Source organism: Streptomyces sp. ERV7 (assembly GCF_001653515.1).
In the GTDB taxonomy this organism is placed as follows: Bacteria; Actinomycetota; Actinomycetes; order Streptomycetales; family Streptomycetaceae; genus Streptomyces.
In genome coordinates this window covers 399,105-511,875 of sequence record NZ_LYOY01000040.1, presented here as the reverse complement: position 1 = coordinate 511,875, position 112,771 = coordinate 399,105, and the positions used below count along the sequence as shown (strand labels likewise).

Annotated in this window: 106 protein-coding genes, 3 tRNA genes, 1 pseudogene and 1 riboswitch (2 of these 111 only partly in view); of the genes and pseudogenes, 60 read left to right on the top strand and 50 right to left on the bottom strand. The window is 70.5% G+C overall.

All coding sequences use genetic code 11. The annotated features are described in order from the left end of the window. From A8W25_RS16835 to A8W25_RS34010, 3 genes are all read left to right on the top strand, one after another. Positions 1 to 48 carry the 3' end of an RNA polymerase sigma factor SigF gene (locus A8W25_RS16835; RefSeq protein ID WP_067164152.1) on the top strand. Its footprint begins 804 nt before the window's first position, so the window shows 48 of its 852 coding nt (coding positions 805-852); the start codon falls outside the window, past its left edge; it ends in the stop codon at positions 46 to 48. A gap of 234 nt (positions 49 to 282) precedes the next feature. Then, positions 283 to 1,239, top strand: coding sequence for an RNA polymerase sigma factor SigF (locus A8W25_RS16830; protein ID WP_067162324.1), 957 nt, complete (start codon positions 283 to 285; stop codon positions 1,237 to 1,239). Positions 1,240 to 1,397: 158 nt separating this feature from the next. Beyond that, positions 1,398 to 1,694 (top strand): hypothetical protein, encoded by a 297-nt coding sequence (locus A8W25_RS34010; protein WP_158942577.1) that lies wholly within the window; start codon positions 1,398 to 1,400, stop codon positions 1,692 to 1,694. Positions 1,695 to 2,898: 1,204 nt separating this feature from the next. On the opposite strand, the gene A8W25_RS16825 is transcribed toward A8W25_RS34010, so the two are convergent. The 3 genes from A8W25_RS16825 to A8W25_RS16815 form a co-directional block, all read right to left on the bottom strand. Beyond that, the gene (locus tag A8W25_RS16825) at positions 2,899 to 3,231 is read right to left on the bottom strand and encodes a hypothetical protein (RefSeq protein ID WP_067162322.1); all 333 of its coding nucleotides are present in this window, start codon (positions 3,229 to 3,231) and stop codon (positions 2,899 to 2,901) included. Next, positions 3,225 to 3,602 carry an ATP-binding protein gene (locus A8W25_RS16820; protein ID WP_324616223.1) on the bottom strand — a complete coding sequence of 126 codons (378 nt, stop codon included), beginning with the start codon at positions 3,600 to 3,602 and terminating at the stop codon, positions 3,225 to 3,227. The genes A8W25_RS16825 and A8W25_RS16820 overlap by 7 nt, the downstream gene beginning before the upstream one ends. Positions 3,603 to 3,669: 67 nt before the next feature. After that, positions 3,670 to 4,101: an NUDIX hydrolase gene (locus A8W25_RS16815; protein ID WP_067162318.1), complete on the bottom strand. Its 432-nt coding sequence runs from the start codon at positions 4,099 to 4,101 to the stop codon at positions 3,670 to 3,672. 87 nt (positions 4,102 to 4,188) lie between these two features. Between A8W25_RS16815 and A8W25_RS16810 the strand changes: the two genes are divergently transcribed. From A8W25_RS16810 to A8W25_RS16765, 10 genes are all read left to right on the top strand, one after another. After that, a complete protein-coding gene (locus A8W25_RS16810; protein WP_067162316.1) occupies positions 4,189 to 4,974 on the top strand; it encodes a GntR family transcriptional regulator in 786 nt (261 codons plus the stop codon). Between the two features lie 187 nt (positions 4,975 to 5,161). Continuing rightward, a complete protein-coding gene (locus tag A8W25_RS16805; RefSeq protein WP_067162314.1) occupies positions 5,162 to 5,521 on the top strand; it encodes a hypothetical protein in 360 nt (119 codons plus the stop codon). Beyond that, complete coding sequence (locus A8W25_RS16800; RefSeq protein WP_067162312.1) at positions 5,521 to 6,840, top strand: FtsK/SpoIIIE domain-containing protein; 1,320 nt, start codon at positions 5,521 to 5,523, stop codon at positions 6,838 to 6,840. Before A8W25_RS16805 ends, A8W25_RS16800 begins: the two co-directional genes overlap by 1 nt. 12 nt (positions 6,841 to 6,852) lie before the next feature. After that, on the top strand, positions 6,853 to 7,446 hold the full coding sequence (locus tag A8W25_RS16795) for a DUF2637 domain-containing protein (RefSeq protein ID WP_067162311.1): 594 nt from the start codon (positions 6,853 to 6,855) through the stop codon (positions 7,444 to 7,446). Between the two features lie 46 nt (positions 7,447 to 7,492). After that, positions 7,493 to 7,684: a mobile element transfer protein gene (locus tag A8W25_RS16790; RefSeq protein WP_067162309.1), complete on the top strand. Its 192-nt coding sequence runs from the start codon at positions 7,493 to 7,495 to the stop codon at positions 7,682 to 7,684. A 21-nt stretch (positions 7,685 to 7,705) separates the two neighbouring features. Beyond that, entirely contained in the window at positions 7,706 to 7,891 is a 186-nt protein-coding gene (locus A8W25_RS16785; RefSeq protein WP_067162307.1) for a hypothetical protein, read from the top strand. A gap of 39 nt (positions 7,892 to 7,930) precedes the next feature. Continuing rightward, the gene (locus A8W25_RS16780; RefSeq protein WP_067164150.1) at positions 7,931 to 8,206 is read left to right on the top strand and encodes a hypothetical protein; all 276 of its coding nucleotides are present in this window, start codon (positions 7,931 to 7,933) and stop codon (positions 8,204 to 8,206) included. A 77-nt stretch (positions 8,207 to 8,283) separates the two neighbouring features. Further along, positions 8,284 to 9,603: a replication initiator gene (locus A8W25_RS16775; protein WP_234386478.1), complete on the top strand. Its 1,320-nt coding sequence runs from the start codon at positions 8,284 to 8,286 to the stop codon at positions 9,601 to 9,603. Beyond that, positions 9,600 to 9,806, top strand: coding sequence for an excisionase family DNA-binding protein (locus A8W25_RS16770; protein WP_067162305.1), 207 nt, complete (start codon positions 9,600 to 9,602; stop codon positions 9,804 to 9,806). Before A8W25_RS16775 ends, A8W25_RS16770 begins: the two co-directional genes overlap by 4 nt. Continuing rightward, complete coding sequence (locus tag A8W25_RS16765) at positions 9,794 to 11,029, top strand: site-specific integrase (RefSeq protein ID WP_199831766.1); 1,236 nt, start codon at positions 9,794 to 9,796, stop codon at positions 11,027 to 11,029. Before A8W25_RS16770 ends, A8W25_RS16765 begins: the two co-directional genes overlap by 13 nt. A gap of 90 nt (positions 11,030 to 11,119) precedes the next feature. On the opposite strand, the gene A8W25_RS16760 is transcribed toward A8W25_RS16765, so the two are convergent. Further along, positions 11,120 to 11,192 (bottom strand) — tRNA-Arg (locus A8W25_RS16760). A gap of 364 nt (positions 11,193 to 11,556) precedes the next feature. After that, positions 11,557 to 11,650 (bottom strand) — tRNA-Ser (locus tag A8W25_RS16755). 515 nt (positions 11,651 to 12,165) lie between these two features. Between A8W25_RS16755 and A8W25_RS16750 the strand changes: the two genes are divergently transcribed. Beyond that, on the top strand, positions 12,166 to 13,188 hold the full coding sequence (locus A8W25_RS16750) for a response regulator (RefSeq protein ID WP_067162303.1): 1,023 nt from the start codon (positions 12,166 to 12,168) through the stop codon (positions 13,186 to 13,188). Between the two features lie 125 nt (positions 13,189 to 13,313). Here A8W25_RS16750 and A8W25_RS16745 read toward each other — a convergent pair whose 3' ends face one another. The 9 genes from A8W25_RS16745 to A8W25_RS16705 all read right to left on the bottom strand — a co-directional run bounded on the left by A8W25_RS16745 (position 13,314) and on the right by A8W25_RS16705 (position 22,325). Further along, the gene (locus A8W25_RS16745) at positions 13,314 to 14,969 is read right to left on the bottom strand and encodes a long-chain fatty acid--CoA ligase (protein WP_067162302.1); all 1,656 of its coding nucleotides are present in this window, start codon (positions 14,967 to 14,969) and stop codon (positions 13,314 to 13,316) included. Positions 14,970 to 15,137: 168 nt separating this feature from the next. Continuing rightward, positions 15,138 to 15,674 carry a SigE family RNA polymerase sigma factor gene (locus tag A8W25_RS16740; RefSeq protein WP_067162300.1) on the bottom strand — a complete coding sequence of 179 codons (537 nt, stop codon included), beginning with the start codon at positions 15,672 to 15,674 and terminating at the stop codon, positions 15,138 to 15,140. A 124-nt stretch (positions 15,675 to 15,798) separates the two neighbouring features. Beyond that, the gene (locus A8W25_RS16735) at positions 15,799 to 16,776 is read right to left on the bottom strand and encodes a DUF1906 domain-containing protein (protein WP_067162298.1); all 978 of its coding nucleotides are present in this window, start codon (positions 16,774 to 16,776) and stop codon (positions 15,799 to 15,801) included. A 138-nt stretch (positions 16,777 to 16,914) separates the two neighbouring features. After that, positions 16,915 to 18,081 carry a lipid-transfer protein gene (locus A8W25_RS16730; protein ID WP_067162296.1) on the bottom strand — a complete coding sequence of 389 codons (1,167 nt, stop codon included), beginning with the start codon at positions 18,079 to 18,081 and terminating at the stop codon, positions 16,915 to 16,917. Continuing rightward, on the bottom strand, positions 18,078 to 18,494 hold the full coding sequence (locus tag A8W25_RS16725; protein ID WP_067162294.1) for a MaoC family dehydratase: 417 nt from the start codon (positions 18,492 to 18,494) through the stop codon (positions 18,078 to 18,080). Before A8W25_RS16725 ends, A8W25_RS16730 begins: the two co-directional genes overlap by 4 nt. Further along, positions 18,491 to 19,567 (bottom strand): acyl-CoA dehydrogenase family protein, encoded by a 1,077-nt coding sequence (locus tag A8W25_RS16720; RefSeq protein WP_067162292.1) that lies wholly within the window; start codon positions 19,565 to 19,567, stop codon positions 18,491 to 18,493. The genes A8W25_RS16725 and A8W25_RS16720 overlap by 4 nt, the downstream gene beginning before the upstream one ends. Beyond that, positions 19,567 to 20,484, bottom strand: coding sequence for a bifunctional MaoC family dehydratase N-terminal/OB-fold nucleic acid binding domain-containing protein (locus tag A8W25_RS16715; RefSeq protein ID WP_067162291.1), 918 nt, complete (start codon positions 20,482 to 20,484; stop codon positions 19,567 to 19,569). The genes A8W25_RS16720 and A8W25_RS16715 overlap by 1 nt, the downstream gene beginning before the upstream one ends. 96 nt (positions 20,485 to 20,580) lie before the next feature. Next, positions 20,581 to 21,783, bottom strand: coding sequence for an acyl-CoA dehydrogenase family protein (locus tag A8W25_RS16710; protein WP_067162289.1), 1,203 nt, complete (start codon positions 21,781 to 21,783; stop codon positions 20,581 to 20,583). Positions 21,784 to 22,019: 236 nt separating this feature from the next. After that, positions 22,020 to 22,325, bottom strand: coding sequence for a hypothetical protein (locus tag A8W25_RS16705; protein WP_067162287.1), 306 nt, complete (start codon positions 22,323 to 22,325; stop codon positions 22,020 to 22,022). Positions 22,326 to 22,724: 399 nt separating this feature from the next. Between A8W25_RS16705 and A8W25_RS16700 the strand changes: the two genes are divergently transcribed. Together A8W25_RS16700 and A8W25_RS16695 are read left to right on the top strand one after the other, a co-directional pair. Beyond that, complete coding sequence (locus tag A8W25_RS16700; RefSeq protein ID WP_067162285.1) at positions 22,725 to 23,789, top strand: bifunctional DNA primase/polymerase; 1,065 nt, start codon at positions 22,725 to 22,727, stop codon at positions 23,787 to 23,789. A gap of 395 nt (positions 23,790 to 24,184) precedes the next feature. Next, positions 24,185 to 25,309, top strand: a complete 1,125-nt coding sequence (locus A8W25_RS16695) for a hypothetical protein (protein WP_067162284.1) — start codon at positions 24,185 to 24,187, stop codon at positions 25,307 to 25,309. 74 nt (positions 25,310 to 25,383) lie between these two features. Here A8W25_RS16695 and A8W25_RS16690 read toward each other — a convergent pair. Together A8W25_RS16690 and A8W25_RS16685 are read right to left on the bottom strand one after the other, a co-directional pair. Continuing rightward, positions 25,384 to 25,468 (bottom strand) — tRNA-Ser (locus A8W25_RS16690). Between the two features lie 137 nt (positions 25,469 to 25,605). Then, entirely contained in the window at positions 25,606 to 27,132 is a 1,527-nt protein-coding gene (locus A8W25_RS16685) for a S1C family serine protease (RefSeq protein WP_067162282.1), read from the bottom strand. Between the two features lie 233 nt (positions 27,133 to 27,365). On the opposite strand from A8W25_RS16685, the gene A8W25_RS16680 reads away from it, so the two are divergent. The 3 genes from A8W25_RS16680 to A8W25_RS16670 all read left to right on the top strand — a co-directional run bounded on the left by A8W25_RS16680 (position 27,366) and on the right by A8W25_RS16670 (position 30,132). Further along, positions 27,366 to 28,193, top strand: coding sequence for a glycerophosphodiester phosphodiesterase (locus A8W25_RS16680; protein ID WP_067162280.1), 828 nt, complete (start codon positions 27,366 to 27,368; stop codon positions 28,191 to 28,193). 134 nt (positions 28,194 to 28,327) lie between these two features. Continuing rightward, positions 28,328 to 28,963, top strand: a complete 636-nt coding sequence (locus tag A8W25_RS16675; protein WP_079126134.1) for an ATP-binding protein — start codon at positions 28,328 to 28,330, stop codon at positions 28,961 to 28,963. Positions 28,964 to 29,142: 179 nt separating this feature from the next. Continuing rightward, positions 29,143 to 30,132 (top strand): DUF5926 family protein, encoded by a 990-nt coding sequence (locus A8W25_RS16670; protein ID WP_067162277.1) that lies wholly within the window; start codon positions 29,143 to 29,145, stop codon positions 30,130 to 30,132. Positions 30,133 to 30,350: 218 nt separating this feature from the next. Here A8W25_RS16670 and A8W25_RS16665 read toward each other — a convergent pair whose 3' ends face one another. Together A8W25_RS16665 and A8W25_RS16660 are read right to left on the bottom strand one after the other, a co-directional pair. Next, positions 30,351 to 31,058 carry a hypothetical protein gene (locus tag A8W25_RS16665; protein ID WP_234386477.1) on the bottom strand — a complete coding sequence of 236 codons (708 nt, stop codon included), beginning with the start codon at positions 31,056 to 31,058 and terminating at the stop codon, positions 30,351 to 30,353. A 192-nt stretch (positions 31,059 to 31,250) separates the two neighbouring features. Then, positions 31,251 to 31,934, bottom strand: coding sequence for a bifunctional DNA primase/polymerase (locus A8W25_RS16660; protein WP_067162275.1), 684 nt, complete (start codon positions 31,932 to 31,934; stop codon positions 31,251 to 31,253). 422 nt (positions 31,935 to 32,356) lie between these two features. Here A8W25_RS16660 and A8W25_RS16655 point away from each other — a divergent pair, with 422 nt between their 5' ends. Together A8W25_RS16655 and A8W25_RS16650 are read left to right on the top strand one after the other, a co-directional pair. Further along, entirely contained in the window at positions 32,357 to 33,859 is a 1,503-nt protein-coding gene (locus A8W25_RS16655) for a PP2C family protein-serine/threonine phosphatase (protein ID WP_079126133.1), read from the top strand. Positions 33,860 to 33,960: 101 nt separating this feature from the next. After that, on the top strand, positions 33,961 to 35,427 hold the full coding sequence (locus A8W25_RS16650) for an aminopeptidase P family protein (RefSeq protein ID WP_067162273.1): 1,467 nt from the start codon (positions 33,961 to 33,963) through the stop codon (positions 35,425 to 35,427). Positions 35,428 to 35,576: 149 nt separating this feature from the next. Here the strand turns inward: A8W25_RS16650 and A8W25_RS16645 are convergent, their stop codons facing one another. Continuing rightward, positions 35,577 to 36,041: an ATP-binding protein gene (locus tag A8W25_RS16645; RefSeq protein WP_067162271.1), complete on the bottom strand. Its 465-nt coding sequence runs from the start codon at positions 36,039 to 36,041 to the stop codon at positions 35,577 to 35,579. 250 nt (positions 36,042 to 36,291) lie between these two features. Here A8W25_RS16645 and A8W25_RS16640 point away from each other — a divergent pair, with 250 nt between their 5' ends. The 9 genes from A8W25_RS16640 to A8W25_RS16600 all read left to right on the top strand — a co-directional run bounded on the left by A8W25_RS16640 (position 36,292) and on the right by A8W25_RS16600 (position 46,126). Next, positions 36,292 to 37,131 (top strand): hypothetical protein, encoded by an 840-nt coding sequence (locus A8W25_RS16640; RefSeq protein ID WP_067162268.1) that lies wholly within the window; start codon positions 36,292 to 36,294, stop codon positions 37,129 to 37,131. A 117-nt stretch (positions 37,132 to 37,248) separates the two neighbouring features. Next, positions 37,249 to 37,986, top strand: a complete 738-nt coding sequence (locus tag A8W25_RS16635) for a YcnI family protein (RefSeq protein WP_067162266.1) — start codon at positions 37,249 to 37,251, stop codon at positions 37,984 to 37,986. A 37-nt stretch (positions 37,987 to 38,023) separates the two neighbouring features. After that, complete coding sequence (locus A8W25_RS16630) at positions 38,024 to 38,683, top strand: SCO family protein (protein WP_067162264.1); 660 nt, start codon at positions 38,024 to 38,026, stop codon at positions 38,681 to 38,683. Continuing rightward, positions 38,680 to 39,138, top strand: coding sequence for a copper chaperone PCu(A)C (locus A8W25_RS16625; RefSeq protein WP_067162262.1), 459 nt, complete (start codon positions 38,680 to 38,682; stop codon positions 39,136 to 39,138). Before A8W25_RS16630 ends, A8W25_RS16625 begins: the two co-directional genes overlap by 4 nt. Before the next feature lie 22 nt (positions 39,139 to 39,160). Continuing rightward, entirely contained in the window at positions 39,161 to 41,089 is a 1,929-nt protein-coding gene (locus A8W25_RS16620) for a copper resistance protein CopC (protein ID WP_067162260.1), read from the top strand. Positions 41,090 to 41,112: 23 nt separating this feature from the next. Then, positions 41,113 to 42,384 (top strand): iron uptake transporter deferrochelatase/peroxidase subunit, encoded by a 1,272-nt coding sequence (efeB, locus tag A8W25_RS16615; RefSeq protein ID WP_067164140.1) that lies wholly within the window; start codon positions 41,113 to 41,115, stop codon positions 42,382 to 42,384. Positions 42,385 to 42,434: 50 nt separating this feature from the next. Beyond that, positions 42,435 to 43,370, top strand: coding sequence for a prephenate dehydratase (gene pheA, locus A8W25_RS16610; protein WP_067162258.1), 936 nt, complete (start codon positions 42,435 to 42,437; stop codon positions 43,368 to 43,370). Between the two features lie 648 nt (positions 43,371 to 44,018). Then, a complete protein-coding gene (gene serS, locus A8W25_RS16605; protein ID WP_067162256.1) occupies positions 44,019 to 45,308 on the top strand; it encodes a serine--tRNA ligase in 1,290 nt (429 codons plus the stop codon). Beyond that, positions 45,305 to 46,126: an HAD family hydrolase gene (locus A8W25_RS16600; RefSeq protein ID WP_067162254.1), complete on the top strand. Its 822-nt coding sequence runs from the start codon at positions 45,305 to 45,307 to the stop codon at positions 46,124 to 46,126. The genes serS and A8W25_RS16600 overlap by 4 nt, the downstream gene beginning before the upstream one ends. A 143-nt stretch (positions 46,127 to 46,269) precedes the next feature. On the opposite strand, the gene A8W25_RS16595 is transcribed toward A8W25_RS16600, so the two are convergent. The 5 genes from A8W25_RS16595 to A8W25_RS16575 form a co-directional block, all read right to left on the bottom strand. Then, a complete protein-coding gene (locus A8W25_RS16595; protein ID WP_067162253.1) occupies positions 46,270 to 46,944 on the bottom strand; it encodes a rhomboid-like protein in 675 nt (224 codons plus the stop codon). Positions 46,945 to 47,035: 91 nt separating this feature from the next. Next, a complete protein-coding gene (locus A8W25_RS16590) occupies positions 47,036 to 47,755 on the bottom strand; it encodes an ABC transporter permease (protein ID WP_067162251.1) in 720 nt (239 codons plus the stop codon). 17 nt (positions 47,756 to 47,772) lie between these two features. Continuing rightward, a complete protein-coding gene (locus A8W25_RS16585) occupies positions 47,773 to 48,684 on the bottom strand; it encodes an ABC transporter ATP-binding protein (RefSeq protein ID WP_067162249.1) in 912 nt (303 codons plus the stop codon). Then, positions 48,681 to 49,598, bottom strand: coding sequence for an ABC transporter permease (locus A8W25_RS16580; RefSeq protein ID WP_067162248.1), 918 nt, complete (start codon positions 49,596 to 49,598; stop codon positions 48,681 to 48,683). The genes A8W25_RS16585 and A8W25_RS16580 overlap by 4 nt, the downstream gene beginning before the upstream one ends. Next, positions 49,588 to 50,613 carry an ABC transporter ATP-binding protein gene (locus tag A8W25_RS16575; protein ID WP_067164139.1) on the bottom strand — a complete coding sequence of 342 codons (1,026 nt, stop codon included), beginning with the start codon at positions 50,611 to 50,613 and terminating at the stop codon, positions 49,588 to 49,590. Before A8W25_RS16575 ends, A8W25_RS16580 begins: the two co-directional genes overlap by 11 nt. Before the next feature lie 269 nt (positions 50,614 to 50,882). On the opposite strand from A8W25_RS16575, the gene A8W25_RS16570 reads away from it, so the two are divergent. From A8W25_RS16570 to A8W25_RS16555, 4 genes are all read left to right on the top strand, one after another. Further along, positions 50,883 to 51,731: a M24 family metallopeptidase gene (locus A8W25_RS16570; RefSeq protein ID WP_067162246.1), complete on the top strand. Its 849-nt coding sequence runs from the start codon at positions 50,883 to 50,885 to the stop codon at positions 51,729 to 51,731. 26 nt (positions 51,732 to 51,757) lie between these two features. Further along, a complete protein-coding gene (locus tag A8W25_RS16565; RefSeq protein ID WP_067164137.1) occupies positions 51,758 to 53,512 on the top strand; it encodes an SDR family oxidoreductase in 1,755 nt (584 codons plus the stop codon). Further along, positions 53,509 to 54,438 carry a metal-dependent hydrolase gene (locus A8W25_RS16560; RefSeq protein WP_079126131.1) on the top strand — a complete coding sequence of 310 codons (930 nt, stop codon included), beginning with the start codon at positions 53,509 to 53,511 and terminating at the stop codon, positions 54,436 to 54,438. Before A8W25_RS16565 ends, A8W25_RS16560 begins: the two co-directional genes overlap by 4 nt. A gap of 278 nt (positions 54,439 to 54,716) precedes the next feature. Further along, on the top strand, positions 54,717 to 55,649 hold the full coding sequence (locus tag A8W25_RS16555; RefSeq protein ID WP_067162244.1) for a MerR family transcriptional regulator: 933 nt from the start codon (positions 54,717 to 54,719) through the stop codon (positions 55,647 to 55,649). 56 nt (positions 55,650 to 55,705) lie between these two features. Here A8W25_RS16555 and A8W25_RS16550 read toward each other — a convergent pair whose 3' ends face one another. After that, complete coding sequence (locus A8W25_RS16550; protein WP_067162242.1) at positions 55,706 to 56,278, bottom strand: hypothetical protein; 573 nt, start codon at positions 56,276 to 56,278, stop codon at positions 55,706 to 55,708. Positions 56,279 to 56,387: 109 nt separating this feature from the next. Here A8W25_RS16550 and A8W25_RS16545 point away from each other — a divergent pair, with 109 nt between their 5' ends. The 3 genes from A8W25_RS16545 to A8W25_RS16535 all read left to right on the top strand — a co-directional run bounded on the left by A8W25_RS16545 (position 56,388) and on the right by A8W25_RS16535 (position 58,098). Further along, entirely contained in the window at positions 56,388 to 56,903 is a 516-nt protein-coding gene (locus A8W25_RS16545) for a PadR family transcriptional regulator (protein ID WP_079126130.1), read from the top strand. A 97-nt stretch (positions 56,904 to 57,000) separates the two neighbouring features. Further along, the gene (locus A8W25_RS16540; RefSeq protein ID WP_067162241.1) at positions 57,001 to 57,555 is read left to right on the top strand and encodes an RNA 2'-phosphotransferase; all 555 of its coding nucleotides are present in this window, start codon (positions 57,001 to 57,003) and stop codon (positions 57,553 to 57,555) included. An 84-nt stretch (positions 57,556 to 57,639) separates the two neighbouring features. Next, entirely contained in the window at positions 57,640 to 58,098 is a 459-nt protein-coding gene (locus A8W25_RS16535; RefSeq protein WP_067164132.1) for a hypothetical protein, read from the top strand. Between the two features lie 41 nt (positions 58,099 to 58,139). Here A8W25_RS16535 and A8W25_RS16530 read toward each other — a convergent pair whose 3' ends face one another. Beyond that, positions 58,140 to 59,036 (bottom strand): LLM class flavin-dependent oxidoreductase, encoded by an 897-nt coding sequence (locus tag A8W25_RS16530; protein WP_067162239.1) that lies wholly within the window; start codon positions 59,034 to 59,036, stop codon positions 58,140 to 58,142. A 272-nt stretch (positions 59,037 to 59,308) separates the two neighbouring features. Here A8W25_RS16530 and A8W25_RS16525 point away from each other — a divergent pair. Further along, positions 59,309 to 59,779, top strand: a pseudogene (locus tag A8W25_RS16525) (HAD family hydrolase); the annotation flags it as partial. Between the two features lie 97 nt (positions 59,780 to 59,876). Here the strand turns inward: A8W25_RS16525 and A8W25_RS16520 are convergent. From A8W25_RS16520 to A8W25_RS16500, 5 genes are all read right to left on the bottom strand, one after another. Beyond that, entirely contained in the window at positions 59,877 to 60,956 is a 1,080-nt protein-coding gene (locus A8W25_RS16520) for a M23 family metallopeptidase (RefSeq protein ID WP_067162237.1), read from the bottom strand. A gap of 133 nt (positions 60,957 to 61,089) precedes the next feature. Further along, positions 61,090 to 62,820 (bottom strand): GAF domain-containing sensor histidine kinase, encoded by a 1,731-nt coding sequence (locus tag A8W25_RS16515; protein WP_067162235.1) that lies wholly within the window; start codon positions 62,818 to 62,820, stop codon positions 61,090 to 61,092. Positions 62,821 to 62,899: 79 nt separating this feature from the next. Continuing rightward, positions 62,900 to 66,427: a thiol reductant ABC exporter subunit CydD gene (gene cydD, locus A8W25_RS16510; protein ID WP_067162233.1), complete on the bottom strand. Its 3,528-nt coding sequence runs from the start codon at positions 66,425 to 66,427 to the stop codon at positions 62,900 to 62,902. 76 nt (positions 66,428 to 66,503) lie between these two features. Further along, positions 66,504 to 67,505 (bottom strand): cytochrome d ubiquinol oxidase subunit II, encoded by a 1,002-nt coding sequence (cydB, locus tag A8W25_RS16505; protein ID WP_067162231.1) that lies wholly within the window; start codon positions 67,503 to 67,505, stop codon positions 66,504 to 66,506. Between the two features lie 18 nt (positions 67,506 to 67,523). Beyond that, positions 67,524 to 69,032, bottom strand: coding sequence for a cytochrome ubiquinol oxidase subunit I (locus tag A8W25_RS16500; protein WP_067162229.1), 1,509 nt, complete (start codon positions 69,030 to 69,032; stop codon positions 67,524 to 67,526). A gap of 228 nt (positions 69,033 to 69,260) precedes the next feature. On the opposite strand from A8W25_RS16500, the gene A8W25_RS16495 reads away from it, so the two are divergent. Continuing rightward, a complete protein-coding gene (locus A8W25_RS16495; protein WP_067162228.1) occupies positions 69,261 to 69,641 on the top strand; it encodes a cyclophilin-like fold protein in 381 nt (126 codons plus the stop codon). Between the two features lie 122 nt (positions 69,642 to 69,763). On the opposite strand, the gene hisC is transcribed toward A8W25_RS16495, so the two are convergent. Further along, on the bottom strand, positions 69,764 to 70,843 hold the full coding sequence (gene hisC, locus A8W25_RS16490) for a histidinol-phosphate transaminase (protein WP_067162226.1): 1,080 nt from the start codon (positions 70,841 to 70,843) through the stop codon (positions 69,764 to 69,766). A gap of 403 nt (positions 70,844 to 71,246) precedes the next feature. Between hisC and A8W25_RS16485 the strand changes: the two genes are divergently transcribed. The 3 genes from A8W25_RS16485 (at position 71,247) to A8W25_RS16475 (ending at position 74,764) form a co-directional block, all read left to right on the top strand. Continuing rightward, entirely contained in the window at positions 71,247 to 72,425 is a 1,179-nt protein-coding gene (locus A8W25_RS16485) for a LacI family DNA-binding transcriptional regulator (protein ID WP_234386476.1), read from the top strand. Positions 72,426 to 72,585: 160 nt separating this feature from the next. Further along, complete coding sequence (locus A8W25_RS16480) at positions 72,586 to 73,752, top strand: metallophosphoesterase (protein WP_267890385.1); 1,167 nt, start codon at positions 72,586 to 72,588, stop codon at positions 73,750 to 73,752. A gap of 172 nt (positions 73,753 to 73,924) precedes the next feature. Continuing rightward, positions 73,925 to 74,764, top strand: a complete 840-nt coding sequence (locus A8W25_RS16475) for a hypothetical protein (RefSeq protein WP_067162224.1) — start codon at positions 73,925 to 73,927, stop codon at positions 74,762 to 74,764. 97 nt (positions 74,765 to 74,861) lie between these two features. Here A8W25_RS16475 and thiC read toward each other — a convergent pair whose 3' ends face one another. After that, entirely contained in the window at positions 74,862 to 76,640 is a 1,779-nt protein-coding gene (thiC, locus tag A8W25_RS16470) for a phosphomethylpyrimidine synthase ThiC (protein ID WP_067162222.1), read from the bottom strand. After that, positions 76,633 to 76,767: riboswitch (TPP riboswitch) on the bottom strand. It overlaps the preceding gene by 8 nt. 71 nt (positions 76,768 to 76,838) lie before the next feature. On the opposite strand from thiC, the gene A8W25_RS16465 reads away from it, so the two are divergent. Further along, complete coding sequence (locus A8W25_RS16465; RefSeq protein ID WP_067162220.1) at positions 76,839 to 78,173, top strand: YibE/F family protein; 1,335 nt, start codon at positions 76,839 to 76,841, stop codon at positions 78,171 to 78,173. Between the two features lie 7 nt (positions 78,174 to 78,180). Here the strand turns inward: A8W25_RS16465 and A8W25_RS16460 are convergent, their stop codons facing one another. The 4 genes from A8W25_RS16460 to A8W25_RS16445 form a co-directional block, all read right to left on the bottom strand. Further along, positions 78,181 to 78,618 carry an SsgA family sporulation/cell division regulator gene (locus tag A8W25_RS16460; RefSeq protein ID WP_067162218.1) on the bottom strand — a complete coding sequence of 146 codons (438 nt, stop codon included), beginning with the start codon at positions 78,616 to 78,618 and terminating at the stop codon, positions 78,181 to 78,183. 95 nt (positions 78,619 to 78,713) lie between these two features. Beyond that, the gene (locus A8W25_RS16455) at positions 78,714 to 79,484 is read right to left on the bottom strand and encodes an IclR family transcriptional regulator (RefSeq protein ID WP_079126129.1); all 771 of its coding nucleotides are present in this window, start codon (positions 79,482 to 79,484) and stop codon (positions 78,714 to 78,716) included. Positions 79,485 to 79,672: 188 nt separating this feature from the next. After that, positions 79,673 to 79,891 carry a DUF5326 family protein gene (locus A8W25_RS16450; RefSeq protein ID WP_067162216.1) on the bottom strand — a complete coding sequence of 73 codons (219 nt, stop codon included), beginning with the start codon at positions 79,889 to 79,891 and terminating at the stop codon, positions 79,673 to 79,675. A 236-nt stretch (positions 79,892 to 80,127) separates the two neighbouring features. Then, on the bottom strand, positions 80,128 to 80,445 hold the full coding sequence (locus A8W25_RS16445; RefSeq protein ID WP_067162214.1) for a cupin domain-containing protein: 318 nt from the start codon (positions 80,443 to 80,445) through the stop codon (positions 80,128 to 80,130). Positions 80,446 to 80,495: 50 nt separating this feature from the next. Here A8W25_RS16445 and A8W25_RS16440 point away from each other — a divergent pair, with 50 nt between their 5' ends. From A8W25_RS16440 to A8W25_RS16425, 4 genes are all read left to right on the top strand, one after another. Next, positions 80,496 to 80,876, top strand: coding sequence for a phage holin family protein (locus A8W25_RS16440; RefSeq protein WP_067162212.1), 381 nt, complete (start codon positions 80,496 to 80,498; stop codon positions 80,874 to 80,876). Positions 80,877 to 80,887: 11 nt separating this feature from the next. Continuing rightward, complete coding sequence (locus A8W25_RS16435; protein WP_067162210.1) at positions 80,888 to 82,036, top strand: cystathionine gamma-lyase; 1,149 nt, start codon at positions 80,888 to 80,890, stop codon at positions 82,034 to 82,036. Positions 82,037 to 82,229: 193 nt separating this feature from the next. Continuing rightward, on the top strand, positions 82,230 to 83,126 hold the full coding sequence (locus A8W25_RS16430) for a LysR family transcriptional regulator (RefSeq protein WP_067162208.1): 897 nt from the start codon (positions 82,230 to 82,232) through the stop codon (positions 83,124 to 83,126). 39 nt (positions 83,127 to 83,165) lie between these two features. Continuing rightward, entirely contained in the window at positions 83,166 to 83,648 is a 483-nt protein-coding gene (locus tag A8W25_RS16425; RefSeq protein WP_067162205.1) for an NUDIX domain-containing protein, read from the top strand. A gap of 37 nt (positions 83,649 to 83,685) precedes the next feature. Here A8W25_RS16425 and A8W25_RS16420 read toward each other — a convergent pair whose 3' ends face one another. Next, the gene (locus A8W25_RS16420; protein WP_420708501.1) at positions 83,686 to 84,909 is read right to left on the bottom strand and encodes a globin domain-containing protein; all 1,224 of its coding nucleotides are present in this window, start codon (positions 84,907 to 84,909) and stop codon (positions 83,686 to 83,688) included. A 60-nt stretch (positions 84,910 to 84,969) separates the two neighbouring features. After that, positions 84,970 to 85,605, bottom strand: a complete 636-nt coding sequence (locus A8W25_RS16415; RefSeq protein WP_067162202.1) for an HAD family hydrolase — start codon at positions 85,603 to 85,605, stop codon at positions 84,970 to 84,972. 225 nt (positions 85,606 to 85,830) lie between these two features. On the opposite strand from A8W25_RS16415, the gene A8W25_RS16410 reads away from it, so the two are divergent. Then, positions 85,831 to 86,682: a GNAT family N-acetyltransferase gene (locus tag A8W25_RS16410; RefSeq protein ID WP_067162200.1), complete on the top strand. Its 852-nt coding sequence runs from the start codon at positions 85,831 to 85,833 to the stop codon at positions 86,680 to 86,682. Positions 86,683 to 86,732: 50 nt separating this feature from the next. Here the strand turns inward: A8W25_RS16410 and A8W25_RS16405 are convergent, their stop codons facing one another. Both A8W25_RS16405 and A8W25_RS16400 read right to left on the bottom strand, forming a co-directional pair. Then, entirely contained in the window at positions 86,733 to 87,155 is a 423-nt protein-coding gene (locus tag A8W25_RS16405; RefSeq protein ID WP_067162198.1) for a GlcG/HbpS family heme-binding protein, read from the bottom strand. A 43-nt stretch (positions 87,156 to 87,198) separates the two neighbouring features. Continuing rightward, positions 87,199 to 88,431: an MFS transporter gene (locus A8W25_RS16400; protein ID WP_067162196.1), complete on the bottom strand. Its 1,233-nt coding sequence runs from the start codon at positions 88,429 to 88,431 to the stop codon at positions 87,199 to 87,201. A 141-nt stretch (positions 88,432 to 88,572) separates the two neighbouring features. Here A8W25_RS16400 and A8W25_RS16395 point away from each other — a divergent pair, with 141 nt between their 5' ends. Then, positions 88,573 to 89,031 carry a MarR family winged helix-turn-helix transcriptional regulator gene (locus A8W25_RS16395; protein WP_067162194.1) on the top strand — a complete coding sequence of 153 codons (459 nt, stop codon included), beginning with the start codon at positions 88,573 to 88,575 and terminating at the stop codon, positions 89,029 to 89,031. 25 nt (positions 89,032 to 89,056) lie between these two features. Then, positions 89,057 to 89,509, top strand: a complete 453-nt coding sequence (locus A8W25_RS16390) for a GNAT family N-acetyltransferase (protein ID WP_067162192.1) — start codon at positions 89,057 to 89,059, stop codon at positions 89,507 to 89,509. Positions 89,510 to 89,604: 95 nt separating this feature from the next. Here A8W25_RS16390 and A8W25_RS16385 read toward each other — a convergent pair whose 3' ends face one another. Next, on the bottom strand, positions 89,605 to 90,981 hold the full coding sequence (locus tag A8W25_RS16385) for a serine hydrolase domain-containing protein (RefSeq protein WP_067164127.1): 1,377 nt from the start codon (positions 90,979 to 90,981) through the stop codon (positions 89,605 to 89,607). Positions 90,982 to 91,135: 154 nt separating this feature from the next. Next, positions 91,136 to 92,605: a replicative DNA helicase gene (gene dnaB, locus A8W25_RS16380; protein ID WP_067162191.1), complete on the bottom strand. Its 1,470-nt coding sequence runs from the start codon at positions 92,603 to 92,605 to the stop codon at positions 91,136 to 91,138. A gap of 441 nt (positions 92,606 to 93,046) precedes the next feature. On the opposite strand from dnaB, the gene A8W25_RS16375 reads away from it, so the two are divergent. Next, complete coding sequence (locus tag A8W25_RS16375; protein WP_067162189.1) at positions 93,047 to 94,384, top strand: MATE family efflux transporter; 1,338 nt, start codon at positions 93,047 to 93,049, stop codon at positions 94,382 to 94,384. A gap of 207 nt (positions 94,385 to 94,591) precedes the next feature. Here the strand turns inward: A8W25_RS16375 and rplI are convergent, their stop codons facing one another. The 4 genes from rplI to rpsF all read right to left on the bottom strand — a co-directional run bounded on the left by rplI (position 94,592) and on the right by rpsF (position 96,299). Continuing rightward, entirely contained in the window at positions 94,592 to 95,038 is a 447-nt protein-coding gene (rplI, locus tag A8W25_RS16370; protein ID WP_067162187.1) for a 50S ribosomal protein L9, read from the bottom strand. A gap of 18 nt (positions 95,039 to 95,056) precedes the next feature. Beyond that, positions 95,057 to 95,293 carry a 30S ribosomal protein S18 gene (gene rpsR / locus A8W25_RS16365; protein WP_005315025.1) on the bottom strand — a complete coding sequence of 79 codons (237 nt, stop codon included), beginning with the start codon at positions 95,291 to 95,293 and terminating at the stop codon, positions 95,057 to 95,059. A 43-nt stretch (positions 95,294 to 95,336) separates the two neighbouring features. Continuing rightward, positions 95,337 to 95,936, bottom strand: coding sequence for a single-stranded DNA-binding protein (locus A8W25_RS16360; RefSeq protein ID WP_067162185.1), 600 nt, complete (start codon positions 95,934 to 95,936; stop codon positions 95,337 to 95,339). A gap of 72 nt (positions 95,937 to 96,008) precedes the next feature. Further along, positions 96,009 to 96,299, bottom strand: coding sequence for a 30S ribosomal protein S6 (gene rpsF, locus A8W25_RS16355; protein ID WP_067162183.1), 291 nt, complete (start codon positions 96,297 to 96,299; stop codon positions 96,009 to 96,011). Between the two features lie 270 nt (positions 96,300 to 96,569). Between rpsF and A8W25_RS16350 the strand changes: the two genes are divergently transcribed. The 3 genes from A8W25_RS16350 (at position 96,570) to A8W25_RS16340 (ending at position 99,233) form a co-directional block, all read left to right on the top strand. Further along, the gene (locus tag A8W25_RS16350) at positions 96,570 to 96,890 is read left to right on the top strand and encodes a hypothetical protein (RefSeq protein WP_067162181.1); all 321 of its coding nucleotides are present in this window, start codon (positions 96,570 to 96,572) and stop codon (positions 96,888 to 96,890) included. Between the two features lie 124 nt (positions 96,891 to 97,014). Continuing rightward, the gene (locus A8W25_RS16345) at positions 97,015 to 98,133 is read left to right on the top strand and encodes a lipid II:glycine glycyltransferase FemX (RefSeq protein WP_067162178.1); all 1,119 of its coding nucleotides are present in this window, start codon (positions 97,015 to 97,017) and stop codon (positions 98,131 to 98,133) included. 68 nt (positions 98,134 to 98,201) lie between these two features. Beyond that, the gene (locus tag A8W25_RS16340; RefSeq protein ID WP_067162177.1) at positions 98,202 to 99,233 is read left to right on the top strand and encodes an alanine racemase; all 1,032 of its coding nucleotides are present in this window, start codon (positions 98,202 to 98,204) and stop codon (positions 99,231 to 99,233) included. Between the two features lie 77 nt (positions 99,234 to 99,310). On the opposite strand, the gene A8W25_RS16335 is transcribed toward A8W25_RS16340, so the two are convergent. Both A8W25_RS16335 and A8W25_RS16330 read right to left on the bottom strand, forming a co-directional pair. Then, positions 99,311 to 100,825 (bottom strand): glycosyltransferase family 87 protein, encoded by a 1,515-nt coding sequence (locus A8W25_RS16335; RefSeq protein ID WP_067162175.1) that lies wholly within the window; start codon positions 100,823 to 100,825, stop codon positions 99,311 to 99,313. A 120-nt stretch (positions 100,826 to 100,945) separates the two neighbouring features. Beyond that, entirely contained in the window at positions 100,946 to 103,633 is a 2,688-nt protein-coding gene (locus A8W25_RS16330; protein ID WP_067162173.1) for a transglycosylase domain-containing protein, read from the bottom strand. A 375-nt stretch (positions 103,634 to 104,008) separates the two neighbouring features. Between A8W25_RS16330 and A8W25_RS16325 the strand changes: the two genes are divergently transcribed. From A8W25_RS16325 to A8W25_RS16310, 4 genes are all read left to right on the top strand, one after another. Next, complete coding sequence (locus A8W25_RS16325) at positions 104,009 to 104,692, top strand: PadR family transcriptional regulator (RefSeq protein WP_067162171.1); 684 nt, start codon at positions 104,009 to 104,011, stop codon at positions 104,690 to 104,692. 50 nt (positions 104,693 to 104,742) lie between these two features. After that, positions 104,743 to 105,825, top strand: a complete 1,083-nt coding sequence (locus A8W25_RS16320) for an inositol-3-phosphate synthase (protein ID WP_067162170.1) — start codon at positions 104,743 to 104,745, stop codon at positions 105,823 to 105,825. An 80-nt stretch (positions 105,826 to 105,905) separates the two neighbouring features. After that, positions 105,906 to 107,159, top strand: coding sequence for an MFS transporter (locus A8W25_RS16315; protein WP_067162168.1), 1,254 nt, complete (start codon positions 105,906 to 105,908; stop codon positions 107,157 to 107,159). A 109-nt stretch (positions 107,160 to 107,268) separates the two neighbouring features. After that, positions 107,269 to 107,787 (top strand): LppU/SCO3897 family protein, encoded by a 519-nt coding sequence (locus tag A8W25_RS16310; RefSeq protein WP_067162166.1) that lies wholly within the window; start codon positions 107,269 to 107,271, stop codon positions 107,785 to 107,787. 155 nt (positions 107,788 to 107,942) lie between these two features. Here the strand turns inward: A8W25_RS16310 and A8W25_RS16305 are convergent, their stop codons facing one another. Further along, complete coding sequence (locus A8W25_RS16305) at positions 107,943 to 109,385, bottom strand: CCA tRNA nucleotidyltransferase (RefSeq protein WP_067162164.1); 1,443 nt, start codon at positions 109,383 to 109,385, stop codon at positions 107,943 to 107,945. 240 nt (positions 109,386 to 109,625) lie between these two features. On the opposite strand from A8W25_RS16305, the gene A8W25_RS16300 reads away from it, so the two are divergent. Next, complete coding sequence (locus A8W25_RS16300; RefSeq protein ID WP_107470711.1) at positions 109,626 to 111,962, top strand: DUF6049 family protein; 2,337 nt, start codon at positions 109,626 to 109,628, stop codon at positions 111,960 to 111,962. A gap of 54 nt (positions 111,963 to 112,016) precedes the next feature. Further along, a protein-coding gene (murJ, locus tag A8W25_RS16295) for a murein biosynthesis integral membrane protein MurJ (protein ID WP_067162162.1) crosses the window boundary here: on the top strand, positions 112,017 to 112,771 show its start. 1,417 nt of this gene lie beyond the right edge of the window; the window shows 755 of its 2,172 coding nt (coding positions 1-755); it begins with the start codon at positions 112,017 to 112,019; its stop codon lies beyond the right edge, outside the window.

Genomic DNA, 112,771 nt, shown 5'->3' with positions numbered 1-112,771 from the left:
GCCCGGAGCTTCGCGCGGCTTCGATCCGCAAATCGAATCGAGGCATAACCGGATCGAGTGATCCACGTCCGGGTGAACAATCCGGCGGCACATCCGGCACACCCCCTGCTAACTGCGGGTATCCACACCTGACTTGTCGACATGTCACTACAGCGTGTTGCCGACATGTGACATTCTGCTGGAACCGCGTTTGCCGCAGCTCCGCCTCCGGTATTCAGGTGGAGGCTGCGTTCCTCCGATGGTCGTGGCCACCGCGACCGTCCGCGACCTCAAGGGGGTGGCATGTCCGCAGAACAGGGCAGCTCGAAGGTGCAGGTGCTCACGCTCATGAAGAGCGTGCCCGCGCCCGATGTGCGCGAGAGCTCGGAAGCCATCGACATCTGCGCCGTGCCCGGCTCCCCCGAGGCGCTCGGCTCCGTCGGTCCGGCGCCCACCGTCACCGCCCCCAGGCGGGAGACGACGGGCTCCCACGAGCCGCTGGACACCCGCACGCTCTCCCGCTCCCTGTTCCTGCGGCTGGCCGCCCTGGGCAGCGCGGAGAGCCCGGAGCGTACGTACGTACGCGACACCCTGATCGAGCTCAACCTGCCGCTGGTGCGGTACGCGGCGGCGCGGTTCCGCTCCCGCAACGAGCCGATGGAGGACATCGTCCAGGTCGGCACGATCGGCCTGATCAAGGCGATCGACCGCTTCGACTGCGAGCGCGGGGTCGAGTTCCCCACCTTCGCGATGCCGACGGTGGTCGGTGAGATCAAGCGCTTCTTCCGCGACACGTCCTGGTCGGTGCGGGTCCCGCGCCGCCTCCAGGAGCTCCGCCTGGCCCTCACCAAGGCGAGCGACGAGCTGGCCCAGAAGCTCGACCGCTCACCGACGGTGCCGGAGCTGGCGGCGGTCCTGGGCGTCTCGGAAGAGGACGTGGTGGACGGCCTGGCGGTCGGCAACGCGTACACGGCCTCCTCGCTCGACTCGCCCTCCCCCGAGGACGACGGCGGCGAGGGCTCCCTCGCGGACCGCCTCGGCTACGAGGACGCGGCGCTGGAGGGCGTGGAGTACCGCGAGTCCCTCAAGCCGCTCCTGGCCAAACTCCCCCCGCGCGAACGCCAGATCATCATGCTCCGCTTCTTCGCGAACATGACGCAGTCCCAGATCGGCGAGGAGGTCGGCATCTCCCAGATGCACGTCTCCCGCCTCCTGACGAGGACCCTGTCCCAGCTCCGGGAGGGGTTGATCGCGGACTAGGGCCGGCCCCCTCCCCCCCCCAGCTGCGGGCAATCGTGCCGCTGGGGGCGGCACGGGTGGCCGCGGCGGCACCCTTTCAGCGCTGGGTGCGTCCCTCTTCCCCGGCTCAGCCCCGTTCCGGGGTTCACAATTGACGGGGCGTCAGTAACACTGGCGCGATGCGACGTGCTGCGTTGATCGGCGTATCGGCGGCCGCCACGCTCGCCCTGGGCGGCGCGCTGGCCGCGTGCGGCGGAGAGGGCGGCAAGCCCTATGTGGCCGTGGACGCGGCCGGTGCCGGGCCGGAGAGCATCCTGGGCGGCGCGGTGCCGCCCCACGGCAAGGTGGAGCTGGTCCCGCTGGACGGGGCGGGTGGAGCGGGGGATGGCGCCCATCAACCCACACCAGCCCAGGCCCGTCACTCCCCCAACGAACCCCACCACTGCGCCACACCCCAGCCATGTCTTCGACGGTAGCGGGGGCCACTGACAACGGGGGGCCGCGCCGAGGCCGGACAGACCGGCCGGACCTACGAGAAAGGCCCCCCGGATCTCTCCGGGGGGCCTTTCGCCTGTGCACTCGGCAGGATTCGAACCTGCAACCTTCTGATCCGTAGCTCTAGCGGGATCGGTCAGGGGCGGTCATAGCGGTCACGCTATGACCCTAGATGGGCGCTGCCGAACAGGATCGGTTGCTGTGGTTGCTGTACTTCATTGCTGTACCGAAGCTCCCGAGTAGCAGGGCAAGGAAGGCTGCGGTGTCCGTGCACGCACCGACCACCTCAGCACATCGAGGTGACGCGAGGATCACCACGACGATGATCGCAATTAGCCATGGTCGGGGATGCCTGTCAGACAAACCCTGTGAAGTCAGGGACACACTCAATCTTGACCTCCGCATTCAGGGCCCGCCGCATTAGGAATCAACCCATTGCCTGATCTTGCGCGGGCCTTCACATTATCTGGACCCATCGTGCCCTCTACCTTGAGCGAGAGACTGACCATCGAATTGCATCAAGTCAGCCTGCTGGCGAGTAGAGGCACCCTAAGGCCGCACGGATCTTGATCGGATCAACTTTCCCTGGTCAGATCCATGATGGAAGTCGAAAGTAAAGATCTACCGCCGCCACCAAACGAGATCTTTCACGGCTGCATCTAGCACTTTCTAGGCGTTACTAGCCGAGATTTAGAGTCCGCAAGCAGCATTAGTAAGCCTTAGTAGGCCTCAGTTAGGCTTAGTTAGGCTTCAGTCGCCCCCGCTTCGGCACCCGAGGTCGGCCGAAACTCGTCTCTAGCTTGGCGCACCGTCCACGCAGCTCCCGCAGGCAAACGCGCGGTCGGCGGAGCGGCTTTGGGCGGGAGCTGCTTTGGCGCGAGTGATCATGGCCCCGTAAGCTCCGGCGCGTCGGGCAGTCCGTGGACCTGCCCGCTCAAGCACGACGTGGGGCCATGATCTTCGAGGCTCGCGCCAAAGTGGCTGCCTAAAGCCGTGGAGCCGACCGCCCCAGCCACGACGTACCCCTTCTCTGACATCAGGCGGCTGATCGCCATGCGCGCGGCACGGGCGCCGGCCGGGCCAGAGCGGGGCGGAGACAGGAGCGCAGGCCCGGCCGGGGGCCGGGCCGCGCGCGGGGAGCGGAGCGAGCCGCCTTGAACCTGTAGAGAAAGTTGTTACTCAGGCTCAGGCCCACGGCCATACACAGATGCGTCGGCGCTCGCCCGCCGCTATCGGGCTGACCAGCCACACCATGGTCAGGGAACCCTGGACCAGGGTCAGGGTCGTCAACTGCTTCTCGCGGAGCTCTCGTTCCGCCTTCCGGCCGTTCGCCAGGAACGCCCGTGCCGCCCGCAGCGTCTCGCCCTCGAACCCCGGCAGCGCCGTCCGCACCGCGACCCGTATCCAGCGCACCGCCGCCTCCACCGAGTCGACCTCCAGGGCGGCCTGGTTGACGCGCTCCCCCGTGTCCCGGCGCTCGACCGAGAACTCGCACAGGAACCCCGGCCCCCTCACCACGGGAGCTCCGCCGTGACTGTGCGTCCCGCCTCGTCGCCCGTGACCGCCAGGCGGTGCGCGAGTGCCATGACGATGCTCAACCCCCGGCCATGGATGGCCTCTTCCGCCGCCTCAGTGACCTTCGGCCCCTGCGGGGCGCCGCCCGAGTCCGTGACGGCCACAGTCACCCGGCCCTCGGTCACCGTGAGCATGACCCGCAGCGCATCCCCCGCCGTGTGCGTCAGCGCGTTCGTCCCCAGCTCGCTCACGACCAGAACCACGTCGTCGACCCGGGGGTGCGCCCGTAAGACATCCCGGGTCCAGCGCCGGGCGCGGGCAACTTCTTCCGGGGAACCTGGGCAGATCAGTCCCCAGACTCCTGCTCTACTCATATACTCGTCCATACAAGTGACTCCGTGCTGGTAGGCGGCCTGCGGCCGTGGTTTCACGGGGCTCGTGCTAGATGAGTCGAACGCCGTCGTGTGCGCGGACGGCCGGCGGGGACATGCGATCCAGTGCGTCCAGGACGCGGATCGCGTACGCCTCGTCGGCGAGCTCGACCACTTCCTCGCGGGTGACCCAACGCAGTGCGCGGGTCTCGTCGCCGACCGTGGGAGCGCCGTCGATGGCTTCGCAGCGGAAGACCAAAGAGACGATCAGGCCGGTCATGTTCTTGTACACGCCGGTCAACATCGCCGGGAGGGCGATCTTGATGCCGGTTTCCTCCAGGACTTCACGCTGCAACGCTTCGGGAAGGGATTCCTCGCGTTCGACCACGCCGCCGGGCGGCTCCCACTTACCGTTGTCGCGCCGCTTGATCACGAGCGCGCGGCCCGCGTCGTCGACGATGACGCCAGCGACGCTGACGGAGTGCGGGCGATCGGTGCTCACGTTCCTCGGCCCTCCCGGGTCTGGCTAGGCTCTCCACCATAGCGATCCGGGTCACCTGCTCGTCTAGATATCCAAAGGAGTACGTACATGGCTCTCTCGTCCGGTCTTCTGGGCGTGCTGGACCCGACCAGTGACCGCGCTGTGTTCCGCCAGATCGCCGACCACCTGCGCGAATCCATCGACAAGGGCCGTTTCCGCGAGGGCGACAAGCTGCCCTCGGAGACGGAACTTGTCGACCACTACGGCGTCTCCCGCATGACCGTTCGCAACGCCCTCTCGATCCTCCAGGGCGAAGGACTCGCGGTCTCCGAACACGGCAAGGGCGTCTTCGTACGACCCCGGCCGCCCGTGCGCCGTCTCGCCTCCGACCGGTTCGCCCGCCGCCACCGCGATCAGGGCAAGTCCGCCTTCACGGTGGAGGCCGAAGCCGCGGGCGTCCACTCCGAAGTCGACGGCCTGGAGGTGAAGGAGGAGAAGCCCTCCCAGGACGTCGCCGCCCGTCTCGGCTCTCCGCGCAAGGTCCTCGCCCGCCGTCGCCGCTATCTGATCGATGGCCGCCCGGTCGAGTTCGCGACCTCGTACCTCCCCCTCGACATCGCGCGCGGCACGCAGATCGCCGAGCCCAACCCCGGGCCCGGCGGCATCTACGCCCGCCTGGAGGAGAAGGGCCACCGCCTGGACCACTTCGACGAGGAGATCCGCGCCCGCATGCCCTCCCCGCACGAGGTGCGCACGCTTCATCTCGCCTCCGGCGTGCCCGTGATCCATCTGATCCGTACCGCGTACGACACCGAGGGCCGCGCCGTCGAGGTCTGCGACACCGTCATGGCAGCCGATGCCTTCGTCCTCGCCTACCAACTCCCCGCCACCTGAGAGCACTTGAGTCTGATCGGTCGCGGGTTTCAGCCAACCCGTCGGCTTTCGGACTCGTCTAGCTCCACACCCCAACTCGTATAGACGAGTAGCTGAGAAGCGTGGCAAGGTGGTTCTCGTTCCCGCCCGTTCGGGTTCACAGCGTGACACTCATCTAGACAACTAGACGTTGTGAAGGAGAACCACCTTGCGTTCCATCCGTGTTGAGACGACCGGCGCCACGATCCTCCTGACCGAGGCGCCCACCCCGAAGGTGAAGGACCGCCAGTCCGGCGAAGTGGCCACGGACGCGACGACCGGCGAGACGCTGATGCGCTTGGGCGTCGTCTACATCGAGTCCGGGGAATCGTCCCTGCTCCAGGTCTCGGTACCGGAGAGCGGCATCACCGACGGCCTCGCCCTCGGCTCGCCCGTCACCCTCCTCGGGCTCATTGCCCGCCCGTGGGAAAGCGTCTTCAACGGGCAGCAGCGGCACGGCATCGCCTTCCGGGCCGAAGCCGTCGCCCCGGCCGCCCTCTCCATCCCGACCGCTCAGGACGCGGCCTGATGACCGGCTGGACTCCGCTGATCGAGATAGGCGGGCCGCTCGCCGCCACCACCGGAACGGCCGCCTACCTCCGGGCCAAGCACCAGCCCGCCTACTGGGCGGCGTTCGGGCTCCCGGCCGCGTCGGCTCGCCTGATCGGCTCGTACGGGTCCGTCATGGACTCCTGCGGCCTGACCGTTCCGCCCTCCCGCTGGCGCGCCTTCGCCGTCCAGGCGGCCACGCGTCGCGAAGTGCGGCCCGTGCCTCCCCGCCGGGGCCTGATCCGCCCGACCGCCACCGGGCTACGCATACGGCTGCGCCTGGCGCCCGGCCAGGAACCCGCCGACATAGCCGCGTCCGCCGAACGGCTGCGGCACGCCTGGGGAGTCCACGGGGTGTACGTCTCCGTGGTCAAGCCCGGAACGGTGGAGCTGCGGGTGGTCGGCTACGACGTACTGCGCACTGTCCGCATGCCCCGCCGCCTGCCGGTCGGCCACCTGAGCGTGCCGGTCGCCCTGCGCGAGGACGGTACGCCGTACGTACGGGACTACCGCGCCGTCCCCCATCAGCTAACCCTCGGCGCGACCCTCTCCGGCAAATCCATGTTCCTGCGGCACCTGGTCGCCGGACTCGCGCCGCAGGACGTCGCCCTCGTGGGGATCGACTGCAAGCGGGGCGTCGAGCTCTCGCCCTTCGCCCCACGCCTGTCCGCCCTCGCCACCGACCCCGACCAGGCGGCCGAGCTGCTGCCCGCCCTGGTCGCTGAGATGGAGGACCGCTACGACCTGATCAAGAGCCGCCAGGGGCTGAAGCCGGACACCCCGGACGAGGAGATCACCTCCGACCTCTGGGGTCTGCTGGAAAACGAACGGCCCGTGCCCATCGTGCTGTTTGTGGACGAGGTGGCAGAGCTGTTCCTCACCGCGACGCGGAAGGACGAGGAGCGGCGAGACGAGATGGTCACCCTGCTCGTCCGGCTCGCTCAGCTCGGCCGCGCCGCCGGGATGTACCTGGAGGTCTGCGGCCAGCGTTTCGGCGCCGAGCTCGGCAAGGGCGCGACCATGCTCCGTGCCCAGCTCAGCGGCCGTGTCTGCCACCGCGTGAACGACGAAGCGTCCGCCAAGATGGCCCTCGGCGACATCGCCCCGGAAGCGGTCGGCGCCGCCTGTCTCATCCCGGCCGAACGCCCCGGCCTGGCCGTCGCCGGTGACACCTCGGGCGGCTGGTCCCGCATCCGTACGCCGTACCTCTCGCTGGCCGACGCGGCGGCAGTCTGTCGCGACCACGCCCACCGGGCTCCCGCCCTGGCCCGGCTGAAGCCGTTCGCATCGACGACGTGAGGGGTAGGCCCCGTGCGCCCTCGCCGCTCCGCCCGCGTCGACCCCGTACTCGTCCAAGCGGTGATCGCTGCCGCTCTCTCCTTCGCCCACCTCCACGATCTCGCCTCGGCCGCCGGGCAGGACGGCTGGAAAGCCTGGGCCTATCCGGTCTCCGTGGACCTGCTGCTCGTCGCCGCCTGGCGTCGGCTCCGGTCCGGGCGGGACAGGGGAGCGGCCTGGGGCTGGTTCCTCGTGGCACTCACCGCCTCGCTGGGCGCCAACATCGCCACGGCCGGGCTGCTCGATCTCCAGCACGTGCCCGCCTGGCTCCGCATCCTCGTGGCGGGTTGGCCGGCGGTCGCGTTCCTCGGCGGCACGCTCCTCGCCCACACGCCGGAGGCAGCAACAGAACCCGGCGTACAGCCCGACTCGCCACTCCAGGAACCAGCGTCGACCCCGGAGATCGCCCCCACGGCTCCCCGCGTCCCGCCCGCACTCGTGGCCCACGCCCGCAAGCTCGCCGACGACCACCGCGCCCGTACCGGCGCACCCATCGACAACGAGACCCTGCGCACCCGGCTCGGCGTACCCGCGCCCCTCGCGGACGCGATCGCCGCCCACCTCTGAGAACGGCCTCACCGCACGCCCCGCCTCACACGACAGGGAGACAGCCGTGTCCATGCTCCGCCGCTTCCGCGATGTCGTCCGCATCGGCCCCGTCCAGGTCGGCACCGCCCACGACCGCCGGGGCCGCGAGAAGCACACAGCCGTTTGCACCGCCCCGCGCTGCGGCTTCTCGCACGACTACGACACCCGCGCCGCCGCCGAACTGGCGGCCCGCACACACCGTTGCCCCGTGCGCTGAACACCACCGAGGAGTAGCCCTGTGACCGTCAGCATGCCCCTGATCTTCGTGCTCGGACTGCTCGTCTGGTTCGCGATCAAGTTCCTCGGCGTCCGCGTCTGGATCGCCGTCGTGATCGCCCTGTTCGGCTTCTGGCTCTCCCGCACCGTCATGGCCGAGCCGATCGAGTCCGGAACGCGCACGGGCGTCGACATCGTCAATCGATAACCCAACTCATCTAGACGTCTAGCTAGGAGGGACTTGATCGTGTTCCGCCCCAAGTACCCCGCCGCACCTCCGCTCCCTGTCACGCGGGCCGCCGACTCGCCCGCGCCCGGCTGCGCCTGCCACACCACCCCGCACTCGGCCCCGTCACCGCTTCCGGCGGTCCGCCAGTTCAGCGGAGGTACGGGCCTGGTCGTCGCCCTGGTCGTCGGCGGTGTGGTGCTCACCGCACTCTTGGCCGCCGTCGCCGTCGCGGCCGTCTCGGTGGCCATCGCCGCCGTGGTCCTGCGCTCCCTGCTCAAGCCGCCCCGCCACTGACCCCGGGGCGGGGCCGACCACCACCAGGCCCCGCCCCGCTCACCCGAAGGAGCACGCCCATCAACCCCCGTACGGCTGTGACACCGCCCCCGATAGTCCAGATCAGTTCGCTCGCCGCCCTCGGCAACCTGCCCGCCCTCGCCCGCCAACTCAACGGCCTCGGCGGCTGCGCCCAGCCCATCCGGCTCGACGGCCACCGCACTACGCACCACCTGGACACGACGACCGGCGAGATCGGCGGCGTCCTCCACCACCTCAACTCCCGCGACCTGCCCGCCGGTCACCTCATGGTCCGCTGCAACAACCGGCGTACAACCCGCTGCCCCGCCTGCGCCGAGACGTACCGCCGCGACACGTACCACCTGATCAGCTCCGGCCTGCGGGGCGGCAAGGGCGTACCGGAGGAAGTCGCAGACCACCCGCGCGTGTTCGCCACCTTCACGGCCCCGTCCTTCGGCCCGGTCCACAACCGGCCGGGAGAGCGCCCCTGCCGCTGCGGCGTTCGGCACGACCAGGACGACGCCTTACTCGGCTCACCCATCGACCCCACCACCTACGACTACGAAGCCGCCGTCCTGTGGAACGCCCATGCCGGGCCGCTGTGGCGCCGCTTCACGATCCACCTGCGCCGCGAGATCGCCAAGCGCGCGGGACTCACCCAACGAGAGTTCCGCGACCACGCCCGCGTGTCCTTCGCCAAGGTCGCCGAGTACCAGAAGCGCGGCGCCGTCCACTTCCACGCCGTCATCCGCCTCGACGGCCCGTCCGGCGGCAGCACCCCGCCCCCTGCCTGGGCGACGGCCGAACTCCTCGCCGACGCGATCCAGACCGCCGCCACCGGGGCCCGCGCCGCCGGGCCAGTCGTCGACGGCCGCCCCCACACCTTCGCCTTCGGCCGCCAGCTCGACGTCCGCACCATTCGCAGCCGGCACTTTGAGGGCGGCCAAAATCTGACCGACCGCGCCGTGGCCGCGTACATCGCCAAGTACGCGACCAAGGGCGCCGAAGCCGCGACCGGCACCCTTGACCGCCCCCTCCGCTTCATCGCCGAACTCGCCGGACTCGACCTCACGGACCACGCCCGCCGCCTGATCCGCACGGCCTGGTGGCTCGGTGCCCGCAAAGACCTGGCAGACCTCCGGCTACGGGCCTGGGCCCACATGCTCGGCTTCCGCGGCCACTTCTCCACCAAGTCCCGCCAGTACTCCACGACGCTCGGCGCCCTCCGCGAAGCCCGCGCCGACTGGCGCCGGGACCAAGCCGCGCCCCCGGCGGCCCCGCAGGGATCCACGCTCGTCCTCGCGCACTGGGCCTACGCCGGTGTCGGCCTGCCCCCGGGCGCGGAATGGCTTGCCGCCTCACTCACACCAGGCAGCACGAAAGGAGCCGCTGCATGAACACCGTGATCCGACCGAAGTGGCACACGACGGCGGAGGTCGCCGCCATGCTCGGCTTCGGCCTCTCCAAGACCAAGATGCTGATCCTGACGGGGGAGATCCGCTCCGTGAAGGTCGGCCGCAACCGGCGCATCCTGCCCGCCTGGGTGGATGAGTACGTCGCGAACGTCGCCGCCGAAGCAGAGGCCCGGTGGTCGGCGTGAGCGGCAAGCGCGCCAATGGCGAAGGCTCGATCTACCCGTACAAGAACGGCTTCGCCGCGTACGTCTGGGTGGACACTCCGGACGGCAAGCGCAAGCGGAAGTACGTCTACGGCAAGACCCGGGACGAGGTGCACGACAAGTGGCTCGCGCTCCACATGGAGGCGAAGAAGGGGCCCGTGGCCACCCGCCACCGCACGCTGTCCGTCTTCCTGGCCTACTGGCTGGACTCGATCGTGAAGCCGAACCTCGCCCCGCTCACCTACGTCTCGTACGAGGGATACGTCCGGCTCTACATCGGCCCGCACCTGGGTGCGAAGCGGCTGGACAAACTGACGGTCCGGGACGTGCGGGAGTGGCTGACCAAGCTCTCGACCATCTGCCAGTGCTGCGCCCAGAAGAAGGACGCCAAGCGAGAGCCGAGTCGGCGGAAGTGCTGCGCGGCCGGGGAGTGCTGCGAGTCGTACCCGTCCCGCCGCGTCGTCCAGGGCGCCCGTGACGCCTTACGCGCCGCCCTCACGCACGCCGTGACCGAGGAGGAGATCGGGAAGAACGTCGCTTCGCTGGTGAAGGTCCCCAAGCCACGTCGGCGCCGGATCAAGCCGTGGTCCGTCGCCGAAGCAGGCCAGTTCCTCGCGGACGGGGCCGCTCGGGACGATCACCTCTTCGCGGCCTGGATGCTCGTGCTGTGCCTGGGGCTGCGCCGTGGGGAGGTCCTGGGGCTTACCTGGAAGTCCGTCGACTTCGAGGCGGGGGAGCTGTACGTCGACCACCAGATCCAGCGGGCCGGGCGGCAGATCCTGCACCGCGAGACCAAGACCGAGGAGTCGGACGACTTCCTACCGCTGCCCGCCGTCTGCCTCAAGGCGCTGCGGATGCGCCGCGCTCAGCAGGCCGGGGACCGGAAAGCGGTCGGCGAGCTGTGGCAGGACAGCCACGGGCTCGTCTTCACCACGAAGTACGGCACCCCGATCGAGCCGGGAAACCTGACCCGGATGTTCGCCCTGCGGGCCCGTCGCGCCGGAGTGCGCGTGATCCCGCTCCGGAACACTCGCCACACGTGCAGTTCGCTCCTGGTGGCTCTGAAGGTCCATCCGAAGGTCGCGCAGCGCATCCTTCGGCATTCGCAGATCGCGATGACGATGGAGGTCTACGCCGAAGCGAGCGAGGAAGCGGTGCGCGCTGCTATCGGCAAGCTGTCCGACGCGATGGGCGGCACCGGCTGACGTCTCCCGCCGACCCGTTGCGGTACTTCGCTGCTGTACACCCAGGAAACGCCAGAGGCCCCGGATTTCTCCGGGGCCTCTGGCCTGCTGTGCACTCGGCAGGATTCGAACCTGCAACCTTCTGATCCGTAGTCAGATGCTCTATCCGTTAAGCTACGAGTGCTTGTTGCGTTGCTTCCCGGTTTTTTTCTTCCCGGTCGGCGTTGCGGGAACAACATTACATGACCTGCGCCGTCACGCGAAATCCATTGGCCATACCCCTCCTGACCTGCGAAAACGCCTCTGCGCGGGCGAAGGCGGGGGAGGGCGTCCGGTGGGGGCGATGTGCCCGTAACAGGGGAAATGTGACCGGGGTCACCGGATCTGCGGCAGGGAGTCGGCCTACGAGAGCCGCGCGAGGCGGACCAGTCCGGGGAGCGCCCTGGGGAGTCCTCCCGAACCGGTCCGGGAACGGCCTCCGACCCGCGAGGGAACCCGCCCGGGAACGGCCGAAGCCCCGGCCGTGGGGCCGGGGCTTCGGGTTCAGCTGGCGGAGGCGGAGGGATTTGAACCCTCGATGGGCTTTAAGACCCAAACCGCATTAGCAGTGCGGCGCCATAGACCGGACTAGGCGACGCCTCCAGCACACCCTCTCGCCTGCGCGAGTGGTGCGTGCAGATGATGACACAGCCTTGCTCCGCGTCACCAATCGCACCCCACGGTACTAGGCAGGTGGGCGCCAGAGCAAAGCGTTAGGCGACCCACGATTTCCGGCCGTCGGGCCCCGGATCGGGGAGGGGTCGGGAGGGGGCTTCGGGACGGGCGCCGAGGCCCTGGCGGAGTGCGTGCGCGGGGCCCTGGCGGAGTGCGTGCGCGGGGCCGTGGCGGAGTCCGTGCGCGAGCCGTGCCGAGGTCCGTGCGCAACGCCCGGCCCCCCGGCGCGTTAGGCAGGGCGAATCCGTTCACCCCGGTGGGGCCGGACCCACCCCGTCCACCCCGTGGAGCCCGCATGCTGCGTCGCCTCGTCGTCACCGCGCTCGCCACCACCGCGACGGCCGCACTCGCCGCCGCGCCCCCGGCCTTAGCGGCCGCCCCCCTGCCTGCCCGCCGAGGCGGCCCCCACGTCCGACGACGACTCCCAGGGCCGTGCCATCAGCGTGCGCACCCTCGGCCAGGGCGTGCCCTTCACCCAGCAGACGTCCGGCTCCTCCGGCTCGGGGCGGCGCCGCAAGCTCGGTACGCCGTCCGAGGGCGAGCGCCCGGCCGGGAGTGCCGAGGCCGAGCGCCCCGGCCCGTCCCCCACCTCGCTGATGTCGCCCCCCTCGGAGGGGCAGGGGCGCGCGTACGCCATAGGGGCACCGGACGAGGGCGCCGAGGGCCCTGAGCCGCTGGACGGGCCCGGGGGCGCCGTGGAGGTCGCCAACCGGCCGCACCCGCGGCCCGTGGACGACGAGCTGCCGCCCGAGCCGCTCGACAACCCGCGCCGGCTGCTCGTCTGGCCCGCCCCCGACGTCTCCACCCAGCAGGCGCTCAGCGACCGTGGCTACCGGCCCGTGGTGGTGCACTCGCGCGAGGAGGTGGACGCCCAGATCGCGGCGTTCCCCGCCGCGCTCTTCGTCGACCCGCTGACCGGGCCGATCACCCGTACCGCGCTCCAGTCGCTGCGCCAGGCGGCCGTCGCCGCCGAGGTCCCGGTGCTGGTCACGGCCGGGCTCGGACAGGCGACGCGCGAGGCGGCGTACGGCGCCGACCCCGCCGTACTCCTCAAGGCCCTCGCCCCCCGCGACAGCGAGCAGCACCCGCCCCGGGTCCTGCTGATCGAGGAGCACGAGGAGATCGCCCTCGCCCTGACGGCCACTCTGGAGCGGCGCGGTATGCAGGTCGCCCGCGCCGCCACCGACACCGAGGCCGTGACGCTGGCGGGCCAGATGCGGCCGAACCTGGTCGTGATGGATCTGATGCAGGTACGCCGCCGTCGCGCCGGGATCGTCGACTGGCTGCGCGCGAACGGGCAGTTGAACCACACCCCGCTCGTCGTCTACACCTCGGCGGGCCTCAACCAGCCGGAGCTCCCGAAGCTGTCGGCGGGGGAGACGGTGCTGTTCCTGGCCGAGCGCTCGACGAGCGCCGAGGTCCAGGGCCGGATCGTCGACCTGCTCGCGAAGATCGGCACGAACTAGGGCCTGTTGAACGGCGAAAGGGGGCCGGGTGTTTCACGTGAAACACCCGGCCCCCGTCTCACCGGCTCGCTCGCGGGGCATGTTTCACGTGAAACATGCCCCGCCCCGACTCACCGGGCCGCTCGTCAGCGCAGCTCCGTGACGTCCAGCTCGCCGTCCGCGTACTGCTTGCGGATCACCTTCTTGTCGAACTTCCCCACGCTCGTCTTCGGCACCGACTCGACGATCGTCCACCGCTCCGGCAGCTGCCACTTCGCGACCGACCGGGCGAGGAACTCCTTCAGGGCCGTGTAGTCGGCGCTCGCTCCCGGCTTCAGGACGACCGTGGCGAGCGGGCGCTCGCCCCACTTCTCGTCGGGGACCGCGACGACCGCGGCCTCGGCGACCTCAGGATGGGCCATCAGGGCGTTCTCCAGGTCGACCGAGGAGATCCACTCCCCGCCCGACTTGATGACGTCCTTGGCGCGGTCGGTGAGCGTCAGGAAGCCGTCGGGGCTGATCACACCGACGTCACCGGTCTTCAGCCAGCCGTCCTCGCTGAACTTGTCGGCCGGGCGGAAGTCCTCGCCGCCCGCACCGCCGTAGTAGGCGCCCGCGATCCAGGCGCCCCGGACCTCCAGTTCGCCCGCAGACTCGTTGTCCCAGGGCAGGAGTTCCCCGCCGGGGCCGATCAGCCGCGCCTCGACGCCCGCCGGGAAGCGGCCCTGGGTGACCCGGTACGGCCACTCCTCCTCGGCCGAGAGCCCGGCCGGCGGGTTGGCCATGGTGCCCAGCGGCGACGTCTCCGTCATGCCCCACGCGTGGCAGAGCCGCACGCCCAGCTTGTCGTACGCCTCCATCAGCGAGGGCGGACAGGCCGCGCCGCCGATGGTGACCTTCGCCATCGAGGAGATGTCGCGGGGGCGCGCGGTGACCTCGGCGAGCAGTCCCTGCCAGATGGTCGGCACGGCGGCGGCGTGCGTGGGCTTCTCGCTCGCGATCATCTCGGCGAGCGGCGCGGGCTGCAGGAAGCGGTCCGGCATCAGCATGTTGACGCCGGTCATGAAGGTCGCGTGCGGGAGCCCCCAGGCGTTCACATGGAACTGCGGCACCACGACCAGGGTGGTGTCCTTGTCCGTGAGCGCCATCGACTCGGCCATGTTGACCTGCATCGAGTGCAGATAGACCGACCGGTGCGAGTAGACGACGCCCTTGGGGTCGCCCGTGGTGCCGGAGGTGTAGCACATGGCGGCGGCGGTGCGCTCGTCCAGCTGCGGCCACGCGTACACGGTCGGGCAGCCCGCGAGCAGCTCCTCGTACTCGTGCACCTGCGGCCCCGCGCCGTCGATGTCGTCCAGCAGCGAACGGTCGCCGGGCCCGGAGACCACGACGTGCTCGATGGTCGGCAGATGCGGCAGCAGGGGGGCCAGCAGCGGCAGCAACGAACCGTTGACGATCACTACACGGTCGGCCGCGTGGTTGACGATCCAGATCAGCTGCTCGGCCGGGAGCCGCAGGTTCAGCGTGTGCAGCACCGCACCCATGGAGGGGATCGCGAGGTACGCCTCGACGTGCTCGGCGTTGTTCCACATCAGCGTCGCGGTCGCCTGGCCGTCCTCGACGCCGAGCTCACGCAGGGCGTGTGCCAGCTGTGCGGCCCGGCCCCCGATCTCGGCGAAGCTGCGGCGCCGTGGCTCCGCCTCACCGGTCCAGGTCGTGACCTGCGACTTGCCGTGGATCGTGGACCCGTGGGTCAGGATCCGCGAGATCAGCAGCGGTACGTCCTGCATGGTGCTCAGCACGGCGGCCTCCCGGGGGGCGCTACGGTGCGCCACGTGGCGATAGGGGTGTGCCGATTCTGCTCACGTACCGCGCGGTATGTCACTACCCGGAGGTAATGAATCACCCACGAGACCAAGGTCACGTGGTGCGCGGGCCCCTGCGCCCGGTATCAGCCGCCCGGATTCCGGTCAGCGGACGGGGGCGAGCTCCGGGTCCTCGCGGAGCTTGCCGAGCGCCCGGGAGACCGCGCTCTTCACCGTGCCGACGGAGACGCCCAGCACCTCGGCGGTCTGCGCCTCGCTGAGGTCCTCGTAGTACCGCAGCACGACCATCGCCCGCTGGCGGTCGGGCAGCTTCATCACGGCGCGCCACATCGCGTCGTGCAGGACCTGCTGGTCGGCCGGGTCCGGCTCCGGCACCGTCTCCGGCTCGGGCAGCTCGTCGCAGGCGAACTCGTCCACCTTGCGCTTGCGCCACTGCGAGGTCCGGGTGTTGAGGAGCGCACGGCGCACATAGCCGTCGAGGGCGCGGTGGTCCTCGATCCGGTCCCAGGCGACGTACGTCTTGGTGAGGGCCGTCTGCAGCAGGTCCTCGGCGTCGCTCGGGTTCGCGGTCAGCGAGCGTGCGGTGCGCAGCAGCACGGGCCCTCGGGCCCTCATGTACGAGGCGAACGACGGGTATGGCGTCGCCGCCCGGGAGGCGCTGGTGCAGACAGGCGTGGTCATACCTCCACGCTAGGAGCGCCCGCTACGCAACGGATCGGCCCCAGGTCGCGAAGCGGGGTCCCTCTCAGGTTGTACGGGTAGGGGTGGCTGCACCTCCTGAAGGTGGAGGACGCCCCGGAGCTCGTCAGGGTCGGAACCGCGCGACCGGGGCGTCCACCGTGTTCCGGTCCACCACGAGCCGGCGCCCGCCGTGCGTCTCGGTCACGTTCCCCGCGTACTGGTGGATACGCCGGTGCGGCCGCCAGGCGTCCGTGTGCAGGCTCGGCTCCCCGTACAGGGACGACCCCGAGCCCCACCGCGCGAACCACATCACCGACGGCAGATCGGACTGCCCGGCCCGTCTGGCCTGCTCCATGTGCCGCACACCGGAGGCGGCGCTGCTGTAGAACCCCGGCAGAAAGCCCTGGCCGCGCACCTCTCGGTTCCAGGCCCGGACGAACGCCAGCGTCGTCCGGGCGCACCCCGCGTTGCCCGCGTCGTACGCCTCCATGTCCAGATAGAGCGCGCTGCCCTGACGGATGCCCAGCCTCCCGGCCGCCTCGGCCGCCTGCCTCCCCTCCGTCCGGCCCTGGGTCGCCGAGTTACTGCCCATCCGCACCTTCCGCTTCGCCTCCGACCGCACACACGGCGACTGCGAGCCGACGAAGATCGGCAGCACCCGCCAGCCCATCCCGTCCACGCTCGCCAGCCAGCTCCGGCTGAGGTGGAGCTGGTTCGGGCAGCCGCGCCCGCGCCCCGCGAAGTAGACGCCGACCCCTCGGTACGACGAGGACCGCCAGGCCTTCATCGTCGCCAGCGGCGGTGCCTGGCAGGTGTCGAACGCCGCCCCCTTGAAGTGCACCGCACGGGCCAGCACCGCCGGACTGTCCACCGCGTCCGCCGGAGCGGCGGCCGCTTCGGCGTCCGGCACGGCGCCAGCGTCGGCGTCCGACGCGGATGGCGAGGCGGCTTCCGGCGCCGCGGCGACAGTCGGGACATCGGGCGCCGGTGCGGCCGACGCGGGTGGGCTCAGCGTGAGCAGAGCGGCGAGCGTGGTGGCCACGGCGAGCGGTGGCGTGACGATGCCCAGGTACCAGGGCCGGATCGATGTAAGGCTGCGCATAAGGCGAGTGAAAGGCCGTCAGCTCTCCTCGGCCACCGCTCGGGTGTCCGCCTCAGCCGTCCGTGGACAAGATCATCCTTCCGTGTGCGAGGGTTTCGGCCGTCCGCGTGCGGCGTTCAGTCGTCCCGGCCGCCGTCATCAGTCGTCCGCGCTCAGCACCAGCCCCGACGTCGGAACGCCCGTGCCCGCCGTCACCAGTACCCGTCCGGTGCCCGGTATCTGATTGACCGCCAGGCCCCTGATCTGCCGGACCGCCTCCGCTATCCCGTTCATCCCGTGCAGATACGCCTCCCCCAGCTGTCCCCCGTGTGTGTTCAGCGGCAATGCGTCCGACGCCACGAAATCCGCCGCCTCCCCCGGCCCGCAGAACCCGAACTCCTCCAGTTGCATCAGCACGAACGGAGTGAAGTGGTCGTACAGGATCGCCACGTCGATCTCCGCCGGAGTCAGCCCGGAGGTCCGCCAGAGCTGACGCGCCACCACCCCCGTCTCGGGCAGCCCGGTCAGACCGTCCCGGTAGAAACTCGTCATCCCTTCCTGTCTGCGGCCCGCCCCCTGCGCGGCCGCGGTGATCACGGCGGGCGGGCGGCGCAGGTCCCGCGCCCGCTCGGCGGTCGTGACGACGATCGCCTGGCCCCCGTCCGTCTCCTGGCAGCAGTCCAGAAGCCGCAGCGGCTCCACGATCCACCGCGAGGCGGCGTGGTCGGCGAGCGTGATCGGCCTGCCGTAGAAGTACGCCGCCGGGTTGGTCGCCGCATGCCTCCGGTCGACCACGGCCACCCGCCCGAACGCCTCGGGCGTCAGACCGTACGCGTGCAGATAGCGCTGGGCCGCCATGGCGACCCAGGAGGCCGGGGTGAGCAGCCCGAACGGCAGCGACCAGCCGAGCGCCGCCCCCTCGGCGGACGGCTCCCGGTGCTGCACCCCGGACCCGAACCGCCGACCCGAGCGCTCGTTGAACGCCCGGTAGCAGACGACCACTTCCGCCACCCCCGAGGCCACCGCGAGCGCGGCCTGCTGGACGGTGGCGCACGCGGCGCCCCCGCCGTAGTGGATCCGCGAGAAGAACGACAGCTCACCGATGCCGGCCGCCTGCGCCACGGTGATCTCGGGGCTGGTGTCCATCGTGAACGTGACCATGCCGTCGACGTCGTCGGGGGTGAGCCCGGCGTCGTCGAGCGCGGCCCGCACCGCCTCCACGGCGAGCTTCAGCTCGCTTCGGCCCGAGTCCTTGGAGAACTCGGTCGCCCCTATCCCGACGATCGCCGCCTTCCCGCCGAGCGCGTCGGCCCTCCGCACGCTCATACCGCCACCTCCCCGGCACCGCTCGCCCCGGCCCGGGGGAGGACGACCGTCACGGTCCCGGTGACGTGGTGGCCCAGTCCGTTCGCCCCCACCACCCGCACCTCGGCCGTGTCCGCCTCCACGGCGGTGACCGTGCCCGTCAACGTCATCGTGTCGCCGGGATGGTTCGGCGCCCCCAGCCGTATCCGCACCGCGCGCAGCCGCGCCCCGGGGCCGAAGTGGTCGGTGATGTACCGCCCGACCAGGCCGTTGGTGGTCAGGATGTTCATGAAGATGTCCGGAGACCCCTTCTCCTGGGCGAGCACCGCGTCGTGGTGCACGTCCTGGTAGTCGCGGGAGGCCACGGCCCCGGCGACTATCAGCGTCCGGGTGACCGGGATCTCCAGCGGTGGCAGCTCGTCGCCCACCCTCATGCCACGCCCTCCTCTCCGTACGGTCCGTTCCCCTCGACGATCAACCCGCCCAGCTCCTCAAGCAGTTCGGCAGCGCACCCCAGATACGCGTCGAGCTGGCGCCCCCACAGGAAGTGCCGGTACACCGGGTGCTCCAGGTCGGCGCCTAGCCCGCCGTGCAGATGCTGGCCCGTGTGGACGACCCGTCTTCCCGCCTCGGACGCCCACCAGGCCGCCGTCAGCGCGTGCGCGCGATACGGCAGCGCCCGGTCGCGCCGCCAGGCCGCCTCGTACGAGGTCACCCGTATCGCCTCGGTCTCCATGTAGGCGTCGGCCGCACGCAGCTGCACCGCCTGGTTGGTCGCGAGCGGCCGCCCGAACTGCTCACGGGTGTTGGTGTGCTCCACCGCCCGCGCCAACGACCCCGCGCACACCCCCGCCTGCAACCCGGCGAAGGCGGTACGGGCGGTCGCCAGCACGTCCTCGTACGCGCCCGGCCCCGGCCCGCCGACCCGCTCGCCCCGCGCCCCCGAGAGCGTGAGCCGCCCGGCCGACCAGGGCGCCGTCGTCTCGACCGGCTCCGTCGTCACGGCCCCGGGTGCTCCCACTCGTATCCACCACAGCGCCCCGTCCTCGTCCGGCACCAGGACGTGCGTGGCATCCCTCAGCCAGGGGACCACCGGCACCACTCCGGTCAGCTCCCCCGTCGGGCCCCCGTCCGCCGAGGCCCGCACGCCGCCCCGCGCCGGGAAGGCACCGGTCGCCACCGCGGTGCCGTCCCTCAGCCCCGGGAGCAGCCGATCGCGTTGTTCGCCGGAGCCGTGGGCGGCCATCGCCAGGACTCCGTAGACACAGCTCGCCGCGAACGGCACCTGGGCGGTGGTCCGGCCCTGCTCCTCCAGGGCGAGGACCAGCCCGAGCAGCCCCGTCTCCTCGACGGCCGCGGGCAGCCCGGCGCCGCACAGGGCCTTCCACAGCTCGGTGTCCGTCTCCGTCCCGACAGCGGTGAGGCGCTGGTGGGTGGAGAGGTCCCCGAAGATCTCCCCGGCCAGCTCACGGACTGCCGACTGCTCCTCGGTGGGGGTGAAGTCCATCAGCCACCCTCACCCCCTCGGAACACCGGCAGCTCCAGCTCCTCGTCCACGCGCAGGAACTCCAGGCGCACGGGCATCCCGATCCGCACCTTGTCGTACGGGACCCCCACCACGTTGCTGATCACCCTCACGCCCTCGGCCAGCTCGATCAGCCCGACCGCGTACGGCCCCGAGCCGTCGCCGTACGGGTCGGCGGCGGCGTCCACGGCGAACCCCGGGAAGCGGGGGTGGTGCATCACCACGTACGAGAACACCGTCCCGGCGCCGCTCGCCTCCACCGTGTCCCACTCGGCCGCCCCGCATCCGTTGCACCCCGGCAGCCAGGGGAAGCGCAGCTCGCCGCAGCCGGTGCAGCGCTGGATCAGCAGCTGGTGCGCGGCTACCCCGTCCCAGAATCCGGCGTTGTCCCGGTTGATCACCGGTCTCGGCCGCCGGCCCTTCGGTTTGCGGCGCGCCGGGGCGTACTTGAGGATCCGGAAGCGGTGTGTGCCCGCCGGCTCGCCGTTCGCCCGCACGTCCATCCGCGTGGTGATGAAGTGGCCCGTCCCCAGCTTGGTGGTCTTCTGCTCGGAGACCGTCTCGATCACCGCGTCATAGGTGATCCGGTCGCCCGGGCGCAGCTCCCGTACGTACTCCTGCTCGCAGTCGGTCGCGACCACCGAGATGAATCCGGCGCCGTCGAGCAGCGCGAACAGCTCGTCGTGGGCCCCCGAGCGGTCCGAGTGGCCCGAGAGGCCGCCCATCGTCCAGGCCTGGAGCATCGTCGGCGGCGCGATCGCGTCCGGCCCCCGGTAGGCCGGGTTGGTGTCGCCCATCGCCTCGCACCAGTGCCTGATCATCGGCTCGTTGACCAGGTCCTTCCCGACGCCCTCGTTCGCCGCCGACCTTCCCTCGTACGCCTTCAGGCGCCCGTACAACCCGTCCGGGCGCGGGGACGGCTCCTTCCGCCCGCTCCGCCCCTCCGGGCCTGCGGGCCGCCCCTGCGGGCGCGAAGCGGACACGTTCTCGCTCACCTACCTCCGCCCCCTCTTCATCCCGAGCCGCATCGTCGCGACGATCTCCCGCTGCACCTCGCTCACCCCGCCCCCGAACGTGTTGATCTGTGCCGCCCTGTTCATCCGCTCCAGCTCCCCGTCCCCCACGGCGCCCGGCGAGCCTCGCCGCACCAGCGCCGTTTCCCCCGTGATCTCCTGGCACATTCGATACACCTCGACGGCCGATTCGGTTCCCACGAACTTCACGCCGCTCGCGTCCCCAGGGGCCAGCGAGCCCGCCCCCACATCCCCCACCAAACGCCAGCTGAGCAGGCGATTCACCGCCAGCCGGGCATGCGTCTCAGCGATCCTGGAACGCACCCAAGGCTCGTCAACCCTGCGCCGCCCGGTCACCGGATCGGGGGTACGGGCGCGGGCGAGCGCCGCCTCGAAAAAAGACTCGGCCTGCATGCCGATCGCGGCGAGCGCGACCCGCTCGTGGTTGAGCTGATTGGTGATCAGCCCCCATCCGCCGTTCTCCTCGCCGACCAGGTTCCCGGCCGGAACACGGATCCCGTCGTAGTACGTGGCCGTCGTGGTCAGACCGCCCACGGTGCGGATCGGCGTCCATGAGAAGCCCGGCGCGTCGGTGGGGACCAGGATGATCGAGATGCCCCGGTGCTTGGGCGCGGACGGGTCCGTGCGGCAGGCGAGCCAGATCCAGTCGGCGTTCTGGGCGTTGGAGGTGAAGACCTTCTGGCCGTCGATCAGCCAGTCCCCGCCGTCCCGTACGGCACGGGTCCGCAGCGAGGCGAGGTCGGTCCCGGCCTCCGGCTCGCTGTAGCCGATGGCGAAGACGAGCTCGCCGGCGAGGATCCGGGGCAGGAAGTACGCCTTCTGCTCGTCGGTCCCGTATCGCATCAGGGTCGGCCCGACGGTGTTCAGCGTGACCATCGAGACGGGGGCGCCCGCGCGGTACGCCTCGTCGAAGAAGACGAACTGCTCGTCGGGACCGCGCCCCTGGCCGCCGTACTCGACGGGCCAGCCGAGTCCCAGCATCCCGTCGGCACCGATGCGCCGGAGCAGGGCGCGCTGCGCTGCCGGATCACCACCGGCCGGATCACCACTGGTCAGATCGCCACTGGTCAGATCGCCACTGGTCGGATCACCACCGATCGCACGGAAGTACGAGCGGAGTTCGGCGCGCAGAGACTGCTGACGTTCGGTCGGGGCGAGGTGCACGGCGGCGGCCTCCGGGGTCCGGACGTACGCTACGGATCGGGGTTTCTGACTGTCCGTCAGATGTGGTCACCCTGTCAATGCTCAGACCCGTCCCGGTGCGCACACCAGCGTCCGTACCCATGTCCGGCGCATGTGCCCCTGCCCCGCGGACACACAACCGCCCGGGTGGCCGCGCCGTAGCGCCGCCACCCGGGCAGTCGTTCACCCCACTGACCCCGACCCCGAGGGGCCCCGGCTCACCAGAGGTTGGTGAAGTTGACCGACACGTTGTCCTGACGGATCGCCGTGAAGGCGGAGCCGTTCACCTGGGCGGTGTTGCTCTGGTTCGAGGCGCCGGAACCCACCGCCTGCTGCTGCGTGGTGGACGAGTTCCCGTTGTTGTCGTGCCCGACGCCGCTTCCGTTGACCGTCGCCACTGCCGCGTTCGATCCGTGGTCCGCGAAGGAGCCGTTGTCCGCGGACGCCACCCCCGTGAAGAGCCCCACGGCGAGAGGCAGGGCGGCAACGGCGGCGATGACGCGGGCGGTACGGATGCTTGCCATGTCTATTCCTCCAGGAACCAGAAGTACGGCTTGTTCCAGGGAAGTTGGCCGACCGCCCCGGACGCTGTTGCGACGTCGCGAGATCAGAGTTGCCCACCGAATCCCCGGCGAACCAGCCCAGTCGGCGCGTTTCGCCCGCAAGCGTGATGACATGTCGATAAACCACCAACGCGCTCCCAAAGCCTCAGAGCACCCCTGCCGACTCAGGCGCACCGCGCCGCACAGCAGCCCCCAAGGGAGGAGAACCGTTTCAGCGCATTTTCGGCCAATCTTCCGCGCCACCTCACTGTCACCGGGGTGACGGGCACCCGTACCCCCCTTCGAGCGCTCCCCGCCCCCGCTCGAACCCGAGCCGTTTCCCGCTTCCCTTTTTCGAACACTCGTACGAACATGGAAGGCATGGCCACCATCGACCGGCATGCCTCCACCCTGGCCCTCGCCCACGCCCTCTCCGTCGCCGAGCGCGGGCTCCCCGTCATTCCGCTGTCCCGTTCGAAGCTCCCCGCGCTGCGCTCGCCGCACCACGACGAGCCGCAGCCCGCGCTCTGCCGGGGCGAGTGCGGGCTGCCGGGCCACGGGGTGCACGACGCGACCACGGACCCGACGGCCGTACGCGCGCTGTTCGCGGCCGCCCCATGGGCCACCGGGTACGGCATCGCCTGCGGCCGGCCGCCGCACCACCTCATCGGCATCGACCTGGACACGACGAAGCCGGGACAGGCGGAGCACGGGCCGGCCGATGGGCCGGAGAGGGCGGCGTCGGGCTCCGCGAACTCGGCACCGGGCTGGGCTCCGGGGGCTGCGGTGGATACGCCGATGGGGGCGGCCGAGCGGTCATCCGTCCCGCCCCAGCGCGCGCCGGGGGCGCTGCGGCCGTCGCCGCCTTCGCCCTTCATGCCGCTCGCCGCCGACCCGCCGCCCGAGTCCGTGGCGGCCCTCCAACACCTGGCGCTGCGGCATCTGTTCACGATTCCCGAGACCGTCGTCGTGATCACGCCGAGCGGCGGACGGCACATCTGGCTGACCGGGCCGCCGGACCGGGTCGTCCCCAACTCCGCGAGCAGGCTGGCGCCCGGTATCGACGTCCGGGGTGCGGGCGGCTATCTGGTCGGCCCCGGCTCGCTGACCAGCAACGGCGTCTACCGGCTCGCCCCGGGCACGGCCCATCTGGCACCCGCGCCCTGCCCCGGCGCGCTCCTCGATCTGCTCACGCCCCCGGCGCGCGCCCATCACCCCCGGGCGCACGGCGCGGACCGGGGCCATGGGCTGGTCCAGTTCGTACTCGCCGCTCACGAGGGCCAGCGCAACACCCGCCTCTTCTGGGCCGCTTGCCGCGCCTACGAGAACGGCTTCGGCGACGCCCTCGCCGACCGCCTGATCGCCGCCGCGGTCCACACCGGCCTCACGGAGCGGGAGGCACGGGCGACGATCGCGTCGGCGGCCCGGCTGACGACGGCGTACTGAGGGGCTGTCGCGTAGCGCGCGGGTGAGGGGCGGGTGGGACTCGAACCCACGGCCGACGGGGCTGTCGCGTACGAGCGCGGGTGAGGGGCTTCGTCCCGTACGCACACGCACGCGGGTAAGGGGCGTTGCCCATAGGGCGGGGCCCCTTACCCGTCCAGTGCCCAACTCCCTCGCCCCGTGCTCACTGGTCCGCATAAAAGCAGGTCAACGTGCTGATCGCCTGTCACGCGCCCGTGACATGGCACGCACGGTTCCCGCACAGCCGCTGCATAGATTTTCTTCTGCAGCCACCGCCCAGCCTCAACGGCCCCACCCGACAGAGGGGGCGGCATTGCGACTCTCCACCTCCTCACCCACTCCGGCCCGGATGGCCGCCCAGCTTCATGGAGTCGTTCATGTCGACCTACACCTCCCGCCGCGTCACCGTCCACGCCGCGATCGCCACCGCCGCACTCGCCGGGGCCCTCCTCACCCCGTCCGCCGCACAAGCCGCGACGCCGGGCGGCGCCACCACCGCCGCCCCCGAGAAGTGCACCTCGGTCGCGACCATCGCCTCGGTGCGTACGGGCCTGTCGGTGACGCTGACCAACCGCGCCGAGTCGGGCCCGAAGGCCGAACTCAAGGACAGCAAGGGCAAGATCGTCGCCACGGTCGACAAGGCCCGTACGAAGGACATGGCGGCCGGTATCGCCGTCACGGGAACCAGCACGGCCGTGCCGACGTTCTCCCAGTGGGTCGAGGGCGGTGAGCACGCGGCGAAGAACACCCCGTTCCCCAAGCTTCCCGCGGGCTGCGGCACCGACCTGGGCGGCGACACCACGTACAAGCTGGTCAACGGCGAGAAGATCACGGTCCACAAGTTCTCCCGCGGGCACTACCGCGCCGAGTTCACCTCCAAGGGACACATGGACAAGATCCTGGGGACCGAGGCCGTGGGCGGCGACGACGACGCGTATGTGCACGGGATGTACGTGGTCCTCAACAGCTCCACCGGCAGGCTCTCCTCGGAGTTCATCAGCACCCGGTCCGGCTGCACCGTGACCCGGATCGTCCCCAGCGTCTTCGGCCCGGGCCTCTCGGTGAAGCTCACCAACGGCCCGGCGGGCCCGAAGGCCCAGCTGCGGGACGCCGAGCGCAAGGTGCGCGGCTCCGCGGACCGCGCCCACCCGCTCGACGGCGCCATGGGCGTCAAGATCGTCGGCGCGAACACCGCGACGCCCAAGCTGGGCCAGCGCACCCAGGGCGGCAACACCCCTTACAAGATGAGCGCGTTCCCGTCGCTGCCGAAGGGCTGCGCGACCTCCACCCCGGCCACGGCGGCCACCACGCCCGCCCCGGCCCCGTCCGCCCACACGGCGGGCGACCGGACCGTCCCCAGGGGCGGCGTCGCCGCCGGGGCCGAGGTCAAGGAGCAGGGCGGCGACAAGACCGCGCTGTACGCGGGCGGCACGGGCGTCGCGGCCCTCGGCGCCACCGGCTTCGCCCTGCTGCGCCGCCGCCGCACGGCCGGCCGCGTCTGATCCCGGATCAAAAAAAGTGGTGCCCCGGATTTCCGGGGCACCACTTTTTTCACGGGCCATACGGCCCTCGCACGCGGTGGGTGTGGGATTTGAACCCACGGTGACTCGCGCCACGACGGTTTTCAAGACCGTTCCCTTAGGCCGCTCGGGCAACCCACCCTCGCCCCGGGCCGACCGGCCTCGGGGCTGCTACAGCCTAGCGGAGGGGCCATCGTGGTGCGGAGGCCCGGCCGGAGGACGGACGGGCCTCCCCGGCAGTCGCCGATGTCATCGGGCGGCCGCCGGGTCCGCGGTGGTCAGCTGTCGCCCATGCGCTCGCCCAGGGTGACCGTGACCGTCGCCTCCTTGCCGTCGCGCTGGTACGTGAGCTGGACCTGGTCGCCCGGCTTGTGCGTCCAGATCTCGCTGATCAGGGTCGGGCCGCTGTCGATCACCGTGTCGCCGAACTTGGTGATGACATCGCCGGGCTTGAGGCCCGCCTTGTCCGCCGGGCCGCCGGACACCACGGCCGGGGTGCCGCCGGACGCCTGCGGGGAGATCTTGGCGCCCTGGCCCTTCTGGTCCATGGCGACGGTCGCGCCGATCACCGGGTAGACCGGCTTGCCGGTCTTGATGAGCTGCTCCGCCACGTTCTTCGCCTGGTTGACCGGGATCGCGAAGCCCAGGCCGATCGAGCCCGCCTGCGACTGGCCGAAGCCACCGCTGCCGGCCGACTGGATCGCCGAGTTGATGCCGATGACCGCGCCACGCGAATCGAGCAGCGGGCCGCCCGAGTTGCCCGGGTTGATGGAGGCGTCCGTCTGGAGGGCGCTCATGTACGACGCCTTGGAGTTGGCGCCGTCGCTGGACGACACCGGGCGGTTCTTGGCGCTGATGATGCCCGTGGTGACCGTGTTGGAGAGGCCGAAGGGCGCGCCGATCGCGATCGTCGAGTCGCCGACGGCGACCTGGTCGGAGTTGCCGAGGGCGAGCGGGACCAGGTTGGCCGGGGCGCTCTTGAGCTTGATGACGGCCACGTCGTAGCCCTGCGCGCGACCGACCACCTCGGCGTCGTACTTCTTGCCGTTGGAGAACGTCGCCGTCAGCTTGCCGCTGTTGGCGGCGGAGGCCACCACGTGGTTGTTGGTGACGATGTGGCCCTCCCGGTCGTAGACGAAACCGGTGCCGGTGCCGCCCTCGCCGTCGCTGCCCTCCGCCTGGATCGTCACGACGCTCGGCAGCGCCTTCGCGGCGACCGCCGCGACCGTGCCCGGGTCGCGCTTGAAGTCCTTCGGGGTGTCGGACGCCGAGACCGTGGTCGAACCGCCGGAGCCGTCCTCGCGGTCCGCCGCCCAGTAGCCGATGGCGCCGCCGACGCCGCCCGCGACCAGCGCGGCCACCAGGATGGCGGCGACCAGGCCGCCACGGCGGCGCGGGCGCTGCGGCTCGGGCACGGGCGCGCCCCAGACCGGGCCGCCGCCTCCGCCGCCGTACGCGGGCAGCGCGGGCGGGGGCGTGGGCCAGCCGCCGGGTGCCTGCGCGTGCGTGACGGGCGCCCCGACGTGCGGCTCGGCCGGCACCGGGCCGGGCAGCTGCGCGGTGACCGGGTCATGCGCGGCGGCCGGCTCCTGCCCGCTCGCCGCCTGCGGCGCACCCGTCGGCTGCGGCATCGCGTGCGTGGCCGCGGTCTCGGCGTACGTGGCGGGGGCCCCGGGGGTCGGGGCGGCCGGGGACGGCGCGGCGGCCTCCTCGGCCGTCACGGGAGGGACGGGAGGCGCGGGCGGTGCTGACGACGGGGCAGGCGGGACGGCCGGGACCGCGGTGCCCTCGTTCTCGGTGCTCACAGCTCTCTCCTCGGTTCCACTCAGTCTCGGGGTCGGTATGTTCGGCTGGGGACGCGACACCGACCATGGTGCGTCAGGGGTCCGACAATCGCGTATCGCGCGGTGCGGACGTGTGCACATGTCAGCGCTCAGCTTTTCCCACAAGCTGTCAGGCCACTGTAAGCAGGAGCTGTGTATTCGTGCTCCCGCCCGCAAGCCGCCCCTGCGCCCCGCCGCAGTGGCACGATGACGCGGTGACCCAAGCACGGCAGCACGACAGTCATACGCCCCATCGGGCCTCCATCCAGGTGGTCGCCCACCGCGGTGCCTCCGAGGACGCGCCCGAGCACACCCTCGCCGCGTACATGAAGGCCATCGAGGACGGCGCGGACGCCCTTGAGTGCGACGTCCGGCTCACCGCCGACGGCCACCTCGTCTGCGTCCACGACCGCCGCGTCAACCGGACCTCCAACGGCCGGGGCGCCGTCTCCGCCCTGGAGCTCTCCGCGCTCTCGGCGCTCGACTTCGGCTCCTGGAAGGACAGCGAGGAGAGCCCGGACTGGGGCGACCCGTCCTTCACCTCCGTCCTGACCCTCGAACGGCTCCTGGAACTCGTCGCCGACGCGGGCCGCCGCGTCGAGCTGGCCATCGAGACCAAGCACCCCACCCGCTGGGCCGGGCAGGTCGAGGAGCGGCTGCTGCACCTGCTCAAGCGCTTCGGTCTGGCCGAACCGCCGCCCACCGGCGAGACCTCGCCGGTGCGCATCATGAGCTTCTCCGCGCGTTCCCTGCACCGCGTCGCGGCGGCCGCGCCGGACATCCCGACCGTCTATCTGATGCAGTTCCTGTCGCCGCGGCTGCGCGACGGGCGGCTCCCGGCGGGTGCCCGGATCGCGGGCCCCGGTATGCGGATCGTCCGCAATCACCCCGGCTACATCGACCGGCTGCACGCGGCGGGCCACCAGGTCCACGTCTGGACGGTGAACGAGCCGGAGGACGTCGAACTGTGCGTGCGCCTCGGCGTCGAGGCCATCATCACCAACCGCCCGAAGCAGGTCCTGCACCAGCTCGGCCGCCTCTGAGGCAGCCGCCTCCGAGACAGCCGAAGCGGCCCCGTGGAGCGCCACTTCCTTTGTCGTCCTCCCCACTCGTGCCACCAGTAAGGCCGGTGACAGGGAGTGCACCGGCGCGTTCGGTCCGTATTCGATCGTTACGAGTGCGTCACCGGACGCCGGTTGGCCGGTTTCCGGTCCAGTCCATTGGGGCATCCACACCGTGGCGTGGGGTGAAGGAGGTCTCGGGGGTGGCGTTGGTGGTGGCACAGGAGGTGCCCACGTCGTCGAGCATGGCCGTGCCCCACGGCCCTGCGGGCGTGGGCAAGGCGAGACACCGGATGCGCGAGCAGCTGCTCGGCAGCGGCGTGTCCGAGCCGGTCGTGGACGATGCCGTACTGGTCCTGTCCGAACTGCTCAGCAATGCCTGCCGGCACGGCAGGCCGCTGGGGCGCGCGGACGTGGGCGACGGGGACGTCCGGGCCGCCTGGCGCATCGACAAGGCGGGCCGGCTGACGGTCGAGGTGACCGACGGCGGCGGTCCGACCCGGCCGGTTCCGGCCACACCGTCCGTCACCGCGCGCGGTGGCCGCGGTCTGAACATCATCAGCGCGCTCGCCCAGGACTGGGGCGTACGGGACAGCGCGTCCGGCGAGGTGACCGTCTGGGTGATCATCACGGCCGGGTACGACCGCGCACCGGGACGCGACAACGGACGCGGGCCCTCCCCGGACGACTTCGTCGCGCGCGTGGCGGTGCCGGGTCTTGAGTTCCGGGACGTCTTCGACGACCTGGACTGAGACGCGGTCCCAGGACGTCGCCCGACGGCCCGGGCCGAGTCCACCGCCGGATCACCCGCCGAGCCACCCGCCACCCGGCGCGACTTGTCCCGAGGCGTACGCCGTATCCCGACCGGTACGACTAGGCTCGCGCCCGACACAGCGACACCGCACCACCGCAGTCGGGAGAGAGCCACACCATGGCCAAGAAGCGCCCCCAGACGAAGGCCGCAGCGCCGCAGCGCAAGAACGGGGCCGGCGCCGCAGGCGCTGATGTCGTCGTTCCGGTCGTCGGGGCCCGCGAGCCCTGCCCGTGCGGCTCCGGCCGCCGCTACAAGGCCTGCCACGGCCGCGCCGCCTCGCACGCCGTGACCGAGCTGGTCCAGCGCCCGTTCGAGGGCCTGGCGGGCGAGTGCGACTGGGTCGCGCTGCGCGAGCTGGTCCCCGCCGCGACCGTCGAACTCACCCTCAAGGACGGGCTTCCCGAGGGCGTGCCCTCCGTGACGCTGGCGACCGTCCTGCCGATGGCGTGGCCCGCGCTGCGCCGCGACGACGGCTCGGTGCTGCTCGGCCTGCAGAACGACACGCCGTCCGGCGACATCAGCCGCGACCTGGCGGACACGCTCACGCGCGCGTTGACGGCGGAGCCGGGTACGCCGGTCGCCGCCCAGCGCGTCGACCCGCAGGGCCCCCGCCTCCAGGACCTGCTGGACCCGGCCGCCGCGTTCGAGCCCGCCGTGCACAGCGGGTTCGAGTTCTGGGTGCCGGACTCGGAGAACGCCACCCCCGAGGTGACCGCCTCCCTGGAGCGCGCCAACGCGGCCGCGATCCCGACCGTACGGCTCACGTCGGTCGACTCCTCCTACTGGTGCGAGACGCCCGAGAAGAACCACCTCCGCTGGGTCATGCCGTACCCGGAGGAGAAGCTTCTGGACGCGCTCGCCCGGCTGCACGCGGCGGGCACCTCCTCGCTCGGCGAGGACACCCGGCTCGTCGGCTCGTTCCGGGCGCACGGTCTGACCGTTCCGGTCTGGGACCTGCCGAGCTCGATGACGGCCGAGGAGTGCGAGAAGCCGGCCGCCGCGTTCGCGGAGCGGCTGGCGGCGGCACTGGCGGACGAGGCTCCGCTGACGCCGGAGGAGCGCAGGGCGCGCGGCGGCCTCACCAACCGCCAGGTGACCTTGAGCTGAGCGTGACCATTCCTGTCACGGGACAGGTGACCCGCGTCACAACTCCCGGTAGTCGCAGATAAATCGGTGTCCGAATAACCGAGATCGAATTTGCGAATGACAGATCTCTTGTTACCGTTCTAAGAGCCCGGTCGCTGGTGCATCCCCCGTCGCCAGCGACCGGGCCCTTCCATTTCCTCTTACGGTTCGCCGCACGCGCCCACGTGGCCGCTTCCCGCTCAACGAGCCGTGTCCGCCGCCGAGTTGACCGCCACGCCGTCGGGCGCATTGGACCCGGAACGCAGCAGCAGAGGCGCGTCCTCGCCCGTTTCCGCGAACTCCGCGACCGCCGAGTACGCGCCAGGTTTTCCCCCCGCCGACCCCCTCGGGGTCTCGCATACTCCCGGCTGATCTCCCGCTCCGACGGCACAGTTCGTCTGTACGGTGTGGCCGCCCGGCCCCATCAGTGTGAGCACCGAGCGCAACCGTCCGCCCGTCGCATTGCGGTAATAGGTGCGCGCCCAGGCGTCGTGTCCCTCGGTCAGCACACAGGTCTGCGCCTCGACGCCGTCGGGCGAGACGAGTTCCGGTCCGCAGTGGGCAGCAGGCTCGGCGGGCACACCGCCCACGCGCGCGTGGGGAGCCCTCTTCGCGTCGTCCGGTAGCGAGCCGGGCTCGGTACCCGAGTCAGATCCGGAGTCGGACCCGCCGGAACGAACACCGGCGGACCCCGCAGAACCTGACCCCGCAGAATCCGACCCCGCAGAACCGGCCGCCGCCTCGGCCAGGCCGGGATCGGCCAGGGTCGGGTCGGTCAGGGCGGGATCGCCGCCCGCCGACCCGGCCTCCGTCGGCTCCGGGTCTTCGGCCTGGCCGGCCGATGCCGCCAGCGGCAGCAGCACCGTGAACACCACCACGGCCCCGATACCGATCATGCGGAGGTTCACGGCGGCTCACCCATCCCATGGAATTCCTGCGGTGGGCCGAAGATAGCGACGGAAACCGGGCGCCCGGTGAACCGCGCGCCCGTTTCCCGTACAAGTGGGGCACTCTCGCACCCGAACGAGTGACACCGCGCTCCGCCGGGAACTCGGAGCCCGCCCCGTTCGCTGACCCAGTACGCGGACGGGGCCACCCGCTCAGTACGCGAGCCGGGACCCGCCGTCCGGTGCGCTGGTCGACGCCGCGACCAGCGCGTCCACCACCGCCTCCACATCCGGCAGCCAGGGCCTGGCCGACCCCGGCAGCGGAGCCCGCTCCCAGCGCACCTGCCCCGTGCCCGTCTCGGACGGGGGCAGCACCAGATATCCGCCCTCTCCGTGGAAGCGGAGCGAACTCGGCACCCAGTCCTTGGAGTAGAGGAGGTCACCCAGACGTTCCATCGAGTACGGAGCGACCAGCAGCGACCACCGGGTGGGCGTCGCCACCACGGGGCCGAGCCGGATGCCCATCTCGTCGAGGACCACCAGCGCCCGCGCCCCGGCCACGGCCGGAAGGCTCACCGCGCACGGTGCCGTGCCGCCCGTCGCGAGGAGCACGGGGGCAGCCGGGCGGTTGGTCCACCACCAGCGCACCAGACGTTCGTCGGTCGAGGCCGCGAGGAGCCCCGGGTCGAAGGGGTGCGCCCCCGGGACGGCGCACTCGGGGTCGGGACAGGCACAGCCGCGGCCCCGGTCACCGCGGCCACCGGCTGCCTTGAGTCCCACACCGGGGAGTACGGGCCATTTCCACTCGGTCGCGCAGGTCAGCGCGGCGCCAAGCTGAGCAGCCCTTTCACTGCGCCGGAACCGGAGCCTGCGTCGCCTTCCGAGGATCTCGCGCATGAGCGCTCGTTCCTTTCCGTTGAACGCCGAGGTCCACATCACACCATGTGTGCATCACTTCACTGCGCGTACATGCTCTATGAGCTCTGCGAGCCTGCGGTACGGGTAACCCGTCAGGACCAAGCGTGGGCTGTGACCATTAAACGCATGGCGAGGGGTGGCGTGCGCGTGGCGCTTGCCGACCCTTGTGCAAAAACCCCGCCACTCGGGGATGGGGCGCGGCCGTCGGCTGTTAAGACGCCCTGGCCCGCCGCCGGGTTCCGGGACACCGTCAACTGCCCCTGGCCATCACCGAGTACGTACCCAACCCGCTCGATATGACGCGCTCTTGAACGCCCTCAGTCGACCCCAGAGATGGGCCATAGGGGGCAATTTTCCGCCAAGTTGAACACCCCCCGGACACCAACAATCCCGCTATGACAATGCTGGACATCCCCTTACTTGTACGTGTACATCTGGATGCATTGATGGCGGCGCAGATTGACATGGGGGTTTGCGATGCTATTGAGCGGAATCGACCGGCCGGAAAGCCGACTGCCATGAGCGCCCCACACCTGCCGAAAGTGGCTGGAATCGATCCAGCCGTCCCGCCCCCCGCGCACACTTCTGCGCCTCTGCCCACATCCACCCCCGCCTCCTCCGCAGCCCCTGGCGCGGTCATCCAGGACCGGCTGGCCGGCTGGGTATCCGACCTCACCACGCTGCACGAACTCACCGAGCGCCTCTCCCGCACCTCCGTGCTGGACGACGCCCTCAACGAGCTGCTGCGGGCCGGTGCCGCGCTGGTCGGTGCCCGTCGCGGCCTGGTCGTCCTGGAGCCCGCCGACGGGCTCGGCCCCGCGGTCACCACCGGCCTCGGCCTCGCCCACGCCGACCTCGGCCACATCGAGACGGTCCCGCGCAGCGCCACCCCGTACGGCAGGATCCTCGACGGCCTCCCCGACGCCGACGGCGGCTCGGACCTGGTCGGCGAGGTGGGCAGCGGCCCCGGACCCGACCCGCGCCACCGCGAGGTGGCCGCCCGGCTCGGCTACGCGGCCAGCTACGCACTGCCCCTCACCACGGACGAGGGTGCCCGCCTCGGCGCGGCGGTGTGGCTCTACGACGAGCCCGCCGAGCCGCCCGAGCGCCGCCGCCACCTCGTCGGGCTCTATCTGCGGCAGGCCGCCGAGCACGTGGCCCGCCTGGTCGAGCTGGACCGCGCCCGGACCCGGCTCGCCACCGTCACCGAAGAGCTGCTGCCCAGCAGACTGCCCCGGGTGGCCCGGGTGCAGCTCGCCGCCCGCCACCGCACCGGACCGCGCGGCGGCGGCGACTGGTACGACGCGCTGCCACTGCCCGAGGGCGCGCTGGGCCTCGCGGTCGGGTCCGTCACCGGATCCGGGCCGAGCGCCGTCGCCGCGATGGGCCGGCTGCGCGCCAGCCTGCGGGCGTACGCGGTGATGGAGGGCGAGGACCCGGTCGCCGTCCTCTCCGACCTCGAACTGCTGCTGCGGCTGACCGAGCCCGCCCGCTCGGCGACCGCGCTCTTCGCGTACTGCGAGCCCGCGCGCGGCAAGATCGTCCTCGCCGGGGCCGGGCACGCGCCGCCGCTGATCGTCGGCGAGCGCCGTACCGAGTACGTGGAGACCTCGCTCTCCGCGCCGCTGGGGATGCTCGCCTGCTGGGAGGCGCCCAGCGTGGAGATCCAGCCCGCGGCCGGAGAAACGGTGCTGCTGTACACCGACGGGCTGCTCCACCGCACCGGCGACCCGATGGACCGGGCCTTCGCCCGCCTCCACGCGGCGGCCGCGAGCGTCCCGAGGGCCGCCCGCGACGACCCGGGCTCGATCGCCGACCACGTGCTGCGGACCGTGCTGCCGGACGGGCTGGACGCGTCGGACGGCGGCGAGGACGTGGTGCTGCTCGCGGCCCGCTTCGCGTAGTGCTCGCCTACGCGCTGTAACAGGCCCTACGGCCCTGGACCCTTTTCCACCCGCCCGTACGATGGACGGAGGTCCAATGTCGTACTAAGTGGAGGCAGACCGTGGCCGAGCAGCTCACCCCGGAGACCCCGGAAGAGTCGGAAGAGCAGCCGATCAAGCAGCGCAAGAACGGCCTGTACCCGGGCGTGTCCGACGAGCTGGCCGAGAACATGAAGTCCGGCTGGGCCGACACCGAGCTGCACGGACTGGAGCCCGTCGCCCAGGCCGCGTACACCGCCGACCGCCGCGCCGCGCTCTCCCGCCGCTTCCCCGGTGAGCGCCTGGTGATCCCCGCGGGCAACCTGAAGACCCGCTCGAACGACACCGAGTACAGCTTCCGCGCCTCCACCGAGTACGCGTACCTCACCGGCGACCAGACCCAGGACGGCGTGCTGGTCCTGGAGCCCAAGGGCGAGGGCCACCGGGCGACCGTCTACCTGCTGCCGCGCTCCGACCGGGAGAACGGCGAGTTCTGGCTGGACGGCCAGGGCGAGCTGTGGGTCGGCCGCCGCCACTCCCTGACCGAGGCCGAGCAGCTCCTCGGGATCCCGGCCAAGGACGTCCGTGAGCTGGCCGCCGCGCTCAAGGAGGCCAGCGGCCCGGTCCGCCAGGTGCGCGGCCATGACGCCGGGATCGAGGCGGCGCTCACCGACAAGGTCACCGCCGAGCGCGACGAGGAACTGCGCGAGTACCTGTCGGAGGCGCGCCTGGTGAAGGACGCCTTCGAGGTCTCCGAGCTGCGCAAGGCCTGCGACGCCACCGCGCGCGGCTTCGAGGACGTCGTCAAGGTGCTCGACAAGGCCGAGGCGACCAGCGAGCGCTACATCGAGGGAACGTTCTTCCTGCGCGCCCGCGTCGAGGGCAACGACATCGGCTACGGCTCCATCTGCGCGGCCGGCCCGCACGCCACCACCCTGCACTGGGTGCGCAACGACGGCGCCGTGCGCCCGGGCGAGCTGCTCCTGCTCGACGCCGGTGTCGAGACCGACGAGCTGTACACCGCGGACATCACGCGCACCCTGCCGATCAACGGCACCTTCTCGCCGCTCCAGCGGAAGATCTACGACGCGGTGTACGAGGCCCAGGAGGCCGGTATCGCCGCGGTCCGGCCGGGCGCCCCCTACCGCGCCTTCCACGACGCCGCCCAGCGCGTCCTCGCCGAGAAGCTCGTCGAGTGGGGCCTGTGCGGCGACCTGGACGTGGAGAAGGTCCTGGAGCTCGGCCTCCAGCGCCGCTGGACCCTGCACGGCACCGGCCACATGCTCGGCATGGACGTCCACGACTGCGCGGCCGCGCGCACCGAGACGTACGTCGCGGGCGACCTGGAGCCGGGCATGTGCCTGACCGTCGAGCCGGGTCTCTACTTCCAGGCCGACGACCTGACCGTGCCCGAGGAGTACCGGGGCATCGGCGTCCGGATCGAGGACGACATCCTGGTGACCGAGGACGGCCACGAGAACCTGTCGGCCTCGCTGCCGCGCCGGGCCGACGAGGTCGAGGCGTGGATGGCGCGCGTCAAGCAGGGCTGACGCCCGGAGCGCCCCTACGTACGTAGTACGCGCGAGTGCGTCGCTACGTATACGTGAGTGCCGTGACGAAGCCGGCCGCTCCCCTTATGCGGGGCGGCCGGCTTCGTCGTCGGCGTGGCGCCGTCCCGGACGGCCGGTGCACGGCACCTTCACGAGACGTTGAGCAGGGCGCCTTCCCGCCATTTCAGGATCTTGTCGAAGCTCACCACGGCGCCTCTGCCCGGCCGGTTGCCGAAGTGGACGTGGTCGGCGAGCTGTTCGATCAGGCAGAGTCCTCTGCCGTGTTCCGCCATGGCGGAACCCAGTGTGCTGTTCATCCGTGCTGCGGTGCGACGGCCTCGTCGTACGGGAAAGCCCGGCCCCGAGTCGGCGACCTCGATACGGCATTTCTCGCCATCCAGATACGCGGTCACCCGGTACGCCGCCGAGGTGCCGGAACCTTCGTCCCCACCGTGCTCGACCGCGTTCGCACAGGCTTCGCCGAGTGCGACCGACAGGTCGTAGGAGATGTCCGGATCGACGCCCGCGGTCTCCATGGTGCCGAGCAGTAGACGACGTGCGAGCGGAACGCTCGCGGCCTCGCGCCGCAAATGGAGTGACCACCAGATGCTCATGCTCCGGCCTCCTGGCTGCGGCTCGACATACCCCTACGTATTGCCGCAACCCTTGGTTCGTAAGCACGGACTTGACGTGATAGCGCTCATTCGGCGGATGTGTGCGCTCCCCGTACCGGTGTATGGACACGGCGCTCGGGCACCCGTCCGTTTCCGGACACCCGGGTACGGATGTGATCATCACAGGAATACGGCACCTTGTGGACCTGCCGTATGGGGCGGCCAAGGCTGGTGCGATGATGACCCCGCCATGTCTGCCCGACACACCCGACACACCGACGCAGGCGCCGGTCTCCGGCTGCTGAGGGCCGCGGTCTTCGCCGCGGTCTGTGTCGTGCTGTCCGCGCTCGGGCACGTGCTGGCCGCCTGTGCGACGGTCCCGTGGTGGACGCTGCTCGCCGGGTTCCTCGGGGTCTTCGCGGCCGCCGCGCCGCTCGCCGGACGGGAGCGCGCGCTGCCGTCCATCGCGGGCGCCCTCGCCGCCGGACAGCTCGGCCTGCACACGCTGTTCGGCATCGGCCAGCACACCGCCGCCGCCTCCGGCAACGGGGCGACCGGCGACACCTCACTGCTGCGGCTGGCCGCCAAGCTGGTCTGCGGCCCGGCCGCGTCGGCCCAGCTGACGGCCTCGGACGCGCGACGGATCGTCACCGAGGCGGGCCTGCGCCCGCCTTCGGGCGCCGCCTCCCCCGCACACGGCCCCATGACCGGAATGCCCGGAATGGCAGGTTCGGCCTCGACGCACAGCGCCCTGGCCGGACTGCTCCCGTCGCTCCCCATGCTCCTCGGCCATCTGCTGGCCGCGCTGCTGACCGGCTGGCTGCTGCGGCGCGGCGAGGCCGCGCTCTTCCGTCTGGTGCGGCTCTCCGCCCAGACCGCCACCTCCGCCGCCGAAGGGGCGTGCGCCCGCTCGCTGCGCGCCGCCGTCGCCTTCGTACGGGCTCTGCTGGCCGGGCTGCCGGGGGCGCCCGGGAACGGTCCGAGCCTTCCGCCGGCCCGGCTCGCCACCCCCCTGCCGTCGGCCGGGGAGGCACTTCAGCACTCGGTGATCAGGCGCGGGCCGCCTTCGGCGTACGCCCTCGCAGCCTGACGCGGCCCACTCCGTACGACCAGACGACACCCGTCCCAGGAGTGGTCCGTGGAGTCCGCGCGCATCCGCGCTCCGGACGTCACCCCCTGTCTTCCTGCTGACTGGAGTGTCTCCACCATGAACGTTTCCCGCCGTGTCGCCGTCGTCGGTGCCGTCGCCGCCTCGTCCGTCCTGATGCTGGCCGGCCCGGCCCTCGCGCACGTCAGCGTCCAGCCCGAGGGCGCGGCCGCGAAGGGCGGCTACGCGGTCGTCAACTTCAAGGTGCCCAACGAGCGCGACGACGCCCAGACCGTGAAGCTGGAAGTCAACTTCCCGGCCGACCACCCGCTGGCGTCCGTGCAGCCCCAGGCGCTGCCCGGCTGGACCGTCGAGGTCACCAAGTCGAAGCTCGACAAGCCGCTGACCGTGCACGGCAAGCAGATCAACGAGGCCGTCACCAAGGTGACCTGGAGCGGCGGCAAGATCGAGTCGGGCTACTTCCAGAAGTTCCCGCTCTCCATCGGCGCGCTGCCCACCGACACCGACAAGCTGGTCTTCAAGGCCGTCCAGACGTACAGCAACGGTGAGACCGTCCGCTGGATCGAGGAGCAGAAGCAGGGCGCCGAGGAGCCGGCGAACCCGGCGCCGGTGCTCACGCTGTCCGCCGCCTCCGCCGACCACCACGGTGGTGCCGCCGCGCCCGCGTCCGACGACAAGAAGGACGACATGGCCGGGCACGACGGCAAGAAGACCGAGGCCTCCTCGGACTCCAAGGACAGTGACAACACCGCCCGTGTCCTGGGCGTCGTGGGCATCGTCATCGGCGTCCTCGGGGTGGCCTTCGGCGCCTTCGCCGTGCGCCGCCGGGCCGCGTAATCCCGCCAGGTCCTCCCCCCAACCGGAAACTTTCCCCATGCGCACCAAGTACGTGCCCGCAGCCATCGCGTTCGCGGTGGCTGCGGCGCTCACCCTGACCGCGTGCGGTGGCAGCGACGACGACAAGGCCACGAGCCCCGTCACCGATGTCTCCGCCGACACCAGCAACAAGGCCGGCACCGTGCTCGACCGGCCGTTCACCAAGCCGGACTTCGTCCTGACCGACACCCAGGGCAAGAAGTTCGACCTCCGTGAGCGGACCAAGGGCAAGCCGACCCTCATCTACTTCGGCTACACCCACTGCCCCGATGTGTGCCCGCTGACGATGGGCAACATCGCGATCGCCAAGAAGCAGCTGCCCAAGGCCGACCAGGACAAGCTCCAGGTCGTCTTCGTGACCACCGACCCCGACCGGGACACCCCCGAGTCGCTCGGCAAGTGGCTCAAGGCGCTGGACCCGTCGTTCATCGGTCTGACCGGTGACTTCCCGACCATCCAGGCCGGGGCCCGCTCGATCGGCATCGGTATCGACCCGGCGACGAAGGACAAGAACGGGAAGGTCGTGTCCATGCACGGCGCCCAGGTCATCGCCTTCTCGCCGAAGACCGACCAGGGGTACGTCCTGTACGGCGACACCGCCACCGCAGAGGACTACACGAAGGACCTGCCGAAGATCATTCTTGGAGAGAACCCGTGAACCGCCGCACCACCCTCGCCTCCGCCATAGCCCTGACCGCCGGGCTGGCGCTGGCGGGCTGCTCGTCCGACAGCTCCGACGGCAAGCCCGACCTGAAGATCGGCCAGGCGTTCATGCCGGAGCCCATGAGCACGGACATGGCCGGTGGCTTCCTGGTCGTGAAGAACGGCGGCAAGACCGCGGACAAGCTGACCAAGGTCACCAGTGACCTCTCGGACGACGTCACCATGCACGCGACCAAGGACCAGAAGATGCGGGAGGTGAAGACCTTCGACGTCCCGGCCGGCGGCGAGCTCGACCTCGAACGCGGTGGCAACCACATCATGTTCATGGGGCTGAAGAAGAAGCCGAAGCCGGGCGAGAAGGTCTCCGTCGAGCTGCACTTCGAGAAGGTCGGCACGGTCAAGGTCGAACTGCCGGTCAAGGAATCCACCTACAACCCGAAGCACCACTGAGGGACGAGGGACTGAACAGACGATGACGGCCACCGCCCCACGCTTCGGAACCGCCCTGGCCCGGCTGCTGCTCGTCGCGGCCGCCCTGCTCGGCGTGGTGTTCGCGACCGCGGCCCCCGCCTCGGCGCACGCCGCGGTCACCGCGACCAACCCGAAGGACGGGGCGGTGGTCGCCTCCGCGCCCGAGGACGTCGACATCACGTTCTCCGAGCAGGTCGCCATGGACAACAAGTCCATCCGGGTCCTCGACCCGAACGGCAAGCGCGCCGACACCGGCGAACTGCTCAACCTGTGCAGCGGCTCCATCGTGAAGTACGGAGTGAGTCTGCGCGACGGGCTGCCCAAGGGCACCTACACCGTGGCCTGGCAGGCCGTCTCCGCCGACAGCCACCCGGTCGCGGGCGCCTTCACGTTCTCCATCGGCGCCCCCTCCAAGACCAGCGTCTCGCTGTCCGCCCCGGACGTCGGCGGCGGTCTGGTCGGCGCGCTGTACGACACCATGCGCTACGCCGCGTACGCCGGCTTCATCCTCTTCACCGGCGGCGGCGCCTTCATCCTGGCCTGCTGGCAGCGGGGCGCCTCGGTGCGCCCGGTGCAGCGGCTCGTCGTCGGCGGCTGGCTGACGATGACCGCGGCCACCATCGCGCTGCTGCTGCTGCGCACCCCCTACACCGGCTCCGGGGAGCTCGCGGACGCCTTCGACCTCGACGGGCTCAAGGCGGTCCTGCAGACCAAGTCGGGTGCGGCGCTCAGCTCCCGGCTGCTGCTGCTCAGCGCCGCCGCGCTGTTCATCTCCGTACTGTTCGGCGCGTACGCCAAGCGCGAGGACGAGGAGAAGAAGGACCTCACCTTCGGGCTCGCCGTCGGCGGCTTCGTGGTGACCGCGGGCATCGCCGCCACCTGGGCGCTCGCCGAGCACGCCTCCACCGGTATCCAGACGGCCCTCGCCATGCCCGTCGCGGTGGTGCACCTGCTGTCCATGGCGACCTGGCTGGGCGGGCTCGCGACCCTGCTGGTGGCGCTGCATCTGACGCCCGCGGTGGAGCGGACGGCGGTGCGGAGGTTCTCCCGGATCGCCTTCTGGAGCGTGGCGGTCCTGGTCTCCACCGGCCTCTACCAGGCCTGGCGCCAGGTCGGCTCCTGGTCCGCGCTGACCGGGACCGGCTATGGGCAGCTGCTGCTCGTCAAGGGCGGGCTGATCGCCGTGCTGCTGTCCGCCGCGTACATCTCGCGCCGCTGGACCGGGCAGCTCTCCGAGCACGCGGCCCCCGAGGCCGAGGCTGCCACGGTCGTCGAGCAGAGGGCGGCCGAGCCGGAGCTCAGCGAGGAGCCGGAGCCGGTGACCGTGCCGGACGACGCCAAGAACCCGGCCGACCGCAAGCGCGCCCAGCAGCTGGCCCGCCAGCAGACGGCCATCACGGTCGCGCGCGAGAAGCGCATCCGCGACGCCGACCCGCAGCGCTCGGGCCTGCGGCGCTCGGTGCTCGCCGAGGCCGGGGTCGCGGTGGCGGTGCTCGCCGTGGCGACGATCCTGTCGTCGACCGAGCCGGGGCGTACGCAGGAGGCGGCGGCCGCCGCCCAGTCGACCACCCAGGTGGCCGTGCCGGACCGGCCGATCAGCATCCGCATCCCCTTCGACACCGGCGGCAAGAACGGCAAGGGCACGGTCCGCCTCACCCTGGACCCGGGCCGCACCGGCGCCAACGAGATGCATGTGTGGACGGACGACACCGAGGCCAAGCCGATGGACGCGGCCGAGCTGAAGGTCGCCTTCACCCTCACCGCCAAGGCGATCGGCCCGCTTCCCGTGGAGCCCGAGCGCATCACTCGGGGACACTGGAGCGCGAGCGGTGTGCAGCTCCCGATGCCGGGCGAGTGGCAGGTGTCCGTGACCGTGCGGACCTCCGACATCGACCAGGTCACCGTCGACAAGAACATCAAGATCGGCTGAGTACGGACCAGATGACCTACCACATGACGGACCAGATCAACGAGAGCAGGGGCACCGACGGCGCGCCCGCGGAGCTGACTCGCCGACGCCTGCTCGGCACGGTGGGCGCGGCGGGCGCGGCAGGTGTCGCGCTGGGCGCGACAGGCGGGGCACTGGTCCACGCCGCCGTCGAGTCGGACGGATCGGGAGCCCCCGAGCTGTCCTCGGTCGGCATGGCCGAGGTCGCGTTTCACGTGAAACACCAAGCGGGGATCGCCACTCCGGTTCAGGCGTGCGGCCATCTGATCGCCTTCGACCTCGCCCCCGGCGCCGGGCGCAAGGAGGCGGCGGCGCTGCTGCGGCGCTGGTCGGCGACGGCGAAGGCGCTGATGGCGGGCGAGCCGACGGGCATGGACACCGGGATCGCGCTGGACGCGGGCCCCTCCTCGCTCACGGTCACGTTCGGCTTCGGCCGCACCTTCTTCGACCGTACGGGCCTGGTGGCGCAGCGCCCGGTCGAGCTGGACCCGCTGCCGGACTTCTCCTCGGACCGGCTGGACGCCAAGCGCTCCAACGGCGATCTGTGGGTGCAGATCGGCGCGGACGACGCCCTGGTCGCCTTCCACGCGCTGCGCGCGCTCCAGAAGGACGCGGGCGCGGCGGCCCGGGTGCGCTGGCAGATGAACGGCTTCAACCGGACGCCCGGCGCCACGAAGAAGCCGATGACGGCCCGCAATCTGATGGGCCAGATCGACGGCACCGGCAATCCGAAGCCCTCCGAACCCGACTTCGAGAAGCGGATCTTCGTCCCGGACAGCGGGAAGCCGGCGTGGATGGCGAACGGCTCGTACGCGGTGGTGCGCCGGATCAGGATGCTCCTGGACGACTGGGAGAAGGTGCCGCTCGCCCAGCAGGAGCAGGTGATCGGCCGCAGGAAGGCGAACGGCGCCCCTCTTTCGGGGGGTACCGAGACCACCGAGATGCAGCTCGACAAGTTCGGCCCCGACGGCAAGATCGTCATCCCGGACGACGCGCACGCCCGGATCTCCGCACCCGAGCAGAACGGCGGCGCGGCGATGCTGCGGCGCGCCTTCTCGTACCACGACGGGATCTCGGCGGACGGTGTGCCGGACGCGGGCCTGCTGTTCGTCGCCTGGCAGGCCGATCCGCTGCGGGGGTTCGTGCCCGTGCAGCGAAAGCTCGACCGGGGCGACGCGCTGTCGGCGTTCATCCGGCACGAGTCGAGCGGTCTGTTCGCGGTGCCCGGCGGCCCGCGCGCGGGCGAGTACGTGGGCCAGCTGCTGCTGGAGTCCTGACCCGTCGAGACGGCCCTCGCCCGTGACGGCAGGCCATTAGGGTGACGAGTATGTCCGCCACGCGATACACCTATCTGGGTCCCGAAGGCACCTTCACCGAGGCCGCCCTGCGCACGCTGCCGGAGGCGGCGACCCGTGAGCTGGTGCCGATGGTGTCCGTGCCCGCCGCGCTCGACGCGGTGCGCAACGGGGAGGCCGCGGCCGCGCTCGTGCCGATCGAGAACTCGGTGGAGGGCGGGGTCACCGCGACCCTGGACGAGCTGGCCTCCGGCGAGCCGCTGATGATCTACCGCGAGGTGCTGCTGCCGATCGCCTTCGCGCTGCTGGTGCGGCCGGGGACGAAGCTGTCGGACGTCAAGACGGTGACCGGGCACCCGGTGGCCCAGCCGCAGGTGCGCAACTGGCTGCGCGCGCATCTGCCCGAGGCGCTGTGGGAGTCGGCCGCGTCCAACGCGGACGGCGCCCGGCTGGTCCAGGAGGGCCGGTTCGACGCGGCGTTCGCGGGCGAGTTCGCGGCGGCGACGTACGGCCTGGAGCCGCTGGTCACCGAGATCCACGACGCGGAGAACGCGGAGACCCGGTTCGTCCTGGTGGGCCGCCCGGCCCGGCCCGCGGCGCCGACCGGGGCGGACAAGACATCCGTGGTGATCTGGCTGGGCGACGACCACCCGGGCGCGCTGCTCGAACTGCTCCAGGAGTTCGCCGTACGCGGGGTCAACCTGATGCTCATCCAGTCCCGGCCGACCGGCGCGGGCATCGGCAACTACTGCTTCGCGGTGGACGCCGAGGGCCATATCTCGGACCGGCGGGTGGGCGAGGCGCTGATGGGGCTGAAGCGGATCTGCCCCAAGGTGCGCTTCCTCGGTTCGTACCCGCGTGCGGGCGTGACGGTCGACGAGGTGCGGACGGTACGGCCGGGGACCTCGGACGCCGAGTTCGTGGCGGCGGCGGAGTGGCTGGCGCGCAGCCAGGACGGCCGGGCCTGAACGCCCCCGTGGCCTGAGCCGGGCGCTGCCGCTGTGGAGCGGGCCCGGGGTGAGCCGCGCCCTGAGATGGGCCGCGCCCGCGAGTGAGCGCGGCCGTGCGCCTTTTCCACCAGTCCTACCTGCTGATTTTCACTGTCCACAAAGTTATCCACAGGCGCTCTTCTCGACCTGTGGGTAAGTCGACAACGCAACCGGACACAGTCGACAAATCCCTCTAGTGATGACTCATCCATCCACAGAAGATCAGGGCGGGCGATGTCACCCCAATTCCATTGATCAACTCTTTAGGGCGAGTAATTCCCACCCGAATGAGTGTGTGGAAGAGGATCCAGCGGGGAATCCTTGGCCGCGCACACGGCTTTGGAGCGGGTCCTCCCCCTGGTCCACAGCGACTCCCCACACCCTGTGGATAACTTTTCCGGCCTGTGCGCTTCTGTGGACAAGTCCCTTGGGACGCAAGGGAGTCCGGTCAACCGAAGTCCGGAAAGCACCCCTTTTCAGGGAAAAGGGCAGGCTTTATTGACGGCCGTCCCGGAATTCCTCCACCACATTTCTCAATACGGTCAATTCGGGCAAACCGACACGCGGAACAGGCGTGGCGGGGATATCCGGTGGGGTCCCAGGGATCCGCACCGGTAGCCTGGAGGGGTGATTGACCTTCGCCTGCTCCGTGAGGACCCCGACCGTGTTCGCGCCTCCCAGCGCGCCCGTGGAGAGGACGTCGCGCTCGTCGACGCCCTGCTCTCAGCCGACGAGCGGCGCAGGTCGTCCGGCGTCCGCTTCGACGAGCTGCGCTCCGAGCAGAAGGCGCTCGGCAAGCTCATCCCCAAGGCCTCGCCCGAGGAGCGCGCCGAGCTCCTGCAGAAGGCCGAGCAGCTCAAGACCGACGTCAAGAGCGCCGAGGCCGAGCAGAACGAGGCGGACGAGGCGGCCAAGCAGCTCCTGCTCCAGCTCGGCAACATCGTCCACGGGGACGTGCCGGTCGGCGGCGAGGAGGACTTCGTCGTCCTGGAGACGCACGGCACCGTCCGCGACTTCGCGGCCGAGGGCTTCGAGCCCAAGGACCACCTGGAGCTCGGCGAGGCGCTGGGCGCCATCGACGTCGAGCGCGGCGCCAAGGTCTCCGGCTCGCGCTTCTACTACCTGACGGGTGTCGGCGCGCTCCTGGAGCTCGCCCTCGTCAACGCGGCGATCGCGCAGGCCACCGAGGCCGGCTTCATCCCGATGCTCACCCCGGCGCTGGTCCGCCCGCGCGCCATGGAGGGCACCGGCTTCCTCGGCCAGGCCGCGGAGAACGTGTACCACCTGGAGAAGGACGACTACTACCTGGTCGGCACCTCCGAGGTCCCGCTCGCCGCGTACCACATGGACGAGATCATCGACGCGGAGAAGCTGCCGCTGCGCTACGCGGGCTTCTCGCCGTGCTTCCGCCGCGAGGCGGGTACGTACGGCAAGGACACCCGGGGCATCTTCCGTGTCCACCAGTTCGACAAGGTCGAGATGTTCTCGTACGTCCACCCGGACGACGCCGAGAGCGAGCACAAGCGGCTCCTGGACTGGGAGAAGCAGTGGCTGACCGGCCTTGAGCTGCCCTTCCAGGTGATCGACGTGGCCACCGGCGACCTCGGCGCCTCGGCCTCGCGCAAGTACGACTGCGAGGCGTGGATCCCCACCCAGGGCAAGTACCGCGAGCTGACCTCGGCCTCCAACTGCGACAGCTTCCAGGCCCGCCGCCTGTCCGTACGGATGCGCGACACCAGCGAGGGCAAGAGCAAGGTCCAGCCGCTGGCGACGCTGAACGGCACGCTCTGCGCGGTGCCGCGCACCATCGTCGCGATCCTGGAGAACCACCAGCAGGCCGACGGCTCGGTGCGGGTCCCGGCCGTGCTCCGCCCGTACCTGGGCGGCCGCGAGGTGCTGGAGCCCCTCGCCAAGTGAGCACCGCCCCGGGGAACCCGTTCCCGTACAAGCTGATCGCGACCGATCTGGACGGGACGCTGCTGCGCTCCGACGAGACCGTCTCGGAGCGCACCCGTGAAGCGCTCGCCGCGGCCACCGCGGCGGGCGCGGCCCACATCGTGGTGACCGGCCGCGCGGTGCCCTGGACCCGGCACATCCTGGACGACCTGGGGTACCGGGGTCTGGCGGTGTGCGGCCAGGGCGCGCAGGTCTACCACGCGGGCGAGCACCGGCTGCTGACGTCGGTGACGCTCGACCGCCAGCTGGCGGGGCTCGCACTGTCGAAGATAGAGGCCGAGGTCGGCCCGCTGGCGCTGGCCGCGAGCCGGGACGGGCTCGACGGCGAGGTGCTGGTCGGCCCCGGCTACCGGGTCCAGGAGGGCTCGCTGCCGGTCGTCGCCTTCGACCAGGTCGCCGAGCTGTGGTCGGCGCCGCTGAACAAGGTCTACATACAGCACCCGGAGCTCGGTGACGACGAGCTGGCGCGGATCGCGCGCCAGGTCGTCGGCAGCCTGGTCGACGTGGTGATGGCGGGCGAGGGCGTGGTGGAGCTGCTTCCGCTGGGCCTGAGCAAGGCGACGGGTCTGTCGCTGGCCGCGCGCCGGCTCGGCTGCCGCTCGACGGACACGATCGCGTTCGGCGACATGCCCAACGACATCCCGATGTTCGGCTGGGCCGAGCACGGTGTGGCCATGGCCAACGCCCACGACGAGCTGAAGGCCGTCGCCCATGAGATCACGGCGTCCAACGAGGACGACGGGATCGCGGTGGTGCTGGAGCAGTTGCTGGGCACGTGAGCGCTTTACGTACGCGCGTGCTTCCGGCACCCGTACGGGCAGTAAGTAAGGGGCGTCCGCCATAGGTGGACGCCCCTTACCGATCCCCGTACCCCAAGGCGACCCGCGCCGTAGCGCGCTCGAAGCGGTCTGCCCTGGGGCCCTCAACCACTGTGCACCGCACGCCCGTTCGAAGCCACTGATTTACCCCTGGTCAGCGGCCAGCAAGCCAGCCCGATCGCCAGCGAGACCCCGTGGCCGATGTCCGTGAACGTGCCCCCGGTCAGCAGCGGGATCCCGAAGAAGGCGACCACGCACGCGAGGTAGAGCCATCGCCAGGGCCTCGGCAGCCGGTAGACCAGCAGCCCCGCCGAGGCGGCCAGCCCGTAGCTGACCCCGATGTCCACGACATGCGCCATCCGCTTGGGCACCTCGTGGTTGCGGATGCTCCACAGCACCACTTCCTGGCTGATCAGCGTGGCCGAGACATGTGCGAGGGCGACCGCCACCAGCCAGCGCACGGTCCCGATCCAGCGCTCCACGGGCGCGTGGACGAGCTCGAAGAGGACCAGGTAGAGCAGGAACGAGGACGGGTTCTCGATCCAGAAGGCGCTGGTGAACAGCGACTGGGCGGGGTGCTTGGTGAGCTCGTGGATGTTGCTGCTGTTGCGGTGCAGCAGATAGTGCTCCAGCCCCTGGCTGGACAGTTCGATGACGATGCTGGTGATCGCGATGACCAGCAGCCAGATGTGCGTCCCGGGCGAGGAACGCACCCAGGCCCGCACCGGCCGGGCCGGCTCGGGCGCCCGTCGTGTGCCCGGGCCGTGGAGGGTCGTCATCCTTCGATGATGACCCGGGCGGGGCCACAAGGCCGCCGCCCGGGTCGCGGGCGGGTGACGCCTCCGCCCGAGGCCTCGTCCGCCCCGGGGGTCACTCCTCCCCGGCCAGCTTCAGCGTGCGCAGCTTCTGGCCCGCGTACCAGGTCGCCAGGACCGTGACCGCGGTCAGCAGGACGACCGCGGCGGGCAGCCCGACGTCCGAGGTGATGAAGCCGTTGGTGCCGATCCGCTCGGCGAGGGCGAGCGACCACTGCTGGACGCTCAGCGTGCGCGCGCCCGGGACCAGGTTGCCGAACAGGCTCTCCCAGACCAGCGCGTAGACCAGGCCGAAGACCACCGCGTGCCGGGTGACCGTGCCCAGGAGCAGGAAGACCGCCGCGTACGCGATCGACGCGACCAGGGCCGCGACCGTGTAGGCGATCGCGATCTGCTGGCCGTTGCCGTTGAGGATCATTCCGGCGATGAACGTGGGGACGGCCGAGAAGGCCATGGTCACCGCGATCGCCACGATCAGCTTGGTGAGGATGATCGTCGGGCGTTTCACCGGCTTGGCCAGCAGATAGACGATCGAGCCGTCGTCGATCTCGGGTCCGATGGCTCCGGTGCCCGCGATGACGCCGATCAGCGGGACCATCGTGGCGAGCGCGAACCCACCCAGGAGGTTGGCCGCGACCTGGTCGTCCGCGCCGCTGAAGGACCGTACCGCCGCCGCGATGACGATCAGCAGCACCGGCAGCACGCAGAGGATGGCGGCCCGGCGGCGGCCGAGCAGGGCCCGGTAGGTGAGCCGGGCGACTGTGGGGTTGTACATGACGCTCACAGCTCCTTTCAGGCCGCTACGAGGTAGGAGAAGACGGATTCGAGCGACTCGTCGGACGGCGAGACCGTCAGCAGACGGATCCCGTGCGCCTTCGCGACCTGCGGGAGCAGGGTCGTGAACCGCCCGAAGTCGACCGCCTGGATGCGCAGCGCGCCCTCCTTGAGGTCCACCTCGATCCCGGCCGTCGAGGGGTCGGCGATCAGCGCGGCGGCGAGCGCGCGGTCGTCGCTTGAGCGGATCAGATAGCGGTGCGGCCGGTCGGTCATCAGCCGGCGGATCTTGCGGAAGTCACCGCTCGCCGCGTGCCGCCCGGCCACGATCACCTCGATGTGCGCGGCGAGCTGCTCGACCTCCTCAAGGATGTGCGAGGAGAACAGGACGGTGCGGCCCTCGGCGCCCATCCGCCGCAGCAGATCCATCAGCTGCATGCGCTGGCGCGGGTCCATGCCGTTGAACGGCTCGTCGAGCAGCAGCACCGAGGGGGCGTGGACCAGCGCGGACGCCATCTTCACGCGCTGGCGCATGCCCTTGCTGTACGTCTGGATCTTGCGGTCCTGCGCGTACTCCATCTCGACCGTGGCGAGGGCCCGCTGGGCCTCCTTCGCCCCGAGCCCGTGCAGCTCGGCGTTGGCGACGACGAACTCGCGGCCGGTCAGGAAGTCGTACATCGCCTCGCGCTCGGGGACGATGCCGATCTGCCGGTAGACGTCCTCGTTGCGCCAGATGGGGCGCCCGTCGAGCGTCACGCTTCCGGTCGAGGGGGCGAGGAAGCCGCCCATCATGTTGATGAGCGTGGACTTCCCGGCGCCGTTGGGGCCGAGCAGTCCGGTCACGCCGGGGCCGATCGACATGGTGACGTCGTTGACGGCCACCACGTTGCCGAACCAGCGCGAGGTGTGGTCGATGTCGATGGTGGTCACAGCCCGACCTTCCGGTAGCGGCGCATCAGGACGGCGTACGAGCCGGCGATCAGCGCGAGGACGACGAGCAGATACACCGCACCCGCGCCGGCACCGGGTCCCTCGGCGCCCGGGAACGCCGAGGTCGCGCCGAGGAAGGCGGTCTGCACCCCGTCGATGAGCGTGATGGGGGAGAAGAGCCCGAGCCACTGGATGACCCCGGTGGACTGCTGGTCGAAGGCGACGCCCTGGACCGCGGAGACCGCCCCGTAGGAGATGGTCAGGACGGCGATGACGGCCGCGACGCCGAAGCCGCGACGCGGGGTGAGCGCCGAGACCACCAGGCCGATGCCGGCGAACAGGAGCGAGAGCAGAGCCACGGAGACCAGTCCCTGTGCGAACCCCATGGTCTGGTCCGCGAAGTCGAGTTTGGCGAGCAGCGCGCCCACGTAGAGCACGACGAGCGGCGCCGCCGTGAGGATGAACAGCGCCGAGGCCATCGCCGCGAACTTGGCGAGCACGTAGTCCACACGCTCGATGGGCCGTGAGAAGTACAGCGGCACGGTACGGAAGCGCAGGTCGCGCGAGACGGTCTGGGGGGCCTGCGCGGCGATGAACAGGCCGATCACGGCCTGCATCAGGATCGCGTTGCGCGTGTAGTCCACCGGCAGGTCGTTGGCCTTGGTGGCGACGGCGACCGCGACCATGATGGCCGCGGGCAGGCACATCACCGCGAAGAGCAGCATCGGCAGCACCTTGGACTTGGCGCTGCGGCCCAGTCCGTACGCCCCGCGCAGCGACTGCGAGAAGAGCGAGCGCCGTGCGTACGCCCGGCCAAGGCGCGGGCCGTCGTAGTCCCGGTAGCCGATGTTGTGGATCTGGGTCTGGGCGATCTGGTTCGGTGTCATCCGCGTCCCTGCGGCCTCAGCTGCCATGGCTGCCGCCTCCGTTCTGCTGTGTGGCGGCGGCGGTCGCTGCCCAGGCGGCGGCGCGCTCGGAGACCGGCTCCGCAGCCTGCGCCGGGGTCTTGAAGACCTCCGCGATGTGGTGGCGGCGCTGCTCCATCCGTACGAGCCCGAGGCCGAGCCCGGCGACGATGTCGCGCACCACGTCGTACGTCTGCTCACCCGCCGCCTCCACGAGCAGGATGTGCCCGGCGCCCGGCAGGCCTTCCTCCACGCCCGCGTGGAGCGTGATGCCGGCCGCGAGGAGCGCGCCGCGCACGGCCTCGGTGCCGTCCGGGTGCGCGTCGGAGTCGGTGACCTCGACCGCGAGGGTGGTGGTGGTCTGGGTGAAGTCGCTGGTGGAGCTGGACCGCAGCAGCGTGCCGCCGTCGATGACCACCACGTGGTCACAGGTGCGCTCCAACTCGCCGAGGAGGTGCGAGGTGACCAGGACGGAGATGCCGAAGTCGGTGTGGATGCGGCGGATCAGGCCGAGCATCTCGTCGCGGCCGACCGGGTCGAGCCCGTTGGTCGGCTCGTCGAGCAGAACCAGCTGGGGGTCGTGCACGAGCGCCTGGGCGAGCTTGACGCGCTGCTTCATCCCCGTGGAGTAGCCGCCGATCGGGCGGTACCGCTCCTCGTAGAGGCCGACGTGGCGCAGGGTGTCGGCGGTGCGCTCGCGGGCGGCGGTGACCGGCAGGCCCGACATGCGCGCCATGTGCACGACGAACTCGGTGGCCGAGACGTCGGGCGGCAGGCAGTCGTGCTCCGGCATGTAGCCGACGCGCTCACGGATCGCGCCGCCGCTGGTGGCGACGTCGAGGCCGAGCACCGCGGCGGTGCCCTCCGTGGCCGGGGAGAGGCCGAGGAGGATCTTGATCAACGTCGACTTGCCGGCTCCGTTGGCACCCACCAGGCCGGTCACACCGGGCCCGATGTCCAAGGAGAGCCGGTCAAGCGCGGTCACCCGGGGGAACCGCTTGCTCAGGCTTTCGGTCGCGATCACATTCACACTTCGAAGGTAGTGGCGCAGGCCACACCAATCGTCAGACCAGGCGGTTGGATCCGTGTCCGACTCCAGAGGTACGGCCCCCTAGGTGCCCCCTACGGAAGGCTGACGGGACCCTGAGAAACGCCCACCGACGGGGGATCGGGTTGTCCACAACGCCCTCGTCGTCCACAGGTGGGCCCGGAACCCTTGACGTAGCCGCCGGGCATTGTCACATTCATCAGTGTCAAGTTACGCACGCGTACGGCGACAGGGGTGTGGGCGCGATGCCAACGGCGGTCAAGACGGAACTCGACGCGCGGCTCAGCGGGTTCAGGGAAGTGCAGCGGCTCGCCTATGAGTGCGCGGAGGCCGTCGCGGGCCAGCTCAAGCCGGGCGTGACGGAGCGCGAGGCGGCCCGGATGCAGCGGGAGTGGCTGCGCGAGCGCGGTGTGCGGGACTGGTTCCATCTGCCGTTCGCCTGGTTCGGGGACCGCACGGCGTTCGTGAACTTCCGCGTCCCGCTCCAGTTCTTCCCCACCAACCGGAGGCTGGAGGCGGGGATGCCGTTCATCCTCGACATGGCCCCGGTCTACAAGGGCTTCACGGCCGACATCGGCTACTCGGGATGCCTGGGCCTCAACCCCGTGCACGACCGGCTCCTCGCCGATCTCGAAGCACACCGCGAGCTCCTCCTGCGCGAGGTCCGCGAGCGGCGGCCGCTGCGCGAGATCTACGAGGACGTGGACCGGCTCATGGTCCGCCAGGGCTACGCCAACCGGCACCGCGCCTACCCGTTCGGCGTGATCGCCCACAAGATCGACCAGGTCAAGGAGCGCCGCTGGTCGCCGAACGTGTTCGGGTTCGGCACCCAGGCCCTCAAGGGCCTGGCGAGCGACGCGCTGCACGGCCACCGCGACGGCTGGTCGCCACTGTGGAGCCCCTACAAGTTCTCCGACCACCCGCCCCGTCCGGGGCTCTGGGCGGTCGAGCCGCACCTCGGATTCCGGGGTACGGGCGCGAAGTTCGAGGAGATCCTGGTCGTCACCGACTCCAAGGACCCCGAGCAGAGCGCGTTCTGGCTGGACGACGATCTGCCGCATGTGCGGCGCTGGGCCGAGGAGAAGGCGGCGTGAGCGTGGGAGACCGGGCGGGCAACGGCATGGAGGGCGCGCGCGAGCGCTGGGTGCGCACGGGAGGGATCGAGCTGTGCGTCGCCGAACTCGGCGACCCGGAGCAGCCGACCGTGGTGCTCGTGCACGGCTATCCGGACAGCAAGGAGGTCTGGTCGGAGGTCGCCGTCCGGCTGGCCGAGCGCTTCCACGTCGTGCTCTACGACGTACGGGGCCACGGCCGCTCGACCGCCCCGGCCCCGCTGCGCGGCGGCTTCACCCTGGAGAAGCTGACCGACGACTTCCTGGCGGTCGCCGACGCGGTGAGCCCGGACCGGCCGGTGCACCTGGTCGGCCACGACTGGGGGTCCGTCCAGGCCTGGGAGTTCGTGACCGTCAAACGCACCGAGGGCCGGATCGCCTCCTTCACCTCGATGTCCGGCCCCTCCCTCGACCACTTCGGACACTGGATCAAGAACCGGATGACCCGTCCGACCCCTCGCCGGGTCGGCCAGCTGCTCGGCCAGGGCGCCAAGTCCTGGTACGTGTACATGCTGCACACCCCGGTCCTGCCCGAGCTCGCCTGGCGCGGCCCGCTCGGCAAGCAGTGGCCGAGGATCCTCGAACGGCTGGAGAAGGTCCCCTCCGGCGACTACCCCACGGCCTCCCTGCCTCAGGACGCGGCACACGGCGCCTGGCTCTACCGGGACAACGTCCGGGCCCGGCTGCGCCGCCCCCGCGCCGACGCGTACGCGCATGTGCCGGTGCAGCTGATCACGCCGACCGGCGACGCGTTCCTCTCCGAGCGGCTCTACGACGACCTGGAGCTGTGGGCGCCCCAGCTGGTCCGCCGCACCCTGCCCGCCAAGCACTGGGTCCCGCGCACCCGCCCCGACCGCCTGGCCGCCTGGATCACCGAGTTCGTCACCGCCAACGAGGACGGCGTCCCGGCCAAGGACGCCGTGGCCACCGGCCCGTACGCGGACCGCTTCGGCGGGCAGCTGGTCCTGGTCACCGGCGCGGCCAGCGGCATCGGCCGGGCGACCGCCTTCGCGTTCGCGGAGGCCGGGGCACGGATCGTCGCGGTGGACCGGGACGCGGAGGGGGCGGCCCGGACCGCCGACATGTCCCGGCTCATCGGCGCCCCCGAGGCCTGGGCCGAGACGGTCGACGTCAGCGACGAGCAGGCGATGGAGAAGCTCGCCGAGAAGGTCGCCGCCGAGTACGGCATCGTGGACGTCCTGGTGAACAACGCCGGTATCGGCCTCTCCGGCTCGTTCTTCGACACCACCACCGAGGACTGGAAGAAGGTCCTCGACGTGAATCTGTGGGGCGTCATCCACGGCTGCCGGATCTTCGGCAAGCAGATGGCCGACCGCGGTCAGGGCGGCCACATCGTCAACACCGCCTCGGCCGCCGCCTACCAGCCCTCCAAGGCGCTGCCCGCCTACTCCACCACCAAGGCGGCGGTGCTGATGCTCAGCGAGTGCCTGCGCGCCGAACTGGCCGGACAGGGCATCGGCGTCAGCGCCATCTGCCCGGGCTTCGTCAACACCAACATCACCTCCACCGCCCGCTTCGCCGGGGTCGACGAGACCGAGGAGAAGCGCCGCCAGAAGAAGTCCGCCCGGCTGTACGGCCTGCGCAACTACCCGCCGGAGAAGGTCGCCACGGCGATCCTGCGCGCGGTGGTGAAGAACCAGGCCGTGGTGCCGGTGACACCCGAGGCCCGCGGCGCCCACCTCATGTCCCGCTTCATGCCCCGCACCCTGCGCGCGATCGCCCGATTGGAGCCACCGCTGTGAGCACGGAGCGCCTGGAGGGCGCGGGTCCGGAGCACTACCGGATCACCCCGCGGCGGGTCTCGTTCGACTGGCACGAGACCCCCCTGCACTGGATACCGGACGAGCCCACCGCCACCCATGTCATCAACGTCCTCCATCTGCTCCTTCCGGCGGGCGAACGGTGGTTCGTGAAGGTCTTCAAGGAAGCCCTTCCGCTGGTCACCGACCCGGTCCTGCTCAAGGACGTCAAGGGCTTCATGGGCCAGGAGGCCACCCACAGCGTCCAGCACGCCCATGTACTCGACCACCTCGCCGAGCAGCGCCTGGACACCGCCGCCTACACCCGCCATGTCGACTTCCTCTTCGACAAACTCCTCGGTGAGCGACCCCCGTTCGGCGCGCCGATACCGACCCAGGAGTGGCTGCGCTTCCGGCTCTCGCTGATCGCCGCGATCGAGCAGTTCACCGCGGTCCTGGGGGACTGGGTACTGCACGCCGAGGCCCTCGACCGGGCCGGCTCGGACCCGATCATGCTCGACCTGCTGCGCTGGCACGGCGCCGAGGAGGTCGAACACCGCGCCGTCGCCTTCGACATGTACCAGCACTGCGGCGGCGAGGGCCTGCCCCGCTACGCCCGCCGGGTGGAGGGCATGGTCGTGGTCGCCCCGGTGCTGCTCTGGCTGTGGGGGTGGGGTGCCTCCTATCTGATCCGCCACGACCCCCGGCTCGCCGGCCGGCTGCGCTACTCGCTGCGCGAGCACAACCGGGCCGTACGGCGCGGGCTGCTGCCCAGCTGGAAGGAGCTCGGCTCGGCCATACCCCGCTACTTCCGGCGGTCGTACCATCCCTCGCAGGAGGGCTCCCTGCGCAAGGCCGTCGAATATCTCGCGACCTCGCCGGCGGCCCGTGCGGCAGCGGGTGCGGTGGGCCGCGCCGCCCTGGGGTAGAGGGAGACGGTTTGTCCGGGCAGCCAGCAACACAGTCATCGGCGGCGCCGGGTGCGTCGGCGGCGCCGGCCCACGCCCCGGTGCCGGCCGCCGTGCCGACCCAGCCATCGGCCCGACCATCGGCTCAGCCGACAGCCCAGGCGGCACTTCAGCCGCCGGTCCAGCCATCGGCTCACGCACCGACTCAGTCACCGCCTCAGCCGCCTGGTCAGCCGCCGGGTCAGTCACTGGCTCAACAGGCAGTCCAGCAGGCCGTCCAGCCTGCGCTCCAGCAAGCGGTGTCACATTCCCTCCCCTCCTCCTGCGAGTACCGCATCGAGGACCTGGCGCATGCGAGCGGTGCCACGGTCCGGACGATCCGCGCCTACCAGGACAGGGGTCTGCTGCCCAGGCCCGAGCGGCGCGGCCGGTCCAATGTGTACGGCGAGACCCATCTGGCCCGGCTGCGCCAGATCGCCGATCTGCTCGACCGCGGTTACACCCTGGCCTCCATCAAGGAGCTCCTGGAGGCCTGGGACGCGGGCCGCGGCCTCGGCGGTGTCCTCGGCCTGGTCGCCGAGGTCAACGGACCCTGGACCGACGAGGAGGCCGCCCGGATCTCCCGGGACGATCTCGACGCCACCTTCGGCGGTGAGCCCGACGACGAGGCCGTCGCCGACGCGGTCGAGCTGGGCATCCTGGAACGCATCCCGGGCAACGACCGCGAGTTCCTGGTCCCCAGCCCGCAGGAGCTGGCCGTCGCCGCCGAGCTGTACGCGGCCGGGGTTCCCCTGGACGCGATCTCCGGGCATCTGCGTGAGCTGCGCGGCCAGGTGGAGCACATCGCGGCCCGCTTCCTCGACTTCACCACGGAGCACGTCTTCGCCCGCTATCTGGGCCACCGCCCGCCCACCGACGCGGAGGCCGCCGAGGCCGCCGGTCTGGTGCGCCGGCTGCGTCCGCTGGCCCAGCAGACCGTGGACGCCGAACTTGCCAGGGCCATGCGCCTGTTCGCCACCCGGCACCTCCAGCGCCATCTCGGCGCCACGGCCCCGGCCGCCCCGGCCGATCCCGACCCCGGGCCGGTCGCCCTGCCCGCGCACACGGTCCGGGCCGTACAGGCCCTGGTCGGCCCGGAGAACGTCGCCGCGTTCATCTCCGCCGCAGCCGAACGCGAGGTCCAGTCCCGTACGTTGGACGCTCTCTCGGCCCGCCGGTTGTCCACAGAATAGCCACAAACCCTGTGGATAACCGCACTTGTCTGTGGATCAAACCTAACTGACTGTCATCACTGCGTGATTGCGGTCACTTCGGCGGACTGGGCGACGCGCCGGGCGCGCTCCGGGTACTTGGCCGTGAAGAGCGCGGGCACCGCGAACCCGGCGACCTGCACGGCTATCGCGGCGGCACTGCCCAGCGACTGGGCGTGGACGATGGCGAGCGCGACGGCGGTGACGGTGAAGGCAGCCGCCCAGACGGCGGTCAGCACCACGTTGATACGGAGGAACACCGGGTTGTTCCACAGCTCACGCGGCGCCTGCCGCTTGGCTATCCCGGTGGTGAAGGGGCGCCGGACGGCCAGCGTCGCCCAGGCGGTGAGGGCCAGCCACCCGGTGGCCAGCGCCCCGCCGTACTCCCGCAGCCCACTGTCCGGCATCGCGAAGGCCACGACGCTCAGCACGGCGAAGAAGGCGATGGTCGACTGCTCCAGAATCAGCGAGTCGGACGCCGCACCACGCTTGCGGTCGGCGGAGAACAACCAGGCTCCCATGGCGAGCGCGGCGACCGCGCCCCACTCCCAGTGCTCGCTGCCGACGGCGGCGAAGATGATCCACGGAACGAATCCGCGCAGGTAGTTCATGGGAGTCCCCCTTCATCGGGCTCTCGCCCGCTCCACATTCCAACTTCGACATGTCAAAAGTAGAGGGTCCTGCATTGACGTGTCAAGAGTGGAATGTAAAGTGAGGGTCATGAGTCTTCGTCACGCGGTCCTGGGACTGTTGGCCGAACGTCCGGCCAGCGGCTACGACCTGATGAAACTGTTCGAGACCTCGCTCTCCCACGTCTGGTCGGCGACCCAGAGCCAGGTCTACGGCGAGCTGGGCAAGCTGGCCGACTCCGGCCTGGTCGAGGTGGCGGCCGAGGGCCCCAGGGGCCGCAAGGAGTACGCCATCACCGAACCGGGCCGGGCCGAGCTGCGCCACTGGCTCACCGAGACCGAGCCCTCCCGCACCCGCCGCAGCGACTCCCTGCTGCGCGTCTTCTTCCTCGGCCTCCTCACCCCGCTGGAGGCGCAGACATACCTCCTGACCGAGGCCGAGCGTTCCGCCCGCCAGCGCGCCGGCCTCGAAGAGGCGGAGGCCTCGATCGAGTGGGACGACGACCCGCTCTCCCTCCACGGCCGTCTGGCCCTGGAGTACGGCAAGCGGCTCAGCTCGATGCACGAGGAGTGGGCCCGCTGGGCCGCCGAGCAGCTCAAGGCCTGACGTCGAGGAGCCGAGAGGAGCCACGACTCCAGGAAGGGCCGTGACTCCGAAGGGAAATTGGGGTGCCGGGACGCTTCCCGCCCGGCACCCTGGCGGCATGGCCGAAACACCGGACGACAGACGCACCGTGAAGGTGTCCAAGTACCTGTCGAAGCACCTGCGCCACCAGCCCGAACGGATCGGGCTCACCCTCGACCCGCACGGCTGGGTCGAGATCGCCGCCCTGCTGCGAGCGGCGGCCGCGCACCACTTCCCCGTCACCCGCGCCGAGCTCGACCATGTCGTCGCCGTCAACGACAAGCGCCGCTTCGCGATCGAGGGCGACCGGATCCGGGCCAGTCAGGGCCACACCGTCGCCGTCGACCTGGGCCTGCCGGCCGCCGAACCGCCCGCGTACCTCTACCACGGCACCGTGGCCCGCAGCCTGGACGCGATCCGGGCCGAGGGCCTGCGGCCGATGGCCCGCCACCACGTGCACCTCTCCGCCGACCGCGAGACGGCGACGCGGGTAGGCGCCCGGCGCGGGCGCCCCGTCGTCCTGAGCGTGGACGCCGCGGCGATGCGTCGGGACGGCCTCGTCTTCCACATCAGCGCGAACGGGGTGTGGCTCACCGACTCCGTACCGCCGAAGTACCTGCGCCTTCCCGAGTGAGGCCCCCTGGCGGGGCCCCTCGCCGGAGTCCGTCGGCAGCGAATACCAGTGGTGCCGTGCTCCTCTGCTGAGATGATCGACGGCATGGCATATCCGCGTCTGCCCAGCACCGAGAGCGCCGTCGCCGCGATCCACGAGGTCGCTCGCGCGCACAACCTCGCCGTCGAGGTCACCCACGACATAGGCGCCGACCGGTCCTCGCGCCGCACCTCGGCCGGGGCGTTCACCGTCCTGGACCCGGACGGCTCGCTTCCGCACGAGGCGTTCGTCGAGCTCGGCGGCTCGCCCGCCGTCACCGTGCAGCTCTTCGCGGAGGACGACGCGAAGATCACCGTCGACGGTGTGGAGTTCAACGACGTGCCGCGCGACGCGGTCCCCGCGTTCCTCCGTGCGGTCTACGGCGACCTGGCGTACGTCAAGGGCCGTTTCTTCCCGCCGGGTTGGTGGCTGGTGGTGCCGCTGCCCGGCGACGAGACGTACAAGGAACTCGTCCTCGGCACGCTCACGCCCTGGCTGAGCGGACGCGTACGCGCCAAGAGCTGAGCCGGGGAAGGGGGCGGCGGCAGTGCTCCGCCCCCGCCGCGTCAGCGCAGCTGCGCCAGCCCCTCCATGGCGATCTGCTCGAACACCTCGCGGTCGGCGGCGAAGGCCGAGTCCGGGATCGGCGCGTGCAGGACGATCTCCGTCACGCCGAGCTCGAAGTGCCTGCCCGCGAAGTCCACGAAGGAGTCGAGCGACTCCAGCACCCGCCCGGGCTCCGGCGTGAAGCCGGTGAGCAGGATCTTGTCCAGCTCGTCCACATCGCGGCCGATGTCGTCGCAGGCCTCGCCGAGCTTCTTGATCTGTCCGCGGATCGCCTCCACCGACTGGTCGGGCGTGCCCGTCTCGAAGAGCTTCGGGTCGCCCGTGGTCACCCACGCCTGCCCGTGCCGCGCCGCCAGCCTCAGCCCGCGCGGACCGGTCGCCGCCACGGCGAACGGCAGCCGCGGCCGCTGCACACAGCCCGGGATGTTGCGCGCCTCGACCGCCGAGTACGCGGTCCCCTCGAACGTCACCGCGTCCTCGGTCAGCAGGCGGTCGAGCAGCGGCACGAACTCGGCGAAGCGGTCGGCCCGCTCGCGCGGGGTCCACGCCTGCTGGCCCAGGGCGGTGGCGTCGAAGCCGTTGCCACCGGCCCCTATGCCGAGGGTGATCCGGCCGTTCGAGACGTCGTCGAGTGTGATGAGTTCCTTGGCGAGGGTCACCGGGTGCCGGAAGTTCGGCGAGGTGACCAGCGTGCCGAGCCGCATCCGCGAGGTGGCGGCGGCAGCGGCGGTCAGCGTCGGCACCGCGCCGAACCACGGCCCGTCACGGAAGGTCCGCCAGGACAGGTGGTCGTAGGTGTACGCGGTGTGGAAGCCCAGCTCCTCGGCGCGCAGCCACTCGTCGCGACCGCCGTCGTGCCAGCGGCGTACCGGAAGAATCACAGTGCTCAGACGCATACCTACGACACTAACGGCTGCCTCTGACACTCTCGGCTCCTCACGGCGGCCCCTTTGGTCACACTGGCCCCGACCCGGGCGGTCAGGGCCGGAGCGGACAGGGCCGGGCAGGGCCGGGAGGGGGCAGGCAGGGGCCCAGCGAGTGGCTCCCTGCCTCATGCGCCCCCTGCGCCCCGCACGCCCCAGCGTGCGTACTCACATGTGCGCTCCCTCGCACGCCCGTGCGCCTGTGTACGGGAGAATGGGATCTGTGACCTCAGCTACCGAGCCCCCACCACGAACTGGCCTATCCGCCGATGCTGATGGACGCCGCCAGCAGCATCGCACCCGCCGAGAAGCTGCTGTCCGAGGAGAACGACACGGTCGACGAGCCCATCCTCAAGCTGCTCGCCCACCACCCGGAGCTGCCGCCCGACGACTTCCTGGCGCTGGCGCGCAAGGCCGTGGGGGCGCGCGCCGAGATCACCCGCTCCAGCCCGACGGCACTCCTGGAGATCAGCGGGCCCGGCGTCTCCAAGGCGTCCACGCTCGAACTGTGCTGCGCCGAGCGCGGCATCACGCCCGCCGAGGTCGTCGCCTTCGGCGACATGCCCAACGACGTCGAGATGCTCACCTGGGCGGGCACCTCGTACGCCATGGGCAACGCCCACCCCGACGTCGTGGCCGCCGCCTCGGGTCACACGGTCGCCAACAACGACGACGGTGTGGCGATCGTCATCGAGCGGATCCTGGCCTCGCTCTGAGCGCACCCCTTCCGAGCCGCTCTCCCTCCGAGCCGCAGTCCCTTTGATTTGAGCCGCACTCCGCGGCTACGCGCGCGTCCTCAGCGGCACACCGGCGTCACGACCCGTCCGGTTCCGGCTCGGCGGCGTTGCTGCTCAGCGGCACACCGCGCTCGCTCAGCCAGGGGACCGGATCGACCGCCGAGCCCATCTCGGGGGTGAGCCGGATCTCGAAGTGGAGGTGCGGACCGGTCGAGTTGCCGGTGGTGCCGGCCTGGCCGATCCACTGACCGGTGCCCACGTGCTCTCCCTGGTCCACGGTGACCGCCGCCAGATGCGCGTACTGCGAGTAGTAACCGCCAGGGTGCCCGATGACGACCTCGATCCCGAAGCCGCCGCCGCACGAGACGGAGACGACCCGGCCCGCGCCCACCGCCCGTACAGGGGTACCGATGTCCACCGCGAAGTCCTGGCCGGTGTGGCGCTGGGCCCAGCGCTCGCCCGCGCTGTCGAAGCCCGCCGACAGCCGGTACGTCTCCACGGGCGCCGTCCACGCACTCGCGGGGCGGGAGCCCGGCGGCTCCTCAAGGCGTACGGCACCACGGCACCGGCCTGCCGCGACGCTCCGGTCGGCCTCGCCCTGGAGCTCCCAGCGCGCCTCCTCCAGGCGCGCGGCGACGGACTTCTTGATGCGTTCCAGCTGGTCCCTGCGGTCCGCGAGATCACGCCAGGCGTCCTGCGCCCGCCGCTGGGCCGACGTGAGCCGTCCTTCCGCGCGGCGCGCCTTCCCGTAGAGCCGGGTCACGGCCATGTCCGCCTGCCAGGCCAGCCGCTGACCGCGCATCAGCTCCTCGGGGTCGTCGGCGAGCAGCAGCTGCGCGGTGTACGCGATGCTCCCTCCGGTCCGGTACTGCGCGCGGGCCACCCGGCCCATGTCGTCATGGAGCCGTACGAGATCGCGGCGCCGGTCATCGAGGAGCCGGTCGAGCCACTCCGCCTTCGCCCGCTGGACCTCGGCCGCACGTCTGCCCTGCTCGTACGCGCTGGTCGCATGGGCGGCGTCCAGATACAACCGCGCCACCGTCAGGCTCGTACGGGGCACATCGGGGTCGTCGGCGGCCGTGGCAGCGGGGATCAGCGGCCCGGCGAGGACGCACAGGACCAGCGTGAGGGCCCTGCACAGGTGTCCGAGACGCATGCCCGGATCGTCGCGCGGCCGAAGCATGTTTCACGTGAAACACACCTCGGGCCCGGGGGCTGCTCCCCCCGAGTGGCGTACAGACACGGGTTGAGGCGGCCCGCCCCACATCCGGCCGGCCTCGGCGTGCCCCCTACAGCGGCGCCTCCCACACCACCGTCGTCCCGCCGCCGTCCTCCCCGGTCCCGGGCCCGTACGTACTGGATCCGCCCAGCGCCTCGGCACGCCGCCGCAGATTGCGCAGACCGCTGCGGCGCCCGCCCTCCGGGATGCCGACCCCGTCGTCCGCGACGGTGAGCCGTACGCCCTGACTCCCGTCCGGGAGCTGGACCGTGGCGTCCACGACGACCTCGATACGTGAGGCCTGGGCGTGCCGGAAGGCGTTGGACAGCGCCTCGCGCAGGGCCGCGATGAGGTTCTTGCCGGTCAGCTCGCCGACCAGTGCGTCGACCGGGCCGACGAAGCGGTGCGCGGGCTTGAAGCCGAGCGGCACCGCCGCCATGTTGATCTCCCGCAGTACCCGGGTGCGCAGCCCGGACGGCGCCTCGGCGGGCCCCTGCTGGAGGGCGAAAATGGCTGTGCGGATCTCCTGGATCGTCACGTCCAGCTCGTCGACGGCCTTGCCGACGCCTCGCTGCACCTCGGGCACGACCGACTTGCGCTGGGCGCCTTCCAGCATCATCCCGGTGGCGAACAGCCGCTGGATGACCAGGTCGTGGAGGTCCCTGGCGATCCGGTCGCGGTCCTCGTACACGGCGAGCCGCTCCCGGTCCCGCTGCGCCTCCGCCATCATCAGCGCGAGCGCCGCCTGCGAGGCGAACTGGGTGGCCAGCGTCCGTTCCGCCTCGGTGAACGGTCGGCCTCCGCGCGCACGCGGGGTGGCGAGCGCCCCCAGCACCCGGCCGCCGCTGTGCAGCGGCAGCATCATGCTCGGCCCGTACCGCTCCGCGAGTTTGGTGATCATCCGGGCGTCGGTCGCCGCGTCGTCCATGAAGACCGCCTCGCCCTCCAGCAGCGTGGCGACGACCGGGCTCTCCGGTGGAATCACCACGCCCAGCACCGAGCCGGGGTCGTCGGTGGAGACGGCGACGATCTCCAGGCCGCCCTCCTCGGCGGGCAGCAGCACGATTCCGGCGGCGGAGTCCGCGAGACGGCGGGCCTGCTCGGCGACCACTTCCAGGGCGTCGTCCGCGTCCCCGCCCGAGAGCAGCGCGGTGGTGACGGCGACCGATCCGTCGATCCACCGCTCTCGTTGGCGCGCCGCCTCGTACAGCCGGGCGTTGCCGATCGCGATGCCCGCCTCGGTGGACAGCACCCGGACCATGTGCAGGTCGTAGTCGTTGAACTCGGCCCCGCCGCTCTTCTCCGTGAGGTACAGGTTCCCGAAGACCTCGCCCTGCACCCGGATGGGAACGCCGAGGAAGGTCCGCATCGGCGGGTGGTGGGCGGGGAATCCGGCCGAGCGCGGATCGGCGGAGAGGTCCCCGAGCCGCAGCGGCTCGGGGTGGTGGATCAGCGAGCCGAGCAGCCCCCGGTGGCCGTCCGGGCGGCGCCCGATGGCGGCGGCCTCCTCGGAGGTGACGCCGTACGTCACGAAGTCGGAGAGCCCCGTGCCCGCCTCGTCGACGACCCCGATCGCCGCGTACCGCGCGTCGGCCAGTTCGGCGGCGGTCTCACAGATCCGGTCGAGCGTGGAGTGCAGCTCCAGGCCGGTACCGACGGAACGCATCGCCTCCAGCAGCTGCGGTACGCGCGCGGTGAGCTCGGTGGACAGACCCTGGAGGCTCCGGGTGGCCAGGGTCGCCGCTTCGAGCGCGTCCTGGTCCTTGGTGTCCTGGGGGTCCTTCGGATCCGGCACTGACATGCCCTTGAGCCTAGTTAGTCCCAATTGGCGAGGAAAGTCGGGCATGACGAGAGCCGAGCCACAGATCCGCGAGCCCCTCTCAGGCCGGGTGGGCCTCCTGGAGGAGATCGCTGTCACGCTCGCGCTCCAGCATGCGCCGCAGTTCCCCGTCGACCAGGGCGAGATCGTCGTACGCCCCGCGTTGCACGACCCGGCCCTCGGAGAGAACCATCACCTCGTCCACGGCCTCCAGACCGCGCAGCCGGTGGGTGATCAGCACGGTCGTCCGGCCCTCCGTCGCTCGGAGCAGATCCGCCGTGAGCGCGTCGGCCGTCGCCAGGTCCAGGTGCTCGGCGGGCTCGTCCAGGACGAGCACCGGGAAGTCGGCCAGGAGCGCACGGGCCAGCGCGAGCCGCTGGCGCTGGCCGCCCGAGAGCCGGGCGCCGTGCTCCCCGACGAGCGTGTCGAGGCCGTCGGGCAGCCCGTCCACCCAGTCGAGCAGCCGGGCCTCCGCCAGCGCCTGGCGCAGCGCGTCCTCGTCCGCGCCCGTACGGGCCAGCCGCAGGTTCTCGCGCAGAGAGCTGTCGAAGATGTGGGCGTCCTGGGCGCAGAGGCCGACCAGACGGCGGACGTCGTCGCCCGCGAGCTCCGCCGCGTCCTTGCCGCCGATCCGGTACGTGCCCTCGCGCGCGTCCAGGAAGCGCAGCAGGACCTGGGCGAGGGTGGTCTTGCCGGACCCGGAGGTCCCGACGACGGCGACGCGCCGGCCCGGGGTGAGCGTCAGCGCGAAGTCGCTCAGCGCGTCCCGGGTCTGCCCGTCGTAGCGGGCGGCCAGCCCCCGCACCTCCAGGGGGAACGGCGACGCGGGTGCGGTGGCGGGTTGCTCCGGCTCCCGTACCGGCACGGGCGCGTCGAGCACCTCGTACACCCGCTCGGCGCTGCGCCTGACCCGCTGACGCGCCTGCACGGCGAGCGGCAGACCGCTGACCGCCTCGAAGGCGGCGAGCGGCACCAGGACCACGACGGCGAGCTGCACCCCGTCCAGGCGGCCGGCGGCGACCGCCTGGACCCCGACGAGCGCGGCGGCCACCACGGTCAGTCCGCAGGTCAGCGCGGAGAGGCCGCCGCCGAGCGCGGTGGCGGCGGCGGTCCTCGACGCGATCCGTGTGAGCACCGAGTCGGCGTCCTTCGCCTCCCGGGTACGGCGTCCGAGCGCACCCGCCACGGTCAACTCCCCCGTACCGGTAAGCAGATCGGCCACCCGAGTGGCCAGGAGGCCGCGCGCGGACGCCAGTTGGCGCTCGGCCCGACGGGCGCACGCACCGCTGACCAGCGGCACGGCCACCCCGGCGATCAGCAGCCCGACCGCGAGCACCGCCCCGGCCTCGGGCAGCAGCCACGCGGTGAACCCGGCGCTCGCGACCGACACCACCACGGCCCCGGCGGCGGGCAGCGCCCAGCGCAGCCAGTAGTCCTGGAGCTCGTCCACATCCGCGACCAGGCGGGACAGCAGGTCGCCGCGCCGGGTGGAGCGCAGCCCCGCCGGGGCGATCCGCTCCAGCCTGCGGTAGACCGCGACACGCACCTCGGCGAGCATCCGCAGCACCGCGTCATGGGACACCAGCCGCTCGGCATACCGGAACACGGCCCGCCCGATGCCGAACGCCCGCGTCGCCGTCACCGCCACCATCAGATAGAGCACCGGCGGCTGCTCGGAGGCCCGCGAGATGAGCCACCCGGACACGGCCATCAGACCCACGGCCGACCCGAGCGCCAACGCCCCCAGCACCAGCGCCAGGGCGAGGCGCCCGCGCAGCCCACCGGCGGCCCCGCGTACCCGCGCGAGGGCATCCTGGGAGGCGGCGGGCCCGGGAGCAGAGGAAGCCGGAACCGGAGCCGGGTCACGGGCTTCCGTACGGGAAGCCGTCGCGACGACCGCCGCACCGCCCCCGCCCCCCGCGTCCTGCGCGACGGCTGAACAGCCCTCGCCCCTGGCCGGCCGCAGCTCCACCACCCGGTCCGCGACCGCGAGGAGGGCGGGGCGGTGGACCACCAGCAGTACCGTGCGGCCCGCCGACAGCCTTCGTACCGCGTCGACGATGCCCGCCTCGGTCGCGCCGTCCAGCGCCGCCGTCGGCTCGTCGAGCAGCAGGACCGGCCGGTCCGCGAGGAACGCCCGTGCCAGCGCGAGCCGTTGGCGCTGTCCGGCCGAGAGGCCGGCGCCGCCCTCCCCGAGCTCGGTCCCGAGGCCGTCCGGGAGCGCGGTGACGAACTCCAGGGCGCCCGCGTCCCGCAGGGCGTCCCGTACCGCCGTGTCGTCCGCGTCCGGCCGTGCGAGGCGCACGTTCTCCGCGATCGTCCCCGCGAACAGATGCGGCCGCTGGGGCACCCAGGCGATCCGCTCGCGCCACTGCTCCAGCGAGAGCGCGCCCAGATCGGTGCCGGAGATCCGCACCCGGCCCTCGTCCGGTGCCACGAAGCCCAGCACCGCGCCGAGGAGTGTCGACTTCCCGACCCCGCTCGGCCCGGTCAGCGCCACCGTCTCACCCGGCTCCACCGTCAGCGAGGCGGCGGCCAACGACGGTTCGCTGCGGCCTGGATGACGCACAGTCACCCCGTCGACCTCGATCCGAACCGGGCCGGACGGCACCGAGCCCGTGCCGCCCTCGGGCAGCGGGGTCTCCAGGAGCTCGAAGATCTCCTCGGCGGCCGCAAGGCCCTCCGCCGCCGCGTGGTACTGCGCGCCGACCTGCCGAAGCGGCAGATACGCCTCGGGGGCGAGGACCAGGATCACCAGGCCCGTGTAGAGGTCCAGATCGCCGTGGACCAGCCGCATACCGATGCCGACGGCCACCAGCGCCACGGACAGCGTCGCGAGGAGCTCCAGCGCGAACGCCGACAGGAACGCGATCCGCAGGGTCTTCAGCGTGGCCCGGCGGTACTCGGAAGTGATCGTCCGGATCGACTCGGCCTGCGCCTTGGCGCGGCCGAACACCTTCAGGGTCGGCAGCCCGGCGACCACGTCCAGGAAGTGCCCCGACAACCGGGAGAGGAGCCGCCACTGGCGGTCGGTCTGCGCCTGGGTGGCCCAGCCGATGAGCGCCATGAAGAGCGGGATGAGCGGCAGGGTGACCACGATGGTCGCCGCCGACACCCAGTCCTCGGTGACGATCCTGGCGAGGACCGCCACGGGCACCACGACCGCCAGCCCCAACTGCGGCAGATAGCGCGAGAAGTAGTCGTCGAGCGCGTCCACGCCTCGGGTGGCCAGCGCGACCAGCGAGCCGGTCCGCCGACTGCTCAACCACTCCGGCCCCAGCTGGGCGGCCCGCTCCAGCAGTCTCCCGCGCAGCTCCGACTTGACCGCCGCGCTGGCCCGGTGAGCGGCGAGCTCGGTCAGCCAGGACACCAGCCCCCGTCCGACCGCGACCGCTCCGAGCAGCAGCAGGGGCGTCCGCAGCCCGTCGACACCATGGCCGTCCTGGAAAGCCCCCACCACCACGTCGGCGATGAGCATCGCCTGCGCTATGACCAGCCCCGCACCGACCAGGCCGAGGGCGACGACGGCCGCGAGGAAGAGACGGGTGGCCCGGGCGTATCGGAACAGTCGCGGGTCGATCGGTTTCACGTGAAACATCCCCTCGAAGGGTCGGGGGCCAAGGGGCGGGGGTGTGTTTCACGTGAAACACACCCCCGGTGCGGACTCAGTGCGCGTCGGCGATGTGCTGGGTGCCGATCCGCTTGCGGAACACCCAGTACGTCCAGCCCTGGTAGAGGAGCACCACCGGGGTCGCGATGCCCGCACACCAGGTCATGATCTTCAGGGTGTACGGACTCGACGAGGCGTTGGAGACCGTGAGGTTCCACTCGTCGTGCAGCGAGGACGGCATGACGTTCGGGAAGAGCGTCAGGAAGAGCATCGCCACGGCGGCCGCGATCGTGATGCCCGACAGGGCGAACGACCAGCCCTCGCGACCCACCTTGATGGCGCCGATCGCGCCGACCAGGGTGACCACCGCGATCACCATCGCGACCAGGCTCTTGGTGTCACCGCGCGACACCTGGGTCCAGATCAGGAACACCAGCGCCAGTACGGCCGTGGCCAGGCCCAGCTTCAGTGCCAGCGCCCGCGACCGCTCACGGATCTCACCGACGGTCTTCAAGGAGGTGAAGACCGAGCCGTGGAAGGTGAACAGGAACAGCGTCACCAGGCCGCCGAGGATCGCGTACGCGTTGAACAGGTCCCAGAAGGTGCCCACGTACTCCTTGTGCGCGTCGATCTTCACTCCGCGCACGATGTTGCCGAAGGCCACCCCCCACAGGAACGCCGGGATCAGCGAGGTCCAGAAGATGGCCTCCTCCCAGTTGCGCTGCCACTTCTCCTCGGGCCGCTTCGCCCGGTACTCGAAGGCCACACCGCGCACGATGAGGCAGACCAGGATGATCAGCAGCGGCAGATAGAAGCCGGAGAAGAGCGTGGCGTACCACTCGGGGAAGGCGGCGAAGGTCGCACCGCCGGCCGTGAGCAGCCACACCTCGTTGCCGTCCCAGACCGGCCCGATCGTGTTGATCAGGACGCGCTTCTCCTTGCGGTCGCGGGCCAGCAGCTTGGTGAGGATGCCGACTCCGAAGTCGAAGCCCTCCAGGAAGAAGTAGCCGGTCCACAGGACGGCGATGAGTACGAACCAGACGTCGTGGAGTTCCATGCCTCGATCTCCTCAGCCTCAGTACGAGAAGGCCATCGGCCGGTCGGGGTCGCGGTCGTCCCCGCCGATCTTGGTGGGCGGGTTGAGGTCGGACTCGGTGAGCTCGGGCGGTCCGGCCTTGACGTACTTCGCGAGCAGCCGCACCTCGATCACCGCGAGCACGGCGTAGAGCAGGGTGAAGACGATCATCGAGGTGAGGACCTCGCCCTGCGAGACACCGGGGGAGACCGCGTCCTTGGTGCGCAGCACGCCGTACACGACCCAGGGCTGACGCCCCATCTCGGTGAAGATCCAGCCCCAGGAGTTGGCGATCAGCGGGAAGCCGAGCGTCCAGATGGCGGTGAACCAGTACCAGCCGGTCAGCCGGGTGCCCAGCGCCTTGTTCCGGAAGAGGACCAGATGCGGCACCTCGTCGTCACCGGTCCGCAGGCCGGGTGCCAGCAGGAACTTCTTGCGGGTGAGCCAGAGGCCGACCGCTCCGATGGCGAAGGACGCCATGCCGAAGCCGATCATCCAGCGGAAGCCCCAGAAGGTGACCGGGATGTTGGGCCGGTAGTCGCCGGGCCCGTGCTTCAGCTGCTCCTGCTTGTTCACGTCGTTGATGCCGGGGACGTACGAGGAGAAGTTGTTGTCGGCGAGGAAGGACAGCAGACCCGGGACCGAGATCTCGACGCTGTTGTGGCCCTTGGCCACGTCTCCGATGGCGAATATCGAGAACGGCGCCGGCTTCTCGCCGTCCCACAGCGCCTCGGCGGCGGCCATCTTCATGGGCTGCTGCTTGTACATGACCTTGCCGAGCTGGTCGCCGCTGACGGCCGTGAGCAGTCCGCCCACGACGAGCGTGACCAGGCCGAGCCGGAGCGAGGTGCGCATCACCGGGATGTGCTTCTTGCGGCGCAGATGGATGGCGGAGACGCCGACCATGAAGGCGCCACCGGTGAGGAAGGCCGCGGTGAGCGTGTGGAAGACGACGACCAGGGTGGTGTCCTGCGTCAGCACGTGCCAGAAGTCGGTGAGCTCGGCGCGCCCGGTGGCCTTGTTGAGCTTGTAGCCGACCGGGTGCTGCATCCAGGAGTTGGCCGCCAGGATGAAGTACGCGGAGAGGATGGTGCCGATCGAGACCATCCAGATGCAGGCGAGGTGGATCTTCTTCGGCAGCTTGTCCCAGCCGAAGATCCAGAGCCCGATGAAGGTCGACTCGAAGAAGAAGGCGATGAGTGCCTCGAAGGCGAGCGGAGCGCCGAAGACATCACCCACGAACCGCGAGTAGTCGGACCAGTTCATACCGAACTGGAACTCCTGGACGATGCCGGTGACGACACCCATCGCGATGTTGATCAGGAAGAGCTTGCCCCAGAACTTCGTCGCCTTGAGGTACTTCTGGTTCTCGGTCCGCACCCACGCGGTCTGCAGCCCGGCCGTGAGCGCGGCGAGCGAGATCGTGAGCGGCACGAAGAGGAAGTGGTAGACGGTGGTGATGCCGAACTGCCATCGCGCCAGTGTTTCCGGCGCCAGAGCCAGATTCACAACGTCATCTCCTTACGTCGCCATCACAGCGGCAGTTTGCCCCTCTGATCCCACTGATTCCGGGACGAAGCGGGACACGCTTGTGAACGCGTTCACATTCACAAGCATTATGTCGCACACGCTTCCGCGACCTTCAGGCGGGGGGTACCTCTGTGTGGGGCGAGCCCTGGCGACGCCTTTTGAGACGCCTCTTCCCGACAGCTTCAACATCTTGTTGAATTTCGGCTCATGCGGATACGGATCTCATGGCCCGGCGGGCAGCTCACCGCCACCCTCGGGGAAACCCCTACGAGCGCCGCGCTCGCGAGGGCGCTCCCGATCGTCTCCACCGCCCGGACCTGGGGCGAGGAGGTCTACTTCGAGACACCGGTCTCCCCCGCGCTGGAGCCGGACGCGCGCGAGGTGGTGGAGCCGGGCACGGTCGCGTTCTGGACCGAGGGCGACGCGCTGGCCCTGCCGTACGGTCCGACGCCGGTCTCGCGCGGCGACGAGTGCCGTCTGGCGAGCGCGTGCAACGTGGTCGGCCGGATCGACGGGGACCCGCGGCTGCTCGCCGCGGTCCGCACCGGCGACCGGATCCGGGTGGACCGCCTCCAGGACCCGGCCTAGGGCCGGTCCGAGGCCTCACCGCCCGGGCCCGGGCGGACCGGGCCCGAGGCACCGACGGGCGGCAGGCTCCCCGGGCCGAAGCCGGCGGATCCGCCAGAACCGGCAGATCCGCCCGGCAGTCCCTAGCCCGCCTTGTGGAAGCCCTCGGCCACCTTCAGGAAGAGGTCGTTCGCCTCGGTCTCGCCGATCGTGACCCGCACGCCCTCGCCCGCGAACGGCCGGACCACCACGCCCGCCGCCTCACAGGCCTGCGCGAACGCGACCGTCCGCTCGCCGAGGCGCAGCCAGACGAAGTTCGCCTGCGTCTCGGGCAGGGTCCAGCCCTGGCCGACCAGCCCCTCGTACACCCTGGCCCGCTCGCCCACCAACGAGCCCACGCGGCCGAGCAGTTCGTCCTCGGCGCGCAGCGAGGCGACCGCCGCGTCCTGGGCGAGCTGGCTGACACCGAAGGGGACCGCCGTCTTGCGCAGCGCCGCCGCCACCGGCTCGTGGGCGACGGCGAAGCCGATCCGGAGCCCGGCGAGTCCGTACGCCTTGGAGAAGGTGCGCAGCACCGCCACGTTCGGGCGGTCGCGGTAGATCTCAAGACCGTCCGGAACGTCGGCGTCGCGGACGAACTCCTTGTACGCCTCGTCCAAGACCACCAGCACGTCCGACGGCACCCGGTCGAGGAATCGTTCCAGCTCCGCCCGGTGGACCACCGTGCCGGTCGGGTTGTTCGGGTTGCAGACGAAGATCAGCCGGGTCCGGTCGGTGATCGCCTCGGCCATGGCGTCCAGGTCGTGCACATCGCCCGAGGTCAGCGGCACCTTTACGGACGTCGCCCCACTGATCTGGGTGATGATCGGGTACGCCTCGAAGGAGCGCCAGGCGTAGATGACCTCGTCGCCGGGGCCGGAGGTGGCCTGGAGCAGCGACTGGGCGACGCCCACCGAGCCCGTGCCGGTGGCGAGGTGGGTGAGCGGCACACCGAAGCGGTCGGCCAGCTCGTTCATCAGGCCGGTGCACGCCATGTCCGGGTAGCGGTTGAAGCTCCCGGCGGCGGCGATGGCGCTCTCCATCACCCCCGGCAGCGGCGGGTACGGGTTCTCGTTGGAGGACAGCTTGAACGCGACCGGGCCGCCTGCCGCCGCGGGCTTGCCGGGCTTGTAGGTGGGGATGCCGTCCAGCTCGGCGCGCAGCTTGGGGCTCGTCTCGCTCACCGCAGGTCCTCCTCGACCGTTCCGTCCGTACGAATACTGCTCACCTTATGAGGATTCGGCGCCCCTGCGAAGAGCCACAGGGCATCCTCCGGCCGCTGCCGCTCCCGCCGGCCCGGCCCGGGCACCACGGGAGCGCCGGAGGGGGAGCGCTCCCTGTCAGAGCCGTGCGCCGGTGGCCTGCGCCGTGGCGCGCATCCCTCGTACAGGTGAGTTGAGACCTCTTCGCAACATCGCGCATTCGGCAGCCGCCCACCGATCGACAACCGCCACCACAACGCTACTGCCTCCAACTCCCATGTAAATCAAGGCCATTAGCCATTTCTGATCATGCAGAAACGTGCCTGTCAACGCGTGCATATGCACCCGGGCCAACTGTCTCCCCTCGCCCTACTATCGGCTCGCCATGACAGCAGCAGGGAAGCACCAGGTGAGCCGGTCGACCGGTCGCCGGCTGGGGCGGGCGGGCATTCGGGACGTGGCCGCCGCCGCCGGTGTCTCCATCACGACCGTCTCCGACGCGCTCAACGGCAAGGGCCGGCTCCCCGACGCCACCCGCCGCCACGTCCGCGAGGTCGCAGACCGGCTGGGCTATCGCCCATCCGCAGCGGCCCGCACGCTCCGTACCGGAAAGTCGGGCCTGATCGGCCTGACCGTGACGACGTACGGGGATGAACCTTTCACCTTCACCGAGTTCGCCTACTTCGCCGAAATGGCGAGGGCCGCGACATCCGCCGCACTCGCGCGCGGGTACGCCCTCGTCATCCTGCCCGCCACCTCACGCCGCAGCCCCGCGGACGTCTGGTCGAACGTCGCCCTCGACGGCACCGTCGTGATCGACCCCTCCGACCAGGATCCCGTCGTCACCGAACTGGTCCGCCAGGGACTGCCGGTGGTCTCCGACGGCCGCCCGGCGGGTTCACTGCCGGTGACCGCCTGGGTCGACAACGACCACGAGGCCGCCGTACTGGAACTGCTCGACCATCTCGCCGCCGCCGGCGCCCGCCGGATCGGCCTTCTCACCGGCACCACCACCGACACCTATACCCGGCTCTCCACCGAGGCGTATCTGGGCTGGTGCGAGCGGGTGGGTCAGGACCCGGTCTACGAGTCCTACCCCGCCCACGACCCGTGCGCGGGCGCCATCGCGGCCGACCGGCTGCTCGCCCGCCCGGACCGGCCCGACGCCGTGTACGGACTGTTCGACCCCAACGGCACCGATCTGCTGGCGGCCGCCCGCAGATACGGGCTGCGGGTGCCGGAGGACCTGCTGCTCGTCTGCTGCAGCGAGTCCACCGTGTACGCGACCACCGAACCGCCCATCACCACCCTCTCGCTCAAGCCCCGGCGCATCGGCACGGCCGTGGTCCAACTGCTCATCGACGCCATCGAGGGAATCGACCACGGTCACCCCATCGAGCAGGTGATACCGACCGAACTCATCGTCCGTACGTCGTCGCAGCGCCGGTCGCCGCGTACGACCGTCAGCCCCCCGCGCTCCCCCGTCGCGGACCCGCGCAGGGGACTCGGCCAGGACCCGAACGTGCCGGACAGGAGCCCCGACAGCGATGCGGACAAGGACTAGACCAACACATTGGGGACATAACCACCGGTGAACCACGGCCGCGCCCGGATTCACCACCCCTGGTGCGTCACACAGCACGAGCCTCATTCCTATGATGGGCGCACGACACCACGGATCCCCGCCCGACCAGGGGGGTCTCACGGTGTACGGCGGCGCGACGGTGGTGGAGGGGTCGATGACTCAGGGGGCCGGTCTGGGACCCGAGCGTACGGAGACGTTGCGTGACTTCCGGGTGCCTCCGTACGCGCAGGCTCCCGCGCATTCCGCGCAGGTCCCCCCGCCGCCCCCACCAGTCGAGATGCCTCCACCGGCGCAGCCTCACCCTCCCGTTGCCGTGCACCCGGCGGAGGCGTTCCCCGCGGACATCCACCCGGGGAACGCCTTTCCGGACGACGAGCCGCCGGAGGGCTACACCCCGACGGCACGCGACCTCCCGGTGATCAACCGGGGGGACACCGTGCAGGTCCGGGTGGAGAGCGTTCCCGCCCCGGCACCCCTGCCGGACGGCCTCGGGCCGCTCTTCGTCGTGGGCGACGTCCACGGCTACCTCGACGAACTCCTGGCCGCACTCCGCGAGCAGGGGCTGATCGACGTCGACGGGAACTGGGCCGCGGGCAACGCCCGTCTCTGGTTCCTCGGCGACTTCACCGACCGCGGTCCCGACGGCATCGGCGTCATCGACCTGGTGATGCGGCTGTCGGCCGAGGCCGCGGCCGCCGGCGGCTACTGCAAGGCCCTGATGGGCAACCACGAGCTGCTCCTGATCGGCGCCAAGCGCTTCGGCGACACCCCGGTCAACTCCGGTGCGGGCACCGCCACCTTCCAGGCCGCCTGGCTGCTCAACGGCGGTCAGAAGGCCGACATGGACCGCCTCCAGGACGTCCACCTCCAGTGGATGTCCCGCCTCGACGCGATCGAGGAGGAGGACGGACATCTGCTGATGCACTCCGACACCACCGCGTACCTGGAGTACGGCGACTCCATCGAGGCCGTGAACGACACCGTGCACGCGCTGCTCACCCGCAACGACGCCGACGAATGCTGGGACCTGTTCCGGAAGTTCACCAAGCGCTTCGCCTTCCGCGACGAATCCGGACCCCAGGCCGCGCGCGAGCTGCTCTCGGCCTATGGCGGACAGCGGGTGGTTCACGGACACAGCCCGATTCCCTACCTCCTGGGCGAAGTGGGCACCGAAGACGGCGAGGAGGACTCCCGTCCGGTCGTAGAGGGTCCGCATGTGTACGCGGACGGTCTCGCCATCGCCATGGACGGCGGGGTGACCATGGCCGGAAAACTGCTGGTCGTGCAGTTGCCTCTGCATGACTGACGCGTAATCGGGAAAACACCGGCTCGTGCGGTGGCAAGGTGATTTCGGAAACACCCTGTCACCCCGTGCCGTAACCGCTCTACCATCGGCTTATCCGTAGCAGGCTCTCCTCCGTTTCCGCCCGATTGCCCGTTCATCAGGCGGGCTTTCCGGCCCTACGGAGCATCGGGGGATGCACATGAACAGCGCTCCGCACCTGCTGACCGAGGACCGCCCGGAGTTCGAGCGGATCCTCGACGACGCACTGCGCACCGCGCCCGACCGGCCCGAGCTGGCCGGTGTAGGAGTACGGCTCAACACCGAGCAGTTGCGCACCATGGTGCTCAACGCCGGTGCTCTCGTCTCGGCGGCCGCGGCGGCCGAGTACGACCACTACGTCAAGGCGCGCGAGGAGTTGCGGGCGCCGTCCACCCCCGCGCTCACATCGGAACGCGGCTCGGTGATGACGCCTCCGGTGGTCGACAGCCCGGATTCCACCTCGGGCGCCGGCGTCGGCGCGGTCGTCGCAGTACTGGCACCCGTCCTCGCCGGGACCGCCGCCGCGATCTTCCTGTTGGTGGGCTACATCCTGAAGATGCTCAACCCCGAGCCCGCCTTCGCCGACACTTTACTGACCGCGGGCTGGTTCTTCGGGGCCCTCACCGCGGCCGCGATACTCGCCGCCGCGATCAGCCTCCTGCTCACGGCGATCCGTAACGGCGCCACCCAGGTCGTCGCCGAGCCGGAGGAGGGCGAGGTGGGCGATGAGAGAGCGCAGGAGGTCTCCCGGGCCCGCGAGGCATGGCGCCACGCCCTGGTGGAGCGGGGTATCTACCCGTTCCTGCGCGAAGCACTGGCCGACCCGGGCACCGGTGCGTCGGCCCGCCGCTCGACGGGCCGGATACCGACCCTCGGCTACGACCGGCCCGACTTCGACAGCCCGGGTGACTCGTCGACGGGGACCCGGCCCAGCTTCACCAGCCCGGACTTCACCAGTCCCGACTTCGGGGGCCCCGAACACCCGCCGGAGTGACCGGCTTCGGGGCGCCTGTTTCACGTGAAACCACGGCCGCGCATGTTTCACGTGAAACAGGGATCCCTGTTTCACGTGAAACATCGGTGCGCGTACGTCACTCCGCGATCGGCAGATAGACGCGGTTGCCCGACGCCGCGAACTCCTTGGACTTCTCCGCCATACCGGCCTCGATGTCCCCCGTCGCCAGATCCCCGCCGTGCTCACGCCGGATGTCCTGCGAGATCTTCATCGAGCAGAACTTCGGCCCGCACATCGAGCAGAAGTGAGCGGTCTTCGCCGGCTCGGCGGGCAGCGTCTCGTCGTGGAACTCCCGGGCGGTGTCCGGGTCGAGGGCCAGATTGAACTGGTCCTCCCAGCGGAACTCGAAGCGGGCGTCCGAGAGCGCGTCGTCCCACTCCTGTGCGCCCGGGTGCCCCTTGGCGAGGTCGGCCGCGTGCGCCGCGATCTTGTAGGTGATGACGCCCGTCTTCACGTCGTCACGGTTCGGCAGGCCCAGGTGTTCCTTGGGCGTGACGTAGCAGAGCATCGCGGTGCCCCACCAGGCGATCATCGCGGCACCGATGCCGGAGGTGATGTGGTCGTACGCCGGGGCGACATCGGTGGTCAGCGGGCCGAGCGTGTAGAACGGCGCCTCCTCGCAGATCTCCTGCTGGAGGTCGATGTTCTCCTTGATCTTGTGCATCGGGACATGTCCCGGGCCCTCGATCATCGTCTGCACGTTGTGGCGCTTGGCGATCGTGTTGAGCTCACCGAGCGTGCGCAGCTCGGCGAACTGCGCCTCGTCGTTGGCGTCCGCGATGGAGCCCGGACGCAGACCGTCGCCCAGGGAGTACGTCACGTCGTACGCGGCGAGGATCTCGCAGAGCTCCTCGAAGTTCTCGTACAGGAACGACTCCTTGTGGTGCGCGAGGCACCAGGCGGCCATGATCGAGCCGCCGCGCGAGACGATGCCGGTCTTGCGGCGGGCGGTGAGCGGCACGTACCGCAGCAGCACTCCCGCGTGGACCGTCATGTAGTCGACGCCCTGCTCGGCCTGTTCGATGACCGTGTCCCTGTAGATGTCCCAGGTCAGCTCCTCGGCGCGGCCGTCGACCTTCTCCAGCGCCTGGTAGAGCGGCACGGTGCCGATCGGGACGGGGGAGTTGCGCAGCACCCACTCGCGGGTGGTGTGGATGTTGCGGCCGGTGGAGAGGTCCATGACCGTGTCGGCGCCCCACTTGGTGGCCCAGGTCATCTTGTCGACCTCCTCCTCGATGGAGGAGGTGACGGCGGAGTTGCCGATGTTGGCGTTGACCTTCACCAGGAACCGCTTACCGATGATCATCGGCTCGATCTCGGGGTGGTTCACGTTGGCCGGAAGCACGGCGCGACCTGCGGCGATCTCCTCGCGCACAACCTCGGGGGAGACGTTCTCGCGGATCGCGACGTACTCCATCTCCGGGGTGATCTCGCCCCGGCGGGCGTACGCGAGCTGGGTGACGGCCTGGCCGCCGCGGCCCCGGCGGGGCTGGCGCGGGCGGCCCGGGAAGACCGCGTCGAGGTTCTTCAGTCCGCCGCGCGGCGAGGTGTGCTTGATGCCGTCGTCCTCGGGGCGGACGGGGCGGCCCGCGTACTCCTCGGTGTCCCCGCGCGCGATGATCCAGTTCTCCCGGAGCGGGGCGAGCCCTCGGCGGACGTCCGTCTCGACGTTCGGATCCGTGTACGGCCCGGACGTGTCGTACAGCGTGACATCCTTGCCGTTGGTGAGGTGCACCTGGCGCACCGGCACCCGGAGGTCGGGGCGCGAGCCCTCGACGTACCCCTTGTGCCAGCCGATGGACTTCCCGGCCTCGTTCTGGTTCGAGGCAGGCGTGCGTGCGTCCTGAATGGTCATGAGACCTACTCCCTACGCCGGCATTACCCGGTAACAGGTTCGGCGGTCGGCGCAGCCGCTTCCGTACGGTTCGTACGGCTTTCAGCGCCCTCTCAGCCCGGTGCTCCGAGCTCCCGCGTGTGCAAAGGTGTCACCACGCTAGCGTCATCCCCAGCGCGCTGAACAGAGGGGCCCCGCCGTTGTTGCGATGATCGGGCGGTGACGTCAGCAGAGCAGCCCCCCGAAGACGCCCACGGACACCCGCACGGACAGCCCCATGGGCACAGCCACAGCCACGGTCCGGCGGCGCCCGTCTCCAAGCATCTCCGCAAGGTGATCGCGGCCGTGCTGATCCCGTTCTCGGTCGCGGTGCTCGTCGGACTGGCCGTGCTGTGGCCGGGCGGGACCCCCTCCCATCAGCGCACCGGAGTCGGCTTCGACCGCCAGACCCAGCAGGCGAAGGTCGTCGCCCTGCAGAAGGTCGACTGCAAGTCGGTCAACGCGGGTCAGGCCCCGTCGGGCGGCGACACCTCGGCTGCCGGGGGCCGACAGGCCGGGCGATCCGGTCAGGACCTGTGCGCCAAGGCGACCATCGAGGTCACCAGCGGCAAGGAGAAGGGCCGCACCTTCACCGAGATCGTCCAGCCGGACGCCCCGCGCCAACTGCACAAGGGACAGGGCGTGATCGTCGCGTACGCCCCCGATGCCCCGCACGACCTCCAGTACTCGGTGACCGATGTGAACCGCCGGTTCCCGATGGCGCTGCTCGCGGGCATCTTCGCGCTCGTGGTGGTGGCCGTCGGGCGGCTGCGTGGGGTGATGGCGCTCGTCGCGCTGGTCGTCTCGTTCGCCGTGCTGACGCTGTTCATCCTCCCGGCGATCCTCCAGGGATCCAATCCGCTGCTTGTCGCGGTGATCGGGTCGAGCGCGATCATGCTGATCGCGCTGTACATGTGCCACGGCCTGTCGGCGCGTACCTCGGTCGCCGTGCTGGGCACGCTGATCTCGCTCGTCCTGATCGGGCTGCTCGGCTCGCTCTTCATCGGCTGGGCCGCACTGACCGGCAACACCGACGACAACACCGGTCTGATCCACGGGCTCTACCCGAACATCGACATGTCCGGTCTGCTGCTGGCGGGCGTGATCATCGGATCGCTCGGCGTGCTCGACGATGTGACGGTCACCCAGACCTCGGCGGTGTGGGAGCTCCACGAGGCGAATCCGACGATGGGGCCGCGCGGGCTGTACCGGGCGGCCATCCGGATCGGCCGCGACCACATCGCGTCGGTGGTCAACACGCTGGTCCTGGCGTACGCGGGCGCGGCGCTGCCGCTGTTGCTGCTGTTCTCGATCGCGCAGAGCAGCGTGGGGACGGTGGCCAACAGCGAGCTGGTCGCCGAGGAGATCGTCCGGACGCTGGTGGGCTCGATCGGCCTGGTGGCCTCGGTCCCGGTCACCACCGCGCTCGCGGCGCTGGTGGTCTCGGCCGACCGTCCGGCCGTGGCGGCCCGTGGACCGGTGCGGGGCGGGCGCGGCCGACGCCGCAAGAAGTAGCCGGCGCTCAGCCCGCGTTCTGCTCCTCGGCCAGGATCCGCCCCAGCGCCTCGTCCAGATGTCCGTCGAAGTCGCCGAGCGCGCGCTCCTGCCCCAGCGGTACGAGCTTGTCGGTGCGGTCGAGGAAGGCCACCAGCGGGCCGGCCCCGGCCCGGAAGAGCGCCCGTTCGCCGCCCACCCGGAGGCGGATATGGACGTCGCAGAGCTCTTCGGCGCAGGACGGCGCGATGTGCACATCGCCGTCGCCGGTGGGGCCGTTGATGCCGTCGAGCAGGAGTTCCCGCCCGAACGTCCAGGTCACGGGCTCATCGCCGGGGAGGTGGAAGGTCATGCGGACCGCGTACGGATCGTCGGCGCGGTAGGTGAGCTCCACCGGGATCCTGAACGAGAGCTCCTCGGAGACGACGAAGCTCATCATGACCTCTGCCAGGACCTCACGCATCATCTACCCCGCTGTAGCTGAAATGGCCAGGAATGATCCCCCTGGCCGTCTTGACGCAATCGTGCTGGAAGCTCTAACAGATCACAAGGAGTGAGTTTTCAGATACTGATAGAGAACGCGAGGGAACTGAGGAGTCTGCCGACTTCGCCACGGAGCTGCTCGATCGCCGGAATCAGGCGTTCTTGCTGGTGGAGGGGGAGAGAGATGGCCATGGTGGCCGCGCTGGAGCCCGCCGTGATCGGGATCGCGGCGCAGACTGTGCCCAGCGCATACTCCTGTCTTTCGACGACTGGCTGCATACGCTCCGTAGCCGCGAGGCGGTCCAGCAGGGCTCGGCGGTCCCGTACGGAATAGGGCGTGACCGCACGGACGGGATGTCTGTCCAGGTGGTCCTCGCGGGCCCTCTCGTCGAGCTGGCTCAGCAGGCACTGGCCAATGGCGTGCGCGTGCCCGGTCTCCCGGAAGTCGGCCCACTCCTCGACGGCCGGGGCCGACGGCGTGTCGGCCACTCCGGCGATCTCGATCTCACCCTCGCGGTAGATCGCGAAGTAGACGGGGACCCCGATGGCGTCGCGCCAGTCCGCCAGGGACCGGCTGATCTTGGTGCGACGATTCTGCAGTGCCCCACCGTCCGCCAACCGCTCGGCCGCCTCGCCGAAGACGAACACACCGTTCTCCCTGCGCAGATAGCCCTCGTGGGTGAGGGTGCGCAGCAGGTGGTACGCGGTGGGGAGCGGCAGCCCGGCCTCCCGCGCCAGCTGTTTGGCAGGAGCCCCGTCCGTATGGGCTCCCACGGCCTCCAGCAGGCGCAACGCCCGCTGGACCGAACCGATCAGGGTAGGGACACCGGCGTTCGCAGCCGTGGCCACAGGTCACCCCCAGGCGTGCTGACGGGCGAGGAGCCCGCCCGAGGCAGCAGAGGTTTTCACCATAACGGCCGCCTCCGGCGCCATGAGGGGTTTGGCCTCGCCGTCCCTCAGCCGGGCTAATCCTGGGGTGTTCTGTACGAGCGCTGTGCCTTTCCGGGCCCGCTCCCGTACGGAATGCGCGCCGTCGGCTACCAGTCGCCGCGCGAGGACGTCGAGGACATGAACCGTCGTACGACGTAGATGAGACCGCCGACCAGCGCCACGAAGATCAGCGCCTTGAAGAGCAGTCCGAACAGGAAGCCGACCACGCTGGCGATCAGACCGCCGAACACGACCAGGGCGATGACGGGCACGGCGACCCACTTCACCCACCAGGGCATCCCCGCGAATATCTCCCGTGCGGCCATCGTCCTTACCTCTTTCATGATCGTGAGTGTCCTGAAGTCTCGGGCTGCTGCCTTCGACACCCTCGATGCTAGGGGCGCGGGGGTACCGAACGGGGCCCTCGCAGCCCTTGATCTCCCCTGACCGGACCCCTAGGGAACCCGACACCCTCGATGCTAGGGGCGCGGGGGTACCGAACGGGGCCCTCGCAGCCCTTGATCTCCCCTGACCGGACCCCTAGGGAACCCCGGGGTCGCCCTCAGCTCTCAGGCGGAGAGAAGACGACCAGAACCCGCAGGTCCTCGGCGATGTGGTGGAAGCGGTGGGCGACCCCGGCCGGCACATAGACGACGCTGCCCCGTGCCACCTCGGTGGTCTCCAGGCCGACCGTGATGGACGCCCGGCCGCTCACCACGAAGTAGATCTCGTCCTGGGCGTGCGGCTTCTGCGGGTCCTGGTCGCCCGCGTCCAGCGCGTAGAGCCCGGCCGACATGTTCCTTTCCCGCAGAAACTGCAGATAAGCGCCGTCGTTGGCGGCGCGCTCCGCCTCAAGTTCGTCAAGCCGGAATTGCTTCATCGCCGTCCGCCCCTGCACTGGTACCGATCACGTCTGCCACGATCAGACACATGAAGAATTTCGTAGTCAAGACGCTCGCCAACGCCGCGGCCCTGGCCGTGGCCATCTGGCTGGTCGAGAAGATCACGCTCACCGGTGACAGCACCGGCAAGAAGGCCCTGACGCTGATTCTGGTCGCGCTGCTCTTCGGCCTGGTGAACTTCATCGTCAAGCCGGTCGTCAAACTCCTCTCGTTCCCGCTGTTCATCCTCACGCTCGGCCTGATCACCTTTGTGATCAACGCGCTGATGCTGCTGCTCACCTCGTGGCTGGCCGGAAAGCTCGACCTCAACTTCCATGTCGAGGGCTTCTGGACCGCCCTGCTCGGCGGCCTGATCATCTCGATCGTGTCCTGGGCCCTGAACGTCGTCCTGCCCGACGACAAGGACTGAGGGGAGCGCGGATGACCTCCGGTGTGACCCCTCCCCGGACGCCGGGGGACGGCACCAGAGCGGTGCGGGCCGGGCTCCCGGACCCGGTGGCGTACGAACCCTCGCTGCCGGGGCCGGTGTTCGCCGCGCACTTCCACCTGCCCGGCGAGGCCGTGGGCCCCTACACCTACGGCCGGGACACCAATCCGACGTGGACCCATCTGGAGCGCGCCCTCGCCGAGCTGGAGTCCCCGGACGCGCCCGCCGAGGCGGTCGTGTTCGCCTCCGGAATGGCCGCGATCTCGGCGGTCCTGCTCTCCCACGCGCGCGTGGGCGACGCCGTGGTCCTGCCGGACGACGGCTACCAGGCGCTCCCCCTGGTGCGCGAGCAGCTCACCGCGTACGGGGTCGAGGTGCGCACCGCGCCGACCGCGGGCGACGCCCAGCTGGCCGTCCTGGACGGCGCGGCCCTCCTGTGGATCGAGACGCCCTCCAACCCGGGTCTGGACGTCTGCGACATCCGGCGGCTGGCGCGGGCCGCCCATGACACGGGCGCGCTGGTCGCGGTCGACAACACGCTGGCGACCCCGCTCGGCCAGCGCCCGTTGGAGCTCGGCGCGGACTTCGCGGTGGCCAGCGGCACCAAGGGCCTCACCGGCCACGGCGATCTGCTGCTCGGCTATGTGGTCTGCCGCGATCCCGAGCTCGCCGCGCGCGTACGCACCTGGCGCAAGGTGGTCGGGGCGATCCCCGGGCCGATGGAGGCCTGGCTGGCGCACCGCTCGCTTGCCACGCTCCAGCTGCGCGCGGACCGGCAGTCGGCGAACGCGCTGGCCGTCGCCGAGGCGCTGCTCGACCGCCCCGAGGTGAGCGGGGTGCGCCATCCCGGGCTGCCGTCCGACCCCGCGCACCGGCTGGCGGCCGCGCAGATGCGCCGCTTCGGCTGTGTCGTCTCCTTCGACCTGCCTGACCGCGCGCACGCGGAGCGGTTCCTGGCGGCGCTGCGGCTGGTGGACGACGCCACGAGTTTCGGCGGGGTGCGCTCCACGGCCGAGCGGCGCGGCCGCTGGGGCGGTGACAAGGTCGCGGAGGGCTTCATTCGCTTCTCGGCCGGGGCCGAGGACACCGCGGACCTCGTGGCCGACGTACGGCGGGCCCTGGACGAGGCCGCCGGGGCATGAGGCGGACGGTCCGAGCCTCCCCCCTCATGGCTCGGACCGCCCCGGTTCCACTCCACGCGCGAAGAACCGCGTCAACAAGGCTAGTTGACTCTGTGTCAGTGTCCAATCACGGTAGCGACAGAGACCTATCGACATATTTATAGTTGTGTCCGGCCGGGGACGTCGTGAGGCAGTTCGGGACGGGAGGGCACCCATGGACCTCGCCCTGCTACGGACGTTCGTCACGGTCCACCGCGCGGGTTCCTTCACCCGGGCCGCGGCGCTGCTCGGGCTCTCGCAGCCCGCCGTGACCAGCCAGATCCGCACGCTGGAGCGGCAGTTGGGGCGCCCGCTGTTCCTGCGCCAGGCGCGCGGGGTGACACCGACGACCGTCGGCGACGAACTGGCGCAGCGGGCCGCCCCGCACCTGGACGCACTGGTCGAGATCGCCGAGTCCGGCTCGTACGACGACTCGGGTGTACGGACTCTCCACCTCGCCGGGCCGCCGGAGTTCACCTCGCTGCGCGTCCTGCCCTCACTGACCTCGCTCATCCCGCAGGGGATCGCGCTGCGGGCTTCCTTCGGCAACGCCGAGGAGACCCTGGAGGGCCTGGCCGCGGGCCACCACGACCTGGCCGTCGCCACCGCCCGGCCCCGGGGCCGGCTGCTCTGCGCGACCCCGCTCTGCGACGAGGAGCACGTACTGGTCGCCGGGGTGCGCTGGGCCTCGCGGGTCGCGCCGGGTGCGCTGCGGCGCGGAGGCCCCGGCGTACTGGAGCACATTCCGGTGGTGGAGGTGCACGAGTCGCTCCCGTTCGTCTCGCGCTACTGGGCCGCCGTCTTCGACACCAAGCCGGCCGCCGCGGGCACGGTGATCGCGCCCGATCTGCGGGCGGTCCTGGAGACGGTGACCGCGGGCGCGGGCCTGGCCGTACTGCCGCGCTATCTGAGCGAGGGGGCACTGGAGCGCGGCGAGCTCGTGGCCCTGCTGGATCCGCCGGTGCCCCCGCTGCGGACCTACTTCCTGGCGGTGCGCACCGGCACGCTCGCCCTGCCGCACATCGCGCGGGCGCAGGAATGGCTGCTGCGTGCCGCGGTCGACTGGAGCTGAGGGAGTTTCGCGGGCGCCGCCACGGGCCACATTTCTCCCATGACCGTCCGACCCGTGGTCAAGCGCACCGCACGAGCCGTCCTGCTGGACGGCGACGACCTGATCCTGATCAAGCGCACCAAGCCCGGCGTGGATCCCTACTGGCTCACCCCCGGCGGCGGCGTCGAGCCGGAGGACTCCACCGTCGTCGAGGCCCTGCACCGCGAGGTGCACGAGGAACTCGGCGCGAAGATCACCGATGTGGTGCCCTGTTTCGTCGACACCGTCGAGCACATCGGCGCCGACGGCGGGGCGACCGGCGTGAAGGTGCAGCACTTCTTCGTCTGCCGGCTCGACTCCATGGACCTGTCCCTGCGCCACGGCCCCGAGATGGACGAGCCCTGCGGGGAGTACGAGATCGTACGGATCCCGTTCACCCGCGTCGGTATCGCCTCCGTCCACCTCGTGCCGCTGTCGCTGCGGCACTACCTCGACGGCAACATCGAGGGCGTCCGCGCGATGCACGCGCCCGACCTGGGCTGATCCCCCGCCGGGCGCGTGCCCGGCGGGGCGTCGAGCCTCAGCCGTTCGCCGCGACGAGCTCCTCGACGGAGTCGTGCCGGATGCGGTCGGAGGGGATCCCGATGTCCCGCAGGGTGGTCACGCCACTGCGGATCATCCCCGGCGGTCCGGAGACATAGGCGTCGTACGAGGTCCAGGGCCCGTACTCGCGCACCGCCTCCGGGAGCCGGCCGCCGAGCCCCCGGCCCGGGCCGCCCGAGACCACCGGCCGTACCGACAGCCAGGAGTGCGCCTGCTGCAGCCGCATCAGGGTGTCGATGTCGTAGAGGTCGTGGTTGCTGCGGGCGCCGTAGAAGACCTCGACGGGCCGCCGCTCTCCGTACCGGGCGACGTCCTCGACCAGCGCCTTGATCGGCGCTATTCCGGTGCCGCCCCCGAGGCAGAGCAGGCCGTTGTCGGTGGTGTGGTCGACCACCATCGACCCGGCGGGCGCTCCCAGCCGCAGGGTGTCCCCGGGGCGGGCCCGGTGGACCAGCGCGCCGGAGACCCATCCCGCCGGCACCGCTTTGACGTGCAGCGACAGCAGCCCGTCGGACCTGGGCGCGGAGGCCAGCGAGTAGTGCCGCCAGATCCGCGGCCACCAGGGCGTCTCCAGCGTCGTGTACTGCCCGGCCAGAAAGGGGTACGGCTGGTCCGGGCGGAGGGTGACCACCGCGATGTCCGGGGTCCTCAGATCGTGCGAGACGACCTCGGCGTACCACCAGGCGGGCTGCCGCAGTTCGTCCTCGTCGGCCGCGTCGATCATGATCTGCGACATCGTCGTGTACGCCCGGACCCAGGCGGCCTGGGTCGCCTCGTCCCAGGTCTTCTCGGCATACCGGACCAGCGCGCCGATCAGCGCCTCTCCGACGGCCGGGTAATGCTCGGGCCGGGTCCCGTACTTACGGTGGCCCCGGCCCAGTTGGCGAAGATATTCAGTGAGTGTGGCGGTGTTCTCCAGATGCTCGGCCGCGGTGAGCAGCGCCTTGAGCAACCGGTCCCGCTGGGCGTCCATCGCCGCCGGAAAGAGCGTGCGCAGTTCTGGATCGCCTATGAAGAGCAGTGCGTAGAAGTACGACGTGACCTTGTCCGCTAACGGTGCGATCTCCGCGAGTGTGCGGCGTATCAGCACAGCGTCGGTCGACGTGGTGGTCGGAGCGTTCATCCCTTGTCTCGCCTCGAACCTCTGGCCGCAGTTACCGACGTCCGGGAGTCCCGTCCCTCCCGTAACGGAGCATGTCAGCTTCCGGGAGGGCGCGGGGACAAATAGCAGGAATCCCGGGTATCCGAACCGGCATTCCCGTTAGGCTCGTCTGATCTGTGCCAGCGCGTAGGCCTCACGGAGATCGTCCCCGGAGTAGGTGTGCGTGGCCCTGCCGGCGAGATGGCGGTCGGCGTTCACGGCGACCGACACGGGCACCGCGGCGAAGAGATCCACGTCCGACATGGAGTCCCCGTAGGCGACACAGTCCGCCCGGCTCACTCCGAACTCGGCGCGCAGCCGCTCGGCGACGGTCACCTTCGCGGCGGCGCTGAGGATCCCCGCCGGGTCGACGGGCCGGGTGAAGGGCACCTCGGGGAAGACGGATCCGTGCGCGGCATGGACTCCCCACTCCAGCAGCCGCTCGACGAAGAACGACGGCGAGAGCGAGATGACCGCGCAGTAGTCGCCGCCCTCCCGGATCTCCCGCCACACCTCCTGGATCCCGGCGAGCCAGGGCGCCGAGGCGAAAGCCGCCGTCACATGCGCCTGCGTCAGCCCCGACCAGAGCCCGTGCACCCGGACCGCGTACTCGGGCGGCCCGATCAGACCACGGGACAGTTCCCGCTCCAGTTCGCCGATCTCCTCCAGCAGCCCGAGCTGCCGCGATATCTCGACCGGCGCGGCGGATCCCCGGATGAGGGTCCCGTCGAGGTCGAAGAGATGAAGTCTCGCCATGTACGCCGAGGCTAGTACCCCTGGTTACGCCCATGCGCCGGGGACCCCGGGAGTGGCGGGAGTGTCCGGGGGCGCCGTGTTTCACGTGAAACAACGCTTTGGCTCCCCGTTTCCTGTTTCACGTGAAACATCCGGGGCGAAGGCTGACAGAGCGTGGCCGAAAGCAACGTGCTGTATGCGCAAAACGGTGGACGGGGTACGGGTTCATCGGACAGCCTGATCCCCATGCCCTCACCGCTCGACGAGCTTCCGATCCGCCGCCTGACCATTGACGACCTCGTTTCCTGCGCCGACCTCTCCGAGAACCGCGGCTGGCCGCGCGAGGAGCACAAGTGGGGCCTGCTGCTCACAGCGGGAACCGGCTACGGCATCGACGACCCGGACGGCAAAGGCCTGGTCACCGCCTGTGTGGTCACCTCGTACGAGGACCTCGCCGCCATCGGAATGGTCCTGGTGGCCGAGAAGTACGCACGGCAGGGCGTGGGGCGGCGGCTGATGCGGCACGTTCTGGCGGAGCTGGGCGACCGGCCGGTCACGCTGCACGCCACGCCGTACGGACGGCCGCTCTACGAACAGCTGGGCTTCGAGACCACCGGCCGCGCCGAGATGGTCCGCGGCCACTTCCGCCCCTCGGGCCCCGCCCCCACCGTGGCGACCCGCCCGGCGACCGCCGAGGACCTGCCCGCCATCCTGCGGCTGGACGCCGGGGTCTTCGGCCGCGACCGTACGCATGTGATCACCCGGCTGCCCGCCTTCGCCGACCAGCTGCGGGTCGCCGAGGACTCCGGCGGCCTCATCGGCTACGCGGCGGCCTGGCCGAACATGGAGACCCATGTCGTCGGTCCGCTGGTAGCGCGCGACACCGAGACCGCGAAGGCCCTGGTCGCCTCGCTCGCCGCGGGCACGGACCGTCCGCTGCGCACCGACGTCGACGTACGCCATGAGGAGCTGCTCGACTGGCTGAAGGCGAACGGTCTGGAACCGATCGCCTTCAACGCGGTCATGACGCGCGACATCCCCGGGCTGCCCGGCGACTGGACCCGTCGCTTCGCTCCGCTGACGGTCGCCGCGGGCTGAGCCCGGCCTGCCGTACGGCGGCGGGCCCGGCAGTGGGTCCGGCTGTGGGCTCAGACGAGCCGCTGTACGGCCTGCATGGCGAAGCCGTGGTCCTGCTCGGGGGATCCGCCGCCGATACCGATCGCCCCGATCAGCCGGCCGTCGCGGTGGACGGGGACGCCGCCCGCGATGAAGAGCAGCGGCCGGTCGAGCGCGGTCGGCAAGGTGTGGAAGGGCCCGCCGGGCTGGACCGCGTCGACGAGGTCGGCGGTCGGAGCGCCGAGCTGGAGGGCGGTGTACGCCTTGCGGGTGCTGGTCTCGCCCGCGATCAGTACGGCGCGGTCGTCACGGCGGAAGGCCAGCAGATGGCCGCCCGCGTCGAGGACGGTGACGGCGACCGTGGCCGCGGCCTCCTCGGCGGCGGCACGGGCCGCCTCCACGAGGGCTTCGGCGTCCTGAATGGTGAGCGGGGCGACAGCGGTGGTGGTGCTCATGGGGAGTGGGCTCCTAAGTGCGCTAGAGCGATAGAGCGGTCGGTCAGGGGCGACCGAGGGTGCTGCGGGCGTGGTCAGTGGTGCGCTGCGGCGGCGCGGGCGCGGCGCCCGTGACGATGCGGCTGTCCGTCCGCGTACGCCGTTCCAGCGCGCTGGAGACGACGGCGAGGACGACCGCCGAGGCGGCGAGCGCGGCGCCGACCCAGTTCGGGGCGGTGTAGCCGAACCCGGCGGCGATCACGAGCCCGCCCAGCCAGGCGGAGAGCGCGTTGCCGAGGTTGAAGGCGCCGATGTTCATGGCGGAGGCGAGGGTGGGGGCACCCGCGGCCTGGTCCAGGACCCGCTTCTGCAGCGGCGGTACGGTCGCGAAGCCGAGCGCGCCGATCAGGAAGACGGTGACGGCCGAGGCGGTCTTGTCATGGGCGGTGAGGGTGAACAGGGCCAGTACGACGGCGAGGCCGCTCAGTGACACATAGAGCATCGGCATCAGAGCCCGGTCGGCGAACCGGCCGCCGATCAGGTTCCCGGCGACCATGCCGAGGCCGAAGAGGACGAGCAGCCAGGTGACCGAGCCGTCGGCGTAGCCGGTGACATGGGTCATCATCGGCGTGATGTAAGTGATCGCGGCGAAGACGCCACCGAAGCCGAGCACGGTCATCGCCATGGCGAGCAGCACCTGGACGTTGCGGAACGCGGCGATCTCGTCGCGCAGCCGGACGCCCTCGGCCCTGGGCATGTCGGGGATGAGCTTGGCGACGCCCAGGAGCCCGACGACACCGAGCGCGGCCACGACGAAGAACGTCGTACGCCAGCCGATCTGCTGGCCGACCAGGGTGCCCAGCGGGACGCCGATGACATTGGCGACGGTCAGGCCGGTGAACATCATCGCGATGGCTCCGGCCTTCTTCTCCGGCGCGACCAGATCGGCCGCGACGACCGAGCCGATGCCGAAGAACGCGCCGTGTGCCAGGGAGGCGACGATCCGCCCGGCCAGCATCAGCCCGAAGACGGGGGCGACGGCGGAGAGCACGTTGCCGACGATGAAGAACCCCATCAGCAGCATCAGCATGCGCTTGCGGGAGATCCGGGTGCCCAGGACGGTCATCAGCGGGGCGCCGAGGACCACGCCGAGCGCGTATCCGGTCACCAGGTAGCCAGCCATGGGGATGGTCACGTCGAAGGTGTCGGCCACCTCCGGGAGCAGCCCCATGATCACGAATTCGGTGGTGCCGATACCGAACGCCCCGATGGCCAGGGCCAGAAGCGCGAGTGGCATGGGATTCACACCCTTCCAGGAGATTGCATGAGCACCTTACGAGCGTCCACAATAATTGCAGGCGCGGGTTATTTGCAAACGCGGGCTATTGCACTCGTGGCCTATCCTGGTCTCAAGCAGCTCCGGACGGAGGACAGACGCATGACCGCGACGGACCCCGCACTCACCGCCCTCTCCCAGGGCTGGTGCGCCCTCTCCCTGCTGCACGGCAGGATCGAGGCCCATATCGAGCGGGCCCTGCAGTCGGGGCACGAGCTGAGCGTGCGCGAGTACTCGCTCCTGGACGTCCTCAGCCGCCAGCACAGCGGCCCGGGCGGCCATCTGCAGATGAAGCAGGTCGCCGACGCCGTCGTCCTCAGCCAGTCCGCGACCACCCGGCTGGTCACCCGGCTGGAGGACCGCGGCCTGCTGACCCGCTATCTCTGCGACACCGACCGGCGCGGGATCTACACGGACGTCACGGAGTCCGGCCAGGAGCTCCTCGCCGAGGCCCGGCCCACCAACGACCGCGCACTGCGCGAGGCACTCGACGAGGCCGCGCGGAAGCCGGAGCTCGCCCCACTGGTCAGGGCCGTCGAGGAACTCCGCGTCCCGGCGTAGTTCTTCCCGGCGTAGTCTCCGGGCCATGAGCGATCTTGAGATAAGGCCGGCGGCGGCCCAGGACATCCCGGCGATCGTGGCGATGCTCGCCGATGACCCGCTGGGCGCCCAGCGGGAGTCCCCGGACGACCTCGCCCCGTACCTCGTCGCCTTCGAGAGGCTGGACGAGGACCCCCACCAGCACCTGGTCGTCGCCGTCCGCGACGACCAGGTCGTCGGCACCCTCCAGCTGACCGTCATCCCGGGGCTCTCCCGGCGCGGCGCCACCCGCTCGATCATCGAAGGCGTACGCATCCACGCCGATGAACGCGGCAGCGGCCTCGGCACCCAGCTCATCGAGTGGGCCGTCGAGGAATCCCGGCGCCTGGGCAGCCAGTTGGTCCAGCTGACGTCGGACGCCACCCGGATCGATGCCCACCGCTTCTATGAGCGGCTGGGCTTCGAGGCGTCCCATCTGGGCTTCAAGAAGGCCCTCTGAGCCTGAGCCTCTGGGCTCGGAGCGCGCTCAGCGCCCCGGGGCCAGCCGGCGGCCCCCGTTTCACGTGAAACGGGGGCCATGTTTCACGTGAAACATCAGACCCCGCGCCAGCCCTCGGGGTCGACGCCTCCCGGAACCGCCTCGCCCGGCCCGTACGGCTCCCGGGTGAAGACGAACGACCCGAGGTCGAGATGGCTCACCGAACCGTCCGGACGGCGCACCGCCCGCAGGGTCTCGCCCTTGTAGTAGCCGTTGAGACCGGTCCAGCTGCCATCGGGCCGGGCCTCGAACCTCGCCGCACGACCGGTTCCGCCCAGCGGCTCCAGCGCCACCGTGCCATCGGAACTCAGGCGCAGGCCGTAAGCGTAAGTCCCCCAGTACCAGGGGCCGGTGAGCTCCAGCAGAGCCGGGTCGACCTCGGACAGGGGACGCCACGGCGCGGGCAGCTTCGGCTCGGCCTCGACGACGATCCGGACGAGATCGGCGGCGACCGTGGGGGCGGTCCCCGAGGTGGAGTTGGCGAGTGCGACCGCCCCGACGCCGTCCTCCACGCTGATCCACAGCCCCGCGACGAACCCGGGCAGCGAGCCGGTGTGCCCGGAGAGGGTGCGGTAGTCGTCCTGGCGGGTCAGCTGGACGCCCAGCCCGTAACCGCCCTGCCAGTCCCCCGCCTCGGGCGGAGCGGACGGCGTGCGCATCTCCCGTACGCTCGCGGCGCTGAGCACCCGGTCGTCTCCCTGGGCGAGGAAGGCGGCGAAGCGGCAGAGGTCCGCAGCCGTCGACCAGAGTTGGCCCGCCGGGGCCATGATCCCCAGGTCCTCGGACGGCTCGGGAAGCAGGGCGTCGGCCCAGGGGTGCACGGCCCAGCCACCCGCATGCGGGGCCACCGGCTGCGTGCTCGTCCTGGTCAGACCCAGTGGATCGAGGATCTCGCTCTGCAGAGCCTCCTCCCAGGACACTCCCCGTACGGCCTCGACCAGCGAACCGAGCAGGGTGTAGCCCGGGTTGGAATAGTGGTGCAGCCTGCCGACGGGGTGCAGCAGCGGGTTCTCGCCCAGCACATCGGAGAGCTCGGGTCGCAGCGCCGCCGAGCTCCGCTCCCACCAGGGCGCGGGCGTCTCGGCCGCCAACCCGGCGCTGTGGCTGAGGAGTTGGGCGACGGTCACCTCGCCGACGCCGGTGCCGGGCAGATGCTTCTCCAGCGGGTCTTCGAGGTCCAGCAGCCCCTCGTCCCGCAGCCGCATGACCAGGACGGCGGTGAAGGTCTTGGTGATCGAGCCGATGCGGTACTGGACGTCGGCGTCCGGCCCATGGCCTTCGACCGAGGTGCGCGAGCCCGTCCAGACGATCCGCCCCTCGCGCACCACGGCGGCGACCAGCGACGGCAGCCGCCCCTCGGACTGGGCGACCGCGAGGCGGTGGATCAGCGCGCGCTCGGTACCGGGCAGAAGGTCGGCGGGGGCCGTGGTCATCGGCGGGGCGATCGGCACATACGGGGATGAGGTCATGGCCCCAGGTCTATCCCCGCATCCCACAGCCGTCGACCGGTTTTCCCCCGACACGCGCCGGTCGGCGCGGGCCATACGGTCGAGGCCGTGCGCACGACCCGCGCGTGTCAGGGGCCGATCAGGTCTGTGCCATGTCCACGAAGCGCGAGTAGTGGCCCTGGAAGGCCACCGTGATCGTGGCGGTCGGGCCGTTACGGTGCTTGGCCACGATCAGGTCGGCCTCGCCCGCACGCGGGGACTCCTTCTCGTACGCGTCCTCGCGGTGCAGCAGGATCACCATGTCCGCGTCCTGCTCGATGGAGCCGGACTCACGCAGGTCGGAGACCATCGGCTTCTTGTCCGTACGCTGCTCGGGGCCACGGTTCAGCTGTGAGAGCGCGATGACCGGGAGCTCCAGCTCCTTGGCGAGCAGCTTGAGGTTTCGGGACATGTCCGAGACCTCCTGCTGACGGCTCTCGGCGCGCTTGGAGCCACCGGACTGCATCAGCTGCAGATAGTCGATGACGACGAGCTTGAGGTCGTTGCGCTGCTTGAGCCGACGGCACTTGGCGCGGATCTCCATCATCGACAGGTTCGGGGAGTCGTCGATGTACAGCGGGGCCTGGGAGACGTCCGGCATCCGGCGGGCCAGGCGGGTCCAGTCCTCGTCGGTCATGGTGCCGGAGCGCATGTGGTGCAGCGCGACCCGGGCCTCGGCCGACAGGAGACGCATCGCGATCTCGTTGCGTCCCATTTCGAGGGAGAAGATCACGCTGGGCAGGTTGTGCTTGATGGAGCAGGCCCGGGCGAAGTCCAGCGCCAGCGTGGACTTACCCATGGCGGGACGGGCCGCGATGACGATCATCTGGCCCGGGTGCAGACCGTTGGTGAGCGAGTCGAAGTCGGTGAAGCCGGTCGGCACACCGGTCATCTCGCCGCTGCGGGAGCCGATCGCCTCGATCTCGTCGAGCGCGCCCTCCATGATGTCGCCGAGCGGGAGGTAGTCCTCGCTGGTGCGCTGCTCGGTGACCGCGTAGATCTCGGCCTGGGCGGAGTTGACGATCTCGTCGACGTCGCCGTCCGCCGCGTATCCCATCTGCGTGATCTTGGTGCCCGCCTCGACGAGACGGCGGAGCACCGCCCGCTCGTGGACGATCTCCGCGTAGTACGAGGCGTTGGCCGCGGTCGGCACCGACTGGACCAGGGTGTGCAGATACGAGGCGCCGCCCACGCGGGTGATCTCGCCCCGCTTGACCAGCTCGGCCGCGACGGTGATCGGGTCGGCCGGCTCGCCCTTCGCGTACAGGTCGAGGATCGCCGTGTAGACGGTCTCGTGCGCCGGCCGGTAGAAGTCATGGCCCTTGATGATCTCCACGACGTCCGCGATGGCGTCCTTGGAGAGCAGCATGCCACCCAGGACGGACTGCTCGGCGTCGATGTCCTGCGGGGGGACCCGCTCGAAGCCGGACGAGCCGCCGCCGTCCCAAGACTCGCTCTCGCTGCCCCGGTCGTGCTGGTCGTCGCGGCCGCGGCCCCGTCCCTCGGCACGGCGGGGTCGGGAGACGGGCAGACGGTCACCCGGACCGCTGTCGGCCCAGGGGTCGTCCAAGGGCTCGGGAATGCTCACCGGGCCACCTCCTCCCGTCCGCTCCGCGGACCTAGCCGTGCCACTCTTTCTACGGCACGACACTGACAAAACGAGAGGCCCGACTCCGGTTCCGGCGCGTCGGGCGCCGGTCCACGTTAGGCCCGTCGGCACCGTCAGCCAATCTGGTTATCCACAGGCCATGTGGACGACGGACCAGATGCTGTGGAGAACCCCGCAGAACCTGTGCACGGACCGGGGGACAGCACTGTGGACAAAGTCATAGCCACCCCGCGAACACCAGCCTGACCTGCGGCTTTTCCATCCACCGGCTGTGGGGGAGAAAAACTTTCCCGGCTGGCCCAAGATCACGACAAACGGCGCACAGCCGAACCGCACTCCGGTTCCATGGTAAGGATCACTAAGCCATTGCATCTCTTACCTGTGGAAGATTAGATTGAGTTCATGACACAGGCCCCCGCGGCACCGAGGAACATCCGGCGCCGGCACGACCGCGAGATCGTCTCCCTCGCCGTCCCCGCCTTCGGCGCGCTCGTCGCCGAGCCGCTCTTCGTCATGGCCGACAGCGCCATCGTCGGCCACCTCGGCACCCCGCAACTGGCCGGTCTGGGCGTCGCCGCGGCACTCCTCACCACCGCCGTGAGCGTCTTCGTCTTCCTCGCCTACGCCACCACGGCCGCCGTCGCACGCCGCGTCGGTGCCGGAGACCTGCCGGCCGCCATCCGCCAGGGCATGGACGGCGTCTGGCTCGCCCTGCTGCTCGGCGCGGCCGTCATCGCCGTCGTTCTGCCCGCGGCCCCCTGGTTCATCGATCTCTTCGGCGCGTCCGACACCGCCGCTCCGTACGCCGTCACCTATCTGCGCATCTCCGCACTCGGCATCCCCGCCATGCTCATGGTGCTCGCGGCCACCGGCATCCTGCGCGGCCTCCAGGACACGAGGACACCGCTCTACGTCGCCATCGGCGGCTTCGCGCTCAACGCGGCGCTGAACGTCGGGCTCGTCTACGGAGCCGGCCTCGGTATCGCGGGCTCCGCCTGGGGCACCGTGATCGCCCAGTTCGCGATGGCGGCCGTCTACCTCTCGGTCGTCGTACGGGGAGCCCGTCGGCACGGCGCCTCACTGCGCCCCGACGCGGCGGGCATCCGCGCCTGCGCCCAGGCGGGGGTTCCCCTGCTGGTCCGTACGCTCTCACTGCGGGCCGTCCTGATGATCGCCACCGCCGTGGCCGCCCGTCTGGGCGACGCCGACATCGCCGCCCACCAGATCATCCTCTCCCTGTGGAGCCTGCTGGCGTTCACCCTCGACGCGATCGCCATCGCCGGGCAGGCCATCATCGGGCGCTATCTGGGGGCCGAGGACACCGAGGGCGCCCGTCAGGCCTGTCGGCGCATGGTGGAGTGGGGTATCGCCGCCGGGGTGGTGCTCGGCCTGCTGGTGGCCGTCGCGCGGCCACTGTTCATCCCGCTCTTCACCGGCGACCACACGGTCCAGGACACCCTGCTGCCCGCACTCCTCGTCGTCGCCGTCTCCCAGCCGATCGCGGGCGTCGTCTTCGTCCTCGACGGGGTGCTCATGGGTGCGGGCGACGGCCCCTACCTGGCGTGGGCGATGCTGCTGACCCTCGCCTGCTTCGCCCCGGTGGCACTGCTGGTTCCGACGCTCGGCGGCGGGCTCACCACGCTGTGGTGGGCGATGACCCTGATGATGACCGTTCGCATGCTGACGCTGTGGCTCCGCGCCCGCTCGGGCCGCTGGCTGGTGACGGGCGCGACGCGCTGAGGACCGGTTCGCGGCACTGAGGACCGGTTGAGGATCAGGCGCGGACCGGTCCCGACCGATGTTTCACGTGAAACCAGACACTCGAAGCGAAGCGCGAAGCACGGCACCCGAAGTACGGCGTTTCACGTGAAACATCGCGTGCCACCAACGGCGAAGGGCCGCACCCCAGGGGGTGCGGCCCTTCTTATGCTCTGCTGAGCGATGCCCTTAGGCGGCGACGACCTCGACGCCAACCTTCGCGGCAACCTCGGCGTGCAGACGCACCGACACCTGGTGCGCGCCCAGGGTCTTGATCGGCGAGCCGAGCTCGACGCGGCGCTTGTCCACGTCCGGGCCACCGGCAGCCTTGATCGCCGCAGCGACGTCGGCCTGGGTGACGGAGCCGAAGAGACGGCCGGCGTCGCCGGAGCGAACAGCCAGACGCACCTTCACGCCCTCGAGGCGGGCCTTGATCTCGTTGGCCTGCTCGATGGTGGCGATCTCGTGGATCTTGCGAGCACGACGGATCTGCTCGACGTCCTTCTCGCCGCCCTTGGTCCAGCGGATCGCGAAACCACGCGGGACCAGGTAGTTGCGAGCGTAGCCGTCCTTGACGTCGACGACGTCGCCAGCGGCACCGAGGCCAGAGACCTCGTGGGTGAGGATGATCTTCATTTTTCGGTCACCCTTCCCTTATCGCGCGGTGGACGTGTAGGGCAGCAGCGCCATCTCACGGCTGTTCTTCACGGCCGTGGCGACATCACGCTGGTGCTGCGTGCAGTTGCCGGTAACGCGGCGGGCACGGATCTTGCCACGGTCGGAAATGAACTTCCGCAGCATGTTCGTGTCCTTGTAGTCCACGTAAGCGGTCTTGTCCTTGCAGAAAGCGCAGACCTTCTTCTTAGGCTTGCGCACAGGCGGCTTCGCCATGGTGTTTCTCCTGTGTGATCAAGAAGTGGGGGTACGGGCTGCCCTAGAAGGGCGGCTCGTCCGAGTAGCCACCGCCGGAGCCGCCGGAGCCGCCGGAGCTTCCGCCCCAGCCGCCACCGCCGCCACCCTGCTGCTGGCCACCGCCGGCCGGCGCGCTGGAGGCCCAGGGGTCGTCGGCGGGAGCGCCGCCGCCCTGGGAGCCACCACTGGGGGCTCCGCCCCAGTTGCCGCCACCCTGCTGCTGGCCACCGCCGCCGTACCCACCCTGGCCACCGCGACCGCTGGTCTTGGCGACCTTGGCCGTGGCGCTCTTCAGGCTGGGGCCGACTTCCTCGACGTCCAGCTCGTAGACCGTGCGCTTGACACCCTCACGGTCCTCGTACGACCGCTGCTTCAGCCGGCCCTGCACGATGACGCGCATGCCCCGCTGAAGGGACTCGGCGACGTTCTCCGCCGCCTGACGCCAGACCGAGCAGGTCAGGAACAGGCCTTCGCCGTCCTTCCACTCATTGGTCTGCTTGTCGAAGATGCGGGGAGTGGACGCGACACGGAACTTCGCGACCGCCGCACCCGAGGGGGTGAAGCGCAGCTCGGGGTCGTCGACGAGATTGCCGACGACCGTGATGACGGTCTCGCCTGCCATGGATGAACCTCTCGGCGGGGATTGCTGGCTGCTGTGTTGCTACTCGGAACCCGATGACTTCTGAGCGGAAGCTCAGTGAGTCTCGGGACGGAGGACCTTGGTCCGGAGGACCGACTCGTTCAGGTTCATCTGACGGTCGAGCTCCTTGACGACCGCAGGCTCGGCCTGGAGGTCGATGACCGTGTAGATGCCCTCGGGCTTCTTCTTGATCTCGTAGGAGAGACGACGACGGCCCCAGGTGTCGACCTTCTCGACCTTTCCGTTGCCCTCACGGACGACGGAGAGGAAGTTCTCGATCAGGGGGGAGACAGCGCGCTCCTCCAGATCGGGGTCGAGGATGACCATCACCTCGTAGTGACGCATGTGGAACCCACCTCCTTTGGACTCAGCGGCCACGGTCGTTCCGTGGCAGGAGGGTCGTGATGCGTAAGCAACGGTATCCGCCACCACTGACAATCCCGCTCCGAGGAGGGGGACCGCGTCGTGGCCAGGGCAGACACCGGTGCAGACCGTACAGAGTACCTGCACACCCGCTTCCGGTTGAAATCCGGCGGTCAGGGGCCGCAATCTGTACACATCGGGTGTGCGCGGCGCTACCCTTCGCCGCGTTCCGCTTCCGCCAGGAGGTGCCCCATGGCACAGGCAATGCGATCGAACTCGTCCGTCGTCTCTCTCCTCGCCACCGACGGCAGGCCCCATCCCCTTCAGGACGCCTTCATGGCGGTGACCGTCGTGCTGGGCGCGCTGGCGTTCACCACCGCGTTCTTCCACAACCTGCACCTGCTCAGCTCCTGGGCGGGCCTCATCGGGATCCTCACCGGTGCGTACGGACAGTTCATCTCGGAGACCACCCGCGAGCGGTTCCTGCTGATCCTCGGGCTCGGCGCCTCCGCGGTGGGCTTCTTCCTGGGCATGGCCCACGGCGGCCTCTTCGGCGGCGTGGTCGGCGGCTGAGAGCACCCCGCACCCACCCAGGGTCCGTACAGCCATCCGGGGCGCTCCCCGGGCGCAGTAGGCTTCGGCGCGAGAGCCGGAGCCCCTGTACCCATGGGGACACACCTGCCGAGGAGCGCCCCGCATGAGCCTGACCCTGAGGACCATCAGCCGAGAGCAGCATCTGGCGTACATCCAGAGTCTGCCCGCGGCTAGCCACTGCCAGGTCCCGGCGTGGGCTGATGTGAAGACCGAGTGGCGCTCGGAGAACCTCGGATGGTTCGACAAGAACGGCCAGATGGTCGGCGCCGGTCTGGTGCTCTACCGCCAGCTGCCGAAGATCAAGCGGTACCTCGCGTATCTGCCCGAGGGTCCGGTCATCAACTGGTACGCCCCGAACCTCGACGACTGGCTGCAGCCGATGCTGGCGCACCTCAAGCACCAGGGCGCCTTCTCGGTGAAGATGGGGCCGCCCGTCGTCATCCGGCGCTGGGACTCGGCCGCCATCAAGTCCGGAATCCAGGACCCGGACGTCAAGCGTCTGCGGGACGTCGAGGCCACCCACATCGAGCCGCGCGCCTTCGAAGTCGCCGACCGGCTGCGGAAGATGGGCTGGCAGCAGGGCGAGGACGGCGGCGCGGGCTTCGGCGATGTGCAGCCGCGCTATGTCTTCCAGGTGCCGCTCGCCAACCGCTCGCTCGACGATGTCCTCAAGGGCTTCAACCAGCTGTGGCGCCGCAACATCAAGAAGGCCGAGAAGGCCGGCGTCGAGGTCGTCCAGGGCGGCTACGAGGACCTGGCCGAGTGGCAGCGGCTGTACGAGATCACCGCTGTCCGCGACCACTTCCGGCCGCGCCCGCTCTCGTACTTCCAGCGGATGTGGACGGTCCTCAACAACGAGGACCCCAACCGGATGCGGCTCTACTTCGCGCGGCACAACGGCGTGAACCTGTCTGCGGCCACGATGCTCGTCGTCGGCGGCCACGTCTGGTACTCCTACGGCGCCTCCGACAACATCGGCCGTGAGGTCCGGCCCTCGAACGCGATGCAGTGGCGGATGCTGCGGGACGCGTACGCCATGGGTGCGACCGTCTACGACCTGCGCGGCATCTCCGACTCGCTCGACGAGACCGACCACCTCTTCGGTCTCATCCAGTTCAAGGTGGGCACCGGCGGCGAGGCCGTCGAGTACGTCGGCGAGTGGGACTTCCCGCTGAACAAGCTGCTGCACAAGGCCCTCGACATCTACATGTCGCGGCGCTGATGGTTGCGTAATCTCGTCTCTCATACCTCTGTTACACCGCAGCCACCAGAAAGGTTCCGGATCCGGCCATGGCGCTCTCCCTGTACGTCGACACCGCTCGCTGGCGGGCGCACCAGAAGTCCGTGGTCGACCAGTTCCCGGGCATCGTCCCCGTCTGCAAGGGCAACGGCTACGGCTTCGGCCACGAGCGGCTGGCCGAGGAGGTGAACCGCTTCGGCTCCGACGTCCTGGCGGTCGGCACCACCTACGAGGCGGCCCGCATCAAGGACTGGTTCGGCGGGGACCTGCTGGTGCTCACGCCGTTCCGCCGGAGCGAGGAGCCGGTGCCGCTGCCGGACCGCGTCATCCGCTCCGTGTCGTCCGTGGACGGGGTGCACGCCCTGGTGGGCGCCCGCGTGGTCATCGAGTGCATGAGCTCGATGAAGCGGCACGGCATCAAGGAGGAGGAGCTCGGCATGCTCCACTCCGCCATCGAAGACGTGCGCCTTGAGGGTTTCGCCCTGCACCTCCCGCTCGACCGCACCGACGGCTCCGACGCGGTGGAGGAGGTCATCGGCTGGATGGACCGGCTGCGCGCCGCCCGGCTGCCGCTGCACACCATGTTCGTCAGCCATCTGCGGGCCGAGGAGCAGGCGCGGCTGCAGCAGCAGTTCCCGCAGACCCGCTTCCGCGCCCGGATCGGCACCCGGCTGTGGCTCGGCGACCACGAGGCGACCGAGTACCGGGGCGCCGTCCTGGACGTCACCCGGGTCGCGAAGGGGGATCGTTTCGGCTACCGCCAGCAGAAGGCCGCTTCAGACGGCTGGCTGGTCGTGGTCGCCGGCGGCACCTCGCACGGCGTCGGCCTGGAGGCTCCCAAGGCTCTGCACGGGGTGATGCCGCGTGCCAAGGGCGTCGCCCGGGCCGGTCTCGCGACCGTCAACCGCAATCTGTCGCCGTTCGTCTGGGACGGCAAGCAGCGCTGGTTCGCCGAACCGCCGCACATGCAGGTGTCGATCCTCTTCGTCCCGTCGGACTCCCAGGAGCCGCGCGTGGGCGACGAGCTGGTGGCCCATCTGCGGCACACGACCACGCAGTTCGACCGCCTGGTCGACCGCTAGGCGACGGCGTCACCGACCGGACATGACGAAGGGCCCCCGCCACCGGCGGGGGCCCTTCGCGTCGCTTCCCGGCCGCCCTAGGCGCCCGGCCTCCGCGTGCCCCACTCCACCAGGGGCCCCTCCACCAGGGGAGCCGCGTGGCGGGGCGGATGCGCGGCCTGCCCCAGGACGAAGACGTCCCCGGCCCCGTCGAGAACGCCGCCGGACGGGTCGTCCGAGCCGTCGCGCCGTACGACGTCCCGCTCGGGCATCATGATGTCCCGCACGATCACCGCGCACAGGTAGAGCGTCGCCAGCAGATGGGCGGCGATGGCCAGTTGGTAGCCCTCCGGCGGCAGCCCCTGGTGCTTTTCGCCGCTCATCGTGTACGCGAGGTACATCCAGATCCCGAGGAAGTAGACGACCTCCCCGGCCTGCCAGATCAGGAAGTCCCGCCAGCGCGGCCTGGCCAGAGCGGCCAGCGGGATCAGCCACAGTACGTACTGCGGTGAGTAGACCTTGTTGGTCAGGATGAACGCGGCGACGACCAGGAAGGCGAGCTGCGCGAAGCGCGGCCGGCGTGGCGCGGTGAGCGTCAGCGCCGCGACACCGGCGCACAGCAGCACCATCAGCAGTGTCGCCAGGTTGTTCACCGTGTCGACGTCCAGGGACTTGCCGGTGCGCTGCGAGATGATCAGCCAGAACGAGCCGAAGTCGACGGACCGCTCCTGGCTGAACGTGTAGAACTTCTTCCAGCCCTCGGGCGCGAGCAGCATCACCGGCACGTTCACCAGTAGCCAGGCGGCCGCCGCCCCGAACACGGCCGCCCCGTACTCCCGCCACTTCCCGGCCCGCCAGCACAGGAACAGCAGCGGTCCGAGGAGCAGGACGGGGTAGAGCTTGGCGGCCGTCGCGAGCCCGATGAGGATGCCGAAGGCGAGCGGGCGACTGCGCGACCACATCAGCATGGCGGCGGCCGTCAGGGCGATGGCGAAGAGGTCCCAGTTGATCGTCGCGGTGAGCGCGAAGGCGGGCGCCAGGGCGACCAGCAGGGCGTCCCAGGGTCGGCGCCGGTGTGTGCGCGCGACGCAGACGGCGATGACGGCCGTGCAGACCATCAGCATTCCCGCGTTGACCATCCAGTAGATCTGCTCACGGTGCTGCGTGCTGCCGCCGGACATCCATGAGACCGGCCAGGAGGCCACCTCCATGAACAGCCCGGTCAGCACGGGGTATTCGAGGTAGTCCATGTCGCCGGAAAGCCGGTCGAAGTAGGGCACCTTCCCGTCGGCGAAGCCCCGGCCCACGTACAGGTGCGGGATGTCGGAGTAGCAGGCGTGGGTGTACTGGGAGTTCACGCCCCGGAACCAGGCCCACTCGTAGCAGGGGGCCTTCTGTGCCATACCGAGGGCGAACATGCCGATCGCGACGAGAGCGATCACCCGGACAGGGGTGAGCCAGTGGCCCGCCCCCCAGGCCCAGCGGCCCATGGGGCCGCCCAGCAGCTCGCTGCCGGCCGCGGCGACCTCGTCCTGCTCAGTGGGCCGTACGACGGGTTCGTCGGGCTGCGCACGCCGGTCCTCGTACGCGCGGGCACTGGTCTCGCTCGTCATGCCGCACATCCTGCCGTACACCTCTGTGGAAATGCCGAGGGGCGATGTTTCACGTGAAACACCATGCCTGGTTTCACGTGAAACACCGCCCCTGACGCTCAGCCGCGCGCGCCGGGCCCGCTAACCGGTGGGCCCTCCGAAGATGTTCCCCTGGCTGGCGTTGCCCGGTTTGGATCTAGTGGGTGACGGGCTGCCGCTGGGGCCGCTGGTGTCCCCGGTGGTGGTGCCCTGGTCGGTACCCGCGTCGGTGCCCGCGTCCGTGCCGCCGGGACCCCCGGGGCCGCCGCAGTTCCAGTCCCACTTGCCACAGGACTTGGTGGGCTTCGGGGACGGCGACGGCGTCAGCGACGGGGTGGGCGAGGGGCTCCCGGAGGGCGACGGCGAGCCGGACGGCGACGGGGACGGGGTCGGGCTGGGCGACATGCCGCCGCCGTACACCTTGTCGCCGATCGCCTCGGGCGTCGGGAAGTCGACGGCCGGTACGCCGTTCAGCGCCTGGTCCATGTAGTCGTGCCAGATGGTCGACGGGAACGACGCACCATGGATCTTCTCCTGGCCGCCGGTCCCGAACATCTTCAGGAACTCGCGCTTCTTGTTGGTCTCGTTGTCGTCGAGGCGGTACATGCTCACCGCGGTCGACAGCTGCGGCGTGTAGCCGACGAACCAGGCGGACCGGTTGCCGTCGGTGGTACCGGTCTTGCCCGCCACCTCCCGGCCGCTGAGCTTGGCGTTGGTGCCGGTGCCCTTCTCCACGACGTTCTTCAGGACGTCCGTCACGTTGTCCGCGATCGCGGCCGAGAAGGCGCGGGTGGCCTTGTCGTCGTGCTGGTAGACGGCCCGGCCGCGCTTGTTGACCTTCTCGACCGAGTACGGGTCGTGGTGCATCCCGCTGGTGGCGAAGGTGGAGTACGCGCCGGCCATACGGATCGCGCTGGGGGAGGAGGTGCCGATGGAGAACGACGGCACGCTCGACGAGGCCAGGCTGTCCTTGCGCAGACCCGCGGCGAGGGCGACGTCCCTCACCTTGTCCGTGCCGACATCCATGCCGAGCTGGACGTAGGGCGTGTTCGCGGACTCCTGCATCGCGTACCGCAGGTCGATGGCGTAGCTGGGCTTGTTGTACGACTCATTGCCGTCGTTGGTCTGCAGCCACTGCTCGCCCTTCTCGTTGGTCCACACGCTCCCGTCGTAGTTCTTGATCTTCAGCTTGTTCATGCCGCTGTAGATGCTCTTCGGGGAGACCGGGGTCCGCTCCGACTCGCCCTGGTCCTTGGGACCCTTCGGGTCGCGCTTGCCGTACTCCATGGCGGCGGCCAGCACGAACGGCTTGAAGGTCGAGCCGACCTGCGCACCGGTCTGGTCGGCGTTGTTGGTGAAGTGCTTGGTCGCGTCCTCGCCGCCGTAGAGCGCCTTGATGGCGCCGCTCTTGGTGTCCACCGACGCCGCGCCGAACTGGACGAACGTGTCGTACTCCGGGCGCTTCTTCGGGTCGATGTTCTTCTTGCGGACCTTCTTCACCACGTCTTCGAGCGCCTGGACCTTCTTCTTGTCGAAGGTCGTGTGGATCTCGTAGCCGCCCTGGTCCAGGTCACCGGCGGTGATGCCCTGGGTGTTGTTGTTCACGAAGTACGCCTTGGAGAGGCTGACCAGATAGCCGATCTGCCCGCTGAGCTGCGCGTTCTTCTTGGGCTTGTCCGGCATCGGGAAGGTCTTGTACTTCGCCCGCTCCGCCGCGCTGAGGTGGCCGTCCTTCACTTCCTCGTCGAGGATCCAGGCCCACCGGTTCATGGCGTTCTTGGTGTTCTGCTGCGGAGTGGCCGCCGGGTCGATCTCGGTGGCGCCGGCCGGGTCGAAGTAAGTGGCGCCCTTGAGCAGCGAGGCGAGGAACGCGCACTGGCTGGCGTCGAGGTTCTGGGCGTCCTTGCTGTAGTACGTGCGGGCCGCAGCCTGCAGACCGTAGGCGCCGCGCCCGTAGTAGGCGGTGTTCAGATAGCCCGCCATGATCTCGCTCTTCTTCTTGGTCGCGCCGACCTTGATGGAGATGAAGAGCTCTTTGAACTTACGGGTCAGTGTCTGCGACTGGTCGTCGAGCCGGGCGTTCTTCACGTACTGCTGGGTGATCGTGGAGCCACCCTGCGTGTGCCCGCCCTTGGCCATGTTCACCAGGGCGCGCGCGATGCCCTGGGGGTCGACGCCGGAGTCGGTCTCGAAGGTCTTGTTCTCCGCCGAGATCACCGCGTACCGCATGGCGGCCGGAATCTTCTCGTACCCGATGATCTGCCGGTTGACCTCGCCACCGGTCGCGACCATCTGGGAACCGTCGGACCAGTAGTAGACGTTGTTCTCGGCAGTGGCCGCCTGTGCCACGTTCGGGACGCTCACCGACCAGTAGGCGATGCCGATCACGATCACCAGCGTGCTGAGGAAGCCCAGGCACAGCCCGCTGACCAGCTTCCAGGAGGGCATCCAGCGCCGCCACCCGCGCTTGTTGAAGCGCGGGTAGTCGATGAACCGCTTCTTGCCGGGCCGCCGGTTTCCCGGGCCCGTACCGCCGCGGCGCCCGCCCGGACCCGCCGGACCGCCACCGCCGGGCTCGGCCGCTCGTCTGCGCCCGCCCCGCTGGGCGGCCCGCCGCGCCTCGGCGCGACCACCCGCCGGCCGCTGCTCTCCGTACGAGCCGGAGGGGGACTCCGTGACGGAGTCCCGGGCGGGGGCCGCGCGGCGGCCGGACGGCTGCTGGGCAGCCCGCCGGGCCGCGGCCCGACCGCCGCCTTGCGATTCCGGCGGTTTGCGACGGTGCTCGCTCATCGAACGACTACTCCTCGGGCAGGCGAGTGCGCCTGGAAGCGACTGGTGAGTTCCGGTCCCCCCGACAGACGGACCAGCCCTGCGACAAGCTCGTCCGCCGTGCACCCGGTATGCCGATGGCGCGGTACGCGCCGACGCCCCCTGACGTCACTCGGCTCCCGGTGGTCTGCATGCCGCACAGACTACGCACGGTCAAAACCAGCCTAGGGCCGAAGTTCACCCCAAATCAGGCAACTTGCATCCAACGAATTGACGATGTGACGCCGTTCACGATGACCCCTCTTGTCGCAGGGGCGACACCGTTCTATCGTCAGGATGTATCGAGTCGATACATCAGCACGGCATAAAGGTCCGCGGCGGCAGAGGAGGCGAAGGTTGAGCAGACGCTCCGGCATCCTCGAATTCGCCGTACTCGGCCTGCTTCGCGAGGCCCCGATGCACGGGTACGAGCTGCGCAAACGGCTCAACACCTCACTGGGGATCTTCCGGGCCTTCAGTTACGGGACCCTCTACCCCTGCCTCAAGACGCTGGTCGCGAGCGGCTGGTTGATCGAGGAACCGGGCAGCGCTCCCGAGGACGCTCTCGCTGCTTCACTCGCAGGGCGCCGGGCCAAGATCGTCTACCGGTTGACGGCCGAAGGGAAGGAGCATTTCGAAGAACTGCTCTCCCACACCGGTCCCGACACCTGGGAGGACGAGCACTTCGCGGCACGTTTCGCCTTTTTCGGGCAGACGGAGCGCGAAGTGCGGATGCGCGTGCTGGAAGGTCGTCGCAGCCGGCTGGAGGAGCGCCTCGAGAAGATGCGCGCCTCCCTGGCCCGTACGCGCGAGCGCCTGGACGACTACACGCTTGAGCTGCAGCGGCACGGCATGGAGTCCGTGGAGCGCGAAGTGCGCTGGCTGAACGAGCTCATCGAGAGCGAGCGGGCGGGGCGGGATCAGCGATCCGGCCCGGCCACCGGCTCCGCTCAGCAGGACCACACAACAGGAGAGACGGGCGGCCTGCCCCGGCATCGGGACAGTACCCGGCCGGATCCGTCCGAGGACACCGCCAACTGAAGGCCCTGCGTCCGCAGGACTTCGTCGAGAACACACAGGGAGCAACCGGAATGGGTTCGGTTCGCGTAGCCATCGTCGGCGTAGGAAACTGCGCCGCCTCGCTGGTGCAGGGCGTCGAGTACTACAAGGACGCCGACCCGGCCGGCAAGGTGCCGGGTCTGATGCACGTCCAGTTCGGCGACTACCACGTCAAGGACGTGGAGTTCGTGGCCGCGTTCGACGTGGACGCCAAGAAGGTCGGCCTCGACCTCGCGGACGCCATCGGTGCGAGCGAGAACAACACCATCAAGATCGCGGACGTGCCCACCACGGGCATCACCGTCCAGCGCGGTCACACCCACGACGGTCTGGGCAAGTACTACCGCCAGACCATCGAGGAGTCCACCGAGGCCCCGGTCGACATCGTCCAGATCCTCAAGGACAAGCAGGTCGACGTTCTGGTCTGCTACCTCCCCGTGGGTTCCGAGGTCGCTGCGAAGTTCTACGCGCAGTGCGCCATCGACGCCAAGGTCGCGTTCGTCAACGCCCTCCCGGTCTTCATCGCCGGCACCAAGGAGTGGGCGGACAAGTTCACCGAGGCCGGTGTGCCGATCGTCGGTGACGACATCAAGTCGCAGGTCGGCGCCACCATCACGCACCGCGTCATGGCGAAGCTGTTCGAGGACCGGGGTGTAATCCTGGACCGCACGATGCAGCTGAACGTCGGCGGCAACATGGACTTCAAGAACATGCTCGAGCGCGAGCGCCTGGAGTCCAAGAAGATCTCCAAGACGCAGGCCGTCACCTCCCAGATCCGCGACCGCGAGCTGGGCGAGGACAACGTCCACATCGGCCCGTCCGACTACGTCGCGTGGCTCGACGACCGCAAGTGGGCCTACGTCCGCCTTGAGGGCCGCGCCTTCGGTGACGTCCCGTTGAACCTCGAGTACAAGCTCGAGGTGTGGGACTCCCCGAACTCCGCGGGTGTCATCATCGACGCCGTGCGCGCCGCGAAGATCGCCAAGGACCGCGGCATCGGCGGCCCGATCCTCTCCGCGTCCTCGTACTTCATGAAGTCCCCGCCGGTCCAGTACTTCGACGACGAGGCCCGCGAGAACGTCGAGAAGTTCATCAAGGGCGAGGTCGAGCGCTAAGTCTCGGCTTCCACCCGACTGTTGAGGGTCCCTGTGCCGTGCCGGCGCGGGGGCCCTCTTCGTATGTGACGCTTGCACACATGTCCGTCGTGCGTGATCTGCGCGTACTCCTGCGCCTGAGGAATTTCCGGCATCTGCTGGCCGTACGACTGCTCTCCCAGGCGTCGGACGGCGTCTATCAGGTCGCGCTCGCCACGCATGTCGTCTTCTCCCCCGAGAAGCAGACCTCGCCCACGGCGATCGCCTCGGCCATGGCCGTTCTGCTGCTGCCCTACTCGGTCGTCGGCCCTTTCGCGGGCGTCCTCCTGGACCGCTGGCAGCGGCGCCAGGTGTTTCTCTACGGCAATCTGCTGCGGGCCCTGCTCGCGGGCTGCACCGCGCTGCTGCTGCTCGCCTCGGCGCCCGACGCGCTCTTCTACACCTCCGCGCTCTGCGTCACGGCCGTCAACCGCTTCGTCCTGGCAGGGCTCTCGGCCGCGCTGCCCCGCGTCGTGGACGAGGAGCGGCTCGTCATGGCCAACTCCCTCTCACCGACCGCGGGAACCCTCGCCGCGACCGCGGGCGGCGGGCTGGCCTTCGGCCTGCGTCTGGTGGTCCCGGCGGACGCCGCCACCGTGCTGCTCGGCTCGCTCCTCTATCTCTGCGCGGCCCTGTGGTCGCTGCGCCTGCCGCCCGGGCTGCTGGGGCCCGACCCCGACGCGGTCCGGCCCGGGATCGGCGCCGCGATCGGGACCACGGCGCGCGGACTCGCCGACGGGCTGCGCCACTTGCGGGAGCGCCGGACGGCCGCACGCGTACTGACCGCGATGACGCTGATGCGCTTCTGCTACGGAGCGCTGACCGTGCTGGTGCTGATGCTCTGCCGCTATGCCTGGGCCGACGGCGCCTCCGACGGGCTGGCGCTGCTGGGGCTGGCGGTGGGCATCTCGGGGGCGGGGTTCTTCGTCGCGGCCGTGGTGACACCGGGGGCGGTGGCACGGCTGGGGCCCTACCGGTGGATGGCGGTGTGCGCGGGGACGGCGGCGGTCCTGGAGCCCGCTCTAGGGCTGCCGTTCGCCCCCGTACCCGTGCTCGTCGCCGCCTTCGTCCTGGGGCTGACCACCCAGGGCGCGAAGATCTCGACGGACACCGTCGTGCAGTCCTCGGTGGACGACGCCTATCGCGGACGGATCTTCTCGCTGTACGACGTGCTCTTCAACGTCGCCTTCGTCAGCGCCGCGGCGGTTGCCGCGCTGATGCTGCCCCCTGACGGGAAGTCGGCGCTTCTGGTTGTCACGGTCTCTGTGATCTACGCGGCAGTAGCGGTGTTTATGACCCGCTTTCAGCGCGGCTGAGTGTCACATCAGGGCCACAGAGTCCCCACCGATAGCAGGGATATCGGCCGGGCCCGCTACCTTACGGGCGTCATACATCACCAGTTTTTCACCAAGGGGGAACCCCCAAGTGTCCACTCCGCCGCCCCAGGGCCAGAACCCGTACGCGCCGCAGCCCAACGCTCCCCACGGTCAGCCGCAGGGCGCAGGCCCCTACGGGCAGCCGCAGGGAGGCGCGCCGTACGGCCAGCCGGGTCAGCCGGGAGTCCCGCCGCAGCAGTCGCCCTACTTCAACCAGGGCGGTCCGATACCCCACGCGCCGGCGCCCGTCCCGCCGCGCCGCAGCTACAAGAAGATCATCCAGGCCGTCATCGCGGTGAGCGTCCTCAGCGCCATCGCCGTGGGCTGGTACACCAGCCGGCATGACGCCGACACCGCCAAGGTCGGCGACTGCATGAGCATCGGCAACCCCGACTCCACGACCAACCCGGACCTCAAGGTCGTGGACTGCGGCGACTCCAAGGCCAAGTACAAGGTCGTCCAGAAGAAGGACGACGACAGCGGCTGCGACCGCAACAAGTACTCGGAGTACACCGAAACGGGCGGCAGTAAGGACTTCACCCTCTGCCTGGAGGACTACAAGAAGTAGTCGCGGCGAAGGCTGAGCGCAGCGAGCGAGGGGCGGTGTTTCACGTGAAACACCGCCCCTCGGCATATCTACGGCCCGCTGTGTTTCACGTGAAACCACGGCGTTCCACGTGAAACCACGGCGCATGTTTCACGTGAAACGTCGTCCGGCCGGCCTCAGCCCTGCTGGGCCCACCACTCCTTGAGCGCCGCGACGGCCGCGTCGTGCTCCATCGGCCCGTTCTCCAGACGCAGCTCCAGCAGGTGCTTGTACGCCTGGCCGATCGCCGGGCCGGGCCCGATCCCCAGGATCTCCTGGATCTGGTTGCCGTCGAGGTCCGGGCGGATCGAGTCGAGCTCCTCCTGCTCCTTGAGCTGCGCGATCCGCTCCTCCAGACCGTCATAGGCCCGCGACAGCGCGCTCGCCTTGCGCTTGTTGCGCGTGGTGCAGTCCGAACGGGTCAGCTTGTGCAGCCGCTCCAGGAGCGGCCCGCCGTCGCGTACGTACCGGCGCACCGCCGAGTCGGTCCATTCGCCGGTCCCGTAGCCGTGGAAGCGCAGATGCAGCTCCACCAGGCGCGAGACCTCCTTGACCATGTCGTTGGAGTACTTCAGCGCGGTCATGCGCTTCTTGGTCATCTTGGCGCCGACCACCTCGTGGTGGTGGAAGGAGACCCGGCCGTCCTGCTCGAACCGGCGCGTCCTCGGCTTGCCGATGTCGTGCAGCAGGGCGGCGAGGCGCAGCACCAGGTCGGGGCCGTCCTTCTCCAGGGCGATGGCCTGGTCGAGGACCGTGAGCGAGTGCTCGTAGACGTCCTTGTGCCGGTGGTGCTCGTCACTCTCCAGCCGCAGCGCGGGGAGCTCGGGCAGTACGTGGTCCGCGAGCCCGGTCTCCACGAGCAGCCGCAGCCCCTTGCGCGGGTGGGCGGAGACCAGCAGCTTGTTCAGCTCGTCCCGTACGCGCTCGGCGGAGACGATCTCGATGCGGTCGGCCATCGACGTCATCGCGGCGACGACCTCGGGGGCCACCTCGAAGTCGAGCTGCGCGGCGAAGCGGGCCGCCCGCATCATGCGCAGCGGGTCGTCGGAGAAGGACTCCTCCGGGGTGCCGGGGGTGCGCAGCACACACTCCGCCAGGTCTTCCAGACCGCCGTGCGGGTCGACGAACTCCTTCTCGGGGAGCGCCACGGCCATCGCATTGACGGTGAAGTCGCGACGGACCAGGTCCTCCTCGATGGAGTCGCCGTAGGACACCTCGGGCTTGCGCGAGGTCCGGTCGTACGCCTCGGAGCGGTACGTCGTCACCTCGATCAGATAGCCGTCCTTCTGGCAGCCGACGGTGCCGAACGCGATCCCGACCTCCCAGACCGCGTCCGCCCACGGACGCACGATCTTCAGCACGTCCTCGGGGCGGGCGTCGGTCGTGAAGTCCAGGTCGTTCCCGAGCCGGCCGAGGAGCGCGTCCCGCACCGAGCCGCCGACCAGGGCAAGCGAGAACCCGGCCTCCTGGAAACGGCGGGCGAGGTCGTCGGCGACCGGGGACACCCGCAGCAGTTCGCTGACCGCGCGGCGCTGCACCTGGCTCAGGGCGCTGGGATTGTCTTCGTTGGCGTTCGGCACAACAGAAAAGGGTACGTGCCCCGGCCGACCGGGGCGTCATCGTTTCGGCCCGCCCCGGCTCACTCGTCCTCGCGGGCTCTCCACAGCCCCGGAAAGCCGCCCCACCTGGCTCCCTGGCACACTCTTCCGATCATGTGGAGCAGTCCACGGCACTTCGCCACAGTCCACCTCGTTACCATGCGTGGACGCAGGAATCGACAACCACCGACACAGCTGACGACGACGAGGGACGGGCGACGCGTGGCCGAGGCGGCAGATTCTCAGGGGAGGGGCTCCTCCCCTGCCCGCCGGTGGCTGCGCCGCACAGCGGTGCTGCTCGTCGGCGCCCCCCTGATCGCCGGTCTGCTCTCCGGCACGGACGCCGGGACGGCGGCCCACGCCACCGCGGCGGCCGCGCCGGACAAGGCGCCTACGGGCTCGCGCACGGTCCAGGTGACGCTCGACTCGATGTCCCCCAGCGCCCCCGTCAAGAGCGACACGCTGACGATCTCCGGCACGGTGACCAACGCGGGCAAGCAGGCCGTCACCAGCGCCCATGTGGGTCTGCGGGTGGGCCAGCGGCTCAACGGCCGGACCGGGATCGACGACGCCTCCCAGCGCAGCGGCTTCTCGTCGACCCTGGACGGGGCCGAGGTCGGGGACAAGTACACGGTCAAGTTCCCGAAGCTGGCCCCGGGGATCAGCCGGGACTTCACGCTCTCCGTGCCGGTGAGCAAGCTGGGACTGGGCGGCGACGGCGTCTACCCGCTCGCCGTCTCGCTGTCCGGGCAGACCTCGAGCCAGCAGTACGACCAGGTCCTGGGCATCCAGCGGACCTTCCTGCCGTGGCAGCCCGAGGCCGTCGACGGCAAGAAGTCGCAGCTCACCTATATGTGGCCGCTGATGTCGTCGACCCACCTCACCGCGCAGACGGGCTCGGACGAGCAGCAGACCCCGGTCTTCGCCGACGACGCGCTGGCCGCGGAGCTCGCGCCCGGCGGCCGGCTGGAGCGGATGGTCTCGCTGGGCGACCAGCTGCCGGTGACCTGGGTGATCGACCCCGATCTGCTCGCCACCGTCGACGCGATGACCCGTAACTACCGGGTCAAGTCCGGTGATACCGATGTGCCGGGCACCAACCAGGACGTGGCCAAGCAGTGGCTGGGTGAGCTGGAGGACGCGGTGCAGGGCCAGAAGGTCATCGCGCTGCCCTTCGCCGACCCGGACCTGGCCTCGCTCGCCCATCGCGGCAAGGAGGTCTCCGGGTCGCTGAGCCATCTCCAGGGCGCCACCGAGGTCGCCGAGAAGACCGTGGAGACCATCCTCCATGTGACGCCCTCGGTCGACTTCGCCTGGCCGGTGCAGGGCGCCGTCGATCCTTCGATCGTCGACGTGGCCACCTCCGCGGGCGCCCACAACGTGATCGCCCGCAGCGACAGCCTCCGCGAGACCGGCGGCCTCACCTACTCGCCGTCCGCCGCCCGGCCGATCGGCGGCGGCACCACGGCCGTGGTCTCCGACGCCCGCCTCTCCACGGCGTTCGAGGGCGACATGTCCCGGGCCGGGAACGCCACGCTGGCCGTCCAGGAGTTCCTCGCCCAGTCGCTGGCGATCACGCTCCAGGACACCGAGAAGCAGCGCAGCGTCGTCGTCGCCCCGCAGCGGATGCCCTCCGCCGGCCAGGCCCAGACGATGGCGAGCGCGATCCACGCCCTGAGCGCGCAGCGCTGGACCCAGCCGCTCGACCTCAGCGCGGCCGCCACCGCCAAGCCGGACGCGCACGCCACCTCCCGGGTGCCTGGCTCCTCCGCGTACCCCGGATCGCTGCGCAGGCAGGAACTTCCGGTGCAGGCGTTCCAGGACATGAAGAGCACCCAGGGCACCCTGGACAAGTTCAAGGTGGTCCTGACCGCCCCCGACCGCGTCGTCACGCCCTTCGGCAACGCCATCAACCGCGAGATGTCGACGTCCTGGCGCGGCGACCGCGAAGGGGCCGTGATCTACCGGGCCGGGGTGCAGAGCTATCTGGACGGCCTCACCGGCGAGGTGCGGCTCATCCAGAAGTCCACCGCCACCATGTCGGGGCGGAGCGCCACCCTCGCCGTCACCGTGCAGAACCAGCTGGTCCAGCCCGTGGGCAACCTGGTGCTGCGACTGGAGCCGAGCAACCCCTCCCGCCTCAAGGTGACCACCAACGAGGCCGAGAACGGCGGGCAACCCGTCAAGATCGACGGCGGGCACAGCCAGTCGGTGAAGTTCACGGCCACCGCGAACGCCAACGGCCCCGTGCAGGTGACCGCCCGGCTCTACACGCAGGACGGCACGCCGTACGGCGATCCGATGGAGTTCACGGTCAAGGTCTCCGAGATCACCCCGACCGTGATGCTGGTGATCGCCGGCGGTGTCCTGCTGCTCGTCCTCGCGGGCATCAGGATGTACACCCAGCGCAAGCGGTCCACGGCCCGGAAGGAGACCGGGGAGGGCAACGGAGCGGAGGCCGACGGCGGCGACGATCCCGAGCAGCCGAGTGACCCGACACCGGACACCGGTCCGGAAAGCGGGGCCTCGCCCGGCACGGGTGAGAAAGTGGAGCATTGAGCTATCGCTATGCACCGTGGCCGGCCAGGCCGGGGACGATGAGGTGGGGTAACCATGAACGCGCCGTACGACGGTGACCGCGGGCAGGGCGCGGGCGGCGGCTCCGCGTCCTCCGGGAACACGCCCCCGGTGCCTCCCTACGCCGAGCAGGTACCGCCGCAGCAGCCCGTGCCGGACCCGTACTTCCAGGACGCCTACGGACACGATCCGTACCGGGCGCAGGACCTGTACGCCCAGGACCCGGTGACCGAGGCGCTGTACGACCGTGCCGCGCACCCGCCGCCGCCCCCGGGCACCTACGCCGAGCCGCAGCCGCTCTACCAGCAGCCGCCCGCGCAGCAGTACGCGCCGGACCCCCGGATCTGGGCGCAGACCCCGCCGCCCGAGCCGGACGGCCCCTCGCGCCATCTGCCGTACGGCGACACCGCCGGCACCACGCAGTTCGTGGGCGTCGACGACCTGGTCACCCAGGCGGGCGAGGAGCCGCCCGAGCAGGACGCCTTCGCGTACCTCTACCGCGACCAGCAGGGGTCCGGCCCCGCGCCGGCCGCCCCGGAGCCCGAGCCCCTGCCCGCCGCGCCGCAGCAGAAGTCCGGCGGCCGCGCCTCCGGGCTGCTCAAGTCGAGCGCCGTAATGGCCGCGGGCACGCTCGTGTCGCGTCTGACCGGCTTCGTCCGCAGCCTGGTGATCACGGCCGCGCTGGGTGCCGCCCTGCTCGGCGACACCTTCACCATCGCGTACACCCTGCCGACGATGATCTACATCCTCACCGTCGGCGGCGGCCTCAACTCGGTGTTCGTGCCGCAGCT

What these genes read in the sequence shown, in the direction of transcription:
- A8W25_RS16830 (WP_067162324.1), top strand. Translation starts at nt 283, where the DNA reads ATGTCCGCAGAACAGGGCAGCTCGAAGGTGCAGGTGCTCACGCTCATG.
- A8W25_RS34010 (WP_158942577.1), top strand. Translation starts at nt 1,398, where the DNA reads ATGCGACGTGCTGCGTTGATCGGCGTATCGGCGGCCGCCACGCTCGCC.
- A8W25_RS16820 (WP_324616223.1), bottom strand. Translation starts at nt 3,602, where the DNA reads ATGAGTAGAGCAGGAGTCTGGGGACTGATCTGCCCAGGTTCCCCGGAA.
- A8W25_RS16810 (WP_067162316.1), top strand. Translation starts at nt 4,189, where the DNA reads ATGGCTCTCTCGTCCGGTCTTCTGGGCGTGCTGGACCCGACCAGTGAC.
- A8W25_RS16800 (WP_067162312.1), top strand. Translation starts at nt 5,521, where the DNA reads ATGACCGGCTGGACTCCGCTGATCGAGATAGGCGGGCCGCTCGCCGCC.
- A8W25_RS16770 (WP_067162305.1), top strand. Translation starts at nt 9,600, where the DNA reads ATGAACACCGTGATCCGACCGAAGTGGCACACGACGGCGGAGGTCGCC.
- A8W25_RS16740 (WP_067162300.1), bottom strand. Translation starts at nt 15,674, where the DNA reads ATGACCACGCCTGTCTGCACCAGCGCCTCCCGGGCGGCGACGCCATAC.
- A8W25_RS16735 (WP_067162298.1), bottom strand. Translation starts at nt 16,776, where the DNA reads ATGCGCAGCCTTACATCGATCCGGCCCTGGTACCTGGGCATCGTCACG.
- A8W25_RS16730 (WP_067162296.1), bottom strand. Translation starts at nt 18,081, where the DNA reads ATGAGCGTGCGGAGGGCCGACGCGCTCGGCGGGAAGGCGGCGATCGTC.
- A8W25_RS16725 (WP_067162294.1), bottom strand. Translation starts at nt 18,494, where the DNA reads ATGAGGGTGGGCGACGAGCTGCCACCGCTGGAGATCCCGGTCACCCGG.
- A8W25_RS16720 (WP_067162292.1), bottom strand. Translation starts at nt 19,567, where the DNA reads ATGGACTTCACCCCCACCGAGGAGCAGTCGGCAGTCCGTGAGCTGGCC.
- A8W25_RS16705 (WP_067162287.1), bottom strand. Translation starts at nt 22,325, where the DNA reads ATGGCAAGCATCCGTACCGCCCGCGTCATCGCCGCCGTTGCCGCCCTG.
- A8W25_RS16700 (WP_067162285.1), top strand. Translation starts at nt 22,725, where the DNA reads ATGGCCACCATCGACCGGCATGCCTCCACCCTGGCCCTCGCCCACGCC.
- A8W25_RS16695 (WP_067162284.1), top strand. Translation starts at nt 24,185, where the DNA reads ATGTCGACCTACACCTCCCGCCGCGTCACCGTCCACGCCGCGATCGCC.
- A8W25_RS16670 (WP_067162277.1), top strand. Translation starts at nt 29,143, where the DNA reads ATGGCCAAGAAGCGCCCCCAGACGAAGGCCGCAGCGCCGCAGCGCAAG.
- A8W25_RS16660 (WP_067162275.1), bottom strand. Translation starts at nt 31,934, where the DNA reads ATGCGCGAGATCCTCGGAAGGCGACGCAGGCTCCGGTTCCGGCGCAGT.
- A8W25_RS16655 (WP_079126133.1), top strand. Translation starts at nt 32,357, where the DNA reads ATGCTGGACATCCCCTTACTTGTACGTGTACATCTGGATGCATTGATG.
- A8W25_RS16645 (WP_067162271.1), bottom strand. Translation starts at nt 36,041, where the DNA reads ATGAGCATCTGGTGGTCACTCCATTTGCGGCGCGAGGCCGCGAGCGTT.
- A8W25_RS16640 (WP_067162268.1), top strand. Translation starts at nt 36,292, where the DNA reads ATGTCTGCCCGACACACCCGACACACCGACGCAGGCGCCGGTCTCCGG.
- A8W25_RS16635 (WP_067162266.1), top strand. Translation starts at nt 37,249, where the DNA reads ATGAACGTTTCCCGCCGTGTCGCCGTCGTCGGTGCCGTCGCCGCCTCG.
- A8W25_RS16630 (WP_067162264.1), top strand. Translation starts at nt 38,024, where the DNA reads ATGCGCACCAAGTACGTGCCCGCAGCCATCGCGTTCGCGGTGGCTGCG.
- A8W25_RS16620 (WP_067162260.1), top strand. Translation starts at nt 39,161, where the DNA reads ATGACGGCCACCGCCCCACGCTTCGGAACCGCCCTGGCCCGGCTGCTG.
- efeB (WP_067164140.1), top strand. Translation starts at nt 41,113, where the DNA reads ATGACGGACCAGATCAACGAGAGCAGGGGCACCGACGGCGCGCCCGCG.
- pheA (WP_067162258.1), top strand. Translation starts at nt 42,435, where the DNA reads ATGTCCGCCACGCGATACACCTATCTGGGTCCCGAAGGCACCTTCACC.
- A8W25_RS16595 (WP_067162253.1), bottom strand. Translation starts at nt 46,944, where the DNA reads ATGACGACCCTCCACGGCCCGGGCACACGACGGGCGCCCGAGCCGGCC.
- A8W25_RS16590 (WP_067162251.1), bottom strand. Translation starts at nt 47,755, where the DNA reads ATGTACAACCCCACAGTCGCCCGGCTCACCTACCGGGCCCTGCTCGGC.
- A8W25_RS16580 (WP_067162248.1), bottom strand. Translation starts at nt 49,598, where the DNA reads ATGGCAGCTGAGGCCGCAGGGACGCGGATGACACCGAACCAGATCGCC.
- A8W25_RS16570 (WP_067162246.1), top strand. Translation starts at nt 50,883, where the DNA reads ATGCCAACGGCGGTCAAGACGGAACTCGACGCGCGGCTCAGCGGGTTC.
- A8W25_RS16565 (WP_067164137.1), top strand. Translation starts at nt 51,758, where the DNA reads ATGGAGGGCGCGCGCGAGCGCTGGGTGCGCACGGGAGGGATCGAGCTG.
- A8W25_RS16550 (WP_067162242.1), bottom strand. Translation starts at nt 56,278, where the DNA reads ATGAACTACCTGCGCGGATTCGTTCCGTGGATCATCTTCGCCGCCGTC.
- A8W25_RS16545 (WP_079126130.1), top strand. Translation starts at nt 56,388, where the DNA reads ATGAGTCTTCGTCACGCGGTCCTGGGACTGTTGGCCGAACGTCCGGCC.
- A8W25_RS16540 (WP_067162241.1), top strand. Translation starts at nt 57,001, where the DNA reads ATGGCCGAAACACCGGACGACAGACGCACCGTGAAGGTGTCCAAGTAC.
- A8W25_RS16535 (WP_067164132.1), top strand. Translation starts at nt 57,640, where the DNA reads ATGGCATATCCGCGTCTGCCCAGCACCGAGAGCGCCGTCGCCGCGATC.
- A8W25_RS16530 (WP_067162239.1), bottom strand. Translation starts at nt 59,036, where the DNA reads ATGCGTCTGAGCACTGTGATTCTTCCGGTACGCCGCTGGCACGACGGC.
- A8W25_RS16520 (WP_067162237.1), bottom strand. Translation starts at nt 60,956, where the DNA reads ATGCGTCTCGGACACCTGTGCAGGGCCCTCACGCTGGTCCTGTGCGTC.
- A8W25_RS16515 (WP_067162235.1), bottom strand. Translation starts at nt 62,820, where the DNA reads ATGTCAGTGCCGGATCCGAAGGACCCCCAGGACACCAAGGACCAGGAC.
- cydB (WP_067162231.1), bottom strand. Translation starts at nt 67,505, where the DNA reads ATGGAACTCCACGACGTCTGGTTCGTACTCATCGCCGTCCTGTGGACC.
- A8W25_RS16495 (WP_067162228.1), top strand. Translation starts at nt 69,261, where the DNA reads ATGCGGATACGGATCTCATGGCCCGGCGGGCAGCTCACCGCCACCCTC.
- A8W25_RS16485 (WP_234386476.1), top strand. Translation starts at nt 71,247, where the DNA reads ATGACAGCAGCAGGGAAGCACCAGGTGAGCCGGTCGACCGGTCGCCGG.
- A8W25_RS16475 (WP_067162224.1), top strand. Translation starts at nt 73,925, where the DNA reads ATGCACATGAACAGCGCTCCGCACCTGCTGACCGAGGACCGCCCGGAG.
- thiC (WP_067162222.1), bottom strand. Translation starts at nt 76,640, where the DNA reads ATGACCATTCAGGACGCACGCACGCCTGCCTCGAACCAGAACGAGGCC.
- A8W25_RS16460 (WP_067162218.1), bottom strand. Translation starts at nt 78,618, where the DNA reads ATGATGCGTGAGGTCCTGGCAGAGGTCATGATGAGCTTCGTCGTCTCC.
- A8W25_RS16450 (WP_067162216.1), bottom strand. Translation starts at nt 79,891, where the DNA reads ATGGCCGCACGGGAGATATTCGCGGGGATGCCCTGGTGGGTGAAGTGG.
- A8W25_RS16445 (WP_067162214.1), bottom strand. Translation starts at nt 80,445, where the DNA reads ATGAAGCAATTCCGGCTTGACGAACTTGAGGCGGAGCGCGCCGCCAAC.
- A8W25_RS16440 (WP_067162212.1), top strand. Translation starts at nt 80,496, where the DNA reads ATGAAGAATTTCGTAGTCAAGACGCTCGCCAACGCCGCGGCCCTGGCC.
- A8W25_RS16435 (WP_067162210.1), top strand. Translation starts at nt 80,888, where the DNA reads ATGACCTCCGGTGTGACCCCTCCCCGGACGCCGGGGGACGGCACCAGA.
- A8W25_RS16430 (WP_067162208.1), top strand. Translation starts at nt 82,230, where the DNA reads ATGGACCTCGCCCTGCTACGGACGTTCGTCACGGTCCACCGCGCGGGT.
- A8W25_RS16425 (WP_067162205.1), top strand. Translation starts at nt 83,166, where the DNA reads ATGACCGTCCGACCCGTGGTCAAGCGCACCGCACGAGCCGTCCTGCTG.
- A8W25_RS16415 (WP_067162202.1), bottom strand. Translation starts at nt 85,605, where the DNA reads ATGGCGAGACTTCATCTCTTCGACCTCGACGGGACCCTCATCCGGGGA.
- A8W25_RS16410 (WP_067162200.1), top strand. Translation starts at nt 85,831, where the DNA reads ATGCCCTCACCGCTCGACGAGCTTCCGATCCGCCGCCTGACCATTGAC.
- A8W25_RS16405 (WP_067162198.1), bottom strand. Translation starts at nt 87,155, where the DNA reads ATGAGCACCACCACCGCTGTCGCCCCGCTCACCATTCAGGACGCCGAA.
- A8W25_RS16400 (WP_067162196.1), bottom strand. Translation starts at nt 88,431, where the DNA reads ATGCCACTCGCGCTTCTGGCCCTGGCCATCGGGGCGTTCGGTATCGGC.
- A8W25_RS16395 (WP_067162194.1), top strand. Translation starts at nt 88,573, where the DNA reads ATGACCGCGACGGACCCCGCACTCACCGCCCTCTCCCAGGGCTGGTGC.
- A8W25_RS16390 (WP_067162192.1), top strand. Translation starts at nt 89,057, where the DNA reads ATGAGCGATCTTGAGATAAGGCCGGCGGCGGCCCAGGACATCCCGGCG.
- A8W25_RS16385 (WP_067164127.1), bottom strand. Translation starts at nt 90,981, where the DNA reads ATGACCACGGCCCCCGCCGACCTTCTGCCCGGTACCGAGCGCGCGCTG.
- A8W25_RS16375 (WP_067162189.1), top strand. Translation starts at nt 93,047, where the DNA reads ATGACACAGGCCCCCGCGGCACCGAGGAACATCCGGCGCCGGCACGAC.
- rplI (WP_067162187.1), bottom strand. Translation starts at nt 95,038, where the DNA reads ATGAAGATCATCCTCACCCACGAGGTCTCTGGCCTCGGTGCCGCTGGC.
- rpsR (WP_005315025.1), bottom strand. Translation starts at nt 95,293, where the DNA reads ATGGCGAAGCCGCCTGTGCGCAAGCCTAAGAAGAAGGTCTGCGCTTTC.
- A8W25_RS16360 (WP_067162185.1), bottom strand. Translation starts at nt 95,936, where the DNA reads ATGGCAGGCGAGACCGTCATCACGGTCGTCGGCAATCTCGTCGACGAC.
- rpsF (WP_067162183.1), bottom strand. Translation starts at nt 96,299, where the DNA reads ATGCGTCACTACGAGGTGATGGTCATCCTCGACCCCGATCTGGAGGAG.
- A8W25_RS16350 (WP_067162181.1), top strand. Translation starts at nt 96,570, where the DNA reads ATGGCACAGGCAATGCGATCGAACTCGTCCGTCGTCTCTCTCCTCGCC.
- A8W25_RS16345 (WP_067162178.1), top strand. Translation starts at nt 97,015, where the DNA reads ATGAGCCTGACCCTGAGGACCATCAGCCGAGAGCAGCATCTGGCGTAC.
- A8W25_RS16340 (WP_067162177.1), top strand. Translation starts at nt 98,202, where the DNA reads ATGGCGCTCTCCCTGTACGTCGACACCGCTCGCTGGCGGGCGCACCAG.
- A8W25_RS16335 (WP_067162175.1), bottom strand. Translation starts at nt 100,825, where the DNA reads ATGACGAGCGAGACCAGTGCCCGCGCGTACGAGGACCGGCGTGCGCAG.
- A8W25_RS16330 (WP_067162173.1), bottom strand. Translation starts at nt 103,633, where the DNA reads ATGAGCGAGCACCGTCGCAAACCGCCGGAATCGCAAGGCGGCGGTCGG.
- A8W25_RS16320 (WP_067162170.1), top strand. Translation starts at nt 104,743, where the DNA reads ATGGGTTCGGTTCGCGTAGCCATCGTCGGCGTAGGAAACTGCGCCGCC.
- A8W25_RS16315 (WP_067162168.1), top strand. Translation starts at nt 105,906, where the DNA reads ATGTCCGTCGTGCGTGATCTGCGCGTACTCCTGCGCCTGAGGAATTTC.